The following is a 94,394-nucleotide window of genomic DNA, read 5'->3' as shown; positions in this document are numbered from 1 at the left end:
AAAATAGTGTTCAGTTGGCCCACTGTTTTTGACCACTTTTTGGGTCTCAAATGGTCTGAAAATGGTCGCCGGAGGGGTGTTTTCCACCTTTTCCGGTCACTTTTGATGCTGATTTTGACCACTTTTACATTCTGGAAAACTGAGGGCCTGTAACGCTTTGGCGTGAAGGCTTGTCAAAGATGGTTTGTTCATTCGTGGCCGCGTGACGTGCATTACAAGAATTAGAACGAATGGGGGAACGACAAGAACCCCGTCGTTGAACGGCCGGAAAAATAGTTTGTGTGTCCCATCCCAAAGGTGTGATAAATTGCCTGAATGAGAAAAACGCTTCCCGAACATCACGTTGTGACGGCCGAGCAGTTGCGCGTGTGTTGCGAGGACATCGCCCGGCACTCGCCCATCGGATTCGACACGGAGTTCGTCGGCGAGGAAACGTATGTTCCGCAACTCTGCCTGATTCAAATCGCCACCCCGCAGGCCCTCTATGTCATCGACCCGTTTGAATGCGGGCCGCTGGACGATTTCTGGGCCTTGCTCACCGACCCCCGCCGGATCGTCATCGTGCATGCCGGGCGGGAGGAAGTGCGCATCTGCCGGCAGGCGACCGGCAAACCCCTCGGCCAGATGTATGACCTGCAAATCGTCGCCGGTCTGCTTGGGTATGGCTATCCGATGGGCTATGCCGCCCTCGCCCAATCTGTCCTGCGAATCAAGATCGCCAAGGGGGAAACACTGACGGACTGGCGTCGCCGGCCGCTGACACGGGAGCAAATCGCCTATGCCTACAACGATGTGCGCGACCTGCTGGCGTTGTGGAAGAAGATGGACGCGAAGCTGAACAAGCTGGGTCGCACCGGGTGGGCCGCCGAGGAGTTCAAAGACTTCGTCGAGAACGCGGTGCGTGAACCGATCGAGATGGAACGCTGGCGGAAGATCAAAGGAGCGGGGGGGCTCAACAGCCGGGAACTGGCCGTGCTGCGGGCGGTGTATGCCTGGCGGGACGAGACGGCCAACCGCCGGAACCGCCCCGCCCGCACGGTGCTGCGGGACGATTTGCTTCTCGAACTGGCGAAGCGAACCCCCCGTGACCCGCAGGATGTGATGGCGTTGCGCGGGGTTCAACGGGTCGAGGCCGAGAACATTTTCGACGCCATCACGGAAGCTCTCGCTTCGTCACCACACACCTGGCCGGCCGAGGCCGAACGGGAAAACGATTCGCAGGCGGTGCAACTGGTCACGGATTTGTTGAACGTGGTTCTCGCCGACTGGTGCGGCCGGGAAGACCTGACCCGGTCCCTCGTCGCCACGGTGTCCGACATGCGGGAACTGGTGCGATCTTATTCAAAGGGCGAGCCGATGCCGCCAACATGCGGCTTTGCCCACGGCTGGCGGAAAAGCATCGTGCTGCCGATGCTCCGCGAAGTGCTGGAAGGCCGCCGGGCCTTGCGGGTGAAAACGCTGGAGGGAAACACCCCCTTCGAGTTCGGCCATGTTCGGTCGATCCCGAGAACAAAAGAAGACTAACCACAAAGAAAACAGAAGACGGAAGACTAACCACAAAGACGCAAAGATCACACAAAGCTTCACAAAGAAAACCAAAAGACAAGCAAAGTTCGATTAAGAATTCAAAAGACCAATCGAAGAGATCATCTGCTTGTCTTTGGCCGGTTTTCTTCTGTCTTCTTGATTGAACTTGGCTTCGTGTTTTGGTTTTCTCTGTGAAACTTTGTGTGATCTTTGCGTCTTTGTGGTTAGTGTCTTTCTTCAGCCCGGCACAATTCCGAAATCCTTGATCGTGAACAACGGTCGGAAATCGTATTTGGCGAGGGCTTCCCCGGCTCCTTGCAGGCGGTCCACGACGCAAATCACTCGGTCCACGATGGCGCCGATTTTTTCCACTTCCTTGATGGCCTGAACCACGCTGCCGCCGGTGGTCAGCACGTCATCGATCACGGCCACATGGTCCCCGGCCTTGATTTCCCCCTCCACCCGTTGCTTGCTGCCGTGCCCTTTGGCCTCCTTGCGGACGAAGAATCCCTCAATGGTCCGGCCGTGCTGGTGGTAGCGCATCGCGGCGGCGGCAGCCATCGGGATGGCGCCGACCTCCAGGCCGCCGATGCCCTTGATCGGCAAATCTTGCGTCGCCTGGTAGAGGAGTTCCCCCAGCAGGGCGACGGCCTCCGCGTGGAAAAGCACTTTTTTCGAGTTGATGTAATAGCTGCTCGCTTTGCCGGAGGCGAGCGTGAAATTGCCAAAGGAAATCGCCCGGTCGAGGTACAATTGCCTGAGGCGGGCACGGGTGTCTTCGGTGGTCGGTTCCAAGTTCGGTGGCTCCGTCGGTCGGGTTTTCGGTGGTTCGGCGGTTTGGGTGAATTTTGCTTTCCGCCGGGTCGCGGCTTGACAGCATTGCATCATCCCTCGACAATCATATTCATTGGTCCGTGGTTTCTCTTCAAACGCGACATTCGCGGCCCGCAATCGGGAGTGATGGTCTCATGAGCACAACGCCTCGCAAACGTCGGTTGGAAGTCGAAGATTCCGGCGACATCTCCGTGGTCAATTTCGTTGACAAGAAAATTCTCGACGAACAGAACATTCAGATGATCGGGGATGATCTCTTCCGGCTTGTTGACGAGCTGGGTCGTCGCAAAATTTTGCTGAACTTCGGCAACGTGGAGTTTCTCTCCAGCGCCGCCTTGGGCAAGCTGATCACGATGAATCGCAAGGTTCAGGCCGTTCGCGGCAAACTGATCCTGTGCAACATCACCAAGGAAATCCGCGAGGTGTTTGAAATCACCAAGCTGGACAAGCTCTTCACCATCATGGGCGACGAACAAGCCGCCCTTCAGGCCTTCTGATTCCTCCGGCCGGTTCCGGGGTCTTGTCCCCACGCCTCTCGAACCGGCTTAATCAAGGATAGCATGACGAAGGATTCGTCGTTCATCGACCGCCCAAGGTTGTCCTCATTGATGTGCGCTCCCGTCATGGTTGATCGACGCCGTTTCCCGGCCGACCCCTTGGTCCCCGGAATCAGCCCCGTTCTCGGGGTTTCGGTCGTGTGTGTGGAAAATCGCCCCGCTGTTTCTTTGTCATCCATCAACCCGTCACGACATCCATGACCATCAACATGGGACAACACCACGTCATCCCCTCGGATCTTGAGGCGGCCCGAACTCTTCAAGAGGCGATTGAAGTCGCCGTCAAACCATTTTTTGAGGAAAGTGAAGCCTTCGCCATCAAAATGGCCGTCGAAGAATCGCTGGTCAATGCGATCAAGCACGGCAACCAGATGGACCCGAGCAAGTTCGTGCGCGTGGAATACGACGTTTCCCCGGAAGAAGTCCAAGTTCACATCACCGACGAAGGCCCCGGTTTCAACCCCGAAGACGTCCCCGATCCCACCGCCCCGGAAAACCTCGAACGCCCCTGCGGCCGCGGCCTGCTCTTAATCCGCTACTACATGAGCGATGTCAGCTTCCGCAACAACGGACGGACGATTGTGTTGACGAAACGAAGGAAGAAATAAAAGCCAAGCCGACACGAAGAAAGCCCGTGAAGCCGCGACGCGGAGTCTTCGCAGCGGAGCGAGGACCCTCTGCGTAAAATCGCCGGATATTTTGGCAGTCACTTGATGCAGCGAGTCCGCGCTCCGCTGCGAAGACTCCGCGTCGCGGCTTCACGGCTTTCTCCGTGTCACCTTGTCACCTTGTCATCTTTTTCCCAGTGGTTCCTTCCCGCCAAACATGGTATGCGTCGTCCCGTAGCCCCGAGCTTTTTCCGTGAAGCCAGGCAGGCCCGGCAGGATGGCGTGGCGGAAAAGCGAATCAGGATGATTCATGAGCACGTATCGGTTTATCCCGGCCGCCCCGGCCGTCAGGTCAACCCGGACCGCGTCGCTTCGCATTGATACCTTGGAAGCCCGGCTTACCCCCGTTGTCGGGGCGTTGACCAACGCGCCGCTGGTAAGCATCGGCTCCGGGTATGACGGCGTGGCCTTGCTCCAGCCGACGGATGCCGACGGCGGAGCGGATCTGGCCTCGGGCACCCTGCTCGACTCCGGGTTGTATGTGTTGTCTGCCGGGCATGTGTTGAAGGATGCGGACGGTGGCATTCCGTCCGCGTTCACGAACGTCACCTTTCAATTGAACGACGGAACCACGGACCGGGATATCACCATCAAAGTCCCCAAGAACCTTTACAAAGTGGATTCCGCTTTCACCGGCGACGTGACGGCGGGCAACGATATCTCCCTGCTCCCATTGCCGGACCAAGTCACGCCAGGGGCCAACCGTTTCATGATCGCCCCGTTCGGCGCGGAACGGCACAGCCTGTACACCGGGAAGGACGAGATCGGCAAGACATTCACTGTTGTCGGTTATGGCCGCGCGGGCAACGGATATTCCGGCGGGGTCGTCAACACGAGCGGCACCAAGCGGAGCGGGCGCAACACATTTGACGCGGATGCCAGCAAACTCGCAACGGCCCCGTTCAACTCCCCGGCGCCGCCCGCCGGAACGGCCCTCGCGTGGGACTTCGACGACGGCACGGCGGCGCACGATGCCTTCGGCACGTTATTCGGCATCCACAACACCGGCCTTGGATCAAGCGAGGCGAATCCCGCCCAAGGGGATTCCGGCGGCCCGTTGTTCATCGGGGACAAGATCGCCGGTGTTGTCTCGTATTCCGACGGCGGCGTTTCCCCGCCGGACATCAACAACGTCATCGACCGTGGTTTCGGCGAGTTCGGCGTCGCCACCCGCGCGTCGGCGTTCCAGGATTTCGTCAACCAGAACACCGCCGGTAAAAAGCATCTGGTTCTCGACTTGAACTATCAACTGGTCGGGTTGGATCAGAAGACGGAAAACCTGACGATCACCGTGAGTCGCGTCGGCTCCGGGGACGTGAGCATCGGCATCGCCGGAGCAAGCAACCCGGACCTGAACGGGGAATACTACCGGGGGCATCTGAGCGACATTTCCGACATCACCATTCGCGGGGCGGGGGACAACGAGCGGTTCTTGGTTGATCCCAACGTGGATGTGCCGGTGATCGCCTCCGGAGGCGGTGGAAACAACTCCATCGGTTCGCTCGACAAGTCCGGCAGTTGGGTTGTCAACGGGACAAACGCCGGTTCGTTCGACAACGGGCAAATCCGCTTCACCCAAGTGCAAAACGTCCTCGGCAGCAACGGACAGGACGTTTACAAATTCACCCCGAACGGCCGGCTGACCGGCAAGATCGACGGCGAATCCCTCTCACCCACCCGGACAACCGGCGGCTACGATTTCATCGACTACTCGGGAACGCCCGGCCCGGTGACGGTGAACCTGCAAACACACACGGCCACCCGCGTCGGCGGCGGGATATTTGATGTGCCCAACGTGATCGGCAGTTCCACCGGCGGCGACCGCCTGACCGGCGACAACGCGGGCAGCATTCTCATCACCCACGGCTCGGGGAACATCCTCCGGGCCGGAACCGGGGACAGTATTCTCGTCGGCGGCCTCGGGTCCAACACCCTGATCGGCGGCACCGGCGACGATCTCCTGATCTCCGGATCGATCACGCAAGAAAAGAACATCGATTCGCTGGACAGCCTGTTCGCCACCTGGCAGGACGACAAGAAACCGGAACAAACCCTCTCGTCCCAATTAACCTTGAACAAGACCGTGACCCTCGGCAAACCCTCCCAAACCGGCCCTCGCCTCGGCCGCGGAGCCCTCGGCGCCTCCGCCCTGACCGGTAACGGCGGCCAAGACTGGTTCTGGACTCCGGCGGCGTCGCTTATTAAGGACCGCAGGGCCGATGAGTTGATGAACGGTCAGACGGTGGCGAAAACAGGCTGAGAAGAATCGGCCGGAATGAACCGGCCGTTCGCCGGATATGTTTTTGACTCGCCCGCCTGTCCGGGTGATCGCTGATCCGGGCCGGAAAAATTCCCTTTTGCACCAACTTTTCGGCCGGTCGCTCGTCAAACAGGCAGCCTCACGTCATTCGGTTCCCGTCCGTTCCCGGTCTTCACAGGGAGAATTCCGATGCTTTGCCAGCGTTTTGCCCGCCGATACCCGGCATTGTTCGCCGCCGCCTTGATTGGCCTGGCGGGATGCGCGAAGACGGACCCGCCCGTCGCCCGACAAGCCGAGCCGACGGTCGTCGAGACCAAAACAGCGGTCGCCGAAGCCAACCCGAAATTGGAGTTGTTTGATGAGGGACAACAACCACCGGCGACGGCGGCCATCCAGCCCGCAAGCCGCGAGTCCAAACCCCGCATTCCCGCCGCCAGCATCCCCGAACCGGCCGCGCGTGACTACAGCGGGTCGGTAATACGCTCCCCCAACCCGGATCCGACGGACTTTGAAACTCGTTTCAAACATCTGGACATGACACGAGCCAACGCCCCCAATCGCTCGCAAGAGCGATTGGGGGCCAACCGAATTCGTCTGCAGGCCGGCCTTGCCGACCGGGCCAAATCCTCGCAGAAGGGCGAGCCTCTTTATTCTGACGCCCCCGCGCCCGGCCCCGGCGGCGGCAAAACCGTGTTCGCCAAACCAGGCAGAGATGGCGAAAACTATGACGACGCCGATTCGCAAGGCGAAGCGTATCAGCATCTCGAAGACAACGCCTTCAAGACGGTGAAAGTCGATCCGCTGTCCACACTGTCAGCCGCCGTGGACACGGCCGCGTATTCCAACTCGCGCTCCCGGCTCAACGAGGGGGCCTTGCCGCCGAAGGACATGGTGCGGATCGCCGATTTTCTCAACTACTTCCCCTATGACTATGCCGCCCCGACCGACGGCAAGCCGGTTAACTTCAAGCTGGAAATGGCCGCCTGTCCGTGGAACGAAAAACACAATCTGCTGAAAATTGGCCTGAAATCCAAGGTGATCGAGAAGGACAAGTTGCCGGCCCGCAACCTCGTCTTCCTGATCGACACCTCGGGGTCGATGAACTCTCCCAACCGGCTGCCGCTGGTGATCGAGTCGATGAAATTGCTCGTCGAACAACTTTCGGATCGTGACCGGGTGAGCATCGTCACCTACGCCGGGGCTGCCGGGCTTCGACTGCCGCCGACGCCCGGCAACCAGAAAGAGAAGATCATCAATGAGATCACCAACCTCCAGTCCGGCGGTTCGACCAACGGCGAAGGGGGCATCAAACTTGCCTACGAACAAGCGGAAAAGACCTTCATCAAAGAGGGCATCAACCGGGTGATCCTGGCCACCGACGGTGACTTCAACGTCGGCGTTTCCGACAACGCCCAATTGATTCGGATGATCGAGGACAAGCGGAAAACCGGCGTCTATCTCACCATTCTCGGCTACGGCATGGGCAACCTGCACGACGACCGATTGGAACAACTCGCCCATCACGGCAACGGCCACTATGCCTACATCGACTCGCTCGACGAGGCCAAGAAACTGTTCGTGGAGCAAGGGGCCGCGTTGGTCACGGTGGCCAAGGACGTGAAACTCCAGATCGAGTTCAACCCGGCCAAGATCGCCGGTTATCGATTGATCGGTTACGAGAACCGCATCCTCAAGACGGAAGATTTCCGCAACGACGCCAAGGACGCTGGAGACATGGGTTGCGGCCACACCTGCACCATGCTCTTCGAGATCGTTCCGGTTGGTGAAAAGGTTCCCTCGTCAGATGTCGAGCCGTTGAAGTATCAGACCACCCCGCAGCTGACCGACGCGGGCAAGAGTGGCGAATGGCTGACCACCCGGATGCGTTACAAAGACCCGGAGACGGACAAAGCTTCCGAAGTCAGCGCCAGCTTCGATGGCAAGGACATCGCCAAGGAACCCGGCAAGGACTTCCGCTTTGCGGCTTCTGTCGCCGCCTATGGCATGCTCTTGCGGGACAGTGATTACGTCGGCAGTACCGACCTGGAAAAGGTGCTGACGTGGTCCAAGGGTTCCTTGGGCGAGGACAAAGGAGGCCACCGGGCCGAGTTCACCCGGTTGGTTGAAAAGACCAAAGACATCGTCACCAAGAAGCGGGAACAGGCCCCGGCTGTCCCGCCGAAACCGTAACCGGAATTTCATTTGTTATTTGCTTTGCCGGATCGCCTTGCCGGTTTCCGTTGGGGGACCGGCCGGGTAGGTATTCGTCGGATACCAATGTTTGAGGCGAATCTCATCTCCAACGATTGTCCACACCTCAAATGGGTCGTTGGTATTGTTGCGAAAAATCAGCGTCCCTTTTTCAAACGCAAATTTTCCCTCGCTAGGTGTGGGGTTGTCTAGCTTTACCCGGATGTATGTCCCGTCCGCGCGCAACTCTGTTGACGCCTTAACGCCAGTGTTGTAGACGCAAGAATATTTGCCGACCGGGAATTTCACACGCCATTCCGGGTTGCTTTTGACAAACTCCGCCAATTCCTTTTGGACTATCATGGCCTCTTCGTCATTTTTTTGACGGGTAAATTCATCCGAAGCAGTTTTGTATGCCTTCGTCAACCCGGTGATCGCTTTTGCCGGTTTGTCTTTGAACGCCGATGGCGCGCGTTTGGGAAGCGTTCCCGACTCCTCAAAATCCTTCTTCTCAGCCATGATCGCCTTGACTCTTTCAGTCACGTTTGCCGCTGCTTTTCGGGCTGATTCATCCTCCTTGTCGAACCAACGCCCGACTTCGTCCTTGTAATCTTTCATCGCCTTGTCGTATTCGGCCTTGGCGGCGTTCAACTTGGAACGTGTGGGGTTTTCAGCCGCAGAGGCTTGCCAGCCCCAAGTCAGGATGCCAATGAATGCCGTCATCAATGTCAAACGAATCATCACCGTCTCCTGCCTGCGATGCGAGAAGTCGTCCTGCAACATCATTGAATGAATCCACGGTCTGGCGAATCGTCTCGTGAACAACCGCGATCTCGAACTGAACTTGCTGGTATCATCCGTGTCATCGCAGTCGTCGTCAAACGAAAACGCAGGTGAAATCCGCCTGAATACATCGTTGTTTGCGGTTCAAGAGATTACTCGTGACCGCTTTTCTCGTGTCTGCCCGGGCTTCTGCACACGATGTCTGACTCGCGCCGTAAACTAACACGGATGGATGCCGCACCGACGACGTTGCCCGAATTGACTCGGGTTTTGCGCACGGCCGAGGGAATCGAGGCCGTGGTGGCCTCTCTGCGCGCCCGCGGGGCCGGAACCATCGACGGGACGTGGGGTTCCTCGGCCGGTTTGTCGGCCGCGACGCTGGCGAATGAAGCGCCAAGCACCCTTCTGGTGGTGATCGCCCATCCGGGGGATGTGGAAGGGTGGTCGAACGATCTGGCCAGTTTTTGCAAGCAGCGACCCGTTGTGTTCCCGGCGTTTGAATCGTGGCCGGCCGATCAATCCAAGTTTGACGACACTCCCCGCAAACGCCTTCGGCTTGTCCAGCAATTGGCATCCAACCCGCCGCCGGTGTTGCTGACCACTTTTGCCGCGTTGATGCAGCCGGTGCCGGAAAAGAGCGCCTTGGAATCGCGCGGGCGGCGGCTGAAAAAGGGGGAGATGCTCGATCTCGACGAGTTTGGCCAATGGCTCGTCGCCAACGGATACAAGCGGACGGACGCCGTTGAGATGCCGGGGGAGTTCTCCCGTCGCGGCGGCATCCTCGACGTGTTTTCCACGGATGCCGAAGACCCGGTTCGGCTGGAGTTCTTCGGCGATGAGATCGATTCCATCCGGCCTTTTTCCTCGGGGACGCAGCGAAGTCTCGGGGAATTGGTCGAGATGTCCGTCCTTGGTTCGGAACGAAAAGAAGCCAATTCCGCGATGGATCGCGGCCATCTGACGGAACACCTGCCGAAGGACGCGTGGGTGGTCTTCGTCGAGTTCGGCGACTTGAAGGAGCAGGGCAAATTCTTCCTGGAGTCCGTGGACCGGGTGGAAGGGTTGTTCACCGGGGAGGGCGTCATCAAGATGCTCACGCAATTCCCGAGCGTAATGCTCTCCGCGATGCCCCGGCCGGGGCTGGATGCCGTCGCCCATTTGCGGGTTGAATCGGTGGAGCGATTCAGCGGCAACGTGAACCGCGTCCGCGAGGAGCTTGACCAGATCGCCCGCGAGGACCGGGTGTTGATCGCCTGCCACAACGAGGCCGAGATCAACCGGCTTTCGGATGTGCTGAAAGCCGGGGCGTTGGCCCAAAGTGATCGTTTGCGACTGGTCACCGGGTCGATCCGGGCAGGGTTTCGGCTGGTCGAACACGGCATTGTCGTGATCGGCAGCCACGAACTGTTCCACCGCGAACAGACCGCCGCCGGGCAAAAGAACGCGGAGGCATTGCCGAAACGCCGGATCGAATCGCGGGCCATCGACAGTTTCCTCGAACTGCGCGACGGTGATTTGGTCGTCCACGTCGTCCACGGCATCGCCCGGTTTCGCGGAATGCAACTCATCCCCCGGCGAGGCGGGGACGAATCGCCGAAATCGAATGCCCCCCAGAGCATGGAGGAATGCCTGATTCTGGAGTTTCGGGAAGGCACAAAGATGTATGTGCCGGTCTCGAAGATTGATCTGGTGCAAAAGTATGTCGGCGGGTCAAAGGCCGACCCGGAACTCTCGAAGCTCGGCGGCACCGCTTGGGCCAAGAAAGTCAGCAAGGTTGAGGAAGCCGTCGCCGACATGGCGTCGGACATGCTTCAACTTCAAGCCGTGCGGGAGGCCCAAACCGGCTTCGCCTACCAGACGGATACCGACTGGCAAAAGGAGTTCGAGGCCGCCTTCCCCTTTCAAGAAACACCCGACCAACTAACGGCCATCGAGGAAATCAAGCAGGACATGCAACGCGCCCGGCCGATGGACCGGCTATTGTGCGGCGATGTGGGCTACGGCAAAACCGAAGTGGCCATTCGCGGCGTGTTCAAGGCCATCGACAGCGGCAAGCAGGTGGCCGTGCTGGTCCCCACGACCGTGCTGGCCGAGCAGCATTACCGCACCTTCACCTCCCGCCTCGCGGAGTACCCGTTCACGGTGGAAGCCCTCAGCCGGTTCCGCACGGCGAAGGAACAAACGAAGGTATTGAAGGGGCTGAAGGCGGGCAGCGTGGATGTGGTGATCGGCACCCACCGGCTGGTGTCTCCTGATGTGACATTCAAAGACCTTGGCCTTGTCATTATCGACGAGGAACAACGCTTCGGCGTTCATCACAAGGAACGCCTCAAGCAACTTCGCTCGATGGTGGACGTGCTGACGATGACAGCCACGCCGATCCCCCGAACACTGCACTTGTCGCTGCTCGGCATCCGCGAAATCAGCAACCTGGAGACGCCCCCGCCGGAACGGTTGCCGGTGGAAACGCGAATTGTCCGCTGGGATGACAAGCTGATCCGAGCCGCCATCCTGCGGGAACTAAACCGGGACGGGCAGGTCTATTTCGTCCACAACCGCGTCATGGATATCCATGCCGTCGCGTTGAAGATCAAGACGATCGTGCCGGAGGCCGACATCGTGATCGGCCACGGGCAGATGAAGGAAGGCGAACTTGAAGAGTCGATGTTGAAGTTCGTTCGCAAAGAAGCCCACATTCTGGTGGCGACGACGATCATCGAAAGCGGGCTGGATATCCCGAACGCGAACACCATCTTCATCAACGAAGCCGATCATTACGGCCTTGCCGAACTGCACCAACTCCGGGGCCGTGTCGGCCGGCAAAAGAACCGGGCCTATGCATATCTGCTCCTGGATGCCGAGCGCGGCGTGAGCGGCACGGCCGCCTTGCGGCTCAAGGCCATCGAGGAGTTCAACGAACTCGGCGCCGGTTTCAAGATCGCCATGCGCGACTTGGAAATTCGTGGAGCCGGGAACATTTTGGGCATGGAGCAAAGCGGCCACATCGCCAGCGTCGGTTACGAGTTGTATTGCTCGCTCTTGGAAAACGCCGTCCGGCAGATGAAGCACATGCCGTTGAGGACGCCGCTGGAGGTAAATGTCGATCTGCCGTGGCCGGCGTTTCTGCCCCGCGAATACGTCCCCGGCCAGAAGTTGCGGATGGAAGTCTACCGCCGCCTCTCGCGGGTGCGGGAGCCTCGCAAACTGGATGACTTCCGGCAGGAACTCCGCGACCGTTACGGCCCCGTGCCTGAATCGGCCGAATGGCTGTTGCGGTTGGCCGAGGTGAAACTCCTCGCCGCCCGCTGGCAGATCGGCAGCGTCCACCTCAACGGCCCGAACATCGTGCTGGGTTACCGCAACGCCAAGAAGGCCCATCAACTGGCGGATCGCAGCGAAGGCCGCTTGAAAGTGGTTGATGAAAAAGACATCTACGGCCGCTGGCAGGAAGGGGAGGACACGCCGGAAGCGATGTATGCGCTGCTGAAACACCTGCTGCGCGGGGCCAAGGAAGAGTGAGCCGGTCAGTCGGAAATGCCGACGGCTTGGCGAAGTTCGTCAAGAGTGTTGACGCTCAACAATGAATCTTGAATCTGGTCCAGCAAGATCAGATCAGCACTTTTCAGGTGCCGTTCGGCGAAATGTCGTCCCGGTTCGCCAAATTTGATGACGAGAGCAACAGCCAGCGCGCCTTGCTTTCCCTCGGTCATGCCAAGTTGCTTTCCCTCGGTCATGCCAAGTTGCCTTCCCTCGGCAAGGCCCTTTTCGATTCCCGCTCGTTCAATCGATGAGACGTATGGCATTTTTAATTCCCGTTCCATGTCGCGCAGAGTGGTGTCAAAAGTCAGCGTTTGTTCTTGCGGCAATTCCAGAAACCAATCAATCACCTTGTACATTTCACGGACGCCTTTGGCGTCCAACCCTCGGGTGAACAATCGCCGCATCAGGCGAACCTTGCCGGCCAGTCGGTCCCCCGGCTCGTCGGCGGTCATCAGGCTTCGCAAGTGGGCCGAGACGATCATTCCCACCGGGTTGGGGTGGGATTCCAGTTCGTCCCATCGGCCGGCGTAATCCAACAGTTTCGCGGACCAGAATGGCAGCCGGATTTCGTCGTCCAAGTGCGGGACATTATACCCGGTCGGCCGCCAGGATGGCGAGTCATCTCCGAGGATCACCAGATTGACCGGGTGTTGGTCATACAGATGAAAAAGGCGGGTGTGATAAGTGAAGACGCGGCGGGCCAGTTCGTTGTCCTGCTGGCTTTGCACTTCGACATGGATATAGAGCCATTGATACCGGCCGTCGAGCCACTTCACCCGCACCAGTTTATCCACGCGGCCAGCGCCGATTTCTCCCTCGCGGAGAATCTTTTGCAGTTCCGTGTCCAAGTTGACCGGCGGTTCGTTCCAGTCAATTTGTGCGTGAAGGCTTGGAAAGAAAAAGGCGATGCACCGTTCAAAGAACAGGTCGAGTGTTTCTTTCCAAGGGCCGTCAAATTCCCGTGACATGGCAATCCCTCATGGGTTTGACTCACGCGGGCCAAGGTTGGAAATCGGTCCAGTTCTCCAGATAAGTCTTCAGGGCGGGAAGGTCTTTCGTCTGATTGGCGAGCGTTCGCTTGGCCCTCGCAATCAACTCGGCTTCCTGTTCGGGAGACACGTCGCCGGTCAGGACGCGAGTGCGGAGGAAGACAAAGTAAGTGTCGAGGGTGTCGAACATGCAATAGTCGTTGATGTCCTGAAATTTGCCGGCCTTGTGCATCTCAAAGACTTGATCGCCGGAGACATCCATTTTGCCGGGCTTGCCGAGGAGTTTGGCGAGCAGGTCTAACCCGCCGTTGAGACGGCAGGCGCCGTAGTTGGACATCCAGTCCATCAGGTCGAGGTCGCCGTTGAAGCGGTTGCGGCCCCGATAAAAATAATCTTTCGCCGGGAAGCCATACCGGAACGCGGCCATTTCCAGCAGCGGCAGATCAAATGACCGGCCATTGAAAGTCACCAGTTTGCACTTGGTGTAAAACGAAAGACCGAGCCAGAACTTTTTGACAATCTCCTTGGTGCGATACAGCGGGGCGTCCAGACACGCGACCGCCTGCAGGCCAAAATCCGTGCCGACGCGGGCCACGCACACGGCCACGGGAAGTTGAAACGTATAGGGGATGAAATCGGACCCGTTGTACGACGCATCGCGGGCGTCCTGCCGGGCTTTCTCGATGGCCTCGGCTTCCGTGAGGTTTTGCTCCGGGTACTTCACCATTTGCAGCAGGCGGCCGTCGGGGATGCTCTCGGTGTCGATGACCAGAAACGCCGTCTGCGTGCTGGGCTCGGCCGTCAACCGCGTTCGGACATGATCGACACCCGGCATGGTCGGCCCTCGGGGGAAGTTGTGATGGTTCGCAACCTATACTGTTCCCGCGCAAGCCCGGCCGGTCAATGACCGCCCGGCTGACGAGTCCCTGTCGGTACGGTACAAGCGTGCAGTATATGAGGATTGGGCGGACTTTGTCGAGGGGAGATCGTCCGCTTGGAAATCGGTGCCGGCAGAATTTGGTGATTTGGGAAATCTGCGAAAAAATTTCACCTTCGGGATTTGCAAGTTATTGCCGCCGATACAGATTTGTTCAAACTGGCGGGCGGGACGTCGGACGTGACCGGTTTGAATAGCTTTTTGCAGGCCGGATACCGGTCACCAGGATCGGTGTGCCCGGTGGCTTCGGATTTCATTTCGAGCGGCATCTCCCGGAGGTTTTCGCCCGGTCTCCGTCGGCGGCCTTGGCGCCACGGACAGATCGACAACTGATAATTAACGAGGCCTCGTCAGCCGAGCGTCGATGGAGGCGACCTTCGGGCAATCACGCTCTCGCCCGCCCTGTCCAATTCGCAACCGTTTTCCTTCAACAAATAGCATCAGGGCCGTCAGCCCCTGACTCGCCAATTTCGGGGGCCAACATGGATACCGCCGTCTCCTGTCCCGCTTGTTCGGTATTGCTAAGGGTACCGACGGAGCTTTCCGGGACGGCGGTCAAATGCACGCGATGCGACAAGATTTTTTATCTCCTTCGGCAGGATAATGGGTCGTTTGTCGCCTCCCAACATTCCACCGCCGTGGTGCCGTACAAACCGAAGGGAGTGCCGCCGCCGTTGCCGAAGAGACGGCCGCCAGTGGATGACGAGGACGACGACGCGGAGGATTTGCCGAGGACCAGGCGGCGGGAGGTGGCCGAGCCGCCGCCGTTGCGGAAGACACCGTTTATCACGCGAACAGGGGCGGTGGTCGATTGCCCGTGGTGCCAGGCCAGGACACGAGTGGATGAGTTCAGTTTCAACAAACCGGTGACCTGCCGCAGTTGCAGCCGCAGTTTCGGCGCCATCGTCGGCGATCCCGGTTACATTCCATATTTGTGCCAGTCGTGCGGGGAGGATCTTCAAATCCACCGTTCGGCCGCCGGCAAACGATCCCGCTGCTCCGATTGCGGCCACATTGGCGTCGTTCCCCACGAACCGCTGTATGTGGTGAAACTGCCAGACAACGTGCAAGCCTCCTCCGACGACGGCCCCCGTCAATGCACTATTTGCGCTCGTTATTTGCGAAATCCGCTGCCCATCTGCTCTGTTTGCCAGCGAATGCTCGGATTGCGTTGACGGGGACGCAGACTTCCAAACCTCGCCGACATTTTTCAAAAGTTTGTTCCGATCCGCAACGCTTCCCCCGGTTTTGGTGGTTTGGACTCAAACAGAAACTAATCAAACTGGTTTTCGGCCGGAAGCCGGAAGACTGGAAAATCGGTTCTCGTTCGCTAAACTTGACGCATCGATCTTTGCACACCTCTCTGTCAGCCAGCCGACTGCTTCCCCATCGATCCCAGTGACTTGCCGACCTATTCGCCGGAAAGGGCGAGAGATGGACCCATTGCGTACTCCGTTGTTTGACTGGCACGTCGCCCGCAAGGCCCGCATGGTGCCCTTTGGCGGGTGGGAAATGCCCGTCCAATACTCGGGCATCATCCATGAGCATCAAATCGTCCGCAACGCGGCCGGGATGTTCGACATCTCGCACATGGCCCGCTTCGACCTGAACGGGCCGGATGCACTGACCCTGATCCAAAAGGTCTTCACCAACGATGCCGCCAAGATGAAGGCCGGACAGGTGAAATACGGCCTCGTCTGCAAAGAAAACGGCGGCATCCTGGACGACATCCTCGTCTACCGCTTTGCCGATCATTGGGCGATGGTGGTCAACGCCTCCAACCGCGAAAAGATCTTCGCCTGGCTGGCCGCCCAAAAGGGCTCCCTCGACACGACCGTGACGGACCACACGCTGGAATCCGCCATGATCGCCGTGCAGGGGCCGACGATGCTGACGGTGTGCCACGAGATGTTCCCCGATGATCCCTCCGCGTTGAAGTATTACCACGCGATGGAGACCACCTACCGGGGTTGGCCGTGCGTCGTTTCCCGAACGGGCTACACCGGAGAGGACGGGCTGGAAATCTCCATTGAGAAGACCCAAGCCGTGGCGCTGGCCGACGACCTGCTGGATCGCGGGGCTGTTCCATGCGGGTTGGGGGCGCGCGACACGCTGCGGTTGGAAGCCGCCATGCCGCTGTACGGCCATGAATTGAACGAGACCATCACGCCGATTCAGGCCGGACTTGGCTGGGCGGTGAAATTCGACAAGGGCGAATTCATCGGCCGCGAGGCGCTGGAAGAATCCGAGGGGCTGATGGGCGTGCAAATGCGGCGGGTGGGCCTGGAACTGGAAGGCAAACGGGCCGCCCGCGAACACAGCACGATCCTGGCCGGGGGGATCCCGATGGGCGTCGTCACCAGCGGCAGCTATGTGCCGACCTTGGAAAAATCCATTGCGATGGGATACGTCGCCCCGCGAGCGGCCTTCCCCGGCAGCGAACTGATGGTGGACATCCGCGGCACGCCCACCCCCGCGAAGGTGGTCCCGATGCCCTTTTACAAACGAGCCAAATAACTCCCACAATCTGCGAGGATCGATCATGGACAAGAGCCAACTGAAATACCTGCCCAGCCACGAATGGGCGGCCATCGAAGGCAAGATCGCCACGGTGGGCATCACGTCCTACGCCGTCGAACAACTGACGGACGTGACGCACCTGCAACTGCCGGCCATCGGCAAGGCCGTGACCGCCGGGAAGGCGTTCGGCGAAATCGAATCGGTGAAGGCTGTCTTCGATCTCAATTCCCCAGTGACCGGCACGGTGGCCGAGGTGAACAAGGCGGTGCAGCAAGACCCCTCGCTCATCAACTCGGATTCCTACGGGGTCGGTTGGATGGTTAAAATCGAGATGGCCCCCGGCGCCACGACGGACCACTTGCTCGATCTCGCCGCCTACGAGAAGCAACTGGCCGAAAGCCATTGATCCTTGAACGGTTTGTCAGGTGGCCGCGCGGCCACCTGAAGATTGCTGGCCGCCCATACGTGAGGAAACTCCTGATGACCTTCGTGTCATCGATAACCGATTGCAATTGGCAGCTTCATCGGGGAGGCCGGTCATGAGTGTGGCCACCAGTTCCTTTGCGAAAACCGACTGGATGGAGCGGATGATTCTGTCCCTAAATCCGGGCCAGACGGTTTCCATCAGCGACGCGGCTTGGGATGATTATCTCACCCTGTGTGGAACGCGCGACGGCGGGCGGCCGGGCATCAAGATCTGTTTCGCCAACGGGAGGCTTCTCGTCGTGTCTCCGTCGTTTCGCCATGAAAAATGGACTTCCCGAATCGGGGCGATGATCGAACTGCTGGCCGAGGAATTGGGGCTGCCTTACGAGATGGCTCGCGGCACTACCTTTCGGCAGGAAGAACTTCGGGCCGGGCTGGAGGCGGACGAATGTTTCTATTTCGCCAACGCCCCGGCCATCGCGGCCCGCGATGAGATCGACCTCGAACGCGACCCGCCGCCGGACTTGGCGCTGGAAGTGGACCTGACCACGGATTCGACGGTCAAACTGGATATCTACGCCCGAATCGGCGTCCCGGAAGTCTGGCAATTCGACGGCGAGGCACTCTTGTTACGGCTTCTTCAAACAGATGGCCGTTATGCGGCGACGGATCGCAGCCCGACGTTTCCGATGCTCAACCCGGCCTCGCTGGTGGCGTTCCTCAACAGCGTTTCTCATCTCGACCAAGGAAGCATGAAACGCCAGGCGAGAGAATGGATCAAAACGCTGATCGGAGGCCGGTCATGAGTGTTGATGTGTTGGACGCCCCGGCGGCTCGCAAGTCGCCGGGGGATGTTTTTGTTGACACGCTCATCGGACAACTCCCTTATTTGTCGGAAGGCCATCACTATCTGGTCAACCGTGTTTCATGGGGCGCGTATGAGCATCTGTTGATTCAACTGGGTGTTCATCATCGGAGGGCACGGGTCACATTCGATCGTGGAGAATTGGAATTCATGTCCAACACAAGCATTCACGAGCGTTGGAAAATGGCGATTGATCGAATGATTGCGGCCTTTGCCGAACACGTTCAGGTGACGGCCGACCCGACCGGCGAAGTGACGATCTCCCGTTTGGACTTGCAACGAGGGATCCAGCCGGACCAGAGTTATTACATCCAGAATGTGGCCGGTCTGGTTCGCCACCGCCCGTTGAATTTTAACATTGATCCCGTGCCGGATCTGGCGATTGAGATTGAATATAGCCGCACGGTGATTGATCGCCTTCCGGTGTTTGCCGCCTTGGGGATTCCCGAGCTTTGGGTGTATGACGGCGAGCGGTTCCAAGTCCTGCAGCTGACAGCCGAGGGCGCTTATCAGGAAGCAACAGCGAGCCGTTGCTTCCCGTCAATGCCTTTGCAATTGGTTGTTGAATTGCTGGCGGTTGTGTCCGAACGAGACATTCCCTCGGTGGTCCGCGAGTTTCGTTCCCGGTTGATTGGTTGATGTTCTCCATCCCGAGGAGGCCGGTCATGAGTGTTGATATGTTGGACGCCCCGGCGGTTCCCAGAACGCGAACCTCGTCGGGTGATGCCGTTGTTGAATCGCTGGCCAGAGAACTACCGTATCTGCCGGAGGGGGAGTGGTATTCTATCGGTGGCGTTTCGTGGGGGGCTTATGAACGATTGCTCAACCGGCGTGACTCGGGCCATCACGCGGCCAAAATTGCGTTTCATCACGGGGCGCTGACACTCATGACGGTTTCCAATCCCCATGAACGCTGGAAGAAAATGATCGCCCGGCTGTTGGAAACCCTCTCGCTGGCCTTGCGGACGCCCATCGTCGGGTGCGGCAACATCAGCCTGCGACGGGAAGACCTCGCCGGGGGATTCGAGCCGGACGAGTGTTATTACATTCGCCATGCCGCGACGATGAGCGTTGTTCGCCCGCTTGATTTCTCCGTCGATCCCCCGCCGGATCTGGCCGTCGAAATTGAACTGAGCCGCCCTTTGACAGATCGGCTGGATTTGTGCCGCTCACTGGGCCTGCCGGAAATCTGGAGATTCGACGGGACAACCCTCCGGTTTTGGACGCTGACGGCGGCTGGCTACGAAGAGATCGCCGAAAGCACGGCGTTGCCGGGACTGACCTCGGCCGACTTCCAACGGTTTCTGTCAAGGACCGGAACTCTGGACGACACCACGCTTTGCCTTGAGTTCTTCGACTGGGTCCGCGCGAATTTGACCGCCCGAACAAGCTGATTGTTGTTTTCCGTTTCGCCTGTTTTCAAGGAACATCCGTCCGTGCCATACATTCTGAACACGCCCGATGACGAGCAAACGATGTTGAAGGCCATCGGGGCCGAATCCATCGACGAGCTTTTTTCCACCATCCCGGCGGAGGCCCGGTTGCCGCGGGCGTTGAACATTCCGGCGGCGATGGAGGAGATCGAACTCACGCAGCATGTGGGCGCCCTCGGCCGGAAGAATCAGGCGGCGGGGGATCATGTCTGTTTCCTCGGCGGCGGGGCATACGACCATTTCATCCCGACGGTGGTGGACGCCGTCAGTTCGCGGAGCGAGTTTTACACGGCTTACACGCCGTATCAGGCCGAGGCGAGCCAGGGGAGTTTGCAGGCGTTTTACGAATACCAAACGCTCATCTGCCAGATCACCGGAATGGATGTGGCCAACGCGAGCCTCTACGAAGGCGGCTCGGCGGTGGCCGAGGCGGTGTTGATGGCCATCAACGTCACCGACCGCAAGGGGAACGTGGTCGTCCCCGAGAGCCTGCATCCCGAATATCGGCAAGTGCTGGCCACTTATCTGGCCAATCTTGGCGTTCAACTGGTCACGATCCCCACGCCGGGCGGCTATCTTGATCCGGCCGAGTTGAAGAAGGCGGTCGGCCCGGAGACGGCCGCCGTCGTGGTGCAACATCCGAACTTCTTCGGCCACTTGGAGGAAGTGGAAGAATTGGTGCGGATCACCCGCGCCGCCGGGGCGTTGTATGTGGCGAGTTTCGACCCGATCAGCGCCGGCGTCATCAAGCGGCCCGGCCAGTACGACGCGGATATCGCCGTCGCCGAGGGGCAATGTCTCGGCACCCCGTTGGGCTATGGCGGGCCATATCTCGGCATCATGGCCTGCCGCAACGAATACGTTCGCAAGATCCCCGGCCGACTCGTCGGCCAGACGACTGACCGCAATGGCAAGCGCTGCTGGACACTGACCCTGCAAACCCGCGAACAGCACATCCGGCGCGACAAGGCCACCAGCAACATCTGCACCAATCAGGGCCTCTTCGCCCTGCGGGCCGCCGTCTATCTCACCGCCCTCGGGCCGCAGGGATTGAAGGAAACGGCCGAGTTGTGCCTGCAAAAAGCCCACTACCTCGCCGATCAACTGGCGACGATCCCCGGCGTGAGCCTCAAGTTCAACCGCCCCTTCTTCAAAGAATTCGCGGTGAAGCTCCCCGGCGATGTCCCCGTGATGCTGAAACAACTGCAAACCAAAGGCTATTTCGCCGGATTACATGCCGGTCGCTGGTATCCGGGCCTGGCCGACACGCTGACGGTCGCCGTCACGGAGAAACGAACCAAGGCCGAGATGGACGGGTTGGTGAAGGCAATCAAAGAGTTGGTCGGTAAGTGACTGTTTAAGAGGATAAGCCATGCCATCGCCGTTTCCGGGAATGGACCCTTGGTTGGAAGACTCGGAAGTTTTTCCCGATTTTCACAACCGACTTGCCATTCTGCTCAGCGAGGCCATCAACGCCCGTTTGCCGTCGGGCTATGTGGCCACCAGCGCCAGTCGCGTGTGGGTAAGCGATGACCACATGCGGGAGCCGGATGTCAGTCTCTATGGACGCGGAGCTCCGCGTGGCGGTGGCGTGGCGGTTATGGAAAGGCCCGGAGTGATTCCGGTGGGTCGGCCGGTGGTGCTGGAACCCATGACGGAGACATTTCTGGAGATTCGGTCAACTCGTGGAAGACGCCTTATCACGGCAGTTGAGATTCTCAGTTTGAGCAACAAGCTCGCCGGAAACGGGCGGACAGCTTACGGACAAAAGCAGGACGAATTTGTCTTGGGCGGCGTATGTCTGGTTGAAATTGACCTGTTACGAAGCGGGGCGCACACAACATTGACCCCGGTGAGGGCCTTGAGAGAACAAGCTAACACACCCGACTATCACGTTTCCATTCTCCGGCCGTGGGCTGATGACGGCCACGGAGATATCGGCGTGGTTCCCGTCCGGCTGCGGGAACCTCTCCCGGCGATACCGATTCCGTTGGAGGCCGGCATGCCGGATGTTTATGTCGAACTGCAACCATTGCTCGATCATTGTTATGATTCGGGCCGCTATGCCGATCTGACCGATTACCGTGCCGATCCGACTTCGCCCCTTTCCGACGATCAGCGTGAATGGGCGGAAGCCATTCTCCGCGACAAAGGCTTGAGAGCCTGATTACCCGAACAAGATTTTGTTTCCATTGGACCTGACCGAGAACCATGAACAACACGCAATCCATCGAGCTTCTTTTTGAATTGTCCCGGCCCGGTCGGCGGACGCATCGGCTGCCGGTGTGCGATGTGCCGGTGAAGCCTGTCAGTTCGTTGCTCCCGGCCGGGGCGGTGGCCGAGGCGCCGCCGCCGTTGCCGGAGGTGGGGGAGATTGACCTGATCCGGCATTACAACAATCTTTCCACCCGCAACTTCAGCATCGACACGAACTTTTACCCGCTCGGTTCCTGCACGATGAAATACAACCCGAAGCGGCACGAACGCTTTGCGGCCAATCCCGCCTTTGCGGGCGTCCACCCGTTGCAGGATGAAGAGACAACCCAAGGCATGCTCGAAATGCTCTGGGACATGCAAAACTTCCTCACGGAAATTTCCGGCCTCCCGGCGATCTCCCTGCAACCGGCCGCCGGGGCGCACGGGGAACTCACCGCCTTGTATGTGGCGGCCGCCTATTTCCGGGACAAGGGGATGACCTCCCGGCGCAAGGTGTTGGTGCCTGACAGCGCCCACGGGACCAATCCGGCGAGCGCCGTGCTGGCCGGGTTTCAGACGATCACGGTGAAAAGCAACGCGAAGGGCTTGGTCGATCTCGACGATTTGAAATCCAAGCTCGACGACTCGACGGCCGTGTTCATGATCACCAACCCGAACACGCTCGGGCTGTTCGAGGGGCAGATCCGCCAGATCACCGATCTGGTGCATCAGGCCGGCGGGCTGGTCTATCTGGACGGGGCGAACATGAACGCCATCCTCGGCATCACCCGGCCGGGGGACTTTGGGGCGGACATGCAGCATTACAACGTCCACAAAACCTTCACCGGCCCGCACGGCGGCGGCGGCCCCGGTTCCGGCCCGATCACGGTGCGGGATTTCCTGGCCCCGTATCTGCCGACGCCGTTGGTGAAGAAAGTCGGGGACAAATTCGAGTTGGATTACAATCTGCCGAAGTCCATCGGCCGGGTGCGGAGCTTCTTCGGAAACGTCGGCATCCTCTTCCGCGGCTGGGCCTACATCCGCACGCTCGGGCCGGACGGGTTGAAGAAGGTCAGCGAACACGCGGTCTTGAACGCGAATTATCTGCTCAGCCGGTTGAAGGGGAATTTCGACGTGCCGCACGGCGACCGTTGCATGCACGAATTCGTGGCGAGCGCCAAGGGATTGCGACGGGAAAAGCGAATCTCGGCAATGGATATCGGCAAGCGCCTGCTCGACTACGGCTATCACGCCCCGACGGTTTACTTCCCGTTGGTGGTTCCCGAGGCCCTGATGATGGAGCCGACGGAAACCGAGAGCAAGCAAACGCTGGATGCCTTCGCCGACGCCCTGATCGCCATCATCAACGAAGAACCGACTTTCCTTCACCAGGCGCCGCATACCATGCCGATCAGCCGGCCGGACGAAGTGAAGGCAGCGAAGGAACCCATTCTTCGCTGGACAGCGTGAACGTCAGACGCTGTCGAGCTTCACGATTACGGTCGTTTTCTTGGAGGCGTTGTTGTTCACAAAGATGCGGTAAGCCTTCTTGGCGGGAATGGTCGCCGAGAGTGTCGCATCCTTGGTGCCCTTGCTCTTGTCCAGGATGGCGGCCGGGGGCAACTTGTCCGGGTCAATCTCAGAAGTCATTGCGCCGAGTTGGTCATCAAGCAAGATGTAAGCATCCACGTTGGAGTCCGAGGACGTGATTTTTACATTGATCTTCTGGTTGCCGGTCGGTCCTTCAACTTGCATTTCCTTCGATTGGCCCGACTCGAGCGGCCACGTTCTGCTCTCGTGAATCTTGGATTTCAAACAGCCCGACAGCAGCACGGCGCACAACACGGGAAGCAAACGGAGACACTTCATGGCGGACCTCAGAGGGATTGGAATAGTTGGAAGTATATCGGGTGGTGAAGAGATGAAACGATGATCCAGTGATTGCCGGGACGAAAGCCCCGGACAATTCAAACGCGGTTAATCCGACCGGCGAACTCGAAACACCAGATAGCGCATCGCCCCGGTGCGGTAAGCCAGCCAGATGCGGAACATGGTGAACAGGAACACGCGGTTGCGGCTGGCGGCATTCAGAAAATAAGCCCGGCCGACTTTGTCAGTGCGGAAACGCTTGATCGTCCGGCGCAGGCACATGCCCCAGGTCGCGCGCACCTGGCGGGTGACATCGGTCACAGCTTCCACCGCAAAACCGGCTTGTTCAAACAATCGCCGGTAATCCTCCTCGGTGCCCATCCCCGGCAATCGGCCTTCGTGGCAGATCGGCTCCAATAGGTGGCGACGTTCCCATGATTGGGTCTTTGTGCCGGCGATCCACGCACACACCGCCAGACGGCCGCCGGGGCGAAGCACGCGGAATGCCTTGGAGAAAGCTCCGGCCTTGTCCTCCATGTGTTCGGTGCTTTCAATCGCATAGGCCGCGTCGAAGCTCGCGTCCGGCAGGGGGATTTTCAGCCAGTCGGACAGCAGATAGGTCGGGTCGCTGTCAGATTTTCGCGTCGCCAAGGCATACGCCTGCTGGGCCGGGACGATGGTGACGGCCGTGACCGTCGCCCCCAGATGACGGGTCACATAGCGGGCGCTCGCCCCGTAACCGGAGCCGATGTCGCACACCCGGTCGCCCTTTTTAATGCCCGCCTCTTTGGCGACCATTTCAATAAGTTGTTCGACCGCCTCGCCGCTGCTTTCGCGGCCGCTGCGCCAAAGCCCGTGGTGAACGTGTTCGCCCCACACTTCCCGGTAAAGGCGGTCCAAATCATCGTAATGGTTGGCGACGGCCCCATCAACAACCGGACGACGCGGAACGATCATGCCGTGGCTCAACGAAGAAAGATTCGCAACATCCGACGCCCTGAGAAGATATGCAACCGCCGGAACATTCTCAACCGTCACTTTCAACACGAGAACGGTTTTCCGGGTGAAAGAATGCGCTCATGGCCGCCCGGAACAAGACAACCACCAAGGATTCACGCCTTGGCCGATGACTTGAACCACGACACGCGGCAAGATTTCTTGCGGCCAACCCGGTGGCGTGTTACGGTGCGAAGACCAGTCGCGGGACCTGATCCCGAACCATCCATCGAAGACGCCGCATGACAAAACTGATTTCCACCATGGTGGTCGGGGTTCTGACGCTGGCCATGTCCGCGACGGGGAAACCTGTCCCCGTCACCTTGCCGAACGAGCCGCCGATGCGGAATCCACCCCGTGATGATTCCGATCAGCAAAAATATCATGCTGACGCTTACATCGATACCGCCGGCAAACTGCGAGCGGCTGGCAAAGACCGGGCCGTCGAGATTCTTCGCAGCATCGCCGGCGCCAAAAGCCGGGAGCGAGACGAGGAAGTGATTATCCTGTGCCGGATGCTGTTCACTGCCCGGCCAGAGAAGTGGTTTCACAGGCCGGCGTTGGGGGCGCCAGTTTTCATGGGAGGCACGAATGCCGGCGATTGGCCGCTAGAACCGGTCGAGATCGTGGACGGAGTGCCGTTCATCATTGTCAGGGGATATGAACTCGGGGGACGGCAGCAACTGGCCGCCCATTATCTTGATTACTGTCTGAAGGAATGCGATTGGGGAGCCGCGGAGTTCAAGCCAAAGACAGGCGAAGAAAAGAAAAGGGCGCTGGACAAATTGCTCGCCTCCCCCAAGTGGAAAACGCCGCTTGACTGGTATGAACGAGAGTTTTTGTCGCTTCAAATCAAGTGACATGCCCACGAAGGGGAATGGAGTGACGAAGGTTCGGCAGATAACGTGCTTCCAAGGCCGCCGGATAATCCTCTTCAATTGAGGCGTGTGATGAACAAACGCCGTTGGTTATACGTTGGCTTGGCCCTGCTATTATTCGGCGGCGTCGCTTTGGTGATACTGGGGTCCGGGCCGCCGGTCTCAATGATCAACCGGAAAAACTTTGACCGCCTTCAGGAAGGCATGACCCGGCAGGAGATTTTCGGATGCCCGCCGGGAAGCTACGATACCGACCGCGTCCCGCTTCCTGCTTCGGGGAGATATCGGCTCTGGTGGGCGACGGACGACTCGGTCATCACTATTGAGATGCGTCCGGATGGTGATCCGAATTCGGACACCACCTGGAGGATGTGGGATAAAAACTATTTGCCGATTCCGCCGGAAACGCTTTCCGAACGCTGGCGGCGGTTTCAGGCAAGATGGTGATCGGCGAACGGTCAAAACAATCACCCGTCAAACCGGGGAAAACCCATGCCGATGAACATTTATCAGACAAACCTGTGGGAGCGAACCTCAAAGAGTGTGCCCCTCTGGCCGACAGGGTTCTCGCTGGCGGGGATGGTTCTTGTCGGCGCGGCGTATGCGTGCGTTTGGTGTTCGACGTCGGACCGGGGGTTGCCCCTTGATCGCCTTGTCGGGTTGTGTCAGTATGCCCTGCTCCTCTATTCGCCATATGCCTTGACTGCTTTCGGAGCATGGGCGGCCGACCGGGCGCCCCGAGTGGAGAAGTGGTCTGTCCGGGCCTGCGGACTGTTGGTCTGCGCGGGCGGGGTGGTGATCCTCGGAGCAGTGCTTGTCGATCTTGTGCCGGTGATCCTTGGCCGGCGTCAGCCGCCGATGATGCTCTCTTCGCTATTTATTGGCGGCTACGTGTTACTGTTTTTGCAATGCCCGCTCGGTTTGGGAACGGCGGTCGCCGGATGGGGCGCTTGGATGAACCATCGGATCAACTCCGAATCCGATTGCCCGGATGAGTGACCTGCGGGCAACAGCTGAAATCCTTCACGGCGTTGCCCGCAGGGGGTGAAAACCTTCAACGTGGTTTGGGGCGAATGAAGGGGTGTTAAGGCGTGCCGGAAGATTGGCCGCAACCGTTCAATTGATGCTTCAGACGATCCCCTGTCGATGTGATGCCAAGTATGGTAGTATTCCAACACCACACTCGTTTCCGGGAACAACGTCTCCATGCAAGGCAATGAGACACTTGAACAGGCCGTCAAGGCATTTCTGGCCGAGCGTGAGAAAAATCCCGACCTGACAACCGAGGAGTTTTGCAAGGAACGATCCGGCAATTTGCCCAATCTGGCCGATCTTTTGCGGGTTCTCACCTCCGACAACGACGGCAGCGGAACGCTCACCCAACCGGTGGGCAACACACAAGTCGGACCCCAGCCGGCGATCCCTGTCAAGATTTCCGAGAAGCTCGGCGCTTATGTCCTCAAGAAAAAACTGGGCGAAGGGGGCATGGGGACGGTCTATCTGGGGGTCGATCACCGCCTGGAGCGCTCCGTCGCGGTCAAGGTGATGCGGCCGGAAATCTCCTCGGACGAGCAAGCCCGCGGCCGGTTCCTCCGCGAAGCCAGGGCGATGGCGGCCATCAAGCATGAGAACGTGGCGACCATTCACGCCGCCGCCGAGGAACTGGACGGCACCACCTGGCTGGCGATGGAATTGCTTGAGGGGGAATCGCTGGATATCGCCATCAAGCGTGGCCATGTGTTTGACTGGAAGGCGATTTTCCGGATTGGCCGGGAAATCGCCTTGGGCCTGGGCGCCGCCCACGACAAGAAACTGATGCACCGTGACATCAAGCCCGCGAACATCTGGCTGGAATCGCCAACCGGAAAGGTGAAAATCCTTGACTTCGGCTTGGCGCGGCCTCTGGAAACTACAAACGAACTGACCGGCACCGGGGCGATGCTGGGCACGCCCTGTTTCATGTCGCCCGAACATGCCAACGGCGAAGCCGTCGATCAACGCTGCGACTTGTTCTCCCTGGGAGTGCTGCTGTATCGGATGGCCGCCGGAAAACTGCCGTTCAACGGCCCCACGATCATGGCCACGATCACGGCGCTGTCCACCAAGGAACCGATCCCCGTTCTCGAACATAACCCCGATTGCCCGATCGGACTGGCCGACCTGATTCACCGCTTGCTGGCCAAGCACCCACACCAACGCCCGGCTAACGCGCAGGCCGTCGCCGATGAACTGCACTGGCTTGACCGCGACGGAGAACACACGCTCGTCAGCCGCCCGGCGAAGAACGGGGAGACGCTTCCCGGCGGGGAACAGCGAATCATCCCGCCGACACAGTTCGGGTTTGAGACGGACGCTGATGCCGCGTCAAATGTCAGCCCGAGCCGACGGGTGTATGGGGTGATTGCCGCTCTGGTGTTGTTGACGGGAGTGGGGCTTGGGGGCTGGTATCTCGTCGGGAGAGACAAAAGCGACGCCGGGCCGCCCGTCGTCCAAGTCAACCGGTCCACGGCCCCCGGCGTGACCGCCACCGAGATTCAGGTCGGCATGACCGGCCCCTTTTCCGGGCCGTCAAAAGATCTCGGCCAGCAGATGCAATTGGGAATCAGCACCTATTTTCGATTGGTCAACAGTCAGGGCGGGGTGGCTGGCCGAAAATTCGACCTCGTTTCCCTCGACGATGGTTATGACCCCGATCTGGCGCTGGCCAACATGCGGGAATTGCACGAGAAACGCAAAGTGTTCGCCTGCCTCGGCAACGTCGGCAGTCCCACCGCCGCCAAGACCATTCCCTACACGCTGGAACAAAAGCGGCTGTTCTTCGGCGGGTTCTCCGGCGCCAGACTTCTCCGCAAAGATCCGCCGGATCGGTATGTCTTCAACTATCAGGCGAGCCTGGAAGAAGAGACGGCCGCGATTGTCAACTATTTGGTGAAAATCAAGGGGATCGACCCGACTCATATCGGGGTCTTCGCTCAAAACGACGCCTACGGGGAAGATGGTTTTCGCGGAGTGGTCAAAACCCTGCGCCCGTTGGCGCGCGATGTCAAGGACATCCCCAAGGTGACTTATGAACGCAACACGGCGGATGTGGACAATGCCGTCCGCGAAATCGTCAAACGCAAGGAACTCCGGGCGGTCGTGATGATGGCGACCTACAAGCCCGCCACCGCGTTTATCAAGGCTGTCCGGGATGCCCGCCCCGACATGATCTTCACCAATGTGTCCTTCGTTGGCACGGAGACATTGGGGGAAAGCCTGCGTGAAATCGGCCCGAAATACGCCGAGGGGGTGATCGTCACCCAAGTCGTCCCGCCGGTGGATTCCAGTTCCAGCGTCGTGCTGAAATATCGCGAGGCCCTGAAGACCTATTACCCGGAAGAGAAACCGGGCTTCGTCTCGCTCGAAGGCTTCATCGCGGCCGCCATCTTCGTCGAAGGCGTCCGCCGTACCGGGGAAAACCTCACGACGGAAACGATGATTGATGCGCTGGAAACGATCAAAAGCTTTGACATCGGCATCGGCTCGGCCATCAACTTCGCCCCGTCCGACCACCAGGCTTCCCACAAAGTCTGGGGAACCGTCTTCAACCAATCCGGTAGAGCCACTGTTCTGGAATTGAATGAATAACGCCGGCCGTTGGGGGCGACAGAACCTTACACAATGGCCCCCAACCCCACGCCGTCCAACAGGCCGGTTTGCATCGTGCCGTCGGTGATCTTGAACATGCCGGGAAACTTGTCTTCCCAAGGCTTGTTGGCCACCGGGCAATATTGCCGGCCGTTGGATTCGATGGCGACAATCCCCGGAATGTGGGCGGCCAACCCGGCCGAGTGGATGATCGAGGCGCCGACGCAAGTGAGATCCTGAACGCACAGGAACAGGCCGTCTTTCTTGGCGGCCGCCCCCATCAGCAGCGATTGCGTCTGCCCTTTGCACGCCTTCAACGCGGCCCCGGTGTAGCCCATTTCCTTGGCGAGTCGCAGGCTTTCCAAGTCGAGCAGCGATTCATCAATCACCACCGGCCGGAGTTTGGCGGCCTCGTGCATCGTGTTCGCCCGGTCGGCCTTCAAATCCCGTTTAGTCGGCTGTTCGATGTACTGGATGCGATCAAACCCGGCCGGGGTTTGGTCTTTGACTCGTCGCAGAAACTCCAGCAAATAGGCGACATTGCCGCACTTCTCGTTGAAGTCCAGCGAGTAGAACCATGTGGTGATCCCCCGCTTCGCCTGCTGCTCGGCGGCCACACGGTCCACGCCGACGACGCGATCAACGTCCCAGCCGATGTCGTCCCCGTTCAGCTTGATCTTCAGATGTGTCAGCCCGTTGAAGGGAATCCACTCCGCAAGGGTTTCCGGCAGGCCGTCCCCGACGGGTTGCTTGACATCGGCGGTTGTCAACGGGTCGAGCGCCCCGACGAGGTGATACATCGGCATCCGGGGTTGGGCCACCGGGGAGATGTAATTCTCCAATTGCTCGCCCGCGAACTCCTTGCCCAGATAATGCCCGAGATCATGCGACAAGAACTCCGGGCCATAGGTCGAATAGCAATTGAGCCGATGGGCTTTGCCGTAGGCATCGTGCAGGGCCGCATCGAAGGGGCTGGCGCACACCAATGTCGCCAACAGCGGAATCGGATCGGCCGATTGGATTGATCGCCCCACTTCGGCCGTCATTGCCGGGAACTGGTGTTCCAGAGCCCAAGTGATGTCGATGGGATGGCCGAATTCGGCATATTCGCCATACATTTTGGCCAGTTGCGTCGTGACGGCTTTCATCGCATCAAGCGTTTGAAAGTACGTCATGTTCTTGGATGGATACGCCCAGACATTGCCCATCGGCATCGACCCAAACCCGCGGGCAATCGTGCCCATGAAGGTTTCGACCGTGACATGGGCGTTCAACAACGTCACCCGGTCGAGGGCGACGCCGCCGAATTTGATCGGCGTGCGGTAAAGATAATCTTCGTATTCAAACCGTACTTCGCGGATGCGGACATCTGTTTGCTTTGACATGAGTTGCTTTCAATTGAGAATGAACTTCGCCAAATCCTCCGCGACGGGGCCGCTTCCCCGGCCCCTTTTCATCCTTCATGGAGAATATCTATGGCATGTTGACCACAAATGGCTCGTGCTCTATTCCGGGTGGAATATCCACGAACCGGCACGCCCGGCTTCCGTCGGCGAATTCTGCATAAATAACAAGATGGGACCGATGATATACTTGTTCACCCCGCAATGATCCTGACCGGGTGGTGAACTTGATGTGGGCTGTAAACTGATTGTTCACGACTTCAGCCTTGTAGCCAACGAATAATACATGCCGGTTGTCCGTACATAAATCGATATGGTCATCAGGGCCGAGCATGCGAGTATCGGCATCATTCTCCGCCTGCTGTCGAATGTCGTCATCAAATGTCCCGTCACAATAGAGGACACGCCGGATAGGTTTGGGCGAATCGATGATGACCGGCTGATCGAAAGAACCAACGCCGCGTTTATCCATTCCAAAAATCATCAAGAAGCCGCATCCGGCGACAAGGGCCGCCACAATCAGAGCCAGCCTTTTGAACATTCTCATGGTCGGCCCTCCTCCAAGACGCCAGAGAAAACCAACCCCCCAATGACATCTTCAATCAAGGTTCGCAGGCCGCTCCCCCGGCGCCGACGCGGGTGAGCCGGATGGTCGGCAGATGCGCGCCCCCCTCCACCGGGTGGCCGGCCAGCACCACCAACAGGTTGCCGGCCTCGATCACCTTTTGGTCAAAAGCGGCCTGGACGGCGCCGGTGATGCGGTCGTCCCCGGTGCGGCGGCAGTAATCCATCAACACCGGTTGAAGCCCCCAGACGACGGCCATTTGCCGGAGGATGGACTCCGTCGGGGCCGGGGCAATCACCGTCGCCTTGGGCCGGTGCCGGGCGAGCAGGCGGGCGGTTCTTCCCGAGATCGTCGGCGTGATGATGGCATCGGCCCCGACGCGGTCGGCGAGTTCGACGACCATTTCCGTGATGTGATCGTCGATGCTCAAATCGGTCAGTCGCAATTCGACTCCGAGGTGTCCGAGTTCCAGTAGGTGCGATTCGGCTTCCAACGCAATGCGGGACATGCACTCGACGGCATCCACCGGGTACAGGCCGACGGCCGTTTCCCCGGAGAGCATGACGGCATCCGTCCCGTCGTAAATGGCGTTGGCCACGTCCCCGGCTTCGGCCCGTGTCGGGCGGGGGTTTTGCCGCATCGAGTCGAGCATGTCCGTCGCCGTGATGACCGGCTTCCCGGCCACGCGGGCGAGGGCGATCAATCGTTTTTGGGCGGTCGGCACCCGTTCCAGCGGAATTTCAACACCCAAGTCACCCCGCGCCACCATGATGCCGTCAAACGCGGCGATGATGGCCTCGGCCGCTTCCACGGCCTCCGGGCGCTCGATCTTCGCCAGCACTGGCACGTTTAGCCCGTGCTTGAGTGCTTCCGTTCGCAGTTCGCCGGCGGCCTCCGGATTTCGGGCGAACGAGAGGGCCAGCCAGTCCACGTTCCCCTTCGCCGCGATGGCGATGGCTTCCCGGTCCCGGTCGGTGAGGGCCGGGATGGTCAGGGGGGTGTCCGGCAGGTTCACGCCCTTGTTTGGCAGGAGTTTCCCGCCCATCTTCACTTTGGTGAACAGGCGTTGATTCTCCGCACGCCCGGCGATGAGTTGCAAGCGGCCGTCGTCCAGCAAAATGCGGTCGTCCGGCTTCACATCGGCCAGCATTTCCGGCTCGGTGATGGTCAGGTCCGTGCTGTTGATCGGATCGTGGCTGATGCTAAAAATAACCTCGTCGCCGATCTTCAAGTCACGCGGTTCCTTCAAGCGGACGCGAAGTTTTGGCCCCGGCAGGTCGGCGAGGACGGCGACGTTTTTGCCGAGTTCGGCCGCCGCTTCCCGCAGTCGGGCGATGCGGCCGAGATGTTCCTCGTCTGTCCCGTGCGAGAAGTTCACGCGGGCGACATCCACTCCCGCCCGCAGGATGGCCCGCAGGATTTCCGGGGGATCGGTGGCCGGGCCGAGGGTGGCGACGATGCGGGTGCGGCGTGGCATGGCGGTGGATTGGCTCACGGATGTTTTACTCGGGGCTGGCCAAACGCATTGAGAGAGGTTACGGTGGGTGGTCTATGGCAATGCTTCCCCGCCGCCCACTCGTGTTTTCCCTCGCCGTCGGGATTCCGGCGATCATGGCCGTGTTCGCCGCCTCTCGCTGGCTCCAAGTGGATGACCCCGCCGACTTTGATACCCGGTGGACCGCCCGTGTGATGTTTCTGTGTTGGACCATCGCCGTCGCCTGCCGAATCCGGCTTGGCCGCACGCCGGAAACACGGGCGTGGTGGACAACGGGATGCGTCGCCTTCGTGATCCATGTGGCGACGGCCTTTGCCCGCATTCACGGTTGGTCGCATGGCCGGGCCTTCGATCATGTGGAGGAAACCTCCGGTTACGGGCCGGGCATCTTCGTTTCTTACCTGTTCACCCTCGGATGGATCGCCGATGTGCTGTGGTGGTGGCTCTCGCCCGGCGGCTACGCGACTCGCTCCCGCCGGGGGGAAATCGCCCTGCATGGGTTCTTCGCGTTCATCATGTTCAATGGCACGGTTGTTTACGAAACCGGCCCGATCCGATGGGTCGGGCTGGCGGTGTTCACGGGGCTGGCGGTGTTGCTGGCGATGCCGATAAAGCGTGATTTGGAACCGGAGAACAGCCCGGTTGGTTTGATACGATAGACAAAAGCCGCTCTCCCCGGCCCGGAGTTTCGTCGATCACCCCGTCACCCTCAGTCGGATTCCGATGAACTTGAACCTGACCGCCGCCACCCGGATCGGCCTGAACGTCCTCGCTCTCTTGGGCGCGACTCTGGCCCTTTATCTGGGGCATTCGATTTTCATTCCGCTGGTCATCGCGGCGCTGCTGGCCGTCATCCTCTGGCCGGCCGCCAGTTGGCTGCATCACCGTTTCAAACTGCCGTGGGCGGCGTCGTGCATCACCGTCATCAGCCTGCTGGTCGTGGCCAATCTCGGCATCTTCTCGGGCTTTGCCTTGGCGCTGCCGCAGACTTTGGAAGAACTGCCGAATCCCCGCAATCCGGAACAGTTGGAACGGATGTACACAAAGTCCCGCGAGTCGTTCGGGACGATGTTTCCGACCGCCGTGGACCGGGTACTTCCCAAAGAACCGGCCGATTCGACGGCCTATGCCTACGTCACCAAATTCCTCGAAGGCGGATACGTCACCGACACGTTGCTAAACCTCTCGAAGATCGCCGCCAACTGGCTGTTTCAAAGCATTGTGATTTTGTTCATCCTGTTGTTCATGCTGATGGAGGGGGAGTTTCTGGCCGAACGCATCAAGGGGATTTTCGGCCCGACCCGCGTGGAACAAACGCAGGCTACCAAAATCCTCACGGACATGGGATCGGCCGTCCGCTCTTATCTGATCTGGCGGACGGTGGTGAACATCGGTCTCGGCCTGTTCCTCGGCGTCGTATACACGCTGTTTGATTTGCGCCAACCGTGGACATGGGCCTTGTTCACGGCCATCCTCTGTTATGTCCCCTACATCGGCACCCTGATCGCCGGGGTTCCCCCGTTGCTGGATGCCTTGCTCCATGTCGGGCCGGGAACCGCTTTGATTATCATGGTCATGTACATGATCGTGGTGACCGTCGAGGGTTATCTGATTGTGCCGCTGGTGATGAGCCGGACGATGGACTTGAACGCCACGACGGTGATGCTGGCCTGTCTCTTCTGGGATCTCGTCTGGGGCACCCCCGGCCTGTTTTTGGCCATGCCCCTGATGGCCGGCATCAAGGCCGTCTGCATGCACGTCGATGGTTTCCGGCCGTGGGGCGAACTGATGGGAACCGAGGAGGGCTACCGGGAATCACAAGAAGAAATCCGCCTCGCCGCCATCGCCCAACAAGCCGCCGCCAACGACGCGACTCAAGTGATGGAGGATTTGCGGGGAGGGTGATTGAGGTAGGTGGACGAGAGAGTCGTTTGACGTGAACTGTCGTTTATTGTCGCGGCGAGCCGCCAAATGCCGGTGTCAGACGGGTTCTCAACTCCGCCAAAAACTCCGGTAGCCCCGTTTCCGATCCGCGATCTTCGAGCGCCGGAAACGGGGTCTGCAAGCATTCCATTTCACGCTTCCAATTGTCTTGGGTTAAGAACGCCAACACCCGTTTGGGGCAGCGTGCCTCCCCTTGGCCGCCGGTCAATTTGTGCGCCAGTTTTGTGGGGTCGAATTCCAATAGTGCCCGGGTTTCGTCCAGCCTCGTTTCTTCGTGTTTGTCTGTTGGCGTGAAGCCGGCAATGTGCCAGCATTCTCGTTTGGTGTGGGCCAAGCCGACGATGATCGGGACTTTGGTATGTGAAAAATGTTCTCGCCCTTGAAGCAAGCCATTCCGGCGTTCCAATCGATTGTCCGAATCTGGTATCAAAACCATCCCATCCACGGGGTCCGGCGAGGCAATCAAAACTTGAATGGCTTTCAATGTCGTATGGCCATATTGAGGAATGGGTTCGTTGAGACGCCAGCGAACCCTGATTCCAAGCTCTTTCGCCAGATCTTGGACGCCTCCGCGTCCCATCCACTCAAGATGTGTTTCGGACTTGCGGAAGCCCCGCCATTCAATGTGATCGGCCAAGGTTTCAGCCTCGATCCAATCACACGATTCCATCAACACACGTTCGGCCAGAGCCCGCACGGTGCGAGCGTCGGCCGGGGCTTCGCAAACGATGGCGATGGAAAGTGGCATCAGGCGGATTGAAGGGTTGTTGGTTGTTGTTCGGCGACCCAGTTTTCATAAAAGGTTGTCCAGAATTCACCGGGCGTCATGTCCTCTTTCCAGCGATCAATCTGCGGATGATCCTCGATTTTGGCAATCGCCACCGAGCCGTCTTCCCGAAGACCGGTCACCCTCACTTCGTTCCAGTTCAATCGATCAAGAATGAACGGTGAATGCGTCGTGGCGATGATTTGGAGATCGGGTATCTCATCAAGCAATTTGCGCAGCAATTCCACAAGCTGTAGCTGTGCCCTCGGATGAAATCCGTGTTCCACATCGTCAATCAAAAGAACATCCGGCCGCTGGGGATCGAGAATTTTAACAATCAATCCAAGTGCGTATAACGTGCCATCACTCATGGCTGACGCGCGAACACCCATGCGTCCGGTCAAGTCAAACAATAGTCCCTCACCGAGTGTTTCCCCCGTCGTTTTCACCCGCTCAATTCGGATTCGTCGCACTTGTGGAATGATTGATCGAAACAGTTCCTCGATTTGATTGAATTTTGGCTCGTCATAGAGTTTAAAATACGCCATCAAAGACGCGAGCCCTTCCCCGCGTTCGGAAAAATCGGGCGGGGTCATTTTTGTTGACGATGGCGCAGCCAAGACCGATGAATTCAGGCAAATCAATTGCGAAGAACGAGATTCGGCGTGCAAAAGTGATTCCGGATATTTGTCGTATCCGACGTTCTCCAGTTCGCCACCAATGCAAATCCATTCCACAACCGCATCGCGGGGCGGAGTTTTCTCGGCCATGTCTGTCACAACAGACGTGGGTTGAAATCGGAGACGAATACCGTTTGACACCATGTTATTATCACGAAATTCAATGCTCCATTTTCCGTCTGCCCCGCCAATCCAACTGTTTGATCGATTGTTAAGTGATTTGATAAGTTGCTGTTTGTTGTCTGTGTTTCTGGTCATTTGGCATAGCCAGTTCACTCCCGTGAGCACACTCGATTTACCGCTGCCATTCGGCCCGACCAGCACCGTCAGGCGGCTGTCAAACGTGATTTCCACGTCTTTCAGAGCCTTGAAATTCCGAAATCTTGCGGAACCGATCATCAGGTTGTTTCCCGAGCGTCTACATACTTCGTTCATGCAGAATATCACATCCGGGCCGAATTAGGGGAGTTTCCCTGCTCACGCCTCGGCGGTCGTCACCCGTTGTTCGCGGCAGGTGCGGTCGTAAGTGCCTTGAAGATCGACGGGGAGGCAGAGGTTGCCGCGCAGCCAGAGGGGCATGGTTGGCAGGTCGGCGCCGAGGCGAAGTTCTTCGTGCCAGATGTCCAAGGTTGGTTCGCCGTCTCGTTCAGCCGGGCGATAGGCGGAGGCGTAGAGCGGGACAGGAGGCGCCGGGTTCGGGCTGCCGAGTCGCATCAGCAATTCTTGGTGCATGTTGGCGGTGCGGTCGGTCACCACATCCACGATGACCAAGCCGACGCCGCGTTGCAGATAGGTCAGACACTTGTTGATGAAAGCATCCCGATGCGCGGGGCGGTCCTTGTTTGCCGGGCTGACCAACTCGATGGCCCCGGCCAGTTCGGAACCACCTTCTTGGGAGAAGATGCCGATTTCCACCACGTTTTCGAGCATCGGCAACGGAATCGAATCCAACGGGGGAGGGGCCGTCCAAGCGGTCGGCGGCATGGTTGCCGGTTGGCCTTCGCGGAAGGTCGCCACGTCGATTTCGATGCCGAATTGCACGTTGGCCTCGGCAAAGTAACCGGCCGGCAGGCAGAGATTCAATTGGGACGACAGATAGGTCGCCCACGAATTGTGGAAAGCGTGCCAGTGGCGACGAACGCTTAACGGCGGTCGAAAGTGATCTTGCAGAGGCATGGCTTGCTCCGTTAGTCCCTCACGCCAGTTCGCCGTTGTCTTTCAGCCATTGGTGGATTGATTTGGTCAGTTCGCCGCCGTTGTCCATTTGGGGGAGCTTGTGTTGCGGTGGGCGTTTGCCGTGGGCGATCATCCATTTCAAAAAGCCGCCGGGTTTCACGGGGATGATTTCCGGTTTCAACATGCTCAGGTCGTTCTTGCGGTGGGCTTCGTAATCCTCGTTTAACTTAATGAGCGTGGCATCCAACGCCTCGGCAAACTTCCCCAAGTCGGGCACGGCGCCGGAGAATTCCACCAGATAGCGGTGATGGCCGGGGACGTTCGGCGTCGTCGAGAACACCGGGCCGACGTGGCTCAGGGGGGCATAGCTCCCGGTGGCCTGCCCGGCGGCGGCGACCGCCTTGTCCACTTCCTCGCTGATGAGATGTTCGCCGAACGCGGAGAGGAAGAACTTCGTGCGGCCGGTGAACCGCAACAGCGGCGGGTCTTTGCGCTCGAACGAAACCGTGTCCCCCAGCATATAGCTGAACAAGCCGGCGCAGGTCGTCAGGGCCACGGCATATTCTTGGTTGGTTTCCAAGGTTGCCAGCGTGTGCCGCACGGGTCGGTCGGTTTTGAGCTTCCCGTCTTCCAGTTCGCTTGTCGGGATGAACTCGTAGAAGAGGCCGTGATCCGGCACCACCCTCAACATCTTGTGCCGGGGGTCTTCGGTGGCGATGAAGCCTTCCGAACACGGATACACTTCGATGAACTGGCAATCCGGCCCCAACTCCCGGCGGAAGGCGTCGCGGAAGGCATCGAACTTGGTGCCGCCGTGGATGACGAGTTGCATGTTCGGCCACACGTCCCGGATGCTCGCCTTGCCGGTCACTTGCTTCACGCGATCAAACAGCATTTGCATCCAAGAGGGGACGCCGCTGATGGCCGTGATCGGCAATTTGGCGCCGGCTTCCGCGAGTTTCCACGACTTCACTTCCCAATCGGCGATGCCGGCCAGTTCCATCGGCGGGAAGGTGTACGCCCGGATCATGGGCGACACCTCAATGGCCGCGATGGCGCTGAGATCGCCGTAAAGACTGCCGTTGGACTCCCGCTTCATGTCCGTGTTGCCGCCGAGGAAGAAGAACTTCCCGTTCAGCACCTTGGTCTTCGGGCAACCGGCCCGGTAAAGGGCGTCGGTGGTGAGGCCGGCCTTCCGGTTGGAGGCAAGCATCTCCCTGGAGACGGGAATGTACTTGGTGGCCCCGCTCGTTGTGCCGGAGGAGAGAGCGTAATACGGGATGTGGTCCGGCCAGGTCGCCCCCTCAAGCTTGGGGTAAACGTCCTTCCAATATTGCGTCCAAAAGTCCTCGTAAGTCCGCACAGGGACGGCCGATTGATAATCAGTCACGTTGTTGATGCGGTCGAAGTGGTGGTCCCGCCCGAACTTCGTCGGCGCGGCCTTGCGGACCAGCGACAACAAGGTTTGTTCCTGAACAGCCGGGACGTTCATGGCGTCCAGCTTCCGCACACGCCGACGGGCAAGCGTCCCCATCGTCGAGTTGGCCACGCTTCGGACGACGGGATTGGTGAGCAACAGATCAAGCATCATGATGATGCTTACTGTATTCGCCCGCCCAAGGAGGGGACACAGCGGGGAGAGGTGGCGAAATGCCGCTTGCATTTTGTCTTGGCGAGCCGAGCAGCGTAAGCTGCCGGGTGGCTCCCGGTAGTTGAACTGCTTCCCTTGTACTCAGCCTGACGCAAACCCGTGGCTCAAGGGCCTTTTCTGCCGGGAGCCACCCGGCAGCTTACGCTGCTCGGCTCGCCAAGACGATAGACGAGCCAGTTTATAAGAGCAAACGATTACTGCTTCTTTGGCTCTTCCTTCTTCTTCGGCTCTTCTTTTTTGGGTTCGACTTTCTTGGGTTCTTCCTTCTTCGGCTCAACCTTCTTGGGTTCTTCCTTCTTCGGCTCGACCTTCTTGGGCTCTTCTTTCTTCGGCTCGACCTTTTTGGGTTCTTCCTTCTTCGGTTCCACGATCACCACGCTCAGCGGGGGGGCATAGAAGGCCACATCCTTCCCGGCGGCCTTGGCGGTGCCTCGGAGGATGATCGGGTATGTTCCCGCCACAGTGGCCGGGGCGGCGGTCAACGGGAAGGTGACTTCATTGGCTCCCTTGGGAATGGGTTTCGCGGCCAGCGTCACGTTGGCAGGCAACAGGTAGGGGGTCAGGGCGATTTCTTCGGTGAAACCGTCGGCCCGTTTGGCGGTCACGGTCAGGTTGGCCGGGGTTCCTTTGGCCACGTTGGCGGGTTCCAGTTTCATGGCCAAGGTGAATGTCGGGGCCGGGGTCACGGCGACGCCAACGGAAGTGAGCATCTCATGCGGCGGGAAGGCCAGGCCGTTCAACCCGGCTTTTGCCAGTTCGGTGACTTTGGCCTGTCGGTTCACCGCTTTGCCGTTGATCGTTGCCTTGGCCAGCACGCGGATTTCGTATGCGCCAATCGCCGTGCCGGGTTTCACTGTCAGCGGCAGAAAGCCGATGGGGGCGGCCGGCGGGGCGCCGGGGGCGGCGGGCGGGGTGGCGGGGGCGGTGAGCGTCGTCGTCCCCTCGAAACCGGGGGGGCCTTGGATGCTCAGTTCAATGGGGCCGGCATAATCCTTGCGAGAAATCGTGCCGACCGGAATGAGGGTGGCGCCGCCGGGGGCCGCCTCAAAGCGGTCAACCTGCAGAGTGACGCCGAAATCCGGCTCGGTTGGTTCAACGGTGAGGTGATAGACCTCCACCGGGCCGTGCGCGTAATTCAAATGCTCGGCGACGATCACAAAATCGCCGTCGGCCGGGGCGGTGAAATCCAGTTTCGCCGGGGTGTTGGCCGGGTTGCTGCGGCCAAGCTCGGCGCCCTTCAAGTCCTTTACGACAAGGAACACTTCGGCTGGAGAATTGATCTCGTAAGTCTCGGCTACCGCCGTGTATTTGGCCCCTTTTTTCGCGGCGAACACGAAGCAATCCAAGTCAAGCTTGTCCAGGAATCGGCCGGTGATGCCGACGGGGAGTTCGATTCGCTGGGCCTTGGCAATCTCGTTGTTCGGCTCGACTTCGACAATCTCTTTGATGTCGCTGGCAACCACCGGGACCGGCCACCCGGAACCGCCCGGCCCCTTCGGCGCCACCTGGACGGAATGGCCGTCGGCGGGCATGGCCACTTCCACGGGGGCAACCCCGGCCACTTCTTTACCGGCGAAATTCACGCTGGCTTTTTGGCCCCGTTGGATGGCCACGGGCATCGCGGCCATCGCGCTGGGAACGTCCGCGATGCGCAGGCGGTAGAACGCCTCGCCACCGCCGAGGTGGCGGGAATCTCGCAGTTCGACGATGTACTCCCCGCCGGAGGGGAACACCCGCGTCAGTCGGCAATCAGATTGCAGGCCCGGTTCGTCGTCGCTGTAAAAACCGGCCATTTCCCGCATCGTTTTCGCGTCGTAAAGCCGGATCATCGGGTCGAGCGTGGAACCAAGCCGCCGGGCGATGACCTCAATGGTCAACCGCTGGCCGGGCTTGGCGGTGAACTTGAAAAAGTCGCTCACCTCGGCGTCGGTGCGGCCGACCACGACGCCCGGCACGGGGACCGGCTGGGCCTTTTCCTTGGTCTTGTTGTCCGCGATTTCGTCGATCTGCGGGAACTCGTCCACGCAGAACATGCGGGCGTTGCTGATGCCGTTCTTCGTCGCCAGACGGATCGTGTGGAAGCCAATCGGGGCATCGGCGGCCACTTCGATTTTCACCTTCAGTTTGCCTGCGTCCTTGCCGTTGTTCATCTCGGTCGGGAAGGTGGCCTTCGCCGGGAAGGAAGTCCACAGGGTGGTCGGGTCATTCAGGTTTGAGCCGGTGAGATTCAGTTCCAGCGTTTGCCCGCGTTGCACGCCGAGCGGGAAGGCCGGGCTGATCGTCGGCGCCTGCGGGGAGACGGTCACCGGCCCGGCTTTTGGCTGGGCCAGCACGGTGTTTTCGCGGATGGAAAGAGAGGCCAGAGCGGCCATCAGAAACAACAGAGCAAACGATCGGCGTGAAAATCGCATAAAACACGGCCCCGGAAGGGATATCAGGCGGAAGTGCGATGATACCCGCTTTGGACCTCCGCGTGAAGGATTTTCGCAGAGAATTTGATCAAGACGGACGCAGTCGCAGCCTCCATTCCTCTGCCAGCCCCACCACATCTGTTTTTCCGACATGCATCACAAAGAACGCCGAGGAAAAGTTCGTCAATTCCGTCAGCGCCGATTCCCCCTCACATGATTAAGGGCATCAATGATTCATTTCGTGACTAATTCAACCTCCAAGGCATCCAAAATCGCCTGAATCGGGATCAGAATGGTCTCTTTGATGCTCGAAGCGAAACACATCCCGATTAATTCATTGCGTTCATTTACCACAGGTGCCCCGCCATCGCCCGCTTTGGAAAGAGGTTCGCCGCCTTCGCGTTGACAGATAATCATGCCGGAGAACGTTGCAAACCTGTCTGCGTCGAGACCAATCCGAGATGTCGTATTCACGACGACGACCCGTCCGTGAACAACACCGGAAGTCCTTCCGATCAAGGTGACGTGGTCACCCGGCGCCGCAATACCTTTACCGGCAAACGCCCCGATTGAGTAACATGCCGGATCATATTTAACGTCGGGAGAAACGACAGACAGACAACCTGCGGCCTGGTTTTCGCCGCCGGATTTTGGCAGCAATATTCGCGCCACTTGGGCGATCTGGTCTGTCGGAGCGGCCCCCCCGTCCAACGGACTCGGCTGAATAATCGCCAATCCGACAGTAGTCTTGTCGCCAAATACGTCGGCCGTCAAAAGATAACGTTTCGTTGGGTCTTTCCTGTCCTGGACGACACAACAGATCGTGCCACCGCCCGTTTCAGAGCTTCCGGCACTGATGCCCGGCCTGACTGGCCGGAATTTTTGCCGGGGTGACTCGGCCCCGTCAGTGTGATGGATTGCCGCCGTCGTTTCAGCCGGGGGAGTTGGAAGAAGCTTCTCCAGTTCGCCAGCCTTCGGATCATTGGGTTCAACCTGCCGGTAGGCCTTTAGATGCCCGCGAGCGCGAGGGTAATCGTTCTTTGCGATCGCCGTGATTGCCCCAAGCATCAAGATTGGGTGGTATCGATCTCCGACCTTGCGTTCAATGAGACCGGAGGAAAGCCGGTCGGCCTCGTCCAGCGAGAGCCGGACCTTGTCGGTGGTTTCTTTGGGGCGCATTTCAAGGATGGCCGAGCGATAGGCGGAATATTGACGTAAACTACGGGCGAAAATCTCGAATTCGGTTCGAGACAGTTTTTTCTCGAACTCGCTGTCTTGGTCTAACAAAAGCAAATAAATGATGTTGCACGCGGTGACGAAGGCGGCCTCGTCGGGGTTCGGATGGCCGTTGGCGGCGAAGCGAGAGCGTGTCTCGGGATCGCGGCCGGCGCGACGCCACTCGACCAGAGTGCTGAAGGTATTGTTCTGCTCGGTCACACTGCCCACAAACTCGTCGGGCGGGTCGGCCCATTGGGACAGGTTGCGAAACAGGGAGGCAAAATCCACGCCCTGAACTTTCATCTCGATGCCGGAGAGAGGCAACTTGGGGATCTCGGGAATTTGGAGGTTTTTGCCGAGTGCCGGGGTGACCGGCGGTGGTTCAAGGGTGGTGGCGTACCCGGAGGTTCGTTGCCCGGCCTCCAGACTGATGGCCGGGCCGGACGAGGTTTCGCCGGGGCCACCACGGAGGAGTTTTTGAAGAGCGCGCAATTCTTGGTAGACTCGCTGGCTGAACGCTTTGCCGGAGGCTTCGTTATCGGCTCCATCTTTTTGGTAGGCAAACGGGGCGAGGGTGATGCGTTGAATGAACCAGAGCCTGTACAGTTCACGCAGGGCAAATGCGGCGACGAAGACCAGCATGGCCGAAAGGGCGGTCTTGAGAAGGTAATAGGTGATTATCTGCATGAGCGAGCCCTCAGAAAGCGAGCGGGATCACCGAACAATCCGAGTGACGAAGTCTCAGATTAGTTGAAATGATCAGTGGTTTAACGGCTGTTGGCCCCGACGAACGCGAGTCTGTCAGGGACAGGTGAATATTTTACAACCGCAGCATAACGACGTTCAGGGAGCTGGTGCAAGGAGAAAATAATATTTGTCGTCCCCCGAGATCCCGACAAAGACTTGGCCAATTTACCCCTAAAAACGCCGGGCAGAGACAAAACCAAAAGTATTCCGTTCGCTTTTTTGTTTCCTGTGTCACCTGATGCCAATAGTTTTGGCTGGCGGAAGGTGTTTCATATGGGAAAAGAAATTCCCGTGTTGCCGTCCGGTTCCTTGCTGCTGTCGGGCCGGTTCTGAACTATGATATCGGGACCGCTCGTCCGTTTTTCATTGGTTGAGTCAGCAGACAGGGACCGTTTCATGGCGATTGACACCGTCGCGGGCCTGCTGGACGCGCTGCGGGGTAGCCCGATTCTGCGTCCCGACCAGTACCAAGAACTGGTCGCCCGTCTCGCCGTTGATGCCCCCGATCCGCAGGATCTTGCCCGGCAACTCATCAAACTCAAGTGGATCACGCTTTACCAGGCCAAGAAGATTCTGGCGGGCCGGGCCGATGAACTGGTCATCGGGCACTATACGGTCATTGACAAGCTCGGCGAAGGGGGCATGGGCCGGGTTTACAAGGCCGTTCAGCAAAACCTTCAACGGCTTGTGGCTCTCAAAGTCGTCCGAAGTTCCCTGTTGAAAAATGAGGTGGCGCTGAAACGCTTCCGACGGGAGGTGAAGGCGGCGGCCGCCCTGTCGCATCCGAACATCGTGCGGGTGTTTGACGCCGACCAGGACGGGGACCGGCACTTTCTGGCGATGGAGAACATCGAGGGCGCCGATCTCGGTCGGTTGGTGAAGGATCACGGCCCGCTGCCGGTGCCCGTGGCCTGTTCATACATCCGGCAGGCGGCCCTCGGGTTGCAACACGCCCACGATCTTTCCTTTGTCCACCGGGACATCAAGCCGAGCAATCTGCTTGTGGCCGTCAACGACAAGGGGCAATACGGTCCCAAAAATGTGGTGAAGATCCTCGACATGGGGCTGGCCCGCACACAGGGGGAGGAACCGGCCGGGGAGCAGATTTCCACGGAACTCACCCGCGCGGGCACGGTGGTCGGCACGCCCGATTACATGTCCCCCGAGCAGGCGAAGAACTCCAGCAGCGTTGATTCCCGGTCGGACCTGTATTCCCTCGGCTGCACCTTCTTTTTCCTGCTGACGGGCGAGGTGGTCTTCCCCAAGGGGAACCCGCTCGAAAAGCTCCTCCAGCATCAACTGGACGCCCCCCGGCCGATTCAGTTGCTACGACTGGATTTGCCGCCGGAAGTGGCGTCCATCGTTCAATGCCTGCTGGCCAAAAAGCCGGATCAACGTTTCCAATCCGGCTCGGCCCTCGCTCATGCGCTGGAGCCGTGGTGCGCCGGCAAGGGACACGCCACCACCGCGCCAACCGTGGCGATGGCGGCCGAGGCCATCGACGCCACGCCCCCCAGTTCCGAGACCGTCCGGAGCGTGTCGCCGTTTAACTTCAACGACGAGGGGGACTCCGAACTGACCCCCGCTCTCGCCCCCCGCGAAACGAAGGCGGCGGTTCGGAACACACGAGCCGAAGACACCAAACCATCTCCCGCGACCAAGGAAAGCCGGAAATTCCCGTGGCTGATCGTGGCCGGGGTCTTCGTGGTTACTCTCATCGCCCTGATCGGCCTGCTGGTTCTGAAAGACGCGCTGGCCTCCAAGCCAAAGGTCATGCCCCCCGCCCCGGAACCGAAGGCGAAAGAAGAGCCAAAACCAAAGGAAGAGCCGAAGCCGAAAGAGGAGCCGAAACCAAAGGAAGACCCCAGATTGTCCGGCTATCAAGACACTCTGGAGAAATACATCCCGGATGATTCCGAGATGTTGCTGATCTTCGAGGTGAAAAACTTCTCCTCCTCGACGGTCGCCAAACAGCATGTGGCGAAACCGTTGCAAACCAGTTTCTTTCCGGTGCAATTGCTGACCGGCATCGACTTCTTTCAGATCGTGGAGCGGGTGATCGTAGCCTCGTCCGCAGACAAGGCCATCCCGCCGATGGTCATCCTCCAGGGACGTTCGCTGGCCGGCGACCGGTTGCCGGAGGCCGTGCGAAAGATGCCGCGAGTAAGGATTGAAAAACTCCCGGATTCCGGGGTCGAGATCGCTCATTTTGAACCGGAGAAAGATGACAAGGCGGGCTCCAAGGGGGTGTACGCCACCTTGGTCGGCACCTCTGTGCTGATCTGCGAAAGCCGGCCCCGGATTATCGAAGCCCTTGAAAAACGCGAAGGCGCCCGCCGCACCAAACTTGCCGACCCGACCTTGGAGACTGGCCTCAAGTGGATCAATCGGCACCCGTTCGCGGCCACGGCGGTCTTCGGTCTCAAGGGGTCTCTGGCCGACCTGCCGGCGGCGAAGGACATCCACTTTTTTGTGGCCGATCTGGGTTTCGATGAGCGCGGAATGCACTTCCGCATCATTGCCGAGGAGAGCGAACCGGGCAAAGCGATGGAGTTTCAGAAAGCCGTCGGCACGCATTTCCAAAAGCTCGGCCGGAAACCCGGCAAGGAAGATCAGCGGCTGGAACGGATTGGCGAGTTGTTCCTGGAGGCCAAACCCGCCCTGCTGGTGGCGCCGAAATCCAAAAACTTCAACACCAGCCACCTCATCAAGCCGGCCAAACTCGACGAATGGCTGGCCCCGTTTTGGGAAGACAAGCCCTGACGGCCCCCGTCACCGTCCACCAACGGATGTTTGATTGCCCTTCCCTTCATTCTCCCTGTTTGATATCAGGGCCGCAACTCGTCCACTCGCCGGGTGTTGTCATGCGTCTGCTGATGGCTGGGATTGCCTTGTTGATAGGGGTAGCCGCTGCTTCGGCCGCCTTTCCCCGGTTGCCCATCACGGACATGACCAAGGCCGAGCAAATCCTGACAGGGCCATTGGAGGTTCCGCCTCTCTCGGATACGGCAAGACGCACGTTTGGCCTTCCAAACCCGAATAATCCTCGCGAAAGACCCGACCCCGTCGATCATGAAGATGATGATGCGGGAAATCCTTTCTTGCTCGGTCTTCGTTCCGGTCTGTCGGGGCCGGAACAAAAGAATTTCCCGACTCGGGAAGGGTGGGAGAGCATGTCATGGGACGAAACCTGCGAATTTTGTTTCGACGATGACTATCAGCCTCTTCCACGACTCCCCATATGCGCCCTGACTGTGGACGCAAACCTTCGCTGGCTTCGCTCTGTGAGAATCGATCCGGAGAAGGATATTAACCAATGGTTTGCCAAAACTGTCGTGCCGATTGTCGAACCGCTGGCGGTCCGGCCGGGAGAGGAAATCAATGATGCCTTGCCCGTTAAAAGTCCGGCGTTGCGCAAATTGATGTATGGCAAGCGAGATGACGGAGGGAACGGGTGGAAAAGTGGGTGGCGATGTGTGTGGGGCGGCGGTGGAGACGGATATCGACTGCCTCTGCCGTATTATTTGACAGTGGACGCCGAACTCTCGTGGCTGGCCGCCATTTCGTGGGAATGGGAAACAATCCAGAAAAGTGTTCCGAACACCGAGAGCAAAAGACTCAAGAGAACGGTGAAACCGTCAAGTCCCGTTAGATACCCGTGGGATGAAGCGAGAACCGGACCCGATGAAAACTGGCCTCCACCGTTCATCGGCCCATCAAATGCCGCGAGGTTTGCAGGTGGGTGAAGTAGCTTTCCGAAATCCGGTCTGAAAGCGACGGCAGTTCGTCGATCAACCGGTCCAGCAGCACCTTGAGATCGGTGCGGATGTTTCGTTTTGAGGGAGCAGCCAACCGGTCCACATCGGCCAGACGCAGGGCGGTGAGGGTGGAGAGGATCACACGTTGTTCCGGGGTGCGGGCGGCCCGGCCAGGGAGTTTTGGCAGCTTTTCCACGTCGTCCGAGAGGCAGGCCATCTGGAAGCCGAGGGAGCGAGGATTGGCTTCGTCGAGCATCAGCAGGTCCAGCACGGCCGCCACTTCCACGCCGCCGAGATAGCGGCGGCGATAGGTCATCGAACTATCGGCCACTTCCAGCAATGCTTCGAGGACGGGGCCTTCGGTCGCGCCGGAGTGGGTCAGCGTCTCGCGGATCAACGCCCCGATTTGCAGGGAACGTTCCAGTCGTCTCCCCATGTCGAGAAATTGCCAGGCCAGCCCGCGCGTCATGCTGTCGGCCGCGAGACCGCCGAAGGCCGCCAGTCCCAGAACGGTGTTGTTCAACACGTCGAGCGCGTCGCTCAAGCCGAGCCGGGTTCCCATTTCCTCCGGGGGGACGTGGATTTCCAAGCCGCTCAGCACTCGCCACATGTCCGTTGAAATGCGGTCCCGCACGGTGGTGGCGACGCGGGCGAGGATGCCCAAAATACTGGCGAGGCTTCCCGCTCGGCGGGTGTCGAACACCGTGGCCAAGGCCTCGGCCTCGGGGTCGGCCGTAAGGCGGTTTTCGGTTCCTTCGCCGAAAAGGCCGGTGTGCGAATCGGTTGTGTAGGCCAGCGCCCGCAACAAGGTCGGAAGTTCCGGAACTTCGCCCAAGCCCGCTTTTTCCGTGAGCCGGGCGATGACTTCCCGCAGCAACCGGGTGATGGCCTCGGCCCGCTCCGCATAGCGGCCAAGCCAGAACAGATTGTCGGCCACGCGACTCGGCAAGTCGCCGCCGCCGCGGGTGATGATGGTGGAACTGCCGGCCGTCGGCAACATGCTGAACGTGTTGACCGGCCCGGTGGACAGCACCCATGTGTCCTTCGCCCGACCGCCGCGTTGCATGGAGACTTCGAGCGTTTCCGAGGTGGCGCTTACCCGCGTGAGGCCGCCGGGCATCACGGCAAAGGTGTTGTCCGAGGCCGTCAGATAAGTGCGAAGCACCATCTGACGGGGTTCGGTCGATTCGCCCGCCAGCGTCGGCACGGTGGAGAGATCGATCAACTCTTGTCCGACATACAGATGGGGCTTCGCCTTGATGCGTTCGGCCAGTTGCGATTGCTCGGCCCTGCTCAATTGACCGGCGAAAGCCACCGAACGCCGGGCGGCGGGGAAGGTGGATTTCACCACCATGTTTTGCAGATTGGCCAACACATGCGACAACCCGACTTGGTCGCCGCACCACCAAGTGTTGACGTTTTGAAGCTTCAATTCCTCGTTCATCAGCCGGCGGCACAATTGCGGCAGATACGCCCCGAGGGCGGGCGATTCCACCAAGCCGGTGCCGAGGGCGTTGGCCACCGTCACGCCGCCGGTTCGCACGGCTTGCACCAAGCCGGGAACTCCGAGGAAGGAATCTTGCCGCAATTCGAGCGGATCGCAGTAATCATCGTCCAATCGACGAAGGATCACATCCACGGGCTGCAACCCGCCGAGCAACTTCAAATAAACGCGGTTGTCGCGGACGGTGAGGTCGCCCCCCTCGGCCAGCGTATAGCCGAGATAACGGGCGAGGAAGGCGTGTTCAAAATACGTCTCGGTGTACGGCCCCGGCGTCAGCAGAACCACTTGCGGGTTCTCCCGGTTGCGGGGGGAAGCGGCCCGCAGAGTGTCCCGGAAGGTGCGGAAGAAAAGGGCCAATCGCTGGACCCGACAGTCGCGGAATGTTTCCGGCAGCATCCGCGAAACGACGATGCGGTTCTCCAGCGCATACCCGGCTCCGGAGGGATTCTGCGTGCGGTCCCCGAGGGCGACCACCCGGCCGTCGGCCCCCCGCCCCACATCGGCGGCATACATGAACAAGTAACGCTGGTTGGGGGGCACGAACCCGTGGCAGGCCCGCAGAAATTGCGGGTTGGGGAACACCAGTTGGGAGGGAATCAACCCCTCGCGGATCAACTGCTGCGGGCCGTACAAATCGGCGAGAATCTTTTCGAGCAGCGTGGCCCGCTGGATCAGCCCGGAGCCGATCTGCCGGGCTTCGCTGGCCGAGATGACCAGCGGAATCGGGTCCAGTTGCCACGGCCGGTCCAGCCCGGCGGGATCACCGTAGACGTTATAGGTGACGCCGTTTTCGTGAATAAGCTGCCGGGCCTCAAACCATCGCCGGTTGAGTTCGCCGGACCCGAGATGCCGCAGGGACCGCACCAATTCCTGGCTGTGCGGCCGGGGCGTCCGGTCGGGTGTGAAGAGTTCGTCAAACCGACTCACCGGCTGATAACGATCAAACGTCGGATCGGCCTCGGGGACCGCGACGGCCGGAGGAACGGGCAACGAGGAATGAGACGACATCGTCGCGTGGGTCTCCGGTTCGGTGGGAAACGCAATGCGGAGAGAAGCAATCAGTATACGGAGTCAGCCGGGGGAAATAGCCCGGCGATCCGATGACCCGATGCGACCCTCAGCCGCTTTGACCGCTCCGTCATCCGATTCCGACCGTAAGCAACGCCACCGGCCTTGTCTTGCCCGCTTTCACCGGGGCGCCACTGCCGGGAATGGTTCCGACCCCAGCGGGGCGGCGGCAGCGGGGGTGGCGTTCAAGTAGCTGGGGGCCAGGCCGGTGGAGGGGCCGAAGGGGAGGCCGCCGCCGGGTTGTTCGGGGCCGGTGAGGCGGTAGGCGTTCAAGACGGGTTGGTAGTCCCTTCGGGAGAAAGCCTGCCATTTTTCCAGCAGGTCGAAGACGTCGCTTCGTTTGCCCGCGAGGCCCATCAGAAGCACCCGATTGGCGCGGGCGAGGCGGAGAAAGTCTTGTTCGTGTTCCGGCAGATATCCCACACACAACTCCGAGCGGTCTTTCATGGGGGGCAGGCCGGGCGCTTTCTCGTCCCATTTCACGGCGGCAATCGCGTCCTTCAGATGCTTGTCGAACTCGGCTTCCACCTTGGTCAGGAGGGCGTCGGCCTCTTGGGTCTCGGCGGCGTTTCCTTGTTGGATCAACAAAGCCACCAGGGTGATCGCCAGCCGGACGTCCTTGGGGTTCTTGCGAACGGCCTCCCGCAAAATCTTCTTGGCCTCGTCAAATTGTTTGACCCGGATCAGCGCCTTGCCGAGGATGAAACTCCGGTGGTCGTCGTCACGCAGGGCCAGTTTGCGTTTCATCAGGTCGATCATGCCCGTCCAACTGTCCAGACCGCTGTAGACGAGCATGGCGAGATAATCCTGCACCGTGTCATCCGCGTCGGGCTTCATGGTCAGCAGGGTTTTCTCGGCCGCCTTGTAATCGTGGAACACCATGTATTCGAGCATCACCTGAACCCGGGTGGCGTTGCGGGCCGTCTCGGGGTTGGTTGATTGTCGAAACTGATCCAACCGGGGCTGTATCTTCCGAAAAACCTCCTGCACGGGAGTCTGGCGAGGCTCCAAGGCGCCCTCGATCAGTTCGGGGGCCTTCATCAGCTCCACCATGGCGAGGTAGCCGATGGCCAGCGGATCGTCCGAGAGTTCGGCCGCCCGCCGGGCATCAGCGGTGGTGCGGCTCGCCCGCATGATGTTCCGGGTCTTCAGGATGTCCCCGAAGCGTTGTTGCGTTTCGGGGTCCGATTCTTCGGCCTTCAGCATGATCAGGGTTTGCTGCCAGTTGCAACGGAACACGCGGGCGGTCACGCTGTTCGGGGAATGCAGAATGGCCCAGTCGAAGCAATCGGCCGCTGTCGCCATGAAATCGCCGGCTTGAGGCTTGCCGTAAACCTCGTTCCACACCAATTGTCTGCGAACCGACTGGCGTTGGGCGGGGCTGAGCTTGACCATGCACTCCGTCGGATCGTCAAATTCGATGGTCTCAAGGCCGGTGAGGATTTTCAACGCCCGGTTGAGGTGGTAGGTGCCGAGATCGTGCCAGGCGCGGGCTTCTTTCGGGGCGTTTTGGGTCGCCAGTTCCAGCCAGTGTTCGGCCTCCGGGTATTTCCCCTGTTGGGAGAACATTAGCCCCACCCAGGACATCGACCGGAGATCCTCCGGGTGGGCCTTCAGATAAGCCGGTCCGTGTTGGGTCGCCTTGCGGCCAAACTCAATCGCCTTGTCGTTCTGCCCGGCGGCCTCCATGGCCTCGATGATGAGGGGAATCTTCAAAAAGTCCTCGGGCGTGTCCCGGAACTCTTTCAGCAATGTTTCCAGCTTTGGTTTGTCCTCCGGCTTGGGGACGTCTCCGCTGATGGCGAACCCGCCGGTCCTGTTGGTCGCCACGGCAAACATGGCCTGGCCACTGGGATAATTGGCCCCCGCCCGCACGTTTTTTTCCCATTCCGGCGAACCGGCCGAGGAAACCGACACGCCGAACATCAAAAAGCCAAAGACGGAAAGAGATCGCATGAGAGGCGTCCCGCGAGAAGACGAAATGGCGACATGGGGGGAATAACCTGTCTGGCACGACAGGTCAATGCGAAGATAAAACAGGCGAAGATCAATCGCCCGGCGCCCGGTCATTCGGCCGCTTACGGCCTGACACCGATCTTTGACGGGTATTGAAGCACGGTCTCTTTCGGGGAAGAAGGAGCTTTGCCCGGCTCGACACCCGGAGAAAGGGCTGGCAAAGGGAGAGGGATTTTGACATCCAACGCCGGCTCGAACTCCGGTTCATTCCGCCGGGCCTGATCGGGGCGCTCATCCCCTGATCGCAAGAATTGCTGGCGTTGCGCCGGGTCAACCAATTCGAGTGCATCCAACACGGGCCGGTCCCAAGGCCGCAAATGACAATTCCATTCCCGCACGACTTTGGCGGCCTCCGCCGGCCGACCGGTCAGGCCAAGCCATAGCACGCGGTTCACGCGGGTAATTTGCAACAATTGTTGATCGTCCGGCTCCAGCAATTCCTCGCCGGGAAGACTGCGGTTCGGGCTGCCCTCTTTCAACTCCCAACCATGCTTGATGGCCATCACCCCCAACCGCTGACTGAAACTCTGTTCGACAACCGCCAGCAGTTTCCCGACCTCATCCATTTCGGCCTTGGTTCCCTCTTGAATGAGCAACGCGGCGAGGGTGGCGGCCAGCCGCACATCCTCCGGGTGACGCTTCACGGCCGCTTGCAGATGTTTTTTGGCCTCGTCGTGCCGCTTGGCCGCGATTTGCCCCTTGGCGAGCAAGTAACTCCGGCGGGCGGAAGGATGCGCGGCCACCTTCCTTTCCAAGAAGCGATTCGCCAAATCCGGATCGTCAGCCGCACCGGCGATGAAGACAGCCACATTGTCCTGCAAGTCGTCATCCGCACCGAGTCGCATGGCCGCCAAAATCTTGGCCGCTCCGGCAGAATCCTCAAAAACCATCGCCGCGAGGAAAACGCTGGCGATGTCCGCCCGGCGGGAGATTGCCGAATCCGTCGATTGGCGCAGCCGGGTCAGTTTGGCCTGTAAGGGGCCGAATTTTTTGCGACGTTCCTCAACGGTCTCCCCGGTCGAGGCGGGCGGCGTGACATGACTGACCCAAACCGCGTATGCGGCGGCCAGCGGGTCCGGGGATCGCTCGGCCATCCGCACGGAATCTTCGATGGTTCGGTCTGTCAACTTGATGCCGTGGCGAACCAAAACGCTTCGGATGGAAGCAGTCTCGTTGATTTGAATTTTCAAGTCGATTGCGGTGTTCGTGTCGCCAACCAAAATTCTTTGGGCGGGGAGGTCCTCTTGCTTGTCGGAATCATCAACAGCCGCCCATGACAGGAAAAGATTCCAGTGAAGCCGGCGAATTCGCGATTCGATATTGTCCGGGTCCAGTTCCACGGCGGCGTCAAAGCCGTGGCCGGCCCTGACCAAGAATTGGCCAGCCTCGGACAGCGAGCCTTTCTGCGATCCGATCACGCCGACTTGAAGTTTTTTGTGATGCGAAGAATCGCCCAAGCCGGTGAGCGTGTTGAGGCCACTGGAACGGGGAAGTTCCTCACCCAAAGCTAGTTTTGCGAATCGCCTGAAGTGACGCATGCCCAATGTCCGCCAGACAGCGGGGTCTTTCGGGTTTGCTTTCGTGGCCTCTGTCAGCAACTTTTCAGCCCGGTCGGGCTGATAGTTTCGGTCCAGCAGCTCGCTCAGAAATATCATGGCCGCCGTGTCGTTCGGGTGATCCCGCAGATACGTCGGCCCGAGTTCGACCCCTTTGGACATATAATCGTCCAGCAATTTGGTGTCGCTGTGTTTGTCAAGTCCGTCGATGATCGCTTCCAGTTTGGGAAACTCGGCCGGTTCGTTTCGCCATTGCCTCATCAGTTTTTGCAGATCCGCGGCGGACAGTTTCGGCTTTTCGGCCTCGCCGCCTGCCTGGCACTCGCCGTCGGAATTGACGCCAATTTCAACCCTCACATCACACAGCGGATATTTGACCGCCTCCCGCACGGATTTTTCCCACTCCGGGGAACCGGCCAACGAAAGGGAAGCGCCAAACATCAGAAAGCCAAGGATGGAAAAAGACCGCATGGGAGGCGTCCCGCGAGAAGACGAAAGGTCGGCGATATGGGGGGAATAACGTGTCTGGCGCGGGAGGTCAATGGGAAGATGAAACGGGCGAAAATCAATCGCTTATTCATTAGGATCGGGGCCAAGCTCCGGGTAGCGAAAGGCGGGCTTCGGCTTGGGAGGCAGTGCTCGATCCTTGCCGAGCGAGGACTGAAAGAACTGTTCGGAATCCGTTTCGCCCGTCACGGTCGGCCAGGCTTTATTGCGAGGCTGAAGGAGGCCGCCGGTCGTCGGCGAAAGCGCCTGATCGTCGGCCAGCCCTCCCGGTTCGGTCATCCGATAGGCTTTCAGCACATCCTTATGATCTTTCCGAGAGAAAACCTGCCATTTCTCCAGCAGTTCAAAGACATCACCCCGTTTGCCTGTCAGGCCCATCAGGATCACTCGATTGACACGGGTGATGCGGAGGAGTTCCCGATCTCCGCCCGGCATGATGTCATAACACAATTCTCCGCGATCCTTCAGCGGAGGCAAACCCGGAATCTTTTCGTCCCATTCTTTGCGAATTGTCAGTTCCCGCAAACACTTGTCGAAATCGGCTTCCACTTTGGATAACAGACGGTCAGCCTCCGGCAAATCGGCGGCTGTCCCCTCTTTGATCAACAGGGCTGCGAACAGGGCCGCCAGTTTTTGATCGTCGGGGTGCTTGCGAACCGCTTCCCGCAATCGTTTTCGCGAAGCGTCGAATTGCTTGTCGAGGATCAACGCCGTGCCAAGGAACAGACTCCGGCCGGGATCGTCGCGAAGGGCCAGTTTGTATTCCATCAACTCGATCAGTTTCGTTGGTTCTTCAAACACAGCCGCCGTCAGATGATCCTGCGGCACATCGTCCACATCCGGTTTCATGGTTTGCAGTATCTTCGCGGCGGACTTGCGGTCATCAAACACCAGACGATTCAACATCACTTGAACCCGTTTGGCGTCTCGGACCGTCTTGGGATCGGACGATTGACGGAATTGCTCCAGCCGGGGCATCATCTTCCGAAAAAAAGCCTTGTGCTCTTCGGATGGATCATCCATCAATCCGGGTGAGTTCGTTACTCCCATGAAAAAGGCATAAAAAACGGACAACGGATTGCTTGAGAGTTCAGCCGCCCGTCTGCCATCCGACGTCATCAGGTCCTCCCGAAGAATGTTACGCGACTTCAGGATGCTCGTCAGTTGTTGCCGAATCTCGGGGTTGGGTTCATGAATAATCAAAAGAATCAGGATCGCCTGCCAGTTACAACGAAACACGCGAGCTTTCACATCGTCGGGGGCGAACAGAACAGCCCAATCGAAGCAATCGGCCGCCTTCTCCAGAAAATCAACAGCCTCGTGTTTGTCGTGAGCGGCGGCCCATACCAAGTGAGCGCGAAAGGTCTGGCGTTGGACGGGGCCTAGTTTGGACAATGACGCCGGATCATCGAATTCAACGGGTTTGCCCCCCAAGGCAATTTGCAAGGCCCGGTTGTAGTAGAACGTCGCGAGGTCATGCTAGGAGCAGGCGTCTTTTGGAAGAGTCTGGGTGGCCCGGTGGAGCCAAAACTCTGCTTCCGGAATCTTTCCTTGGCGGGCGAACGTCAGACCGATCCAAGACATGGAAGCCACATCCTGCGGATGATTCTTCAGGTATTCCGGCCAGAGCCGGATCGCCTTGTCTGCAAACTCATCAACTTTTGCGCGCTGCCCGGCGTCCTGCAAAGCATCAATGATGGGGGAAATCTTCAAAAAATCTTCGGAAGTGCCCCGAAACTCTTTCAGCAATGTTTCCAGTGCCGGTTCAGCGAGTTTCGGTTTGGCGGCCTCATTGGTGATGGTGAATTCACCATCCGAGTCAATCGATATTTCCAAGCCAGCTTTGGCCTCGGGATACTGAACCAACGACCGCACGGATTTTTCCCATTCCGGGGAACCGGCCAACGAAACGGAAGCACCAAGCATTAGGCAGCCAAGGATGGAAAAAGACCGCATGGGAAGCGTCCCGCGAGAAGACGAAGGGTCGGCGACATGGGGGGAATAACGTGTCTGGCGCGGGAGGTCAAGAGGAGATGAAAAGGCGGATGTGAAGCCGGATGACCGTTACTTCTTCGTCGCTTCCAGCGCCATCGCGGTCAATTCGCCGACGGCGGCGCGGGGGCCGTTGGGAGAGCCGAAGACGGAGGTGCCGGCGACGAAGACGTTGGCGCCGTTGGACGCGCACTGGCCGATGGTTTTCAGGTCCACGCCGCCGTCCACTTCGAGTTCGCACGTCGGGTTAAAGCGTTCGATCAAGGCCCGGATCTCGGCGATGCGGGCGGGGCTTTCAGCCAGAAAGGCCTGGCCGCCGAAGCCGGGCCACACGGTCATGCACAGGGCGAGGTCGATTAGGCCGATCAGCGGTTCCAGAACTTCCGTCGGGGTGCCGGGATTGATCGCCAGCCCGGCTTTGCAATTCAGCTTGCGGATCTCGCGAAGCAGCGGTTTCGGATCCGGCAGCACTTCGTAATGGACGATGAGCGAATCGGCCCCGGCCTTCACGAACGACTCGACGAACTTCGCCGGTTCCATCACCATCAAATGCACTTCGAGCGGCAACCGGGTGATCGGCCGAAGCCCCTTCACCACCACCGGCCCCATGCTGAGGTTGGGGACAAAGTGGCCGTCCATCACGTCCACATGAACGCGATTGGCCCCCCCGGCCTCGGTTTCGAGAACAAGCTGCCCGAGCCGGGAGAAATCCGCTGCCAGAATCGAGGGAGCAATCATCGCCATGTTTCCGTGTGAATCGAGACTGACAAAAACGAGGCCGAACGCCAAAGGCGGTTTGTTGGTTCGCCTTCCTCTTTTGCCATCGCATTATTATTAGTGACCATATGGACCCGGCCCCCAAACTTCAGCACGGCCTGCGACGAATCGGCCTCGTGCTGTTGGGGTTGGGGTTCGTCGGCATGGCATTTCTCGGGGTCATGCTGCCCGGCATCCCCGCGACGCCGTTTTTGATGCTGGCGAGCTATTGCTTTGTGCGCTCGTCCCCCCGGTTGCATCGCTGGCTGCATCGTTCGCCGCTGTTTGGGAAACTGTTGCGGGATTGGGAAACACATCGCGGCATGCACCGGTCGGTCAAACGAACCGCGATGGTGTTGGTCGTGGTGGCCGTGACATGCAGCATCACGTTTTCGAGTTTGCCCGTCTGGGCGAAGATCTGCATTGGCTGCCTCGCCTTGGTCGGGCTGACGGTGATCTGGCGAATTCCCACGATTCCAACGGGGGCGGCCGAAACCAAACCCGAGTCGGTTGAAAGCATTCGCCAGAACCCCGGCGAATGAATTTCCCGATAGTTTAATGAAGGTTTTGTTTGCATTTGGCGAAAAGAGTCTTTAGTCTCGATCTTTTGCCCATGCTCTCTCAATCTTTCATGGTTCGTTCTGGTCGGGGCTGCCGGGCGGCGATTGTCCTCGGCGCATTTTGCCCGATGTTTCCTTGAGATTGAATTTACTCGTTGAGATGGCCATCTTTTCCATGGCCGGACTCGCATGATCCGGCCGGAGATTTTGTTATTTTTCCTTCCCGTTTTCCGGGTGTCACGGAGTCTTTTGTAATGTCTCTCCCCAAGGTTTTTCCCATTCGGCGGCGTGCGTTCACGCTGATCGAACTGTTGGTGGTGATCGCCATCATCGCCATCCTCATCGGGTTGCTGCTGCCGGCCGTGCAGAAGATCCGGGAGGCCGCGAACCGGATGAGTTGCACCAACAAGATGAAGCAGATCGGCCTGGCCGCCCACAACTTCAACGACACGAACGGCTTCCTTCCCCCGGCCGTCACCGCCACGAATTCGCATTTGGGAAATGTGACGGGGGGAAACCCCGGTTCGCAGGCGTTCGGCCCCAACTGGGCCTGTCTGCTCCTGCCGCAACTGGAGCAATCGGCGCTGTTCAACCAGTATCAAAACAACTTCTTGAGCTACGCGGCCACCGGCGACATGACATGGATGGCGATTCGCACCACGCGACTCACGGCTTTTCTCTGTCCCTCGGACGGGAACACGGCCAACCCGTGCAGCATCGCGGGGGGCGGCTGGCAACGCGGCAACTATGCCGCCTGCGCCGGCCCGGCCAACTGGAACACGATGGCGGGGGGCATCGGCAACAACAGCGACTTCAGCCTGCCCGCCGCCGGCGTGATGGGGATCAACTGGGGCACGGCGGTCGCCACCATTCCGGACGGCACCTCCAACACGGTCATGTTCAACGAAGTCCGCGCGTCCCCGGATGCGGGCGATCCCCGCGGCGTGTGGGCGCTCGGCTTCCCGGCTTCCAGCGTCACCTCTTGGAACGCCACCGGAGATTGCACGACGCCGAACGACAACAACCCGCTCTCGGATGATGTGCAAGGCTGCGTCGCCCACCCCGAAATCAACATGGGCTGTTATCTCCCCGGCGGCAGCGTGCAAGGCAACGCCCGCAGCCTCCACACCGGCGGCGTGAATTGCTGTTTCGCGGATGGCAGTGTGAAATTCATCAAGAATTCCATCGACCGCTACCAGTGGTTTCTGATCCAGTCACGGGCCGACGGCCAGACGCCGACCAATTATTGAGGCGAGGGAGATCGATTGGGAAAACGATGGCTGCCGCGGTTGCTGATTGTCGTGGCCGTCATCAGTGCGGTCATCGCCGGTTTCTGCCGCCACTACCGCGTCTACAGTTATGAAGGCTGGGAAGTATACCAGTTCATGGAAGCCGAATGCCATCCGGCATGGCGGGATTATCACTTCGGCCACATCTCGGCGGGCGATTCCGTCGAGGATGTCATTGCCCGAACCCAGCCGATCATTGTGGAGCGAAAGGGCAATCAGGTTTTCCTGAAATATCAACAACGGGGTGGCCTCGGCACGTCATTGTGTGCCGTGGCTTATGACGGGAGAATGGTTTTCGCCTTTGCAACCAGCTGCGCGTGGACTCGCGTGTTTTTTGACGAATTGACCGACGAGCAGAATCTGGAGATGTTGGGGCGGCCCAAGGACGATCCTCTTCGGTATGGTCGTGGCATCGTGGTTCGCTAGTTTCGTGATTGACTCCACATTCAAACGACTCGCCTTGGCTGCACACCCGCATGATACCGCCGAGCATTCGGGAAAAGGCCAGGTGACACCATTCCGGTTCGTGAAGTTCCTGTGAACCCCGTTCCGAATCGGAACTTCCTCGCCTAAACTCCCTTTGTGAAGATTGATGTCGCCGCTCCGAAGGGTTTCCCGATGAAGTTTGTCCGTCCGCTGTTCCTGTCCGTGTTGATCCTCGCCGGTTGCGGCAACACCGAGGAAAAGGTGAAGACGTACCCTGTGACGGGGCAGATCAACTACGACAGCAAACCGGCGGCCGGCGTGCAGGTGTTTCTGGTTCCCACCAGTGCCCCGATGGTTCCGGAAATTCCGATGAACCCGCACGCCCTCACCGGGCCGGACGGTCGTTTCACCGTGCAAACCTACGGCGAAAAAGATGGCGCCGCCGAGGGGGGCTATCAGGTGGTGCTGCTCTGGCCGGCGGAGCCCAAGAGCGAGGACGAGGAATCGCAAGAAGACCGCCTGTTGGGCTGGTACACGGCCGTTTACTCCACGTTGACCGTGCAGATCAAGCCAACGGAAAACAACATCCCGGCGTACAACCTGCCGGTGAAGAAGGTGAAGCCCGCCGCCATGAAGGGCATTCCGGGCAAGAACTGAATGCCGATCACTTCCCCCTCCGGATTTCAGGGGCCATCGCCCGCTTCTTCCGGCCCGAAGACCACTTTCTCGCGGGATTTTTTCCCATAAGTTACCCGTCAGTCACCTGCCGGGGAGGCCGATGGTTCCCGCTGAATTGATGGTCCGCGCGACGCTTCTCTTTTCCGTGATCGCCTTCGGCGGCGCCGCCGCGCTGGTGCTTGCGTGGGCCGTCCAGAACGGCCAGTTCGACAATTTTACCCGCGCGGCCGAGGGAATCTTCGACGCCGACGAACCTATTGGCCAACCCACGGATCGAACGCTATCGGCCGCGGCCGGAGAGCGGGATGCGTGAGATGAAACCAAACGCCGTCCCCACTGCCGAAGAGATGAGGCGGGCATCCTTGGAGCGTGTCGCCATCGACGCCTCCTGCCGCCGGGCCGTGCTGACGTGGTATGCCAGTGCTGTGTTTTGGTTGCTGGTCGGCTCGACCTTCGCGCTGCTCGCCAGCTTCAAGATGCACATCCCGGACTGGCTGACCGAATCCGGCTGGCTCACCTTCGGCCGGGTCCGCCCGGCCCACTTGAACACGGTGGCCTTCGGCTGGGGCAGCATGGCGGGCATCGCCTCGGCCATTTGGATGATGGCCCGCCTCGGCCGGGTGGAACTCAAATACGGCGGCCTGCTCGTCGTCGCGGCCATGATTTGGAACATCGGCATCGCCGTCGGCGCCGGGGGGATTCTCCTCGGTCATTCAACGAGCATTGAATGGTTGGAGATGCCTCGGCCGGCGCCGATCATTTTGGCCGTCTCGTTGCTGATCGTCTCCGCGTGCATTTTCGTCAACTTCACCCGACGCCGGGAACGGCATGTTTACGTTTCCCAGTGGTACATCCTCGGCGCCATGTTCTGGATGCCGATGCTGTACATCACGGCCCAATGGCTGTGCGTGGAACTGCCGGCTCGCGGCGTGGTGCAATCGGCCGTCAACTGGTGGTTCGCCCACAACGTCCTCGGCCTGTGGGTGACGCCGATGGGCCTCGCCACGGCGTACTATCTGATTCCGAAAGTCATCGGCCGGCCGGTGTATTCGTATTACCTGAGCATCATCGGCTTTTGGTCGCTGGCGCTGTTTTATTCTTGGGCGGGGATGCATCACCTCGTCGGCGGGCCGATGCCGGCGTGGATGATCTCGGCGTCCATCGTCGGCTCGATGATGATGCTCGTCCCGGTCGGGGCGGTGGCCGTCAACCACCACTTCACGATGCAGGGTCATTTCCACGAACTGAAGCACAGCCCTACTCTGCGGTTCGTGGTCTTCGGGGCGATGTCTTACACGGTGGTGAGCGTGCAGGGGGCCTTCGAGTCTCTGCGGCAATTCAGCGAGGTGGCCCACTTTACACACTACACCATCGCCCACGCGCATCTCGGGATGTATGGCTTCTTCACGATGGTGATGTTCGGCTCCGGCTACTACATGATCCCCCGCATGACCGGCCGGGAATGGGCCTCCAACTGGCTCATTCGCCTGCATTTCTGGTCGTGCGCCTTGGGCATCATCATGTACTTTGTCACCCTGACTTACGGTGGCTGGCTCCAAGGCCTGATGCTCATCAACCCGGATGTGAAGTTCATTGAGATTGTGGTGAAACTGACACCGTATTTGCACGGTCGAAGCATGGCCGGATGCCTCATGACCTTCGGGCATGTGGTGTTCGGGTTATCATTGGTCTTGAATCTGTCGGGAGTGGGGAAGAGGTTTGGGGGCGGACGCTAACAAGATGACAAGGAGACAAGGTGACACGGAGACAAGGTGACTAAAACCTTGATGGTCTGATCGCCGCAATGTCGCTTAGAAGACTCTGATTTTTGTCACCTTGTCATCTGCCAAGCTTGGTTATCATCAAAAAGAGGGTCTCAAGTGGATCGCGGCATGATCCTGTTTCTGGGGTTCGTCCTCACCTTCGGCTCTTCATGGGCCGGGTTGGTGTACGCCCCCCGGTTGCAACTCGGGGGATTGGACTCCGTCGGCGAGGCGGGGACGGCTCAGGCCTACCCGCGCGTTCGCACGGAACAGGAAGAACGTGGCAAACGAGTGTATGAGGCAAACGGCTGCCTCTATTGCCACAGCCAGCAAATCCGCTCGACCACCTTTGGCAACAACGCGGACATCGCGCGGGGCTGGGGCCGGCGGCGGAGCGTGCCGCGTGATTATGTGAACGATCAACCCATCTTGCTCGGCACGATGCGAACCGGGCCGGATTTGGCGAATGTCGGCCAGCGTTGGAGCGCCGACTGGCAGCACAAGCATTTGTACAACCCAAGAATGATGGTTCCGAAGTCCATCATGCCGTCGCTCCGGTTCCTGTATGAAATCCGGCCGATGGTCGATGGCAAACCTTCACCCGAGGCAATCGCCCTCACCGGGGCATGGGCGGCCGAGATTCCCGAGGGGTCCGAAGTGATCCCGACGGAGGACGCCAAGGCGCTCGTCGCTTATCTGCTGTCGTTGGATCAATCCGCCGATTTGCCGGAGGCCCGCGAATGACCGAACCGAACGCGGAAAAACCGGAGGAATTGATCGACTTCGATCAAAATCCCGACCAGACGGCGATGGACGTGCCCCAGATGATGGGGCCGCTCTACCGCGAACACGACGAACCCCGTGACGGGTTCGAGCCGGTCCCCCTTTGGATGGCCGGGGTGTTCGGCCTCCTGATCTTCTGGGCCGGTTGGTATTTCGCCACGCACAGCGGCGACTATCGGGCCGATGTCTACGATGCACCAGTCCCCCGCAACACCGACGCGGGCTTCATCCCCCATACGCCGGAACAACTCACGGAAGCCGGGCGGCAACTCTACATCCAATGCGCCGTGTGCCATAAATCAAGCGGTGAGGGAATCCCCGGTGTCCACCCGCCGCTGAAGGACACCGATTGGGTGGTCGGCAAAGAGGCCAAACCGGAACGCCTGATCCGCATCGTCTTGTTCGGCGTCAAAGGTGAAATGACGGTCAACGGCCAGAAATACACCGTCCCCATGTCCGGTTACGGCGGTCAGTGGAAAGACCACCAAGTGGCCGCCGTCCTGACGTACATTCGTCAGGCCTGGGGCCACAAGGGCGAGCCGATCACCGCCGAGGATGTGGCCAAGGTACGGGCCGAGGAATCCGCGAGGAAGTACATCGACAGCGAGAGTTTCACGGTGCCCGAGTTGTTGAAGAAGTAATTTTTTCAGAAAATGGCGAGGCCCCAATGAGGGGTGAATCATCATGATCAAGTAATGTGTTTCAACAGATTCTTTGGCTCGAAGTACTGTTCGCCGACGAATGATTTCTCTCGTTTGCCCGGCTCTTCTGATTCGGGATTTGTACAATTCAGAAGCATCGACTCGTTAATCTCGCTTTGAACTCTCCACAAAAGAGCGCCGAAACATGAATCGTTGTTTCCAAACGGCCTTGTTGGCCTTGGGCTTGCTCGGATTGTTGTCGACCTCGCCCGTTTTAGCCGATCCGAAACCATCCGGCAAAAACACCGTCAGTTCCTTTGACAAGCTCGACCGCGAGCAAATGACCCCCATCGACAAAGCCCAGCTTCCCGACATCACGGTTGGCGTGGTGACCGTGGATTCCGGCGTCGTTCTGAGTTGCGCGTTATCCGTGGACGGCAAACTGGCGACCGGCACGGACTTGGGCGTGGTGATCCTCTGGGACATGACCGGCGCCGCCCCCAAAGAACTAGCCAAACTGCAACCCGCCAAGACGAAAGGCCGCGTCGAGAATCTGGTTTTTTCCAACGATGGCAAACGTCTGGCCGTTTCGCTGGCCGGGACGCTTCATGTTTGGGACATCACGGAGAAAGGCGGCAAACTGTTCGATTCAAAATTAGTCGGCCGCATCGGCGGGCTTGTCTTCAGTCCGGACGGGAAATGGATCGTTTGTGGCTCTGACAATCAGGGTCAGCTTTTCGCCGTCGAGGAAAAAGAGATCACGCCGGCGCCCGGCCACTTCTTGGGCGCCCATGCCTCTTTCATGTTTTCGGCCGATGGCGGCCTGTTTGCCTCCGTCTTCTTCACGCCTTTGAGAAACGGCAAACTGTACGGGTCCGAAGTCAAGTTCTGGAAAATGGTGAAGAAGAAGCCTCTCGAATATTCGATGGTTCAACTGGACAGCGGCATCAAGTCGATCGCCCTGAGTCCCGATTCAAAAATGATGGCCACCGGAAGCCTCGACAATGTGGTGCGAATCTGGGACATGACCGGCGAGAATCCGGAAGTCAAGGCGAAGATGAATTCGCCCCGGCCGATTCGGAGTTTGTCGTTTACCCCGGATGGCGCCAGTCTGGTCGCTTTCAGTTCGGGAGCCGACATCCTCCTGTACGACGTGGCCAAAGGCGAAAAACAAATGGCGTGGCAGTTCATGCCTCGCCCGAATACCGAATTTGCAACCGGGGCGATGTACATGTTGTTTTCGGCCTGCGCGACGGCTCCCGACGGCAGGCATGTCGCCTTCGCAAACAACACCGCCAAAACGGTTGTCATGCGGCTGCCGATCAAGCCGGGCGCCCCCCGGCCCGTGAGCAAACCAGAGGTCGAAGAAAAACCCCGGCCAAGCTCCCCGGTGAGCGGGGCGGACATGAAGGAAAAGTTCCGGTTCGACGGTCACACAAGTTCCGTCTACGGGGCGGCGTTCCTCCCGGATGGCAAGACCGCTTTGTCATGGAGCTTTGACCAGACAGTGCGACGCTGGGATTTAACGACCGGAAAGGAAACGGCAAAATACCCAATCAGGCTTGTGAATGATCTGGCCATCTTTCCTGACGGCAAGAAGGCCATCTTTGCCCAGGGGCAAACTGTCGGCACCCAGCGAGTCACCATTTGGGATTTTGAAAACGGAGAAGAGATCGCGGCCTGGAAAGGGCATGAAATGAGCATCAGCCACGTCCGGCTGCTCCCGGACGGCAAGGGGGCGGTGACGGCCAGCCCCGACGGGACGGCCATTCTTTGGGACATCGAGTCCGGAAAGAAGGTCTGGGAGTTTGCCGTCCTGCGGAAAGACGAATCAGACGGGCTTCCGATGGGTGTTCGGCGCCAGACAGGTGTGGCGATCTCCGTCTCGCCGGACGGGAAGTTTCTGGCAACCGGATCCTCCCGGAGCCGAAAGGTGGTCATTTGGAACCTCCAAACCGGCAAAGAAGTTCAGACGTGGGCAAGCGGCCACGGCGAGGTCAGTTGCGTGGAATACTCTCCGGATGGCAAATACCTGCTGACAACCACCGGCGATCACCGCGACGCCGGGGCGCAATTGTGGGAAGCGGCCACCGGAAAGCTGGTCCGTGAGTGGCTCGTCGGGTCGCTGTCATCCGCGACCTTTTCCCCGGACGGAAAACGCTTTTTGACGACGGAGACGAAACCAGAAGTTCGGCTGTGGGATGTGAACAAGCTGATTGCGCTGGGCCGGTTTGGCGGGCATGACAAACGGGTGACAAGAGCGGCCTTCTCGCCCGACGGCAAGACAGCCATTTCGACGGGATACGATGATACGGTGCGGGTCTGGAAACTCCCTGATTGAGGCTGCTGGTCGGTCGCCCGCATCTGAATTGACGGGATTCGGCATCAGTGATGCCGTTCTCATCGGCCTCATCCTGTCGCCCGGACAACCGCCGCGATGGCGGCCGTTTCAATGCGCAGAATGCTCGCTCCGAGGGAGCGCAGTTCCCAGCCTGCTTCCACAGCGAGCTCGGCCTCCCGGTCCGAGAAGCCCCCTTCCGGGCCGATGGCGATGGTCACCAGTTGGCCGTTGGCCGGGGCGAACGGGCTTTTGCCCGAGGGGTGGGCGAGCCAGCGCAATCCTGTGACGTTGCGAATCCATTCGGAGAATCGGACGGCCGGCAATACCCGCATCAGGACGTTTCGGCCGCATTGTTTGCTGGCCTCGATGACGGCTCGTTGCAGTTTGTCGATCTTCGCGTCATCGCTTTTCACGATGCTGCGTTCCGTCATCAGCGGCGTGAAACTCGTCGCCCCCAGTTCCGTGAGTTTCTCAATCAGAAAATCTCCCCGGTCTCCCTTGGGCATCGCGCAGCCGACATGCACGGGCGTGGCCGGTTCCCGCGAAATTTCATCAACCCGGATGATTTGCAAGTCCACCCGCTTCTTGCCGATGCCCATAATCTCCGCAAGGTATTCCCGGCCGTCGCCATTGAAGAGGGTGACTTGCTCCCCGGCCGGAATCCGCCGGACTTGCGACAGATGATGAGCCTCCGGCCCCTCCAGCGTGGCCGGGCCGAGGCCAATCGGTTCGGGAAGAAAAAAGCGATCAGCCATTGGTCACGGAGTCTTGCTAAAAAGGATGGAGGGGCGGAGATGAGTCTAAAGGAGCAACAACTCATCTCTTTCTTATCACCGCAACAGGGATTTTCATGACGGCAATTCAAGAGCCCCACTGCGTCAGCGGTGGGGGTGGCTTCCTGAGAGCGAAAGCCACCCCCACCGCTGACGCAGTGGGGCTCTTGAATTGTCGCAAATGGCCGGTCATTCCGAGTTGGTGAGTCGCGTGTTGTCCCGGTCCATGCCGTTAAGGCCCTCCGAGGAATGGCGGCCGAAGGTTTCTTCGGCGTCGTGGGCGGTTTCCGGGTTTTCGCGGAGGTGTTTGTCGAGTTCCTGGCGGCGGTGTTTGTTGCCGCGTTTCTTTTTGGCCCGCTTCAACTGGCGAAGCTGCCGTTTGTCCGGTTCGCTCATCGGTGACTCCCGTGAATCAAAGTTCGACCCCGCTGAGAATCCTGCTGGCCACCGACGCCTGGCGTCCGCAAGTCAATGGCGTCGTCCGGTCTTGGGAAACCAGCATCGCCAAACTCCAGGAACGCGGGCACACCGTGGCCGTCCTTGAGCCGGGGATGTTCCTGGGCGTGGCCGCCCCGCTTTACAACGAGATTCGGCTGGCGATAACCTCCCGGCGGGTGATCGCCTCTTGCATTCGCGAGTTTCGGCCCGACGTGATTCATATCGCCACGGAGGGGCCGGTCGGCCTGTCGGTTCGCGGGTATTGCCAGCGAAACCGCCGCCCGTTCACCACGTCGTACCATAGCAACTTTCCGGAGTTTTTGGAACACCTCGTCAGCTTCCCGGCCCGCTGGTCGTACCGTTACATGCGCTGGTTCCATTCCGCGTCCCGTTGTGTCCTCGTCTCCACTCCCACGTTGGAACGGGATTTGAGGGCGCGCGGCTTCAATCATCTGGCCCGTTGGTCGCGCGGCGTGGACCTCTCCCTTTTTTACCCCCGGCCAAAGACATTTGATTATCCCCGGCCGATCCAGCTCTACGCCGGCCGGGTGTCGCGGGAAAAAAGCGTGGAGGCATTTCTGGCGACGGACACGCCGGGAACAAAGATTGTCGTCGGCGACGGCCCGATGCGGGAACAGCTTCAACGAGCCTTCCCGAAGGCTGTTTTCCTCGGTTACCGCCGTGGACCCGCCCTTGCGGAGGCCTACGCCAACGCGGATGTGTTCGTGTTCCCCAGCAAGACGGACACCTTCGGCCTCGTGATGATCGAGGCCATGGCTTGCGGCATCCCCGTGGCCGCCTATCCGGTTCTTGGCCCGATTGATGTGGTGACTGCCCCCGGCGTCGGCTGCCTGCACAAGGATCTTGCCACCGCAATCAAACTAGCCCTCATCAGCGGCAACGCGGACGCCTGCGTGCAGCACGCCCGCCAGTTCGACTGGGACCGATGCACAGATCAATTGCTGGCGAATTTTGTGTCTGCAAAACCCATGTCGTCCCCCAACCCTTTTTCCTGAAAACTACGCATTACGAACATCTTGCCGACGGCGGAAGGAGGGGCTGCCGCGCAAACGCATCCCCGGCCGGGGTGTTGCCGAACGCGAGGCTGTGTTCGATCCGTGGCTAAAAATTCTTCTCTTTGCCTTCGTGGCTATTTCAAACATTCAAATAGGTCGGAGATTTCTTGTGGACGAAGAGGCTACAGCCCTTGGGTTTTCAAGATTTCAAAACCGGTCAAAATCCGACTCAAAAGTGATGTGAAAAGGAGGTAAAACAACCTCCCGGTGACCAATTCAGTCCGTTTCGCACCCCAAATGTGGTCAAATTTGATGGGCCAACTGAACACTTTTTTTCAAAACCCCCGGAAAAACAGGGGGCTCCTTGATGATTTTGGGATAATCCAAGCCATTTTGGGGTCGTTTTCACCCTCCTCTTCGAAGATCCGCAATATTGCGGATCTTCGGTTCCTGCCACACAAAGTTTTCGCGGTCAATGGAATCCGGCATCAGCGAATCAAGGGAGAATGCCACCGCGACAACATAACAATACATTGATTCAATAATAATGCACGTCGCATTGCCATTGCAATATGACAGCCACACAAACATATAGTTGATTGCCTTTTGCGACATTGAATTGACACATGGCATCTGTCCGGACAAAATAAATTTCTTCAATAAATTCATCGCTGAATATTCAAATTGACGCAATTTTCGCCAGCAAAGTTTGCGCATTTTTCATCAGCCAAATCACCGTCCACTCATCTGGCTTTCACATCTTTTGATCCACCCGTGTTCTTCGCGATTTCCACACATTATGGGCCTAATCATTTCTTTTGCCCAATGGTTCTCTTTTTCAACAGGTGTTGTTAATGCTTCGCAGCAGATCGCTTCGATCCGGTTTTACGTTGATTGAGTTGTTGGTGGTGATTGCAATCATCGCGATTCTCATCGGACTGCTTCTCCCCGCCGTGCAGAAGATCCGCGAAGCTGCCTCTCGGGCAAGATGCAGTAACAATCTTAAGCAGATCGGCCTGGCCTTCCACAACTACCACGACACGCAAAATGCTTTTCCGGGCGGAGCGTTTGACGGCTCTGTTCCCTGGGGGACTTCAGAAACCAGTTGGCAAGACCTGAGTGTCACAACCAAGAATGCGGCTGGTCAAATGGACAACCGCGCGGGTTTCAGCTGGGAATACAAAATCCTGCCCAACATCGAACAGGACAATCTGTACAACGTTGTCAGTCGGGCAACCTTGTATGCCACGGCCGTTCCGGTCTACACCTGTCCGTCATCCCGCCTGCCGACCGTGTACAGCACCACGTACAAATCCGACTACGTCGGTTGCGCCGGGAACACCTGGGCGCCTGATGGTGGTGGTCTCGTGATTCATCCCAGCTACACGGACGAGACTGGCACTGTTCGCTTTACATATCCGACCATCACCATGTCGTCCATTACCGATGGCACCTCCAACACCTTGTTGGTTGGTGAAAAGTGGCTGAACCCGAAGGCACAAGGCAATTCGCTGGATGGTGGCGAAAATGAATCCTGGTGTAATGCCGGCTGGGATGAAGACCATGTGCGGTGCACAGGCGGCACGTACAGTTGCGTTAATTGCTTCGGCAAGCAAGACGGATCTGCGGTGACCATTGACCGCCTTCCGCGGGCGAACAGAGACGCGCCTTTGGCGACGAGCGGCACCATCTGGAACGAGTCTTTCGGCAGTTCTCACACAAGTGGCATGAATGCCGTGATGGGGGACGGCTCGGTGCGTTTCGTTTCGTTCACGGTGGATGTGAATGTTTGGTCTGCCATCGGTTCACGGAGCGGCGGGGAAGCCCTCGGCTTGAACTGAGGTTGCTCTATTATTGCCCGGCAAAGCGCCAGATCGCACCGACGCGGTTCTCGGCGCAGCAGCCATTCGGCGTCGTAATTTCTTCTCCTCGGGTGTCCGGCCCTGGACGCTCGAGGAAGCAACTGAAGGACCCGTCAATTGAACATATCTAACAAAATGCATTGATAACCAAAGATAATTATTGCACTGTCACTTCCACGGACATGTAAACCTGTTTCAATTAGTTGCAATGCAACCACATTGACAACAATCATCTGATTGTCAATCCAAAGTTTGGTTTCACGGCCGATCATTACCGATTACGTTCATTTTGACGCATTTTTCACCACAAAAATTACTGGTTGCTCACGCGGTTTCAAATCTTTTAATCCACCCATATTCTTCACGATTCCCACACGTGACGGGCCTAATCATTTCCATTGCCCAATCTAATTGCCCAACGGACTTCGTTTTTCGACAGGTGTTGTTAATGCTTCGCAACAGATTGCTTCGATCCGGTTTTACGTTGATTGAATTGTTGGTGGTGATCGCCATCATCGCTATTCTCATTGGCTTGCTTCTCCCGGCCGTGCAGAAGATCCGTGAAGCCGCCAACCGGATGAAATGCTCCAACAACCTCAAGCAAATCGGGCTGGCCATTCACAATTACCAAGGGACACAGGGCTATCTGCCCCGCGGCGGCAGCAACAGCTCAAGCGATGGCGTGGCGAGCGCCGGATACTACCCGGTCAGTTGGTCGTGGATGTGGCACCTGCTCCCTTATGTTGAGCAATCCAACCTCTACAACAACACCGGTTCGTCGGCGATGTACACCATCACCACATCGGCGCAGAGATCCACGGTCACCAATACCCCCATGAAGATCTACAACTGCCCGACGGCCCGCGCCGTGACCGCCAGCGGGGTTCGATTCAATGCAGATTACGCGGCGTGCGGCGGCACCGACGACAGCACAACGAACGGCTTCTTCGTTTCAACTCTGAAAACGGACAACGTGGGCGCCGCCAACTGGTCATGGACGGCGCAAGAAAACAAGATTAGCTTTGGCGATATTTTTGATGGCTTGAGCAACACGATTGCCGCGGGGGAAAAGCAACTGAATCCGTTGTACCAAACAACGGAGGGGGGCGACAACGAAGGCTGGGTGACCGCTGGTTGGGATCCGGATTTTATCCGTTGGGGCAGCTTGAGCACGTCTGATTACTTGAGCACCACCAGCGGAGAAGGCGGCAAGGGCGGGTTTGCGTCCAACGCCTCCTCGCTCACTCCCGCCCAAGCGGCGGCGGCCGGTTATTCGGGCGGTTACTGGAGCCACCGCTTCGGCGGTCCTCACACCGGCGGCTCGAACTTCCTCCTCGGCGACGGTTCGGTTCGGTTTATTTCTTTCAGCATCACGCCGCAACAGTTCGTGAACGCTTGCGGCCGAAACGACGGCAGTGCGACCAACTTTGACAAATGATCAATCTCAGGTCTTCCGAACCTGAGACACGAAAATGGTATCGCTGACCGGGAGGCCCCGAAAAACCAACGGGGTCCTCCTTGACGGACACCTTGCCTCGATGCCGCCGATCAATCCACAAAACAAATAATTCCCGCCGGGGACGCTTTCGATGCGAAGATTAATGATGGTTGCTTTTCCGTTTTCTGTGTTATCGCTGACCGGCTGCGGGAACGATAATCCGCCGGCCCAAGCGCCGACATTGAGCCAGGCGCAAATTGACGCCGAGGAAAAACACAGCCAAGAAGTGTCGGCCGTGGAGAAGCAACGTGAAAAAATGCTTCCAAAGGCTGTCTATGTTCCCACCGAAGAAGCTCTCGTGAACGAGGCGGAACGCGCTCATGCCGCCGAAGTGCGTGCAGCGGAACGCGCTCAAAAAGGCCAGCCGCCGAAGCGGTAATGACGATTGATTTAGGGAAGAATTTTTAGCCACGGCTGGAACACGGATTCGGACAAAACCAAATCACATCAAGACCTGATGAAAGACCGGGCAAGAAAATTCAGGATCAATCTCCCGCCTTCTGACTCTGCCTTCATCATTGTTTTGGTCTTCTCCGAATCCGTGTTCCAGCCGTGTTCGATCCGCGGCTGAAAATGCCTTTGGTTTTCATGTTGGTCTTCATGTCTGCGCCTGAGCCGCTTGTTTGTCGGCTTCATCTCGGGTAAACTCCTCCTCAATCATTTCCGTTTGCTTGATCTCGCGGAGTTCGGTCATGGCCGTGCGTTATCAGTGTGACGTTTGCGGCGTCATCTCTCCGTTGCCGGATTCCCGGCTGGGCAAGGCCAACAAATGCCCGAACTGCACCGCCCCGCTGCCCCGCTGGCCCCTGCCGGCTCACAGCGGCAAGGGGTTGATTTACGCCCTTGTGTTCGGCGGCCTGCTTCTTGTGTTCGGCGGTCTCGGAGCGGTCGGGACGGTCGCCTGGTTCACTCTCAAAGACGATGTCGGCCCGCAAGTCGCCGTCAACAACCCGGCTCCGGATCAGAACAAGGAGTTTCCAAGAATCGATCCTCGAAAAATCGAGCACAAGGACGGGCCCCCCTGGCGCGCGCCAGATCCGAAAATGGCCATCAAAAAAGAGTGGCCGGAACGGAAGCCAGAGGAACGGAAGCCGGAGGAGCCAAAGTTTGAGCCGCCGAAGATCGAGATGCCGGCTTTCGGGCCGAATGTTCCAAAGATCGAAATCAACATTCCCCCCCGTGTCGTGCCGCCAGCGCCGCCGCTGAAACTGCCCCCTGCGCCGGCCCGGTTGCCGATCAAGCCGTGGGCCGGGACGGAGCGGAAAGAATATTCGCTGCCGGAGGTGGCCGACCGGGCAATCCCGGCGGGGGACGGCCGGTTCATCGTGTTCCACTTCTCCAAAATCCGGAAGCTAGGCCTCTTCGATGTCAACGAGGGGAAGATCACGAAATATGTGGACCTGGCCGAGGACAAGCCGCTCATCACGGCCGGGATGAACAAGATCGTCACTTACCTGCCCGAGGCAGGGATGATCCAACGGCACAACCTGCTGACGGGCGAGCGGGAGTTGATGAAACCGTTGAAGTTGGCAGGAAACATCAAACAACTCGCGATGGGCAGCGCGTCGGCCGGACCGGTCGCTGTCGCCACGGAGCAAGGCGGCATCCTGTTGGACTTGGAAACTCTGACAAGAATGCAACTGCCCGATGTCCCCGCTCCGGCCAATCCGCCGTTTGGCAATCCCGATCCGCAACCCGTGCATTTGCCATTCACGACGGACAAGCTTTGGGCCGGCGCCAACGGCCGGGCCTTCGCGTCGGTCAATCGTGTCCGCGACCATTGCACCGTTGTCCTTGACAGCGGGGGGGCGGATGTGAAAAGCCGTTTCGGCGAAATCTTCTTTTTCGGCAAGCCCAGCCCCGACGGCCGGCGATTCTTCTTCGGCGGAGTGGGGGCGATTACCTCCGACGGTCGTTTTGATGCGGCCGTTGTTTTGCCCAAAGAGCCGTTGGACGCGAGAAAGGGGCTGATGCTTCTGCCGGCGGAACACGGGCCATATTATTTCCGCCTCAACTACCTGTCCGAATCCGGCGGCCCCGCTTTGGTCCCCAAGGATTCGGCCGCTGCGGTGTCCGTTCATGCGTATGGGGTGGACAAGCCGCTTATCCGTCTGGCCAGCATGCCCGTCGCCGGTTGGAAGAATGATGTCTCGCTGACCGAATCCGTGCTTTTCATCCCGCGAGCCGGCCTTCTGACGGTTCTATCCCCGTCGCGGGACAAGCTGAACCTGATTCCCGTTGATCTCGACCAGGCGATGGACGACAGCGGGATGGACTATCTGTTGGTCACGTCGCAGCCGCCGCGAACCTATTCCTCCGGCCGGGAGTTTCGGTATCCCGTGCGGGTCCGCAGCCGGGCGGGCAAGCTGATGTTCAACCTGGAATCCGGCCCGGCGGGGATGAAAGTGGCGCCGGACGGCACGATTTCCTGGAAGCCGGACATCACCCTAAACGACCGGGAAATCTCCGTGGTGTTGAACGTGAAAGACGGGACCGCAAAGGAGACGCTCCACGTCTTCACGCTGCGGAAATCCGACGAACCGGAGGAATATGTGCCGGACCCGGAGCCGAGGAAGCCCGTCCCGGTGGTGATCGAGGAACCGAAGGGAATCCCTGATCGTATCGCTTACAAATTGCCCGCCATTCCGGGGGAGGCAACCATCAACCCGCACCAACCGGCCGACAAGGACAATCCGACGGATATCCCCGTGCCCGGCAAGTTTGACTCGATGATCCCGGCCGGCGGCGGGCGATATGTCATCCTTCATGCGAAGGCGGCAATGAAGGCCCATGTCTTCGATGTCAACACAATGGCCATCGAACGCACCATTGACGTGGGCGATGCCAACGCGACCGTGACGGCCGGGATGACCCGCCTGTTCGTTTATCAGCCCGGCACGCAAACGGTGGAGCGCTTTGCGCTGGCGGACGGCAAGAGTCACGGGCGCGAGTCGCGGTTGTTCGGCAAGACCGCCGAATTGGTGATCGGCAGCGCGTCCGAAGGGCCGTTGTTTGTGCGGGCCGGCAAATGGGCGGCGCTGTTCGACGCGGAATCGCTCGCCCCGATGACGCTTCCCATGACCGACAAGGACAAGAGCCTTTTCCCGTTTTCGACCGGCGGCGTATGGGCATCGGCCAACGGCCGGACCTTCGCGAATGTCTCGTCCCGAAACGGCGCCGGGGAAATCCGCGCGGCCACGCTGACTCCCGACGCCGTGACGGTTCGATCAGCCGAAGGAACGGCCCGATACGTCCAGCCGGGGCCGGACGGCAAGTTGTTGTTTTTCGGCGGCCACCCCACCCGGCGGGCGTCGTTGGATTCCCTCCGCGATGCTCAGCCGGACCTCGCCTCGGCGCCGGACCCGGAGATGAACGTCCTGCCTGTTCCCCCGGAAGACGCCGAGGCGCTGGTGATGTTCGAGAAGCGGCTCGAATTCGGCGTGCGGAAAAGCCAGTTGCGGATTCGCCGTTCCTCCAGCCAGATGATCGCCGCCCATGTGGACCTTCCGGGCATGGACGAACAATATCGCAACACGATGGACCTGCCCGCCTGCATTCAGGTGAACCTCATGGCCGGGGCGTGTCTCATGGCCCCGCTGGAGAAGGACCGCCTTCGGGTGGTCCCCTTGAGAGTTTCTTCCTGGACGATGCCGCCCAAGGCGGACATCGCCTGGAGGCTGCCGCCGGTTCCGGCGGCTCCTCCCGAGCCGCTGAAGCCAACAACCCTCAAAGCCCCGTCGGTCCAGGACGCCAACATCACCAACCACCGCCTGACGTTCGGGGGCGGGGGGCGTTTTCTCATCGACTTGCCGAAACCTTGCGAAATTCGCGTGTACGACCTGATCGCCAACCGGGTTCATCTCACGATCCGCACGACGGCTCCCAACCCCCCGTTCGCGGCGGGCCAGAGCAAACTGGTGATCTCCGACGGGGAGCAGTCCCGCCTGGGGTGGCTGCGGCGATATGACCTCGAAACGGGCAAACTGGAGCAATCGGAGGCGAATCGCCATGAAGTGGTCCACCTGAGCATGGGCGCCGCCTCCGAAGGTCCGTTGATTCTGGTCTGCGTCCGCCAGTTGGAGTTCATGGATCTGTCAACGTTGTCCAAAATGAAAACCGGCGAGGGTAAAAAAAAGGAGCTGCCGATGGCGAGGCTGGCCCCGGTCGTCTCCGCCGACGGGCGAACCATGTTCTCGCGGGGGCTTCTCCGGGATGACAAGTCGTTTATGGTCATGATGGAACCGGACGGCACCCGGATGGTTCCCTACTCGCCGGCGTCTGAGAAGGCCTATGCCGCTCTCTCGGGCGACGGAAAAGCGTTCTTTCTCGGGAACTCGGTGACGGATCAGACGGGATATTTCAGCAAGCTGAACCGGCCGATGCCCGCGGCGGGAAGCCAACTGCCGCCGCTGATTCCCTCGCTCACGGGAGACTACTGTCTGGAGGTTCATTCCTCCCGATACCGTCAGGGAAATGATCCCGATTACACCGGATTGGTGGTTTATAAATCCGGGCGGCGAGAACCGGTCGGCCGGATCATCAAGGCATTCGAGGGAATTCCCTCGCCGGACAATATCACGGAACGGTCTCACGGGAGCTATCTGATCACAGCGATCCCGGATGCCAACTTGGTGGTTTGGCACGACCGGACAGCCCTGAAAACGGTGTTACTTCCGGTCAATTTCAACAATCTCCCGATGGACCCCGTCCCGGAGAATGTGAAACCGATGCCCCCGGCGACCAAGATTGATCCGCCGAAGGTCAATCCTCCGATGACCAAGATCGACCCGCCCATGCCAATGATTCCCAAGGTTGACCCGCCGAGGATCGGGCCGCCGGTCGCGGCCACGAAGCACTTGGTGTTCCCGCCGTGGCCCGCCCCGCTGCCGATCAAATCGCATGATTTGAAAGAGCCGGTGACATACACGTTCGAGCAACCCGCGAAGCTGATCGTCCAGCGCGGCACGGTGGCCCTCGCCGGCGGGGGTCGGTTCATTCTGCGGCAGCGCGACCCGAAGACGATTGACGTGTTCGATTTGGATGAACTCAAAGTGACGCGGACCATCGAACTGTTCGACGGCGCCGGGGCGTGGCTGGCCGGGATGACCAAGCTCTTTGTTCAAGATGTCCGGAGCCAGTCTGTCCGCCGATTTGATCTGCTGACTGGCAAAGAAGAAAAGCAGGGGCCGATGCTTCAAATCAGCGCCCAGTTGATGTCCATCGGCCACCGGACGGACGGGCCGCTGATTGCCAGAGACGGCCAAAGCGGCATCGTTCTGATCGACGGCGATTCCCTCGAACCCTTCAGGACAACAGAAACCGCGTTGAGCGGGCCGGACATCGCGGGCAAGTTTCTCTGGTCCTCCCCGGACGGCCGGACCATCGGCGTCTCGATGGCTCCCCCCGGCGCGAGCTTGTTGAGCGGCCTGCAACCGCGAATTTCCACGAACCTGCTGACCTTCACGCCGGTCGGCCTGACAAAAGAAGTCGCCCCGTTCCCGACCGCATTCGCCATTCCCGCGAACGACGCCGGATCGGTCTACACCGGCGGCTATGGTCCGTTAAGCCCCAAACTCACGAAGTTCAACAATACGGATATTTCGCTGCAACCCGCCCAGGGGGTCCCTCCGGTCAGCGTCATGCTCCCCTCGGCAGACGGCCATTTTGTGATGCGTTACCACTGGACAAAGTCCATTCCCGCCCCGCTAGGCACGCCGAAGGCCCTGGCCACACCGGACACCTCGCCCGGTTTCGACCTCTACGCCGGCGGCAACATCGCCAAGCCGATCATGACCGTGAAGACCATCGATCCTTTGGAGAAAGAATTCAACCCGTTTATGTCCATGCACCGGATGCCGGAACTGGTGCATTTCATTCCCAAGGCAAAGGTGTTGGTCGTGGTTTCCGGAACGCTCGACAAAATTCATGTGTACCCGGCCGATTTGGAGGCCGAGATGGCCAAATCCGGCGTGGAAGCCCCTTGGGTGACATCGACGCCCCCGGCCGTCTTCGTTCCCGGCGAACTGTGGAAATACCCGCTCAAAGTGACCTCCCGGTTGGGCGGGCTGAAATTCACGGTCAGCGGCCCGGCCGCGATGAAGGTTGATGAAAACGGCGAACTCACCTGGCCCGTCCCGCCGGATGCCCGTCTGGACACCAAGGTGATCGTGTACGTCAAGGATGCGAAGGGGAATCTGGCGATCCATGTGTTTTGGATGACGAAGAAGTAATCGCCGCCGAAAACCCGTGAATCTTCCGGCAACCCGCGAAACCCCGCCCTAAGAATGGGGTATGATGAAATGACCTTTCCCGACGCACCCCTGCGATTTGATTCCATGAGCCGTCAACCATTCGTCCTGTTGCTTTCGCTGATTGCCTGGCCCCTTTTGGCTCAGGAAGCTCCGAAAGCAACCGTCGCCCCGCCGGAAATCACCAAGCAACTCAACATCACTTACAACCCGGACAAGGACGCCGACCCCGTCCGGCACAAGCTGGATGTTTATCTGCCGAAAGACGTTAAGAAATTCCCGATGATGATGTTCGTCCACGGCGGGTCGTGGAACTCCGGCAGCAAAGACTTGTACGGTTCCCTCGGCCAGACGTTCGCTCAACAGGGGATTGGCACCGTCATCATCAACTATCGTCTCTCGCGTGCTGACAACAATGTGAAGCACCCCGATCACATCAAGGACGTGGCCAAGGCGTTTGCGTGGATGAAGGCCAACGCCGCCAAACTCGGGGGAGATGAAAAGAAGCTCTACGTCTCCGGCCATTCAGCCGGTGGCCATCTCGTCTCCCTGCTGGCGACGGACGACCAATACCTGAAGGCCGAAAAGTGTTCCGTGGCGGACATCAGCGGCGTGATGCCGATCAGCGGCGTCTATGCCATCACCAGCATCGTGCCGGTCTTCCACCGTCCGTTCGGCAAGGAAGATGAAATGTGCAAGGCGGCCTCCCCGGTCACCCATGTGAAGGGATCACTACCGCCGTTTCTCGTTTCCTACGCGGACGCCGACTTCCTGACCCTCGACAAAATGGCCGAGGACTTTGGCAAAAAGCTGAAGGAATTGAAGAACGAAGTGACCGTGATGAAACTGGAAAAACGCAACCACTTCAGCATCATCATCAACCTAGCGGTCAGCGCCCAAGACCCGCTGACCAAAGCGATGGTGGGGTTTGTCACGAAGAAGTAATATGGTCAGGCAAAAAGCGAGCCGGGTCGCGTCAGTGCCCGGAGACAATCACCATTCAATGCCTCCATTGGCTTGAAGTGTGACGGTCTCCGGGCGCTGACGCGACCCGGCTCGCTTTTTGTTTACGCCACGTACTTGCTCACGATGAGCGAGACGTTTTGGCCGCCGAAGCCGAAGCTATTGGAGAGAATGCGGTCCACCTTCACTTCACGGGCGACGTTCGGCACATAGTCCAAATCGCATTCCGGGTCCGGCGTTTCGTAGTTGATCGTCGGCGGCAGCACGCCGTGCCGGATGGTCAGCACGCTGGTCACCATCTCGACCACCCCGGCGGCGCAAATCAGGTGACCCAACATGCTCTTGATGCTGGAGATCGGCAGTTTGTAAGCGTATTCGCCGAAGACATTCTTGATGGCGATGGTCTCAGCCAAATCGTTGACGTGGGTGCTGGTCCCGTGAGCGTTGACGTAACCGATGTCCGTTGGCTTCAACCCGGCGTTTTCGAGGGCCAGTTTGATGCACTTGATGGCGCCGCGTCCCTCGGGGTGGCTGTCCGTCACCCGGTAGGCGTCAGCCGTCGTGCCGTAGCCGACGAGTTCGGCGTGGATGGTCGCCCCGCGTTTCTTGGCGTGTTCAAGTTCTTCCAGCACCACCATCCCGGCGCCTTCGCCGAGGACGAAACCATCCCGGTTCAGGTCGAACGGGCGGGAGGCCTTGGTCGGGTCGTCGTTCCGCTGTGAGAGCGTGGTGAGCAGGTTGAAGCCGGTGACGCCGAACGGGTGGATCATGCTGTGCGATCCCCCGGTGATCATGGCGTCCGCATCGCCGCGCCGAATGAGTTCCAAGGCTTCGCCGAGAGCCTGTCCGCTGGCGGCGCAGGCGGTCTGACAGGTGTAGTTCGGCCCGCGCAGATCGAATTCATTGGCGACGTGCCCGGAAGTGGTGTGCATTTCCACTTCATGCTCGTGGGCGCCGTCGAAGAGGGACATGCTGTGCTGGAAAAACCCGGTCGTGTCCACCTTGTATCCGTCGGCCGGGGTGACCAAGGCCATGCTGAGCGTCAGATTCGGGAAATCGTGGCTTCCTTCGCCGGACCCCAAATAGACGCCGATCATGGTGCGGTCCACTTTGGGATTGTCCAGCAACCCGGCATCAGCCAACGCATCCTTGGCGGCGGCCAAGGCGAACTTGGTGTTCAACCCGGATTTGTCAAACCGTTCCGGGTTGCGGATATACTTGCCAAGCTCGAAGCCCTTCACCTGGCTGGAGAACTTGGTCGGGAAAGTGCGCGCGTCAAACCGGAAGGTCGGCCCGGCCCCGCTCTTGCCTTCCAGTTGGTTGGCGTACAGTTCCTTCGGGGTGTGTCCCAGCGGGGTGATGGCCCCCATCCCGGTGATCACGACGCGGCGTGTGTGCTTCATTGCGTGTTATTCCATTCAAACGAAACAATCAAAAGCAACGGGCACGTCCCTCGCCCGACGATCTAACCCATACATACAAAGGCAACCGGCACGTCTTTCACTTGGCCACTCTTCCCAAGTAGGAAGGAGAGCAAGTGGGGAATGGCCGTTTTGCCGTAGGTCAGGCTTTCTAGCCTGACAGGTCTGTCAGGCTAGAAAGCTTGACCTACTCTCCGAACATAATCCCGGTTTACTCTTCCCACTTGCGAATGACCGCAACGGCGATTTGTCCCGCGTCCGTGAAACTCATCTTCACAGCGTAGGGTTTGGTCACCGGCCGCAGACCCCGGTTGTGGACCCACACCGGGCATTCCGGGTCGGGGTTCACATGGTTCAAGGTGGGCGGGAGTTGGCCGTGCTTCAGGGCGAGGATGCTGCCGATCAGTTCGACCATGCTGGAGGCCGCCCCACTGGCGCCGATGTTGGCCTTGATCGACCAGACGGGCGTGTTGGTGCCGAACACGTCGTTGATGGCGCGGGCCTCCCATCGGTCGCCCCGCACGGTGCCGTGGCCTTGGGCGTTCACATGGTCCACGTCGTTCGGCCCGATGCCCGCTTGTTTCAAGGCCCTGCGAATCACCAGGGCGAAGCCCTTGCCGTCCCGGTCGCAGTCCACGCCGCTGGCGAAGCCGACCAGTTCGCCGTCGATTCTGGCTCCGCGTGCTTTGGCGTGCGAGAGTTCTTCCAAAACCACGCAACCGGCGGCCTCGCCCAGAACGCTGCCGTCGCGGTCACGGTCAAATGGTTTGACAGCCGTTTCCGGCTCATGGTTGCGGCGGCTCAGTTCTTGGAACAGGTTGTGCCGGGTCAGGCTCAACGGGTTCATTTTGCTTTCGGCCCCGCCCGCGAAGAACAGGTCGGCCCCGTCCCGCAGCAAGATGTGGTAGGCTTCGCTCAACGCCAGCAGGCTGGCGGCGTCGCTGCCGGTGATGGTGTTGCTCGGGCCGCGAAGATCAAGCGTGATCGACGTGTGGCAGGAGGGCATGTTCGGCAGATACTTGAGCATCCAGAGGGGCGGGACTTCTTTTAACCCTTTCTCACCCCAAACGGCCAGACTGACTGAATCCTTTGACGGTTCCAGACTGACTTGGGCGCCCTTGCCGATGTCGTCAAGTTCCGAGGCGATCATCCCGGCCCCGAATTCCACGCCGGCGCGTTCGGGATCGAACTTGCCCAGCTCCAGACCGGAATTTTGGAACGCCAAGTGCGAGGAGGCAAGCCCCATTTGCACCGTGCGGGCCATCAATCGCAGACCTTTGAGATGCTCTTTGTTCGAGATGATCTTCTTGGGAATGAAGTCGGGGGTTTCCCCGCCAATCTGACTGAAGAGTTCGGACGGATCGACGCAGGAGATCCGGCGGATGCCGCTGCGTCCCGCGCACAGGGATTCCCAATACGCCGCCGGGGTTGACCCGACAGGTGTGATCAAACCGACCCCCGTAAACACCGCTCGACGGGCTATTCCTGCCATTTCAACCACCTGTGGAAATCCTCCGGGCGGGGGCATCCGCCCACAGGTAAAAACAATCCATTCAAAACCGGGTCACGGTGTCCGGGTCAGGCCGGGGGAGATACCTTGGAGGCGGCCTTCGCCAAGCCCAACATCTTTTGCAATTGTCCGGTGAAGACAAAATTATCCTCACCCAGCAAGTCCTTCGTCTGGCTCGGATCGACGTGGGCGAAGAAGATCTCCGCTTCGCCGATCAATTCATCACCGACATGCACGGTCCCGGAGACCAACCCGCCGACTTCGCCAAGTTGTTCCAAGGTGGTTGTGTAGGTCAACCGTTCCCCTGCCCGCGCTTCTCGTTTGAAGGAGGCCTTGGGAATCTTGGCCAAAATCACGTTCTTCGCATACCCGTTGGCCTCGCCCACGAGAATGCCCCCGGTCTGGGCCAGCCCCTCCAGCATCAGCGGGGCAGGCATCACCGGGAAACCGGGAAAATGGTCCGCGAAGTGATCCTCCGCGAGACTGAGATTCTTCACGGCTTGCGCGGACTTGCCGGACTCGAAAGCCGTGAACCGATCAATCCAGATCCAACGCATCATGCACCGGGGTCGCGGGAAAGACGGTGGTGAAAACTCAGGCCGCCTTGGCGATCTTGCCTTCGAGGTATCGCACGATCAACTCCACCGTGAAGAGGTCGCTGATCGTCTCGATGGTGGGGTTCTTCTCGAAGGTGGAAAAATCCGCATAGGGCATCTTTTCCTTGAGTTCGGAAAGCCCCTTCGGGGTGACTTTGCCGTCCTTCACGAAGTCCGGGTCACCTTGGAAGATCGACTCCGGGAACAGTTCGTTCCGGGGGATCTTGATGCCGAATTCCCGCTCAAGCCGGAACACGATATCCAGAAAGTCGATGGACTCGGCTCCCAGGTCGCCCTGCAGCGTCGAGGTCATGGTGACCTGGTCTTCGTCAACGTTCAGGGCTTCCACCATCGTGGCCGCCACTTTCTTGAAAATATCGTCCTTCGACATCGAACTTTCTCCTCAATCGGATGGCCGCCCGAACCCCGCCGGTTCCCTCCGGCGATCATTCGTCGTACCCGCCATTGTATTAACCCGAGACGGCCCCAAGGCTCAATCCGCCATCAATCGTAATCACTTGTCCGGTGATGTACGAAGCGCCCGCCGAGGCGAGAAACACCACGGCCGAGGCGATGTCTTCCGGCTTGCCCAACCGTCGGGTCGGGATCAGCTTTTTGGCGATGAAGTCGCCGGCTTTGCTTCGCACAGCCTCGCTCATGTCCGTTTCGATGAAGCCGGGGGCGATGGCGTTCACCGTCACGTTCCGGCTGCCTAATTCGACCGCCAAGGCCCGCGTGAAGGAGTTCACCGCCCCCTTACTCGCGGAATAGTTGCACTGCCCGGCGTTCACATGCGTGGCGGCCACGCTCGAAATATTGATGATCCGGCCATAGCGTTGTTTCAGGGTCATCTGCTGGGCGGCGGCCCGGCAAAAGCTGAAAGTCCCGCCGAGGTTGGTGTCGATCACGGTCTTCCAGTCGGATTCTTCCATCCGCAGGAACAGGCCGTCTTTGATCACTCCGGCGTTGTTCACCAGAATGTCCAGCCGGTTCCACTTGGCCAGCACTTGCTCGATGACTTTGGAGGCGGCATCCAGTTGGGAAACGTCGGCCTGAAAAGCGACCGCTTCACCACCGGCGGCCGTCACTTCTTCGACCAGTTTGTCCGAGGCTTCCTTGCTGCCGCGATACACAAACGCCACTTTCGCCCCGGCTTGGGCAAGGGCTAGCACAATGGCCCGGCCGATCCCCCGGCTGCCACCCGTCACCAACGCAATCTGATCCTTCAACTGACTCATCGTGTCTGCCTCATGCTGCCGTTAATCCGTATTCGTTCATGAAGGCTGGCCGGCCAATTGTCCGGTGAGCCAGGCCCAGCGGTCTTTCCAATGTCGAATCAACCGCTCGTCCGTCGGGCCGCCGACCGGGGATTGATCCCCGACGTTGTAGCCCGTGAGGGTGAACTGGGCGTTGATCGTCTGGCCGCCCCCCGCCACGTTCCCCTTCGCCCGGAAGGTGGCGGTCGATTCGTCGGCCTTGATGAGTTCGGTCCCAAGTTCCAGCGTATAACCGGGTTGCATGAACGTGCCGTATTTCACGTTCTTCACTTCCCGCATCACGATCACGGCGTGTTTGTAATCCGTGGTCTGCCGCCAGAGCCAGGCGCTCGCCTCAATGGCGGCCTGTAGCATCATCACGCCGGGCATCACGGGAAACGTCGGGAAGTGGTCGGCCAGATACTCTTCCCCGAGGGTCAGGTTCTTGCTGGCCCGCAGGCTTTTGCCCGCTTCCCACGAATGAATGCGATCAATGAGGTTGAATCGCATGAACCCTTGTCCTCCATGACCGCCCGTTTTGGCGAAAGGGAGAGAATACGCTCTTTCCCCCGTCCAAGGCAACCCCGTTCCCCGACAACATCCCCGCAACTCCCATGCCCGGAGTGATCCGGTCTGGTTCGCCGTGTCGGTCGTCCTTACCCCATCGTAAAATCCGGCCTCTCGGCTTGACCCGCTTTCCCGATTTATCGAATTGGAACTTCGGGAGAGTCGTCGTCGCGGAGCAATGTCCCGAAAAATTGATTTAGTGAAAATAGCCCGGCATGGCAGACATGACCGATTGGGAAGATTGGGGAATTTGAACCGAATTCGGGAATGTGCTTCCCAAGGACTGGAATTTCAGTGCCTTGGTGACAGAAAATTATAGCAACCACCATGTTTTCCGATTTTGCAAGTCTGTGCGATTTGGGGAAATCTCCGGAGGGGAACCTAACCCCCCGTCCCCCTTCCCTAAGAAGGAAGGGGGAGCAAGAGGGTGGAAGACTCTGGAACGTAGGTCAGGCTTTCTAGCCTGACGGGTCTGTCAGGCTGGTGCAAAATCAAACAGCAACATTTGCAAATGATCTCAAGAGCCCCACCGCGTGAGCGGTGGGGGTGGTTTTCTGAGTGTGACAGCCACCCCCACCGCTCACGCAGTGGGGCTCTTGAATCTCACTCAAGATGCTCGTTGAATTTGCACTAGATAAGGCTGACCTACTTCAAAACGACTGCTCCCCTCTTGCTCCCCCTTCCTTCTTAGGGAAGGGGGACGGGGGGTTAGGTTGCCCCGGACGACACGAACCGCACTGATAAAACACCGTCTCCAACGATGCCTCCACCCATTCGGTTTCCACTCGCGTTCCTGCATCACCGTCTTGATGGCGGAACCATTCTCTCGGAATGCCTGTTCTTTCCGGAAATCTCCCGGCTCGGGCACACCCGCGAGAACAACATCAAGCATTTGTCCGAGAACATCGCGGAAACGCTCAAGAAGATGCCCACGAACGAGTTGTATCATCGGCGGCTCGCCGTCGCCGGGCAGCCTCGTTGGGTGGTGGTTACGCTCGACCCGCCCCGTCGGAATATTTTCTGGAAAAACCCGGTCAAGCTCCGGTTTGCCGCCGTGGTCTGGTCGCACGGGGAGGAAGCCACCGTCGCCCGCGTTCCCATGTTGGGGATCGAGGTGATCGTTCCCCCCGGCGAGGAAGTTCAAAAGACGCTGGAGCGGGAAATCTTGGCGGCCCTTCGACGCACCGGGGCGGCGGCGAAACTGGAACCGCTCACCTGGCTGCAACGGGGAATCAAGTTCCGCGTGGACTGGCAGACCGTTGATGTCGCCATTCCCACCCTCAAGCAACGCGGGCAGCGGGAGAAATCCAAGGATGTTGAGCAACCCAAGGTGTTGCCGCAAGTCGCCACGCTGCTCAACAACACAGAGCTGAAACCCGGCCATGAAGTGGATGACATCGTCGAGCAACTCGCGGACGGACTAACGGCCGAGCGGCCGCAAAGTTTGTTGCTGGTCGGGCCAAGCGGCGTCGGGAAAACCTCGGCCGTCCGGGAGTTGATTCGTCAGCGGGAGTTGTTCAGCCTGCGGGAAACCCCGTTCTATCAGACGAGCGGGGCCAAGATCGTCGCCGGGCAGACCGGCTTCGGCATGTGGCAAGAACGCGCCCAGCAATTGGTCCGGGAACTCGCCAAGTTGCGCGGCATCCTGCATATCGGCAACCTCGTGGAACTGATGGAGGTCGGCAAAAGCGAACACAACCAGACGGGCATCGCCGGGTTCCTGCGGCCGTTCATCTCCCGTGGTGAACTGTTGTGCATCGCGGAATGCACGCCCGAACAAGTTCCGATGATCGAGAAGGAAGACCCGCAACTGATGGACGCCTTCCGCTCCGTCAAAATGGAGGAACCAAACGCCGCCAAGAGCATCCGCATTCTGTCGAAGACGGCCGAGGACAAACACGGGCTGAAGCGAATCGTCACCCCGGCGGCACTGGCGATGATCGACCAACTACACCGTCGCTATGCGACCTACTCCGCGATTCCCGGCCGGCCGATCCGCTTCATGGAGAACCTGCGGCGGGACGGCGAACGCCGGGAACCCGTCACCGAAACGGACGTGCTGACCGCCTTCGCCCGCGAAACCGGCCTGCCCCGCGTATTACTTGACCCGGCGGTGCCGCTCGACCCGGATGCCACCCGCGACTGGTTCAAACAACGGGTGATCGGCCAGACAGAAGCCGTGGAACTGGTCTCCGACTTGCTCGCCACCATCAAAGCCGGGCTGACCCGGCCGAACCGACCGATTGCCTCGCTCTTGTTCATCGGGCCGACCGGCGTGGGCAAAACCGAGATGGCCAAGGCCCTCGCCGAGTTTCTGTTCGCCTCCAAGGACCGGCTGACCCGCTTCGACATGAGCGAGTTCGGCGACCCGATCTCGGTTCGCCGTCTCGTCGGCGGCGTGTTCGGAAGCGAGGGCTTGCTGACGGCCAAAGTGCGGGAACAACCGTTCTGCGTGTTGCTGCTCGACGAATTCGAGAAAGCCCACCCGAGTTTCCAAGATTTGATGTTGCAGATGCTCGGCGAAGCCCGGTTGACGGACGCCGGGGGCCGGCTGGCGGATTTTCGCAACGCGGTCATCATCCTCACGTCGAACTTGGGGGCCGAGACGTTTCAAATGGGCACCCCCGGTTTCGGGGCGAGTCGGCAAAACCAAAGCATGGCGAAGCAACACTTCATCCGTGAGGTGGAAAAGTTCCTGCGGCCCGAAATGTTCAACCGCCTCGACCGGTTGGTGCCGTTCGCCCCGCTCGACTCGGGAACCATCCGCGACATTGCCAAGCGGGAATGGGACAAGGTATTGAACCGCGACGGCATCCGCTTCCGGGATGCCCGCTTTGACACCGCCGATGGCGTCGTGGGGGAACTTGCCGCCAAGGGCTTTGATCCCCGGTACGGGGCCAGACCCTTGAAGCGGGCGATGGAGCGGGAGTTGCTCGCCCCGCTGGCCCACCAGATGAACCGGCACGACGGCAACGCCCGGCTGGAGGTGAAAATCGCCGTGAAGGACGGCAAGATCACCGCCGGAGTGAAAGCCCTGAGCGACGGCACGATGCCGCCCCATTTGACAGCCGCGACCGATCTGTTGGAGAAAATCCAACTCCTTCGCCGGATGCACCAAGCACTGGAAAAAAGTACCACCCTCCGGGAACTCTCGAACGATTCCTACCAATTGGAACAGATCGAAAAGCGGGTAATCGTCAAAAATCTGAAGCAGAAGCCGATCAACAACATCGAACAGCAAAAGCTCGCCGAACTCGGGCAGATCCGCGATATCCTCGGCCGTGTTGTCTCACAACGGAACGATGTCTTCCAGTTAGAGGAAGACGCTATCCTCCGATTCCACACCAAACCGGAGACAGTGGCGACCGACGCGGAAACCTACAGCAAACTCAAAACCGCGTGGGACGAGCTGATGCTGGCGTTCATCTCGCGCACACATCAGGAAGTGAGCGTCACGCATCTGGCCCTCTACGGGCACGACACAAAACAATTGATGGAGTTGTTCAAGGCCTACATTCATGTGGCCCAAGTCAACAAGATCGAATTCAACGTCGGCACGCTGGAAACGGTTCCCGCCAGCGAGGCCCCGCCGTTTGAGGGGGCGAACAAGGTTCGGCATAGTTCCGTGAAGAACCCGCTGACGCACCGCTGGGGAGAAGACAAACTCTCCGGTTACCTCATTGAGGACCGGCATAACAGCCCGCTCAAGGTGTTGATGTGCCACCGCTGGACCGAGCTGGCCACTTTGGAAAAAAGCTGGAACGCCCGCTATGTCGGCCTGCATTTGTGGGTGCGCGCGGAGGGAACGTTGTTGCGGCTCCAACGAGATGCCGGATTGCACAAGTTTCAAGACGCCGGGGAAAAGGGGGATGCGGACATCCTCGTGCAAGTGCGGACGCCGACCGCCGGGCTGATCCCCCCCGAGGGAGTGGCCCGCCGGGGGTCGTTCTCCAACCAATCGCCGGTTCGCATCTATCGGCCAACGCGCGGGACGGTGCAGGACACGCTGCTCGAGGAATGGTTTCCCTGGCACGGCGACCTCGGCCCGGTGTTGAACACCATCACCGAACGCCACATGAAAAAGACCCTCGAACAATTGGTGCTCGAATGATCTTTCGCATTCCCGTGTACGTGACCAACGACCGGCAGACGAAGGGTCAATACGTGGCCCAATGCCTGTTCGCCCCGGCCATCTCCCGGCGGGACGACAACCTGAACCGGTTGATGAGCAAGCTGGCCCGCGACATCTCCCGGCAGATCGAAAAGCTGGGCAAGGGCGCACGACACGATGCCGTGGGGATGTGGGCTTTCTGCCCGACGCTCACGCAACACCGGCTCACGCTGGATATCGAGCTTCGTCGGCGCAAGGGGAAGGAAAAAGCTCTCTTCGTTGTCTTCCGGCACATGGGCCGGCGGATCGTGTTCACGCCGAGCCATCCCGAATTATGGTTCGAGATTGACAAGCAAGCCGACCTGCACGCACGTGCCACCGAGATTCTGACGGAACACTGGCGAGAACGCGAACGGGAAGACGAGGAGGACTGCCACCCGGAGAAAGAGGGCATCGAAGGAAAAGCGTGGGTGCAAGTGCTGCGGCTCTCCGCCAGCGTAACCAACGAACTCCCCAAGGAAACCGACTTGCGGTTCCTGAACATCGGCGGGGATGCCGCCACGGACGGCCAGATGGAATTGCACCGGGTCGGCCGCTGCCTCGACTGGCAATACCCGGATGAACTCGACCGGGCGGTGCTGCGCGAGGCCGAGGTGAACGAACTCAACGATCTGCTGGAATCGTCCGAGCGTCGGCCGTTGTTGCTCGTCGGCCCCCGGCAATCCGGCAAGACGACGCTGATTCACGAAGTTGTTCATCGCCGCGTGGCCAAACGGAATTCACCGTTCGTGAACCGTGATAATGTCTGGCTGATCTCGCCGCAACGGCTCATCTCCGGGATGTCCTACGTCGGCCAATGGGAGGGCCGGTTGCTGGCCATCCTCAAGCACGCAAAGAAGCGGCGGCACGTGTTGTACTTCGACGATCTAGTGGGGTTGTTCCTCGCCGGGATCTCCGCGAGTTCCACGCTCTCGGCCGCACAAGTATTGAAGCCTTATCTCGAACGCCGGGAAATCCGGGTGTTGGGGGAAATCACCCCGGAAGCCCTGCGGGTGTTACAGGAACGGGACCGCAGTTTTGCAGATTTGTTCCACATTCTCCCCGTGCGTGAACCGGGTGACGCCGACACGATGCGGATGCTCATCAACATCCAACGACGATTGGAGGGGAAACATTCCTGCGGCTTTAATCTCGACGTGCTTCCCGCGGTCATTGATCTCCAACGCCGCTACGACCGGGCGACCGCCTTCCCCGGCAAGGCGGCCCGGATGCTCACCCGACTGGCGGTGAAGGGGACGGTGGAATCAGTCTCCTCCATCGTTGGCCGGATTTTTCAAATGGCCCACGCAGCCGCCTCGCCGTTCCACCCGAAGCGGCTCATCAGCCGGGAGGAAGTCTTCAACGAGTTCGCGGCCCAAAGCGGGCTGGCGAAATCGTTCCTCGACAAAACCGAAAAGCTGGAACGCGACAAGATCATCGAGGAACTGTCCAAGCAGGTGATCGGCCAGCCGCAAGCGGTCGAGGCGGCCGCCGATGTGATCGCCGTGGCGAAAGCCCGCCTGAACGATCCCGACCGGCCACTGGCGGCGTTTCTGTTCCTCGGGCCAACCGGCGTCGGCAAGACGGAATGCGCCAAAGCCATCGCCCGCTATCTGTTCGCGGATGCCGAGCGGTTGCTTCGTTTCGACATGAACGAATACCTCGACCCCGGATCGGCGACGAGGCTCGTCGGCACGTTTCGGCAACCGGAGGGACTGCTGACGGCCGCAATTCGTCGCCAGCCGTTCGCGGTGGTGTTGCTGGATGAAATTGAGAAGGCCGATCCGGAAGTGTTCGACCTGCTGTTGCAAGTGTTGGGCGAGGGTCGGCTGACCGATTCATTGGGCCGGACAGCCGATTTCACGAACGCCATCATCATCCTCACCTCCAACCTTGGGGTGCGGGAGGCCGAGGCCCAAGTCGGATTCGGCGAAGTGTCGGACAAAGCCGCCCCTTCGTACACACGGGCCGCCGAGTTGTTCTTCCGGCCGGAGTTCTTCAACCGCCTCGACCGGGTAATTCCCTTCCGTCGGCTGACGCGCGAACACACGCGAAAAATCGCCGAGCGGATTGTCACCGAGGTGCTGGAGCGAGAAGGCTTCCGGCAACGGCGTTGCATTCTCAACGTCTCCCCGGCGGCATTCGAGCAGGTGATCGACGCGGGGTATGATCCGCTGATGGGCGCGCGGGCCATGAAGCGTTCCGTGGAACGCCACCTCACCCAACCCGCGGCCGTCCGACTGGCCGGGTTGCCCATCGATCAATTCACCATCGTGACCGTCTTCGCCGCGAACGAGCGAACCGCAGAGGCAACCCCCGGCGGGCCGGGCTTGCGGGTGGATGTGCAACCGCTGCGGCGAGCCGAGCCGTTGCCGCCATCAGCAGCGACCGCACTCCCACCGATGGAACATCTCGGGGCATTGGAAGAACGACTGGAATCCATCGAAGAATTGCTCAACCAACAGAAGCCGGACGGGGATGTGTCCTCCGGTCATGTGACAACCGCCCAAGAGCGATACTACACTCTCCGCGACTCAATGCACGCCCTCGGCCGGGAATTGGATGCCCTGTTCGACAGGCACGAGAACAACCGCGTCGCCAAACTGGAGGCGACCATCCCGGCCAGTGTCGCGAAGAAAACCCGCTTCCGGGCCATGAAGGTTCGCCCCATCCAGCCCGGTTCGAGTTCGTTTAACAACCAATATTTTCAACAACCGAGTTCCTCGACCAAGAACGCCGAGGACTTGGGGGAAGAAATCCGGCAACTGGTCGAATCAGCCGAGGACGAAGCGGGCGACGCGGAGATTCTCCACCTCGAACGCCGGATTGCCTTGTTGGAACATCTCGCCGCTCTGCCGCCGGAACCAAGGCCCGCCTACCTCTGGCTCCGGCATGCCCCGAATCAGCGGACGCTTTACCCCGCGATTCTGGCGGAAGCGTACTTTGAGGGCCTGATCGGCGAACTTGGCCTCCAGTTGACCAAACTGGAAAACGCCCCCGGCCTGACAGACAACGACATCGTGATCCGGCTTGATGGCTTGGGCGCGAGAATGATCGCCGAGTGCGAAGCCGGCACGCACCTCTTCTGTCCGGCCCACGGCAGCATCCTCCCCGTGCGGGTGGCCTGCCTCGACGCCTGGCCGCCGCCGAAGACACTTGACCCGTTCCACTATGACCCGATCATCCGTATTTACACCGACCCCGGTTCCGTGGTGGACTTGCGCACAGGCATCGTCACCCCAATGAAGTCCGATGGTTTGGGCGATGCGTTTGAAACGATCGTTTTGACGACGATCACGCGAGAGAAAACCGTTTAGGCGCCATCGGATCGTTGTCACGCACTCGGTTGCCAGCGCGATGCGAAGGCATCCGCGCAGCGATTGGACTCTGGTGCGTGCCGTCATCGTTTCTGGTGTGTTTTTGCGGTCTTTAACGCCAATTCAGCCTCAAAGCATCCAGCGGCGCCATTTTTGTATCTCTATTTCTCCCGTGAAAGCCGGGCAAACCCACACCGGCCCAACGCTAATTTCAAACACTGGAGAATCACCATGAACATGCTTGTCAAAGCCCTGCTGGTCGTCCCGCTGACTTTGTTGACCTTCGCCGCAGACAGCCAAGCCCAATTCTTTGGGGGCCGCCGAGGCGGCGTCAGCGTCGGAGTCGGAAACGGTTATGGCGGCTACGGATATGGCCGTCCCGGTTACGGTGGCTACGGTTACGGTAATGGCCTCGGCTACGGCGGTTATGGTTACGGCAACGGCTACGGGTATGGCGGTTACGGCAACGGCTTCAGCATCGGAACTCGCATCGGCAATACCAACATCGGCTACAGCAGTTACCAACCGTTCGGCGGTGGCGGTTACGGTTACGGCAATAGCTTCGGTTACGGCTCGCCTTATTACGGCAGCAACAGCTTCTCCCCCGTTTACACGTCAGGTGTGGGCAGCCCGGTTTACTCCTCAAGCGGCACGATCGTTACCAGCGGCTACACGCCGACTTATGCCTCTGATGGAACGATCATCACCTCCATGCCTTCCACACTGCGAGCCATGCCGAGCAGCGGCATCGTCCAAGCCAGTTCCACCACTGATGTCTCTGGCAAATACTCGGTGATGGTCCCCGAAAAAGCCAAGGTTTGGTTTAACGGGGCAAAGAACGAACAAACCGGCAACAAACGGGACTTCACTTACACCGGGGCCGGCCAACTGGCCGTCAAGGTGTCGTGGATGAACGGCAGCCAGGAAATGACCAAGGAACTGTGGGTGAATGTCAATCAAGGCGAACAATCGACCATCGACATCACCCCGCTTCTGAACTAAGTTCGCCCTCTCAAGCCAGACCGTCGCCCCAAGCCAGCCGGACGCCCACTCGTCCGGCTGGCTTTTTTTCGGAATACTCACAAGAAAAGCACCCGTCCATGAGCGAACATTTTCCGCAAGCGAACAGATCTACCGGCCTTATGAACAGCCGCCCGGAAAATTCATTCTGATCTTTGCGGGGGATGGGCATCTGTGGTATTCTCGCGAACGCTTCGCCACCCTCACGCACTGGTCGATCCGATGTTTGAATGGTTTCCGTGGCCGCCGGGACCAAAGGGCCGGTCCATTCCGCTGTCCGTTCCGCGGAAAGTGGTGTGTGATCTGCTCCACTTTGCCTCGCGTGTTCCCACGGTTCCCGTGCAACGGGTGATTGACGTCTCCGCTCTCGTGGCCGCCCGCAAAGAAGCAACCCCGCGAGTGAGTTGGCCGGCGATCTTCACCAAGGCATATTCTTTGCTGTGCCTCCAGTCGCCCGAGTTCCGCCGAGCCTACATCGAATACCCGTGGGCCAGGCTTTATGAACATCCGCATTCGATTGCCTCGATCGCCATCGAACGGGAATACAAGGGAGAGTCCGGCGTTTTCTTCGCCTATTTTCCGCAACCGGACCTGATGACACTCCCGGCGCTGGATACGGCCATCAACCGGCAACGGACGGAGCCGGTCGAGGAATTATTCGCCTACACGTTTTGGATCTACCGGATGCCGCGGTTCCTGCGTCGGCTTCTCTGGTGGTACATGATTAACGTCCGGGGGGCAAGAAAGACCGAGTTCATCGGCACCTTTGGCCTCAGCGTGTATTCAAGCCTCGGGGCCGAATCGCTGCACCCGCTCTCCCCGTTGACTTCCACACTCAATTACGGGGTGATCGGCAACGACGGAAAAGTGACCGCCCGCATTATTTACGACCATCGTGTGATGGATGGCTCCACGGTGGCCCGCGCCCTGATTCGGCTGGAAGAAATTTTAAACTCTGATATTCTCCGCGAACTGAAGGGGATGGCTCCTTCTGTCCCGGAGCAACCGGCGCGGGAAGCCGCCTGAACCGGCGTGTCGGAACTCAGATCTGGCAAGAAAAATCAGGCGGAGACAGATGAACTGTCCCCAAAGCGGTCTTTTTCCTCTCTGACATTGTCCGCTGATTGACCGATGTTTTGATTCTGAAATGGAAAACGGAAAGCTGGAAACCGAAAACGCCAATTCAACTCGTGTCCCCGGCGGCTGAGTCATAAGATGATGATGCCAAATCGCTCTCGCCTTGGATCGGTTGTCATACCCGGAAAGACATACTTCCGATGGAATCGCCTCGTTACCCGGCCAACCGTCACTCCCCGGAAGATGCCGATTCTGATGATTTCGAGATCGCCTTAACCAACACCGATCTGCACACGCCGACGGAAACGCCCCGCTTCACGGCCACGGCCATTGAAGTGCCGGGAAGTGTGATCGGCCGGCCGAACCGCATCACCCAGTTGGGGCAATACCGGCTGATCCGCGAGTTGGGTGCCGGCGGCATGGGCATCGTGTATGAAGCCCACGACACACTGCTTAACCGGCGGGTGGCCCTCAAGGTATTGCGGCCGAATCTGCCAAGCGAACAATCTGCCCGCGAGCGCTTCGTCCGCGAAGCCCAGGCGATGGCGGCCTTCTCGCACGAAAACATTGTCACTATCTATCAGGTCGGCGAGGCCCATTCTCTTTCCTTCATGGCCATGCAACTCTTGGAGGGTGAAACCCTGGAGAAGCGTCTGGACCGGGAAGGACGGTTATCAGTTGCTGATGCCGTGCGCATCGGCCGGGAAGTGGCCTCCGGGCTGGCCGCCGCCCATGAAAAGGGATTGATCCACCGGGATGTGAAGCCGAGCAATATCTGGCTGGAAACCGGCACGGACCGCGTGAAGCTGCTGGACTTCGGCCTGGCGCTGGTGCGAGACAACACCCATATCACCAATTCAGGCTTCGTGATTGGCACGCCCTCGTACATGTCTCCCGAGCAGGCTCGCGGGGAAACGCTCGACGGCCGAAGTGACCTTTTCAGTCTCGGCACAATCCTGTATCGCACGATCACCGGGGAGCGACCCTTTGAGGGGTCAACGGCCCTGGCCATTATGCGGAACCTTGAACTACACCAGCCCCTGCGAGTGACGGCCAAACGGCCCGACGTACCGGCGGCGTTTTCCAATCTCATCATGGAACTACTGTCGAAAGACCGCAAGGATCGCCCGGCGAGCGCCGCGGACGCCGCCCATCGACTGGACCGCCCGGAAATGGTCCGGCCCTCCAATGTTCCGGTGGCCCCCTCGGGCATGGCGCCCCCGTTGGCCCAACCCGTGTCGGCCGGCCGCCCCCCGGTTTCGGGCAGCGCGCCGGTTCCCACATCCATGCTTGCCGGCCAGATGTCCGGGATTTATCCCCGGCCTGACTATGCCCCGCATTCCTCGACGACGATCCGCACCCTGCCCTCCGATCATCCGCAGCCGATTACCCGTCTGATCGTGATCCTGATCGGAATCGGGCTTGTCCTGACGGCCGGCTGGTATTTCATCATCGCCGACTTTGGCGAACTCAGCATCGAAACGGACATCGATCCCACGGAAGTTCATATTCGGCAGCAAGGCGAAGTGAAACAAATCGCTAACGGCCGGGCCAAGTTCGAGCTGCGCCCCGGCATGTATGAAGTGGTTCTGATCAAGCCCAAAACCGGCTACCGCGTCTCCAAGGGAAGCATCGAAATCCGCCGGGGCGTTCACGAAGTGATTCGGGTGAACAAAGATGGCTCATCCGAGAAGTTCGTACTCAGGGGTTGCCAAAAAAGAGGAGCATGCCGTTTCATGAAAGGTAACCACACCATCTTCAGGAAGCCGGCATGTCCTCCACGCTACTGTATCGTGTTTTCGGTGTTCGGGACTATCAAGTCGTTCGGACCTCCTCCGCCGAGGGCGGCCTGACCCTTCATCTCCGGCAGGATCCCGCCCATGACCGCTGTTC

General features: G+C 59.4%; 71 protein-coding genes. 42 read left to right on the top strand and 29 right to left on the bottom strand.

Annotated features, from left to right (window positions below; translation table 11 throughout):
• The first annotated feature begins 315 nt into the window (after nucleotides 1-315).
• Complete coding sequence (locus BGIM_RS52915; protein WP_020473119.1) at nucleotides 316-1,524, top strand: ribonuclease D; 1,209 nt, start codon at nucleotides 316-318, stop codon at nucleotides 1,522-1,524.
• A 240-nt stretch (nucleotides 1,525-1,764) separates the two neighbouring features.
• Here the strand turns inward: BGIM_RS52915 and pyrE are convergent, their stop codons facing one another.
• Nucleotides 1,765-2,322 carry an orotate phosphoribosyltransferase gene (pyrE, locus tag BGIM_RS0128605; protein ID WP_029630726.1) on the bottom strand — a complete coding sequence of 186 codons (558 nt, stop codon included), beginning with the start codon at nucleotides 2,320-2,322 and terminating at the stop codon, nucleotides 1,765-1,767.
• Nucleotides 2,323-2,495: 173 nt separating this feature from the next.
• Here pyrE and BGIM_RS0128600 point away from each other — a divergent pair, with 173 nt between their 5' ends.
• The 4 genes from BGIM_RS0128600 to BGIM_RS52905 all read left to right on the top strand — a co-directional run bounded on the left by BGIM_RS0128600 (nucleotide 2,496) and on the right by BGIM_RS52905 (nucleotide 8,036).
• Nucleotides 2,496-2,858, top strand: a complete 363-nt coding sequence (locus BGIM_RS0128600; protein WP_020473117.1) for an STAS domain-containing protein — start codon at nucleotides 2,496-2,498, stop codon at nucleotides 2,856-2,858.
• 257 nt (nucleotides 2,859-3,115) lie between these two features.
• Complete coding sequence (locus BGIM_RS0128590) at nucleotides 3,116-3,526, top strand: ATP-binding protein (protein ID WP_020473115.1); 411 nt, start codon at nucleotides 3,116-3,118, stop codon at nucleotides 3,524-3,526.
• Nucleotides 3,527-3,836: 310 nt separating this feature from the next.
• The gene (locus BGIM_RS58465; protein WP_020473113.1) at nucleotides 3,837-5,846 is read left to right on the top strand and encodes a hypothetical protein; all 2,010 of its coding nucleotides are present in this window, start codon (nucleotides 3,837-3,839) and stop codon (nucleotides 5,844-5,846) included.
• Nucleotides 5,847-6,035: 189 nt separating this feature from the next.
• A complete protein-coding gene (locus BGIM_RS52905; RefSeq protein ID WP_020473112.1) occupies nucleotides 6,036-8,036 on the top strand; it encodes a vWA domain-containing protein in 2,001 nt (666 codons plus the stop codon).
• A 15-nt stretch (nucleotides 8,037-8,051) separates the two neighbouring features.
• Here the strand turns inward: BGIM_RS52905 and BGIM_RS0128575 are convergent, their stop codons facing one another.
• Nucleotides 8,052-8,777: a hypothetical protein gene (locus BGIM_RS0128575; RefSeq protein ID WP_157369483.1), complete on the bottom strand. Its 726-nt coding sequence runs from the start codon at nucleotides 8,775-8,777 to the stop codon at nucleotides 8,052-8,054.
• 270 nt (nucleotides 8,778-9,047) lie between these two features.
• Here BGIM_RS0128575 and mfd point away from each other — a divergent pair, with 270 nt between their 5' ends.
• Nucleotides 9,048-12,338, top strand: a complete 3,291-nt coding sequence (gene mfd / locus BGIM_RS0128570; RefSeq protein WP_020473110.1) for a transcription-repair coupling factor — start codon at nucleotides 9,048-9,050, stop codon at nucleotides 12,336-12,338.
• 5 nt (nucleotides 12,339-12,343) lie between these two features.
• Here mfd and BGIM_RS52900 read toward each other — a convergent pair whose 3' ends face one another.
• Entirely contained in the window at nucleotides 12,344-13,327 is a 984-nt protein-coding gene (locus BGIM_RS52900; RefSeq protein ID WP_020473109.1) for an RpnC/YadD family protein, read from the bottom strand.
• 22 nt (nucleotides 13,328-13,349) lie between these two features.
• Nucleotides 13,350-14,183: a ribonuclease H-like domain-containing protein gene (locus tag BGIM_RS0128560; RefSeq protein WP_020473108.1), complete on the bottom strand. Its 834-nt coding sequence runs from the start codon at nucleotides 14,181-14,183 to the stop codon at nucleotides 13,350-13,352.
• 584 nt (nucleotides 14,184-14,767) lie between these two features.
• On the opposite strand from BGIM_RS0128560, the gene BGIM_RS0128550 reads away from it, so the two are divergent.
• The 9 genes from BGIM_RS0128550 (at nucleotide 14,768) to gcvPB (ending at nucleotide 23,195) form a co-directional block, all read left to right on the top strand.
• Nucleotides 14,768-15,460 carry a hypothetical protein gene (locus BGIM_RS0128550; protein WP_020473106.1) on the top strand — a complete coding sequence of 231 codons (693 nt, stop codon included), beginning with the start codon at nucleotides 14,768-14,770 and terminating at the stop codon, nucleotides 15,458-15,460.
• A gap of 259 nt (nucleotides 15,461-15,719) precedes the next feature.
• Nucleotides 15,720-16,802, top strand: coding sequence for a glycine cleavage system aminomethyltransferase GcvT (gene gcvT / locus BGIM_RS0128545; protein WP_020473105.1), 1,083 nt, complete (start codon nucleotides 15,720-15,722; stop codon nucleotides 16,800-16,802).
• 25 nt (nucleotides 16,803-16,827) lie between these two features.
• Nucleotides 16,828-17,211: a glycine cleavage system protein GcvH gene (gcvH, locus tag BGIM_RS0128540; RefSeq protein WP_020473104.1), complete on the top strand. Its 384-nt coding sequence runs from the start codon at nucleotides 16,828-16,830 to the stop codon at nucleotides 17,209-17,211.
• A 133-nt stretch (nucleotides 17,212-17,344) separates the two neighbouring features.
• Nucleotides 17,345-18,037, top strand: coding sequence for a Uma2 family endonuclease (locus BGIM_RS52895; protein ID WP_020473103.1), 693 nt, complete (start codon nucleotides 17,345-17,347; stop codon nucleotides 18,035-18,037).
• Nucleotides 18,034-18,735, top strand: a complete 702-nt coding sequence (locus BGIM_RS58460) for a Uma2 family endonuclease (RefSeq protein ID WP_020473102.1) — start codon at nucleotides 18,034-18,036, stop codon at nucleotides 18,733-18,735. Before BGIM_RS52895 ends, BGIM_RS58460 begins: the two co-directional genes overlap by 4 nt.
• Before the next feature lie 26 nt (nucleotides 18,736-18,761).
• Nucleotides 18,762-19,490: a Uma2 family endonuclease gene (locus BGIM_RS0128525; protein ID WP_020473101.1), complete on the top strand. Its 729-nt coding sequence runs from the start codon at nucleotides 18,762-18,764 to the stop codon at nucleotides 19,488-19,490.
• A 42-nt stretch (nucleotides 19,491-19,532) separates the two neighbouring features.
• On the top strand, nucleotides 19,533-20,882 hold the full coding sequence (gene gcvPA, locus BGIM_RS0128520; RefSeq protein ID WP_029630715.1) for an aminomethyl-transferring glycine dehydrogenase subunit GcvPA: 1,350 nt from the start codon (nucleotides 19,533-19,535) through the stop codon (nucleotides 20,880-20,882).
• Nucleotides 20,883-20,901: 19 nt separating this feature from the next.
• Nucleotides 20,902-21,696, top strand: coding sequence for a DUF4058 family protein (locus BGIM_RS0128515; protein WP_020473099.1), 795 nt, complete (start codon nucleotides 20,902-20,904; stop codon nucleotides 21,694-21,696).
• A gap of 44 nt (nucleotides 21,697-21,740) precedes the next feature.
• Entirely contained in the window at nucleotides 21,741-23,195 is a 1,455-nt protein-coding gene (gene gcvPB, locus BGIM_RS0128510) for an aminomethyl-transferring glycine dehydrogenase subunit GcvPB (RefSeq protein ID WP_020473098.1), read from the top strand.
• A 3-nt stretch (nucleotides 23,196-23,198) separates the two neighbouring features.
• Here the strand turns inward: gcvPB and BGIM_RS0128505 are convergent, their stop codons facing one another.
• Together BGIM_RS0128505 and BGIM_RS0128500 are read right to left on the bottom strand one after the other, a co-directional pair.
• Nucleotides 23,199-23,594 (bottom strand): hypothetical protein, encoded by a 396-nt coding sequence (locus BGIM_RS0128505; protein WP_020473097.1) that lies wholly within the window; start codon nucleotides 23,592-23,594, stop codon nucleotides 23,199-23,201.
• A 108-nt stretch (nucleotides 23,595-23,702) separates the two neighbouring features.
• Nucleotides 23,703-24,551: a methyltransferase domain-containing protein gene (locus tag BGIM_RS0128500; RefSeq protein WP_029630711.1), complete on the bottom strand. Its 849-nt coding sequence runs from the start codon at nucleotides 24,549-24,551 to the stop codon at nucleotides 23,703-23,705.
• 281 nt (nucleotides 24,552-24,832) lie between these two features.
• Between BGIM_RS0128500 and BGIM_RS0128495 the strand changes: the two genes are divergently transcribed.
• The 4 genes from BGIM_RS0128495 (at nucleotide 24,833) to BGIM_RS58455 (ending at nucleotide 29,095) form a co-directional block, all read left to right on the top strand.
• Nucleotides 24,833-25,450 (top strand): hypothetical protein, encoded by a 618-nt coding sequence (locus BGIM_RS0128495; RefSeq protein ID WP_020473095.1) that lies wholly within the window; start codon nucleotides 24,833-24,835, stop codon nucleotides 25,448-25,450.
• Between the two features lie 90 nt (nucleotides 25,451-25,540).
• Nucleotides 25,541-25,915 (top strand): hypothetical protein, encoded by a 375-nt coding sequence (locus BGIM_RS0128490; protein ID WP_020473094.1) that lies wholly within the window; start codon nucleotides 25,541-25,543, stop codon nucleotides 25,913-25,915.
• Nucleotides 25,916-25,960: 45 nt separating this feature from the next.
• A complete protein-coding gene (locus tag BGIM_RS0128485; RefSeq protein WP_020473093.1) occupies nucleotides 25,961-26,467 on the top strand; it encodes a hypothetical protein in 507 nt (168 codons plus the stop codon).
• 207 nt (nucleotides 26,468-26,674) lie between these two features.
• Entirely contained in the window at nucleotides 26,675-29,095 is a 2,421-nt protein-coding gene (locus BGIM_RS58455; RefSeq protein ID WP_020473092.1) for an ABC transporter substrate-binding protein, read from the top strand.
• Between the two features lie 26 nt (nucleotides 29,096-29,121).
• Here the strand turns inward: BGIM_RS58455 and BGIM_RS0128475 are convergent, their stop codons facing one another.
• The 3 genes from BGIM_RS0128475 to pyk form a co-directional block, all read right to left on the bottom strand.
• Complete coding sequence (locus BGIM_RS0128475; protein WP_020473091.1) at nucleotides 29,122-30,480, bottom strand: enolase C-terminal domain-like protein; 1,359 nt, start codon at nucleotides 30,478-30,480, stop codon at nucleotides 29,122-29,124.
• Between the two features lie 88 nt (nucleotides 30,481-30,568).
• Nucleotides 30,569-31,045, bottom strand: coding sequence for a hypothetical protein (locus tag BGIM_RS0128470; protein WP_020473090.1), 477 nt, complete (start codon nucleotides 31,043-31,045; stop codon nucleotides 30,569-30,571).
• Nucleotides 31,046-31,100: 55 nt separating this feature from the next.
• Complete coding sequence (gene pyk, locus BGIM_RS0128465) at nucleotides 31,101-32,558, bottom strand: pyruvate kinase (RefSeq protein WP_020473089.1); 1,458 nt, start codon at nucleotides 32,556-32,558, stop codon at nucleotides 31,101-31,103.
• A 56-nt stretch (nucleotides 32,559-32,614) separates the two neighbouring features.
• On the opposite strand from pyk, the gene BGIM_RS0128460 reads away from it, so the two are divergent.
• Complete coding sequence (locus BGIM_RS0128460) at nucleotides 32,615-33,217, top strand: hypothetical protein (RefSeq protein WP_157369482.1); 603 nt, start codon at nucleotides 32,615-32,617, stop codon at nucleotides 33,215-33,217.
• Nucleotides 33,218-33,281: 64 nt separating this feature from the next.
• Nucleotides 33,282-34,463, top strand: a complete 1,182-nt coding sequence (locus BGIM_RS0128455) for an AI-2E family transporter (RefSeq protein ID WP_020473087.1) — start codon at nucleotides 33,282-33,284, stop codon at nucleotides 34,461-34,463.
• 43 nt (nucleotides 34,464-34,506) lie between these two features.
• On the opposite strand, the gene BGIM_RS0128450 is transcribed toward BGIM_RS0128455, so the two are convergent.
• The 6 genes from BGIM_RS0128450 to BGIM_RS0128425 form a co-directional block, all read right to left on the bottom strand.
• On the bottom strand, nucleotides 34,507-35,250 hold the full coding sequence (locus BGIM_RS0128450; protein ID WP_020473086.1) for a type 1 periplasmic-binding domain-containing protein: 744 nt from the start codon (nucleotides 35,248-35,250) through the stop codon (nucleotides 34,507-34,509).
• On the bottom strand, nucleotides 35,250-36,347 hold the full coding sequence (locus BGIM_RS61600) for an AAA family ATPase (RefSeq protein ID WP_020473085.1): 1,098 nt from the start codon (nucleotides 36,345-36,347) through the stop codon (nucleotides 35,250-35,252). Before BGIM_RS61600 ends, BGIM_RS0128450 begins: the two co-directional genes overlap by 1 nt.
• A 78-nt stretch (nucleotides 36,348-36,425) precedes the next feature.
• Complete coding sequence (locus BGIM_RS0128440; RefSeq protein WP_020473084.1) at nucleotides 36,426-37,124, bottom strand: hypothetical protein; 699 nt, start codon at nucleotides 37,122-37,124, stop codon at nucleotides 36,426-36,428.
• 19 nt (nucleotides 37,125-37,143) lie between these two features.
• Nucleotides 37,144-38,715 (bottom strand): GH3 family domain-containing protein, encoded by a 1,572-nt coding sequence (locus BGIM_RS0128435; RefSeq protein ID WP_020473083.1) that lies wholly within the window; start codon nucleotides 38,713-38,715, stop codon nucleotides 37,144-37,146.
• Nucleotides 38,716-38,969: 254 nt separating this feature from the next.
• On the bottom strand, nucleotides 38,970-41,186 hold the full coding sequence (locus BGIM_RS0128430; protein WP_020473082.1) for a hypothetical protein: 2,217 nt from the start codon (nucleotides 41,184-41,186) through the stop codon (nucleotides 38,970-38,972).
• Nucleotides 41,187-41,420: 234 nt separating this feature from the next.
• The gene (locus BGIM_RS0128425; RefSeq protein ID WP_020473080.1) at nucleotides 41,421-43,091 is read right to left on the bottom strand and encodes a hypothetical protein; all 1,671 of its coding nucleotides are present in this window, start codon (nucleotides 43,089-43,091) and stop codon (nucleotides 41,421-41,423) included.
• A gap of 456 nt (nucleotides 43,092-43,547) precedes the next feature.
• On the opposite strand from BGIM_RS0128425, the gene BGIM_RS58445 reads away from it, so the two are divergent.
• Nucleotides 43,548-45,914, top strand: coding sequence for a serine/threonine protein kinase (locus tag BGIM_RS58445; protein ID WP_020473079.1), 2,367 nt, complete (start codon nucleotides 43,548-43,550; stop codon nucleotides 45,912-45,914).
• Nucleotides 45,915-46,856: 942 nt separating this feature from the next.
• On the opposite strand, the gene BGIM_RS0128410 is transcribed toward BGIM_RS58445, so the two are convergent.
• From BGIM_RS0128410 to rpe, 6 genes are all read right to left on the bottom strand, one after another.
• Complete coding sequence (locus tag BGIM_RS0128410) at nucleotides 46,857-49,421, bottom strand: circularly permuted type 2 ATP-grasp protein (RefSeq protein ID WP_020473077.1); 2,565 nt, start codon at nucleotides 49,419-49,421, stop codon at nucleotides 46,857-46,859.
• Between the two features lie 180 nt (nucleotides 49,422-49,601).
• Entirely contained in the window at nucleotides 49,602-51,437 is a 1,836-nt protein-coding gene (locus BGIM_RS0128405) for a tetratricopeptide repeat protein (protein WP_162136297.1), read from the bottom strand.
• Nucleotides 51,438-51,559: 122 nt separating this feature from the next.
• On the bottom strand, nucleotides 51,560-53,524 hold the full coding sequence (locus BGIM_RS0128400) for a tetratricopeptide repeat protein (protein WP_020473075.1): 1,965 nt from the start codon (nucleotides 53,522-53,524) through the stop codon (nucleotides 51,560-51,562).
• 102 nt (nucleotides 53,525-53,626) lie between these two features.
• Nucleotides 53,627-54,955, bottom strand: a complete 1,329-nt coding sequence (locus BGIM_RS0128395; protein WP_157369481.1) for a hypothetical protein — start codon at nucleotides 54,953-54,955, stop codon at nucleotides 53,627-53,629.
• A gap of 84 nt (nucleotides 54,956-55,039) precedes the next feature.
• Entirely contained in the window at nucleotides 55,040-55,516 is a 477-nt protein-coding gene (locus BGIM_RS0128390; protein ID WP_020473073.1) for a tetratricopeptide repeat protein, read from the bottom strand.
• Between the two features lie 108 nt (nucleotides 55,517-55,624).
• Entirely contained in the window at nucleotides 55,625-56,290 is a 666-nt protein-coding gene (gene rpe, locus BGIM_RS0128385; RefSeq protein WP_020473072.1) for a ribulose-phosphate 3-epimerase, read from the bottom strand.
• 107 nt (nucleotides 56,291-56,397) lie between these two features.
• On the opposite strand from rpe, the gene BGIM_RS52875 reads away from it, so the two are divergent.
• The 9 genes from BGIM_RS52875 to BGIM_RS0128335 all read left to right on the top strand — a co-directional run bounded on the left by BGIM_RS52875 (nucleotide 56,398) and on the right by BGIM_RS0128335 (nucleotide 64,789).
• Nucleotides 56,398-56,850 carry a YbaN family protein gene (locus BGIM_RS52875; protein ID WP_020473071.1) on the top strand — a complete coding sequence of 151 codons (453 nt, stop codon included), beginning with the start codon at nucleotides 56,398-56,400 and terminating at the stop codon, nucleotides 56,848-56,850.
• Between the two features lie 272 nt (nucleotides 56,851-57,122).
• Nucleotides 57,123-58,118 (top strand): DUF1559 domain-containing protein, encoded by a 996-nt coding sequence (locus BGIM_RS0128370; protein ID WP_020473069.1) that lies wholly within the window; start codon nucleotides 57,123-57,125, stop codon nucleotides 58,116-58,118.
• A gap of 15 nt (nucleotides 58,119-58,133) precedes the next feature.
• Nucleotides 58,134-58,583: a hypothetical protein gene (locus BGIM_RS0128365; protein ID WP_020473068.1), complete on the top strand. Its 450-nt coding sequence runs from the start codon at nucleotides 58,134-58,136 to the stop codon at nucleotides 58,581-58,583.
• 192 nt (nucleotides 58,584-58,775) lie between these two features.
• Complete coding sequence (locus BGIM_RS0128360) at nucleotides 58,776-59,240, top strand: hypothetical protein (RefSeq protein ID WP_157369480.1); 465 nt, start codon at nucleotides 58,776-58,778, stop codon at nucleotides 59,238-59,240.
• Nucleotides 59,241-59,361: 121 nt separating this feature from the next.
• Nucleotides 59,362-59,574: a cbb3-type cytochrome oxidase assembly protein CcoS gene (gene ccoS, locus BGIM_RS0128355; protein WP_020473066.1), complete on the top strand. Its 213-nt coding sequence runs from the start codon at nucleotides 59,362-59,364 to the stop codon at nucleotides 59,572-59,574.
• Nucleotides 59,567-60,997, top strand: a complete 1,431-nt coding sequence (locus BGIM_RS0128350) for a cbb3-type cytochrome c oxidase subunit I (protein WP_020473065.1) — start codon at nucleotides 59,567-59,569, stop codon at nucleotides 60,995-60,997. The genes ccoS and BGIM_RS0128350 overlap by 8 nt, the downstream gene beginning before the upstream one ends.
• A gap of 156 nt (nucleotides 60,998-61,153) precedes the next feature.
• On the top strand, nucleotides 61,154-61,768 hold the full coding sequence (locus tag BGIM_RS52870; protein WP_052640032.1) for a cbb3-type cytochrome c oxidase subunit II: 615 nt from the start codon (nucleotides 61,154-61,156) through the stop codon (nucleotides 61,766-61,768).
• Entirely contained in the window at nucleotides 61,765-62,448 is a 684-nt protein-coding gene (locus BGIM_RS58440) for a c-type cytochrome (protein WP_020473063.1), read from the top strand. Before BGIM_RS52870 ends, BGIM_RS58440 begins: the two co-directional genes overlap by 4 nt.
• A 205-nt stretch (nucleotides 62,449-62,653) precedes the next feature.
• Nucleotides 62,654-64,789 carry a WD40 repeat domain-containing protein gene (locus tag BGIM_RS0128335; protein WP_020473062.1) on the top strand — a complete coding sequence of 712 codons (2,136 nt, stop codon included), beginning with the start codon at nucleotides 62,654-62,656 and terminating at the stop codon, nucleotides 64,787-64,789.
• Nucleotides 64,790-64,857: 68 nt separating this feature from the next.
• Here BGIM_RS0128335 and BGIM_RS0128330 read toward each other — a convergent pair whose 3' ends face one another.
• Both BGIM_RS0128330 and BGIM_RS0128325 read right to left on the bottom strand, forming a co-directional pair.
• Nucleotides 64,858-65,544 (bottom strand): RsmE family RNA methyltransferase, encoded by a 687-nt coding sequence (locus tag BGIM_RS0128330; RefSeq protein ID WP_020473061.1) that lies wholly within the window; start codon nucleotides 65,542-65,544, stop codon nucleotides 64,858-64,860.
• Nucleotides 65,545-65,751: 207 nt separating this feature from the next.
• Nucleotides 65,752-65,958, bottom strand: coding sequence for a hypothetical protein (locus tag BGIM_RS0128325; RefSeq protein ID WP_020473060.1), 207 nt, complete (start codon nucleotides 65,956-65,958; stop codon nucleotides 65,752-65,754).
• 32 nt (nucleotides 65,959-65,990) lie between these two features.
• Between BGIM_RS0128325 and BGIM_RS0128320 the strand changes: the two genes are divergently transcribed.
• The 6 genes from BGIM_RS0128320 to BGIM_RS0128275 all read left to right on the top strand — a co-directional run bounded on the left by BGIM_RS0128320 (nucleotide 65,991) and on the right by BGIM_RS0128275 (nucleotide 77,569).
• On the top strand, nucleotides 65,991-67,016 hold the full coding sequence (locus tag BGIM_RS0128320) for a glycosyltransferase family 4 protein (RefSeq protein ID WP_052640041.1): 1,026 nt from the start codon (nucleotides 65,991-65,993) through the stop codon (nucleotides 67,014-67,016).
• Nucleotides 67,017-67,906: 890 nt separating this feature from the next.
• On the top strand, nucleotides 67,907-68,857 hold the full coding sequence (locus BGIM_RS0128305; protein WP_238537731.1) for a DUF1559 domain-containing protein: 951 nt from the start codon (nucleotides 67,907-67,909) through the stop codon (nucleotides 68,855-68,857).
• Nucleotides 68,858-69,326: 469 nt separating this feature from the next.
• On the top strand, nucleotides 69,327-70,316 hold the full coding sequence (locus BGIM_RS0128300) for a DUF1559 domain-containing protein (RefSeq protein WP_020473055.1): 990 nt from the start codon (nucleotides 69,327-69,329) through the stop codon (nucleotides 70,314-70,316).
• A 151-nt stretch (nucleotides 70,317-70,467) separates the two neighbouring features.
• Complete coding sequence (locus BGIM_RS0128295; RefSeq protein WP_157369478.1) at nucleotides 70,468-70,755, top strand: hypothetical protein; 288 nt, start codon at nucleotides 70,468-70,470, stop codon at nucleotides 70,753-70,755.
• 313 nt (nucleotides 70,756-71,068) lie between these two features.
• A complete protein-coding gene (locus BGIM_RS0128280; RefSeq protein WP_020473052.1) occupies nucleotides 71,069-76,606 on the top strand; it encodes a YncE family protein in 5,538 nt (1,845 codons plus the stop codon).
• 105 nt (nucleotides 76,607-76,711) lie between these two features.
• Nucleotides 76,712-77,569, top strand: coding sequence for an alpha/beta hydrolase (locus BGIM_RS0128275; RefSeq protein ID WP_157369477.1), 858 nt, complete (start codon nucleotides 76,712-76,714; stop codon nucleotides 77,567-77,569).
• A gap of 122 nt (nucleotides 77,570-77,691) precedes the next feature.
• Here the strand turns inward: BGIM_RS0128275 and BGIM_RS0128270 are convergent, their stop codons facing one another.
• From BGIM_RS0128270 to BGIM_RS0128245, 6 genes are all read right to left on the bottom strand, one after another.
• Nucleotides 77,692-78,990 (bottom strand): beta-ketoacyl-[acyl-carrier-protein] synthase family protein, encoded by a 1,299-nt coding sequence (locus tag BGIM_RS0128270; RefSeq protein WP_020473050.1) that lies wholly within the window; start codon nucleotides 78,988-78,990, stop codon nucleotides 77,692-77,694.
• Nucleotides 78,991-79,219: 229 nt separating this feature from the next.
• A complete protein-coding gene (locus BGIM_RS0128265; RefSeq protein ID WP_029630689.1) occupies nucleotides 79,220-80,500 on the bottom strand; it encodes a beta-ketoacyl-[acyl-carrier-protein] synthase family protein in 1,281 nt (426 codons plus the stop codon).
• An 86-nt stretch (nucleotides 80,501-80,586) separates the two neighbouring features.
• Nucleotides 80,587-81,078 (bottom strand): 3-hydroxyacyl-ACP dehydratase FabZ family protein, encoded by a 492-nt coding sequence (locus tag BGIM_RS0128260; protein WP_020473048.1) that lies wholly within the window; start codon nucleotides 81,076-81,078, stop codon nucleotides 80,587-80,589.
• Between the two features lie 34 nt (nucleotides 81,079-81,112).
• Nucleotides 81,113-81,505 (bottom strand): acyl carrier protein, encoded by a 393-nt coding sequence (locus BGIM_RS0128255; protein ID WP_020473047.1) that lies wholly within the window; start codon nucleotides 81,503-81,505, stop codon nucleotides 81,113-81,115.
• A 79-nt stretch (nucleotides 81,506-81,584) separates the two neighbouring features.
• Nucleotides 81,585-82,352: a 3-oxoacyl-ACP reductase family protein gene (locus BGIM_RS0128250; RefSeq protein WP_020473046.1), complete on the bottom strand. Its 768-nt coding sequence runs from the start codon at nucleotides 82,350-82,352 to the stop codon at nucleotides 81,585-81,587.
• Between the two features lie 36 nt (nucleotides 82,353-82,388).
• Nucleotides 82,389-82,880 carry a hotdog family protein gene (locus BGIM_RS0128245; RefSeq protein WP_020473045.1) on the bottom strand — a complete coding sequence of 164 codons (492 nt, stop codon included), beginning with the start codon at nucleotides 82,878-82,880 and terminating at the stop codon, nucleotides 82,389-82,391.
• A gap of 817 nt (nucleotides 82,881-83,697) precedes the next feature.
• On the opposite strand from BGIM_RS0128245, the gene BGIM_RS58435 reads away from it, so the two are divergent.
• The 5 genes from BGIM_RS58435 (at nucleotide 83,698) to BGIM_RS58420 (ending at nucleotide 94,354) form a co-directional block, all read left to right on the top strand.
• A complete protein-coding gene (locus tag BGIM_RS58435) occupies nucleotides 83,698-87,048 on the top strand; it encodes an AAA family ATPase (RefSeq protein WP_052640030.1) in 3,351 nt (1,116 codons plus the stop codon).
• Nucleotides 87,045-90,404, top strand: a complete 3,360-nt coding sequence (locus BGIM_RS58430) for an AAA family ATPase (RefSeq protein ID WP_052640028.1) — start codon at nucleotides 87,045-87,047, stop codon at nucleotides 90,402-90,404. The genes BGIM_RS58435 and BGIM_RS58430 overlap by 4 nt, the downstream gene beginning before the upstream one ends.
• 231 nt (nucleotides 90,405-90,635) lie before the next feature.
• Complete coding sequence (locus BGIM_RS68050; protein WP_020473044.1) at nucleotides 90,636-91,406, top strand: hypothetical protein; 771 nt, start codon at nucleotides 90,636-90,638, stop codon at nucleotides 91,404-91,406.
• Between the two features lie 312 nt (nucleotides 91,407-91,718).
• Nucleotides 91,719-92,450 (top strand): hypothetical protein, encoded by a 732-nt coding sequence (locus BGIM_RS52845; RefSeq protein WP_202947318.1) that lies wholly within the window; start codon nucleotides 91,719-91,721, stop codon nucleotides 92,448-92,450.
• Nucleotides 92,451-92,701: 251 nt separating this feature from the next.
• Nucleotides 92,702-94,354, top strand: coding sequence for a serine/threonine-protein kinase (locus BGIM_RS58420; RefSeq protein WP_020473042.1), 1,653 nt, complete (start codon nucleotides 92,702-92,704; stop codon nucleotides 94,352-94,354).
• The last annotated feature ends 40 nt before the right edge of the window (nucleotides 94,355-94,394 follow it).

This window comes from Zavarzinella formosa DSM 19928, from assembly GCF_000255705.1.
GTDB classification, from domain to species: domain Bacteria; phylum Planctomycetota; class Planctomycetia; order Gemmatales; family Gemmataceae; genus Zavarzinella; species Zavarzinella formosa.
Note: the sequence above shows the minus strand (reverse complement) of the source record. Positions and strands in the feature narration are given on the sequence as shown.

Bases quoted from the DNA above. Each gene is read 5' to 3' on its own strand.
- BGIM_RS52915 (WP_020473119.1), top strand. From the start codon at position 316: ATGAGAAAAACGCTTCCCGAACATCACGTTGTGACGGCCGAGCAGTTG.
- BGIM_RS0128600 (WP_020473117.1), top strand. From the start codon at position 2,496: ATGAGCACAACGCCTCGCAAACGTCGGTTGGAAGTCGAAGATTCCGGC.
- BGIM_RS0128590 (WP_020473115.1), top strand. From the start codon at position 3,116: ATGACCATCAACATGGGACAACACCACGTCATCCCCTCGGATCTTGAG.
- BGIM_RS58465 (WP_020473113.1), top strand. From the start codon at position 3,837: ATGAGCACGTATCGGTTTATCCCGGCCGCCCCGGCCGTCAGGTCAACC.
- BGIM_RS52905 (WP_020473112.1), top strand. From the start codon at position 6,036: ATGCTTTGCCAGCGTTTTGCCCGCCGATACCCGGCATTGTTCGCCGCC.
- BGIM_RS0128575 (WP_157369483.1), bottom strand. From the start codon at position 8,777: ATGATTCGTTTGACATTGATGACGGCATTCATTGGCATCCTGACTTGG.
- mfd (WP_020473110.1), top strand. From the start codon at position 9,048: ATGGATGCCGCACCGACGACGTTGCCCGAATTGACTCGGGTTTTGCGC.
- BGIM_RS52900 (WP_020473109.1), bottom strand. From the start codon at position 13,327: ATGTCACGGGAATTTGACGGCCCTTGGAAAGAAACACTCGACCTGTTC.
- BGIM_RS0128560 (WP_020473108.1), bottom strand. From the start codon at position 14,183: ATGCCGGGTGTCGATCATGTCCGAACGCGGTTGACGGCCGAGCCCAGC.
- BGIM_RS0128550 (WP_020473106.1), top strand. From the start codon at position 14,768: ATGGATACCGCCGTCTCCTGTCCCGCTTGTTCGGTATTGCTAAGGGTA.
- gcvT (WP_020473105.1), top strand. From the start codon at position 15,720: ATGGACCCATTGCGTACTCCGTTGTTTGACTGGCACGTCGCCCGCAAG.
- gcvH (WP_020473104.1), top strand. From the start codon at position 16,828: ATGGACAAGAGCCAACTGAAATACCTGCCCAGCCACGAATGGGCGGCC.
- BGIM_RS52895 (WP_020473103.1), top strand. From the start codon at position 17,345: ATGAGTGTGGCCACCAGTTCCTTTGCGAAAACCGACTGGATGGAGCGG.
- BGIM_RS58460 (WP_020473102.1), top strand. From the start codon at position 18,034: ATGAGTGTTGATGTGTTGGACGCCCCGGCGGCTCGCAAGTCGCCGGGG.
- BGIM_RS0128525 (WP_020473101.1), top strand. From the start codon at position 18,762: ATGAGTGTTGATATGTTGGACGCCCCGGCGGTTCCCAGAACGCGAACC.
- BGIM_RS0128515 (WP_020473099.1), top strand. From the start codon at position 20,902: ATGCCATCGCCGTTTCCGGGAATGGACCCTTGGTTGGAAGACTCGGAA.
- gcvPB (WP_020473098.1), top strand. From the start codon at position 21,741: ATGAACAACACGCAATCCATCGAGCTTCTTTTTGAATTGTCCCGGCCC.
- BGIM_RS0128505 (WP_020473097.1), bottom strand. From the start codon at position 23,594: ATGAAGTGTCTCCGTTTGCTTCCCGTGTTGTGCGCCGTGCTGCTGTCG.
- BGIM_RS0128500 (WP_029630711.1), bottom strand. From the start codon at position 24,551: ATGATCGTTCCGCGTCGTCCGGTTGTTGATGGGGCCGTCGCCAACCAT.
- BGIM_RS0128495 (WP_020473095.1), top strand. From the start codon at position 24,833: ATGACAAAACTGATTTCCACCATGGTGGTCGGGGTTCTGACGCTGGCC.
- BGIM_RS0128490 (WP_020473094.1), top strand. From the start codon at position 25,541: ATGAACAAACGCCGTTGGTTATACGTTGGCTTGGCCCTGCTATTATTC.
- BGIM_RS0128485 (WP_020473093.1), top strand. From the start codon at position 25,961: ATGCCGATGAACATTTATCAGACAAACCTGTGGGAGCGAACCTCAAAG.
- BGIM_RS58455 (WP_020473092.1), top strand. From the start codon at position 26,675: ATGCAAGGCAATGAGACACTTGAACAGGCCGTCAAGGCATTTCTGGCC.
- BGIM_RS0128475 (WP_020473091.1), bottom strand. From the start codon at position 30,480: ATGTCAAAGCAAACAGATGTCCGCATCCGCGAAGTACGGTTTGAATAC.
- BGIM_RS0128470 (WP_020473090.1), bottom strand. From the start codon at position 31,045: ATGAGAATGTTCAAAAGGCTGGCTCTGATTGTGGCGGCCCTTGTCGCC.
- BGIM_RS0128460 (WP_157369482.1), top strand. From the start codon at position 32,615: ATGGCAATGCTTCCCCGCCGCCCACTCGTGTTTTCCCTCGCCGTCGGG.
- BGIM_RS0128455 (WP_020473087.1), top strand. From the start codon at position 33,282: ATGAACTTGAACCTGACCGCCGCCACCCGGATCGGCCTGAACGTCCTC.
- BGIM_RS0128450 (WP_020473086.1), bottom strand. From the start codon at position 35,250: ATGCCACTTTCCATCGCCATCGTTTGCGAAGCCCCGGCCGACGCTCGC.
- BGIM_RS61600 (WP_020473085.1), bottom strand. From the start codon at position 36,347: ATGATCGGTTCCGCAAGATTTCGGAATTTCAAGGCTCTGAAAGACGTG.
- BGIM_RS0128440 (WP_020473084.1), bottom strand. From the start codon at position 37,124: ATGCCTCTGCAAGATCACTTTCGACCGCCGTTAAGCGTTCGTCGCCAC.
- BGIM_RS0128435 (WP_020473083.1), bottom strand. From the start codon at position 38,715: ATGATGCTTGATCTGTTGCTCACCAATCCCGTCGTCCGAAGCGTGGCC.
- BGIM_RS0128430 (WP_020473082.1), bottom strand. From the start codon at position 41,186: ATGCGATTTTCACGCCGATCGTTTGCTCTGTTGTTTCTGATGGCCGCT.
- BGIM_RS0128425 (WP_020473080.1), bottom strand. From the start codon at position 43,091: ATGCAGATAATCACCTATTACCTTCTCAAGACCGCCCTTTCGGCCATG.
- BGIM_RS58445 (WP_020473079.1), top strand. From the start codon at position 43,548: ATGGCGATTGACACCGTCGCGGGCCTGCTGGACGCGCTGCGGGGTAGC.
- BGIM_RS0128410 (WP_020473077.1), bottom strand. From the start codon at position 49,421: ATGTCGTCTCATTCCTCGTTGCCCGTTCCTCCGGCCGTCGCGGTCCCC.
- BGIM_RS0128405 (WP_162136297.1), bottom strand. From the start codon at position 51,437: ATGCGATCTCTTTCCGTCTTTGGCTTTTTGATGTTCGGCGTGTCGGTT.
- BGIM_RS0128400 (WP_020473075.1), bottom strand. From the start codon at position 53,524: ATGCGGTCTTTTTCCATCCTTGGCTTTCTGATGTTTGGCGCTTCCCTT.
- BGIM_RS0128390 (WP_020473073.1), bottom strand. From the start codon at position 55,516: ATGCGGTCTTTTTCCATCCTTGGCTGCCTAATGCTTGGTGCTTCCGTT.
- rpe (WP_020473072.1), bottom strand. From the start codon at position 56,290: ATGATTGCTCCCTCGATTCTGGCAGCGGATTTCTCCCGGCTCGGGCAG.
- BGIM_RS52875 (WP_020473071.1), top strand. From the start codon at position 56,398: ATGGACCCGGCCCCCAAACTTCAGCACGGCCTGCGACGAATCGGCCTC.
- BGIM_RS0128370 (WP_020473069.1), top strand. From the start codon at position 57,123: ATGTCTCTCCCCAAGGTTTTTCCCATTCGGCGGCGTGCGTTCACGCTG.
- BGIM_RS0128360 (WP_157369480.1), top strand. From the start codon at position 58,776: ATGAAGTTTGTCCGTCCGCTGTTCCTGTCCGTGTTGATCCTCGCCGGT.
- ccoS (WP_020473066.1), top strand. From the start codon at position 59,362: ATGGTTCCCGCTGAATTGATGGTCCGCGCGACGCTTCTCTTTTCCGTG.
- BGIM_RS0128350 (WP_020473065.1), top strand. From the start codon at position 59,567: ATGCGTGAGATGAAACCAAACGCCGTCCCCACTGCCGAAGAGATGAGG.
- BGIM_RS52870 (WP_052640032.1), top strand. From the start codon at position 61,154: ATGATCCTGTTTCTGGGGTTCGTCCTCACCTTCGGCTCTTCATGGGCC.
- BGIM_RS58440 (WP_020473063.1), top strand. From the start codon at position 61,765: ATGACCGAACCGAACGCGGAAAAACCGGAGGAATTGATCGACTTCGAT.
- BGIM_RS0128335 (WP_020473062.1), top strand. From the start codon at position 62,654: ATGAATCGTTGTTTCCAAACGGCCTTGTTGGCCTTGGGCTTGCTCGGA.
- BGIM_RS0128330 (WP_020473061.1), bottom strand. From the start codon at position 65,544: ATGGCTGATCGCTTTTTTCTTCCCGAACCGATTGGCCTCGGCCCGGCC.
- BGIM_RS0128325 (WP_020473060.1), bottom strand. From the start codon at position 65,958: ATGAGCGAACCGGACAAACGGCAGCTTCGCCAGTTGAAGCGGGCCAAA.
- BGIM_RS0128300 (WP_020473055.1), top strand. From the start codon at position 69,327: ATGCTTCGCAACAGATTGCTTCGATCCGGTTTTACGTTGATTGAATTG.
- BGIM_RS0128295 (WP_157369478.1), top strand. From the start codon at position 70,468: ATGCGAAGATTAATGATGGTTGCTTTTCCGTTTTCTGTGTTATCGCTG.
- BGIM_RS0128280 (WP_020473052.1), top strand. From the start codon at position 71,069: ATGGCCGTGCGTTATCAGTGTGACGTTTGCGGCGTCATCTCTCCGTTG.
- BGIM_RS0128275 (WP_157369477.1), top strand. From the start codon at position 76,712: ATGAGCCGTCAACCATTCGTCCTGTTGCTTTCGCTGATTGCCTGGCCC.
- BGIM_RS0128270 (WP_020473050.1), bottom strand. From the start codon at position 78,990: ATGAAGCACACACGCCGCGTCGTGATCACCGGGATGGGGGCCATCACC.
- BGIM_RS0128265 (WP_029630689.1), bottom strand. From the start codon at position 80,500: ATGGCAGGAATAGCCCGTCGAGCGGTGTTTACGGGGGTCGGTTTGATC.
- BGIM_RS0128260 (WP_020473048.1), bottom strand. From the start codon at position 81,078: ATGATGCGTTGGATCTGGATTGATCGGTTCACGGCTTTCGAGTCCGGC.
- BGIM_RS0128255 (WP_020473047.1), bottom strand. From the start codon at position 81,505: ATGTCGAAGGACGATATTTTCAAGAAAGTGGCGGCCACGATGGTGGAA.
- BGIM_RS0128250 (WP_020473046.1), bottom strand. From the start codon at position 82,352: ATGAGTCAGTTGAAGGATCAGATTGCGTTGGTGACGGGTGGCAGCCGG.
- BGIM_RS0128245 (WP_020473045.1), bottom strand. From the start codon at position 82,880: ATGCGATTCAACCTCATTGATCGCATTCATTCGTGGGAAGCGGGCAAA.
- BGIM_RS58435 (WP_052640030.1), top strand. From the start codon at position 83,698: ATGCCTCCACCCATTCGGTTTCCACTCGCGTTCCTGCATCACCGTCTT.
- BGIM_RS58430 (WP_052640028.1), top strand. From the start codon at position 87,045: ATGATCTTTCGCATTCCCGTGTACGTGACCAACGACCGGCAGACGAAG.
- BGIM_RS68050 (WP_020473044.1), top strand. From the start codon at position 90,636: ATGAACATGCTTGTCAAAGCCCTGCTGGTCGTCCCGCTGACTTTGTTG.
- BGIM_RS58420 (WP_020473042.1), top strand. From the start codon at position 92,702: ATGGAATCGCCTCGTTACCCGGCCAACCGTCACTCCCCGGAAGATGCC.